Origin of the sequence: Streptomyces sp. MspMP-M5 (assembly GCF_000373585.1) — a bacterium.
Taxonomy (GTDB): Bacteria; Actinomycetota; Actinomycetes; order Streptomycetales; family Streptomycetaceae; genus Streptomyces.
The window spans coordinates 1-99,521 of sequence record NZ_KB891893.1 but is presented as its reverse complement, the minus strand read 5'-3'; the positions used below and the strand labels follow the sequence as shown (position 1 = coordinate 99,521).

Sequence of the window (99,521 nt, the reverse complement as noted above, 5' to 3'; positions counted from 1 at the left end):
CATGTCGGCGCCGACGCCGGGCGAACGCACCGCGTCCGAGAGCGGCGAGTAGGCGAACCAGCCGAAGTCCGCGGCGCCCTGCGGGGTGAGGAAGCCGGCGACCGCGATCAGCGAGCCGAAGAGGTAGAGCCAGTAGGCGAACATGTTCAGCCGCGGGAACGCCACGTCCGGCGCGCCGATCTGCAGCGGCATGATCCAGTTGGCGAAACCGGCGAACAGCGGCGTCGCGAACATCAGCAGCATGATCGTGCCGTGCATCGTGAACGCCTGGTTGAACTGCTCGTTCGACATGATCTGCGTACCCGGCCGGGCCAGCTCGGCGCGCATGAGGAGCGCCATCAGGCCGCCGATGCAGAAGAACGCGAACGACGTGACCAGGTACATCGTGCCGATGGTCTTGTGGTCAGTGGTCGTCAGCCACTTGACGGCAGCGATGCCTGGTTGCTTCTTGCGTACGGGCGGTGCTGCCGGAGCCGATTCGGCGGCGGCACCCTGAGGTTCGTTGAGGATGCTCACTGGTTCTTGGTCTCCGCATTCCTGGCGTGGTCGGTCTGCTTGATACCAGCCGGCAGGTATCCGGTCTGACCCTTCGCCGCCAGGTCCTTCAGGTGCTGCCGGTACTTGGCAGGCGAGACGACCTTGACGTTGAAGAGCATCCGGGAGTGGTCGACGCCGCAGAGCTCGGCGCACTTGCCCATGAAGGTGCCCTCCTTGTTGGGGGTCACCTCGAAGACGTTGGTGTGGCCCGGGATGACGTCCTGCTTCATCAGGAACGGCACCACCCAGAAGGAGTGGATGACGTCACGCGAGGTCAGCACGAACTGGACCGTCTCGCCCTTCGGCAGCCACAGCGTCGGGCCCGGGTTGCCGGTCTGCGGGTTGCGGGTGGCCGGCGTGCCGTAGTCGTAGACGCCGTCCGCACCCTGGGGCGCGGACTTCTTCCACTTGTCCGGGATCGCGGCGAGCTCCGGAGAGTTGATGTTCGTCGTCTTCGGGTTGCCGTCGACGTTCTCCAGGTAGTTGAACGCCCAGCTCCACTGGAAGCCCACGACGTTGACGACGTGGTCCGGCTTCTTGGACGTCTTGAGGAGCGCGCTCTCGTCACGTGCGGTGAAGTAGAAGAGCACCGCGATGATGATGAACGGGACAATGGTGTACAACGCCTCGATCGGCATGTTGTACCGCGTCTGGGCGGGGACCTCCACCTTGGTCCGGCTGCGGCGGTGGAAGATCACGCTCCAGATGATCAGGCCCCACACCAGCACGCCCGTTGCGAGGGCGGCGGCCCAGGAGCCCTGCCAAAGAGAGAGGATCCGCGGCGCCTCGTCGGTGACGGGCGTCGGCATGCCGAGGCGGGGGAAGTCCTTGTATGTGCAACCGGTCGCGGTTGCCAGGACCAGGCCCGCAGCAAGCACCTGCGGCAGCTTCCGCCGCATCGGGCGCCGCGACGAGCGGTCGGAGCCGTTGGGACTCACGTAGCGCCTTCCCGAGAGTCTCGCCCGAGCGGTCGGCTGCGGCCTTACTCGCTGGTCGGTCGCCGCCCTGCTTCGGGCAGGGGTTTGGATGTTTATGCGGACCAAACCCTACTGGACGCTATTTGGGGTCGCGCGGGGAGGGTGCCCAACGCGCCGCGTCGCACCCCCAAGGGGTGGCCGGGCCCTTTCGGGACGTCCGGTCCGGGCCGCTATCGCCCGTCCCCGCGGGGCATCTGACGGCCCGCCCGGCGACCCGTCCGGCGGCCCGGCGACCGGTGCTCTACCGTCTCGTACGTGCCCTACTTCGACGCCGCTTCCACCGCCCCGCTGCACCCCGTCGCGCGGGAGGCCCTGCTCGCCGCGCTCGACGAGGGGTGGGCCGATCCGGCCCGCCTGTACCGCGAGGGGCGGCGGGCCCGGCTGCTGTTGGACGCGGCGCGGGAGGCGGCCGCGGGTGCGGTGGGGTGCCGGCCCGACGAGCTGACGTTCACTCCATCGGGGACGCATGCGGTGCATTCGGGCATGTTCGGTGTACTGGCGGCCCGTCGGCGCGCCGGGCGGCGCCTGGTGCACTCCGCCGTCGAGCACTCCTCCGTCCTGCACGCCGCCGAGGTGCACACCGCGGCCGGCGGCACGGTGACGGAGGTTCCGGTGGACCGGACGGGCCGGGTGGCGGCCGCGGAGATGGCCGCGGCGCTCGGCGGGGACGCGGCGCTGGTGTGCCTGCAGTCCGCCAATCACGAGGTGGGCACCGCGCAGCCGGTGGAGGAGGTGGCCGCGCACTGCCAGGAGGCCGGGGTGCCGCTGCTGGTGGACGCGGCGCAGTCGGTGCCGTGGGGGCCGGTGCCCGGCGCCTGGTCGGTGCTGACGGCGAGCGCGCACAAGTGGGGCGGGCCGCCCGGGGTCGGGCTGCTGGTGGTCCGCAAGGGGACCCGGTTCGCGCCCCAGGGGCCGCTGGACGAACGGGAGTCGGGCCGCAGCCCGGGGTTCGGGAACCTCCCCGGGGTGGTGGCCGCGGCGGCGGCGCTGCGCGCCCTGCGGGCCGCCGCGGAGAGCGGTCCCGACGAGGCGGCGCGGCTGCGGGGGCTGGTGGACCTGGTCCGGGCCCGGGTGCCGGAGCTGGTGCCGGACGTGGAGGTGGTCGGCGACCCGGTGCGCCGGCTGCCGCACCTCGTCACCTTCTCCTGTCTCTATGTCGACGGGGAGGCGCTGCTGCACGAGTTGGACCGGGCCGGTTTCTCCGTTTCCTCCGGTTCGTCGTGCACGTCGAGCACGCTGACGCCGAGCCATGTGCTGCGCGCGATGGAGGTGCTGTCGGAGGGGAACGTCCGGGTCTCGCTGCCGCTCGGTACGGAGGAGGCCGACGTGGAGCGGTTCCTGCGGGTGCTGCCGGAGGCGGTGCGGTCGGTGCGGGAGCGGTTCGGGGTGCCGGCGGAAGGGGTGGCACCTGAGCAGGCCCGGCCTGCCGGGCCGGCCGCGGTGGCGCCCGGGCTGGTGGTGGACGCGCTCGGCCGGCGCTGCCCGGTCCCGGTCATCGAGCTGGCGAAGGTGATCGGCGAGGTGCCGGTCGGCGGCACGGTGACGGTGCTCTCCGACGACGCGGCCGCGCGGCAGGACATCCCCGCGTGGTGCGCGATGCGGGAGCAGGAGTACGTGGGCGAGGAGCCGGCCGAGCGCGGCGCCGCGTACGTGGTGCGGCGCCGCGTCTGAGGCCGGGGCCGCGGGTCAGAGCAGGTGCTGCTGGACCTCGGCGGCGGCCTCGTGGCCGTACGCCTTGGTGAAGCGGTCCATGAAGTGGCTGCGGTGCAGCTCGTACTCCTGGGTGCCGACGGTCTCGATGACGAGGGTGGCCAGCATGCAGCCGATCTGGGCGGCGCGCTCCAGGCCGACGCCCCAGGCCAGGCCGGCGAGGAAGCCGGCGCGGAAGGCGTCGCCGACGCCGGTCGGGTCGGCCTTGGCCTTCTCCTCGGGGACGCCGACCTCGATGTCCTGCTGGCCGACCCGCTGGATGCGGACGCCGTCGGAGCCGAGGGTGGTGACGCGGGTGCCGACCTTGGTGAGGATCTCCTCGGCGGTCCAGCCGGTCTTGGACTCGATCAGCCCGGCCTCGTACTCGTTGTTGAAGAGGTAGGTGGCGCCCTCCATGAGGAGGCGGATGTTCTCGCCGTCCATCCGGGCGATCTGCTGGGAGAAGTCGGCGGCGAAGGGGATCCCGCGGGTGCGGCACTCCTCGGTGTGCCGGATCATCGCCTCGGGGTCGTCCGCGCCGATCAGGACGAGGTCCAGGCCGCCGACCCGCTCGGCCACGGCCTGCAGCTCGATCTGCCGGGCCTCGCTCATGGCGCCGGTGTAGAAGGAGCCGATCTGGTTGTGGTCGGCGTCGGTGGTGCAGACGAAGCGGGCGGTGTGCAGGACCTCGGAGATGCGCACCGAACGGGTGTCGACGCCGTGCCGGTCGAGCCAGGCGCGGTACTCCTCGAAGTCGGTGCCGGCGGCGCCGACCAGGATCGGCCGGATGCCGAGCTGGCCCATGCCGAAGCAGATGTTGGGGGCGACCCCGCCGCGGCGGACGTCGAGCTGGTCGACCAGGAAGGAGAGAGAGACCGTATGCAGCTGGTCGGCGACCAACTGGTCGGCGAAGCGGCCGGGGAAGGTCATCAGGTGGTCGGTGGCGATGGAGCCGGAGACTGCGATACGCACGGCGGGTCTGCTCCTGCGGAGGGCGTGGGGTTGGGCGGACGGAGGGCAACGCTACCCGGCGGCAGGCCCGGCATCTGCCCATTCCTGGACACTCGTCACGGGAAGAAAACACCTCATCATAGGACGTTTCGCCGGCCTGGCGGGAGCGGATCTCCCGCCGGGCGGCCCGACCTGTGAGCGCCGTCACAGCCCGTGCGGGGTGCGGCGCGGCGGGGCGGGCGGCGCGCGGGGAACCGTACGCGCCCCGGCTCCGTCCCATCGGCGTCCACCCTGCCGGGTGGCACCTCAGACGACCGGCGGAGCTGAAGGAGCCAAGCGTGAGCACCGAGGACACCCCGGAGACGCAGGACACCTCCCAGGCCGACCGGACCGGACGGCGCGGGCGGCGCACCCCCCTGGTGATCGCGTCGGTGGCCGGCGCGGTACTGGTGGCCGGCGGCGGCGCGGCGTACTGGGCCTCGTCGGCGTCGGGCGGCGCCGGCCCGGCCGGTCCGGCCGACGGCGGCCCCCCGCCGCTGGTGCTGGACTCGGCGTCGATCGCGGTCGGCGAGCCCGCCCCGCAGCAGGACCACTACCGCGTGGTGGGCACGCTTCCCGAGGGCCCGCGGTCCGCGCCCGTCTACCGGCCCGCGGGCGGAATCGACCAGTCCGCCGTGGCACGACTGGCGAAGTCCCTGGACGTGGCCGGAACGGTGCGGTCGGACGGCAACTGGTGGACGGTCGGCACGCCGGGTCCGGACGGGCGCGGCACCACGCTGCGGGTCGCCAAGTCCGGTGCCGGGAACTGGGTGTTCAGCCGGTACGGCGCCGGGGACGGGACCAAGTGCCCGCTGGTGGACGACCGGCCGGGCTGCCCCTCGTACCGCGGCGGCACGGACGGCGGGGCCGATGCGGGTGGGGACGCCGGCAGCGGTCCGGCGTCCGAGGCGAAGGCCCGGCAGGCGGTCCGGCCGGTGCTGGCGGCGCTCGGCCAGCCGGACGCCCGGCTCGACACGCACCAGACGTACGCCGCGGTGCGGGTGGTGACCGCGGACCCGGTGATCGGCGGGCTGCCCAGCTACGGCTGGCAGAGCCGGCTCCAGGTCGGCTCGGACGGCCAACTGGTCGGCGGCAGCGGCGAGTTGGCGCAGCCGGTCAAGGGCGCGACCTATCCCGTCCGGGACGCCCGGACGACGCTGAACACGCTGGGCGGCGACGGCCGGACGATGCGGCCACTGGCCCACTGCCCCTCGGCGCCCACCTTCCAGCACAAGGAGGGCAAGGCCCCGCAGGGCGGCGGGATCGCGCCCTGCGAGCCGGCGCCGACCGGCCGGCAGCCGGAGGCCGAGGTGACCGGCGCGGTCTTCGGGCTCGCCGCGCGGTACTCGCACGGCGGGGAGGTGCTGGTGCCGTCCTGGCTCTACACGCTGCGCACGGCGGGCGCCGGGGGCGCGCCGGGCAGCACTTCCACGATCGCCGGGACCGCGGTGGACCCGAAGTACCTGCGCGGCAGCGAGCCGCCGGCGCCGAAGCCGTCCGCGCCCGGGACGACGGCGATGGCGCTGTCGGGCTACACGGTGGGCGACGGCGGCCGGACGCTGACCGTCCACTTCTGGGGCGGGGTGTGCAGCACCTACGACGTGAGCGCCCGGGAGTCGGCCGACACCGTGCAGGTCTCGGTCACCGGCAAGGAGAAGCACCCCGGGCAGATCTGCGTGAAGATCGCCAAGGACTTCAGCAAGACGGTGACGCTGGAGAAGCCGCTGGACGGCCGGAAGGTCGTGGACGGCACGTCCGGCAAGGCGGTGCCGCTGCGGTGACGGCCTGAGATCGGGCCGCGGGCCGCGCGGCGGACGACGACGAGGGCGGCGCTCCCCGGTGGGGGCGCCGCCCTCGCGCGTCGTGGCCCGTGGGCCCGCCGCGGGTTTAGCTGAAGGAGTCGCCGCAGGCGCAGGAGCCCGTGGCGTTCGGGTTGTCGATCGTGAAGCCCTGCTTCTCGATGGTGTCCACGAAGTCGATGGAGGCACCGCCCAGGTAGGGAGCGCTCATCCGGTCGGTGACGACCTTGACCCCGTCGAACTCCTTGACGACGTCGCCGTCGAGCGAGCGCTCGTCGAAGAAGAGCTGGTAGCGCAGGCCGGAGCAGCCGCCGGGCTGGACCGCCACCCGCAGCGCGAGGTCGTCCCGGCCCTCCTGCTCCAGCAGGCTCTTGACCTTCGACGCGGCCGCGTCGGACAGGATGATGCCGTCGGTGACGGTGGTCTCGTCCTGAACGCTCATCTACATCTCTCCCGGGTTGTACGGACCGCTTGCCATCGGTTGCGAACAGCTTCAACCGGCGGCGTCCCGGATTAATTCCGGCTGCGCGTGATCTGTCCTTCTCTTCCTTCATGCTCGCACACCGGCCGCCGGACACCGCGGGCCGCCGGTGCACACGGGTGCCCGCCCGGGCCGCGGGGCTGATGCGTCACATCGACACTATGGCCATCGTCAAAGTGACGTGAACGAGCTATGATAGATAACGTCAAATAGACGAAAAGGCGGTGCCGCAGCGCACCCCGCCGTCTTCGCAGAGACCGTCCGCAAGGACTTTCCGCAGAGAAGAGAGGGTGCGTGACGTGACCACCGCCCAGCCCCTGGACGTCCAGCCGACCCCGCTGGCGCTGCTCCTCCTCGGCCGCGAGGCCGACCCCAGGAGCGAGCGCGGCGTGGAGTGCCCCGGTGACCTGCCGGCGCCCTCCGACCCGGACCTGGTCGAGCGCGCCCGCGCCGCCAAGGCCAGGCTGGGCGACAAGGTCTTCGTCCTGGGGCACCACTACCAGCGCGACGAGGTCATCGAGTTCGCGGACGTCACCGGTGACTCCTTCAAGCTCGCGCGGGACGCCGCGGCCCGGCCGGACGCCGAGTACATCGTCTTCTGCGGTGTGCACTTCATGGCCGAGTCGGCCGACATCCTCACCGGCGACGACCAGCAGGTGGTCCTCCCCGACCTGGCCGCGGGCTGCTCGATGGCCGACATGGCCACCGCGGAGCAGGTCGCCGAGTGCTGGGACGTGCTCACCGAGGCGGGCATCGCCGAGCGGGTGGTGCCGGTGTCGTACATGAACTCCTCGGCGGACATCAAGGCGTTCACCGGCCGGCACGGCGGCACCATCTGCACCTCCTCCAACGCCGAGCGGGCGCTGGAGTGGGCCTTCCAGCAGGGCGAGCAGGTCCTCTTCCTGCCCGATCAGCACCTCGGCCGGAACACCGCCGTACGGGACCTGGGCATGTCCCTGGACGACTGCGTGGTCTACAACCCGCACAAGCCGAACGGCGGGCTGACGGCGGAGGAGCTGCGGGCCGCGAAGATGATCCTGTGGCGCGGCCACTGCTCGGTCCACGGCCGCTTCTCGCTGGAGTCGGTCGAGGACGTCCGCGCCCGGATTCCCGGCGTGAACGTGCTGGTCCACCCCGAGTGCAGGCACGAGGTCGTGGCGGCGGCGGACCACGTCGGCTCGACCGAGTACATCATCAAGGCCCTTGAGGCCGCGCCGGCCGGCTCCAAGTGGGCCATCGGCACCGAGCTGAACCTCGTCCGCCGGCTGGCCAACCGCTTCGCGCCGGAGGGCAAGGAGATCGTCTTCCTCGACAAGACGGTCTGCTTCTGCTCGACGATGAACCGCATCGACCTGCCGCACCTGGTGTGGGCGCTGGAGTCGCTGGCGGACGGCAAGGTCGTCAACCGCATCCAGGTCGACAAGGAGACCGAGCACTTCGCCAAGCTGGCGCTGGAGCGGATGCTGGCGCTGCCGTAGCGGGGTGGGCTCGCGGCGGCACGGCGGCACGGCGAGCGGGGCGGTTCTCCTACGGGGGGACCGCCCCGCGGGCGTGTGGGCCGCAGCGCGCACGACCCTGGAGATCTTGACGCATGCATGACACATATGCCCTCCTCCGTGAGAGACGCCCTGACCAGCAGAAACAAGCCCCCGCGCCCCTTTCGCTTTCCGCTCCCGCCGGGGGACCCTCGTGGCCGGGGAAGACCCACAGGCATGGCATGACATGACTGGGCATACGGGGCGAGGAGGCACAGGGACCGTGAACACCACTGGTGACGACCGTGCGGCGGACTCGGGGACAGGCGGTGCGGGCGACTGGTACGTCGACGGGCGCTGCACCGACTGCGATGTGGCGCGGCAGCTCGCGCCGGGGCTGATCGAGCAGATCGGCGGCCGGTCCGAGGTGGTCCGGCAGCCGCGCGGGGCGGCGGAGGAACGGCTGCTGGCCGCCGCGGCGTTCGCCTGTCCGACCCGGTCGGTGCGGCGGACCGGCGGCCGGGTGGCGGCGGAGCTGGACCCGTTCCCGCTGCGGCTGGACGACGCGGTGAGCGTGTGCGGGCACAACTCGCCGCACACCGCCGGGGCCAACGCCTATCTGCTGCGGCGGCCGGACGGGACGCAGATGATGATCGACACCCCGCGGTTCGCCGAGGCGCTGGCCACCCGCTTCGAGGCGGCCGGAGCGGTGACCGACGTGCTGCTCACGCACCGGGACCACGCCGCGCACGGCCGCCGCTACGCCGACCGCTTCGGCGCCCGGCTGTGGATCCACGAGGGGGACCTGGCGGCGGCGCCGGACGCGGACCGGGTGCTGCGGGGCACCGGGCCCACCGACATCGCCCCGGGCGTGGTGGCCCATCCGCTGCCCGGCCACACCGAGGGCAGCGTGCTGTACGTCGCGGACGAGCGGTACTGCTTCAGCGGCGACAGCTTCTACTGGTCGCGGACCACCGACGATGTCGAGGTGGCGGAGAGCGTCACGTGGTACTCCGTCACCGAGCTGGCGGCCTCGCTGGAACGGACGGCGCCCCGGCTCCGCTTCCAGTGGCTGCTGCCCGGGCACGGGGACCGCGCGCACCTGCCGGAGGACGAAATGGCGCGGCGGATGCGGGAGTTGGCCGGCCGCACCCGGGCGCTGCGGCCGCGGCCGGTGGACTTCACCGCGGTGCGGTGGTGAACGGGCGGCCCCGGCCGGTCAGGGCCGGGCGGTTGCGGTGTCCGCCTCCAGGTCGCGGCTCAGCAGGTCGACGACGTCCCGGAGGTCGCCGCGGCGCCGGTAGGCGGCGCGCTGCCGCTCCGCGCCGCCGCCGCGCTGCCGCAGGCGCTGCCACACCCACCGGACGAAGGGCAGTTCGCCGGCCTCCTCCAGGAAGGGTGCGGCCCGGCCGATGAGGCGGGCGGCCAGGTCCGCGGCGGGCCGCAGGCGGCCGGTGGCCAGGTCCAGGCCGGAGCCGGACAGGCCGTCGCGGGCGGCCCGCCAGTGGGCGGCCCGCAGGAGCGCGTCGTCGACCTCGGGGGCCGGCCGCCCCCGGCGGATGTCGGCCAGGAGGGCGCCGGCCAGGGCGCGGGTCAGGGAGGCGACGAGCAGGACGGTGTCCAGGTCAGCGTTGACGTCGGGGACCCGGACCTCCAGCGTCGGCCAGCGTTCGGAGGGGCGGGCGTACCAGTAGACGAGTTTGCGGTCCAGCAGCATGCCGGAGGCGACGAGCGTGTCGACGAAGGTGTCGTAGGCCGTCGCGTCCCGGAACAGCGGCGTGGGGCCGGCGTGCGGCCAACGACCGAAATGGAGCACGCGCCAGCCGGCGAATCCGCTGTCCCGCCCGTCCTGGAAGGGCGAGTTGGCGGCGAGCGCCTGCAGCGTCGGCAGCCAGGGCCGTAGGTGGTTGCAGAGCTGTACGGCCTCCTCGCGGTCCGGTACGGCTACATGGACATGACAGGCACAGACGCCGGTGTTGCGGTCCCCCACGACGAGCGGGGCGTAGTAGTCGGCCATCCGCCGGTAGCGGGCGTTGTCGGCGATCTCCGGCGGGCCGGGGAACGGGATGACCGGCGTGCCGGACGCCACCACCCGGCAGCCGGCCTCGGCGGCGGCGGCCACCAGGTCCGCGCGCAGCGCGCCGAGCTGCTGCCGCAGGTCCTCCAGGGTGGTGACGGGCGGGGTGCGGGTCTCGACCGTGGTGGTGAAGAGTTCGGCGCCGATGTGGTCGCGGAGGTCGGCGCGGGTGCGGGCGATGACGTCGGGGGCGCGGGCGACGGTGGCCCGCGTGGCGCGGTCGGCGAGGAAGAACTCCTCCTCGACGCCGAGCGTCGGTAACGCTCCGGAGGGGGGACGCCCGCGCCCGGTGTCGGGGCGGGGCGTCGGGACTCTCTTGCCTTCCGGCTCTAACAGCACGATGCGACAACCTTCCGGCCGGGGCGGTCAACTCGCCGATACTGCGCGCCTGATGATAAGGGCGCCCATGGGCGACACGGTGGTACGCGACGGCGGACCGGGGGCCGCAGCGGCGCCTTCCGGCCACCCCGCCCGCCGGGGCGCGCCGGGCGCCCGGGCGCCGGTCCCGGACGCGCGGATTCCGGGCCCCGGACGCGCGGATCCCCCGCGGCCGCCGGGTGCGGTCGCGGGGGATCCGGGGGTGGTGCGGGGCGGGCGTCAGACGCCGGCCGGCTCCGGCGTGCGGTCGGTGTCGGCGGGGGCCGCCGGGCCGTCGTCCTTCCCGGCCCGCCTGGCCGCCTTCTTCGCCGCCCGGCGCTCCTTGCGGAGTTCGATGATCGCGTAGAGCGTCGGGACGAGGAGCAGGGTGAGCAGGGTCGAGGTGATCAGACCGCCGATCACGACCACGGCCAGCGGCTGGGAGATGAAGCCGCCGTCGCCGGTGACCGACAGGGCCATCGGCAGCAGCGCCATGATCGTGGCCAGCGCCGTCATCAGGATCGGGCGCAGCCGGTGCCGGCCGCCCTCGACGACCGCCTCGACCACGCCGTAGCCCTTGGCCCGGTACTGGTTGATCAGGTCGATCAGGACGATGGCGTTGGTGACCACGATGCCGATCAGCATCAGCATGCCGATCATGGCGGGGACGCCCATCGGGGTGCCGGTGGCGACCAGCAGACCGAGCGCGCCGGTCGCCGCGAACGGGATCGAGATCAGCAGGATCAGCGGCTGGACGATCGAGCGGAAGGTGCCCACCAGCAGCAGGAAGACGATCGCGATGGCGGCCAGCATGGCGAGGCCGAGCTTGCCGAACGCGTCGGTCTGGTCCTGGGAGACACCGCCGACGGTGGCGGTGGCGCCGGCCGGCAGCTTCAGCGAGTTGATCTTCGTCTGCAGCGTGGCGGAGACCGCGCCGGTGTTGTCGCCGGTCGGCTTGGCGGTGACGGTCGCCGAGCGGGCGCCGTCGATCCGGGTCATCTGCACCGGTCCGGCCACGGTCTTGACGGTGGCCAGGTCGCCGAGCCGGGCCATGCCCGACGGGGTCGGCAGCGGCAGGTCCTTCAACTGGGCCTCGGTGGTGGCCGGGTGGGCCGACCTGATCACCACGTCGCGCTCGGTGTCGTCGAGCACGGCCTTGCCGCTGGGGGTGCCGCTGACCGCCTGGGCGACGGCCGCGCCGAGCGTGGCCTGGCTGTAACCGGCCGCGGCGGCCTGGTCGTTGGGCGTCACGGAGATCCGCGGCACGCTCTGCGCCAGGTCGCTCTGGACGTCGGTGACGTGGTCCAGGCCCGCGACGGCCGTACGGACCTGCTCGCTGGCGCGCTTGAGCACATCGGCGTCGCCGGCCTTGACGACCACGCTGAGGTTCTGGTTGCCGAAGCCGCCGCCGCCCGCGGAGACGGAGGTGTCGCCGGCGGCCGGGCCGAGCTTTGCCAGCTCGCTGCGGAGGTGCTCGGTGACCTTGTCGGAGTCGGCGGAGCTCTTCAACTTGACCTGGTAGCTGGCCTGGTTGGCGCCGGAGCCGCCGCCGAAGGCCGCCATCATGCCGGAGGAGCCGACGGTGACCTGGTAGTCCTGTACGTCCTGCTCGTCCGCGAGCACCTTCTCGACCCGCTTGGCCTGCGCGTCGGCCGCGGCCAGGCTGGTGCCCGGCTTCAGCTCCTGCTTGATGCTCAGGGTGTCCTGCTTGCCCTGGTCGAAGAAGGTGGTCTTCAGCAGCGGCGCCATCCCGAAGGTGCCGAGGAGGACCACCACCGCGATCAGCACGCTGAGCGCGCGGCGGCGGGTGGCGAACCGCAGCACCGGGACGTAGAGCCGCTGCAGCGCGCTGCGGGTCTCCTTCTCCTCGGCCGCGCGGCGCAGCTCCTCGGGGTCGGTGCCCGCAGGGATCTTCGGGGCGCGCAGGAACCAGTACGACAGCACCGGCACCACGGTCAGCGAGACCAGCAGCGAGGAGAGCAGGGCGACGGTGACGGTGATGGAGAAGGACCCGAAGAGGGCGCCGACCATGCCGCCGACCACGCCGATCGGGAGGAAGACCGCGACGGTGGTCAGGGTCGAGGAGGTGATCGCGCCGGAGACCTCCTTGACTGCCTTGAGGATGGCCTCGCGGCGCTCCTCGCCGTAGCCCAGGTGCCGCTTGATGTTCTCCAGGACGACGATCGAGTCGTCCACGACCCGGCCGATCGCGATGGTCAGACCGCCCAGGGTGAGCATGTTCAGGGACAGGTCACCGGTCCACAGCACGATCAGGGTGATGACCACGGACAGCGGGATGGAGACCGCGGTGACCAGCGTCGAGCGCAGGCTCAGCAGGAAGACCAGGATCACGACCACGGCCATGACCAGGCCCAGCAGGCCCTCGGTGGTCAGCGACTCGATGGACTTGGAGACCTGCGGGCCCTGGTCGGAGGCGATGGTGACGTGGGCGCCCTTGCCCAGGTCCTTGCGGATGCCGTCCAGCTTGCCCTTGACCGCGTCGGAGATGGCGACCGCGCTGCCGTCCTGGTTCATCGTCACGGTGACCGAGAGGCTGGGCCGGCCGTCGGTGCGGGTGATCGAGGTCGGGGTGGCCGAGGTCTCCTTGACGGTGGCGACGTCGCCGAGCCGGACCGGCTTGCCGCCGTGGCCGCCGCCCATCGGGCCGGCCGCCGGGGTGACCATCAGGTCCTTGATCTGCTGGACGGAGGTGAAGCCGGCGCCGACCTGCACGGTCCTGCTGCGGCCGTCCTCGGCGAAGGCGCCGGCCGGCACGGCGGTGCCGCCGGCCTGCAGCGCCTGGCCGAGCGCGGCGGAGTTCAGGCCCGCGGCGGCCAGCTTCGCGTCGTCCGGGGTGACCGCGACGATCCGGTCCTGCACGCCGCCGACGTTGACCTGGCCGACGCCGTCGATGTTCTTCAGGTCCGGGACGACGCTGCGGTGGAGCTGGTCGGCGAGGGTCTGCTGGTCCTTGGTGGAGGAGGACACCGCGAGGACGACGGTGGGCAGGTCGTCCGTGCCGCCGGAGACCACCTGCGGGTCCACGTCCTTGGGCAGCTTCGCCCGGGCCCGGTTGACGGCCTGCTGGACGTCGGCGACCAGGGTCTTGGAGTCGTTGCCGTAGTCGAACTGCGCCATGATGACGCCGGAGCCCTCGCTCGATGTCGAGGTGACGCTCTTGATGCCGTTGACCGCCTGGATTCCGTTCTCCAGCGGCTCGATCACCTGCTTCTCGACGACGTCGGGCGAGGCGCCCTGGTACGGGGCGATCACGGAGACCATCGGCAGGTCGATGGAGGGCAGGAGCTGCTGCTTGAGCTGCGGGATCGCGATGGCGCCGAAGGCGATCGCGACGATCGACATCAGCGCTATCAGGCCCCGTTGTACGAGGCTGATACGGGACAGCCAGGACATGGGTAGGGGTCTCTCTTCTGTTCAGAAAAGCGGGTATCGAGGGCTGGGGCGGCGTGCCCGGCACCGGCGACAGGGCCGGCACCGGCCCACCTACACCCTCCGCCACGGCCGGACCGGTTTTCGTCGCTCGCAGGTCGGTTTCCGGCCGCGGCCCGTACCGCGTCCGCAGTACGGCCGGCTCCACCCGCCCTGCACCCCTGGGCGTACGCGCCGCTGCTTCCGCTCAGTGCGCCCGCGGGCGGACCAGTCCCGACTCGTAGGCGATGACGACCAGTTGGGCCCGGTCGCGGGCGCCGAGCTTGGCCATCGCGCGGTTGACGTGGGTCTTGACGGTGAGCGGGCTGACGTCGAGCCGCTCGGCGATCTCGTCGTTGGACAGCCCGCCGGCGACCAGCACCAGCACCTCGCGCTCCCGGCCGGTGAGCGTGGCCAGCCGCTCGGCGCCGGCGCCGCCGGGCCCCTGGGCCGCGCCGTCGCCCTGTGCCAGGAACGTGGCGATCAGGCCCTTGGTGGCGGCGGGCGAGAGCAGCGCCTCGCCGCCGTCGGCGATCCGGATCGCGTGCAGCAGCTCGTCCGGCTCGGCGCCCTTGCCCAGGAAGCCGCTGGCGCCGGCCCGCAGCGACTGCACGACGTAGTCGTCGACCTCGAAGGTGGTCAGGATGACCACCTTGACGCCGGCCAGCTCCGGGTCCTGGCTGATCATGCGGGTGGCGGCCAGCCCGTCGGTGCCGGGCATCCGGATGTCCATCAGGACGACGTCCGGGCGCTCGCGGCGGGCGAGTTCGTACGCCTGCGCCCCGTCGGACGCCTCGCCCACCACCCGCATGTCCGGCTCGGAGTCGACGAGGATGCGGAACGCGCTGCGCAGCAGCGTCTGGTCGTCGGCCAGCAGCACCTTGATGGTCATCCCGTCGCCCTCACGCTCATGTCGTCCCGCCGGTGCGCGCGCCGCCCAGCGGCAGGGTGACCCGCACCTGGAAGCCGCCGGCCGCGCGGGGGCCGGTGACGACCGTGCCGCGCAGCGCCTGGACGCGCTCGCGCATCCCGATCAGACCATGGCCGCCGCCGGGCTCCGGCACGGCCCCCTGCCCCGGGCCGTCGTCCTGGACGGTCACGGTCAGCGCGCCCTCGGTCCGCAGGATCCGCACCGTGGCGCGGGCGCCGTCGCCGGCGTGCTTGCGGACGTTGGTCAGCGCCTCCTGGACGACGCGGTAGGCGGTCAGGTCCACCGAGGCAGGCAGGGCCGGCTGCGGGCCGGGCGGCAGGTCCAGCGCGACCGGCAGGCCGGCCCGGACGAACCCGTCGACCAGCTGGTCCAGGACGCCGAGGCCGGGCGCCGGCTCGGTGGGCGCCGTCGGGTCGTCGGACTGGCGCAGCAGGCCGACCGTGGCGCGCAGCTCCTCCAGCGCCGAGCGGGACGCCTCGCGGACGTGCGCCAGAGCCTGTTTGGCCTGGTCGGGACGGTTGTCCATGACGTGCGAGGCGACTCCGGCCTGGACGTTGACCAGGGCGATGTGGTGGGCGACCACGTCGTGCAGCTCGCGGGCGATGCGCAGCCGCTCCTCGGCGACCCGGCGGCGGGCCTCCTCCTCGCGGGTGCGCTCGGCGCGTTCGGCGCGCTCGCGGATGGCGTCGACGTAGGCGCGACGGCTGCGGACCGCGTCGCCGGCGGCCGCCGCCATGCCCGTCCAGGCGAAGATCGCGAGGTTCTCCTGGGCGTACCAGGCGCGGTGCCCGAAGAGCATCGCGGCGGCGGTCAGCACCACGCAGGTGAGCGCGCCGATCCGCCAGGTGGTCGGCCGGTCGGTGCGGGAGGCCACGGTGAACAGGGCGATCACCGCCGCGCCGGCGACCGGGGCGCGCGGGTCGTCGGACTGGGCGACCAGTTCGACGATGGTCAGCGCGCCGGTCGCGGCCAGCACCGTGCGGGGCAGCCGCCGGCGCAGCACCAGCGCACCGCAGGCGAGGGCGGCCAGCACCACGGTGGTGGCGGTGAGCTCGCGGGCGCCGAAGCGGGGGAAGTGGGCGCCGTGCGGGCCGTGCGGCCCGGCTACCGCGCCGCAGAGGATCGCCACGAAGACCACCACCGCCACGGCGGCGTCGAACGCGAGCTGGTGCGTCCGGTGCCACTGGCGGAGCCGGGCGACGCGGGTCACGTCCTGGGCGGCCACGTCACCGCGGCGCGCGGCGCGGGCACTCGGGGCGGTGGCTGGCGACGGGTTCACAGGGGGAAACGGTAGCGCCCCGGTCCCCCATCGGGGCCGGGGCGCTGTCCGTAGTGCGCTGGGTGTGCGGGTGCGGCCGCGGGCTCAGCCCGGGATCAGGCCGTCGTCGCTGAGCATCTCCCGGACCTCGGCCAGCGAGGCGTCCGGCCCGGGCAGGATGAGTGCGGAGGGTTCCAGGGAGTCGTCCGGCAGCGGGGTGCCGAGGCGGCGGACGGAGTCCAGCAGGGCTCCCAGGGTGCGCCGGAATCCGGCTTCGTCACCGCTCTCCATCTCGGCGAGCAGTTCGTCGTCCAGCTTGTTGAGCTCGATGAAGTGGGCGTCGTCCAGCTTCACCTGCCCCTCCCCCATGATCCGTACGATCACGACGGTCTCCCTTGTTCGGGTCGGCGGCCTCGCGGCGGCGCCGGACCACCCTCGCGGGCGGCCCGCCGCCGTCGGTCACTGCTTGTCGAGACGCGGGTGCTGCTGCGGCTGCTGCGGCGCCTGCTGGGCGGCGCCGCCCTGGCCGCTCTCCAGGGCCTGCTGCTGGGCGGACGGGCCGCCCGCCAGCTCGGCCTTCATCCGCTGCAGTTCCAGCTCGACGTCGCTGCCGCCGGAGAGCCGGTCCAGCTCGGCCGTGATGTCGTCCTTGGCCATGCCGGACGGGTCGTCCAGCGCGCCGGAGGCCATCAGCTCGTCGATGGCGCCGGCCCGGGCCTGCAGCTGCGCGGTGCGGTCCTCGGCCCGCTGGATGGCCAGGCCGACGTCGCCCATCTCCTCGGAGATGCCGGAGAACGCCTCGCCGATCCGGGTCTGCGCCTGGGCGGCCGTGTACGTGGCCTTGATCGTCTCCTTCTTCGTACGGAAGGCGTCGACCTTGGCCTGGAGCCGCTGCGCCGCGAGCGTCAGCTTCTCCTCCTCGCCCTGGAGCGTCTGGTGCTGCGTCTCCAGGTCGGTGACCTGCTGCTGCAGCGCGCTGCGCCGGGTCAGGGCCTCGCGGGCCAGGTCCTCGCGACCGAGCGCCAGCGCCTTGCGGCCCTGGTCCTCCAGCTTGGCGGACTGGCCCTGGAGCTGGTTGAGCTGAAGCTCCAGGCGCTTGCGGGAGGTCGCCACGTCGGCGACGCCGCGGCGTACCTTCTGCAGCAGTTCGAGCTGCTTCTGGTACGAGTAGTCAAGGGTCTCGCGCGGGTCTTCGGCCCGGTCAAGGGCCTTGTTGGCCTTCGCGCGGAAGATCATCCCCATCCGCTTCATGACACCATCGCTCATGGGCCTCGCGCGCCCCCTTCTGACCGACTTGCATCGGGCTTAGGCTCCAGCACATCTACAGACCCCACAGTACGGGCCCTGGTTCCATTACCGCACTGTTCGGGCCCGGATGCGCTCCTCCTCCAGGACGATCAGGCCGTCCGGCTTCTCCAGCCCAGGGAGTAGGGCGCCCCCGAGGCACCACCGCACCGCCCGGTCTGTCCGCTTACGCCCCCGCGGGAAGGCCGGTGCCGTTGTCGGATCGTTCCCCGTCGGCCTGTGGCTCATTCGCGGCGAGCACGTACTCTTGGGTGTTGTGTTCCGAAGCCGTTCGAAGGATGAGCAGGCCGCGACCGCCAAGGTGACCGCGTCCCAGCCCCAGCAGCCCCGCGACCCGCAGGCCCCCAAGGGCCGCCCGACGCCCAAGCGCAGCGAAGCCCAGTCGCAGCGCCGCACGCGTGCGCACTCGCCGACCAACCGCAAGGACGCCATGAAGGCGCAGCGGGAGGCCCGGCGTGCCGACCTGGCCCGCCAGCGCGAGGCGCTGGCCAACGGCGACGAGCGCTATCTGCCGGTGCGCGACAAGGGCCCGGTGCGCCGCTTCGCCCGGGACTACGTCGACTCCCGGTGGTGCGCGGCGGAGTTCTTCCTGCCGGTGGCCGTGATCATCCTGGTGCTGACCATGATCCGGGTGCCGCAGATCCAGTCCCTCGCGCTGCTGCTGTGGCTGGTGATCATCGTGCTGATCGTGCTGGACTCGGCGCTGATCTGGTTCCGGCTGGGCAAGGTGCTCCAGGAGCGCTTCCCCAAGGAGAACCTCAAGGGCGTCCGCGCCTACGCGGTGATGCGCACGCTCCAGATGCGCCGGCTGCGGCTGCCCAAGCCGCAGGTCAAGCGGGGTCAGCGCCCCTGATCCCGGGCGGCTCGGGACGACGGGGGCCGGCCGGGCCGGCCCCCGTCGCTGCTGCTTGTGCTCATTCCTCGTCGGCGTGCAGGCTCATCGGCCCGGCGTAGATCTCCGTACCGTCCTCGAACAGCCGGACCTGGTCGACGCCGCCGTCCAGGAGGTTGCGCCACTGCTCCCCGATCCAGGACTCGGCGTCCCCCTGGGTCGTGAAATCCTCCGGTTCCACGGTGGGCACCGCCTCCGAACCGTCCGCCTTCTCGAACCGCCACGTCCACGCCATGTGCGCCTCCTGGAGTCCCACCGGGTCCGCCGGGTCCGCCGATCCCACCGCGCGCGCCGGATGCCGCGCGCCGCGCCGTGCCTGCCGATCGTGCTTCCCCGCTTGATCGGAAGCCTAACGGCCGTGTCGAGGGGCGCACCGCGTGCTCTACGGGGCCGGGCGGCGATGTCCGCGAGCGCCCCGCCGCGCTGGCGCGGGCCGGACGCGAGAGACTTACCCGGGTGGACCTGACTCTCCTCGGCACCGGCGCCCCGCTGGGGCTGCCGCGTCCCGACTGCCCGTGTGCCGCCTGCGCGACCGCCGTCGGCGACGAGGCGCGGGCGGCGACCGCCCTGCTCGTCGACGGCGCGCTGCTGCTCGACCTGACCCCGGGCCCGGCCTTCGCAGCGGCCCGCGCGGGCCGGTCACTGGCCGGTGTGCGGCAGGTCCTGCTCTCCCATCCGCACGACGGGCCGGCCCTGGAGGTGCCGGCCGGGCTGCCGCAGCCGGGCCGGGTGGCCGACGGGCGGGAGCTGGCGCTGCTGGACGGGCACCGGGTGCGGGCCGTGGCGGTGGATGTACCCGGCACCGGCTACGAGGTCACCGGCGGCGACGGGGAGCGGCTGCTGTACCTGCCGCCGGGCGCGGCGCCGGCCGGGCTCGACGAGGGCGGGAACGGCCCGTCCGGGGCGCCCCCGGCGCCGTACGACCTGGTGCTGCTGGACGTGCTGGCGCGGCCGGAGGCGCTGGCCCGGCTGCGGGCGAGCGGCGCGGTGGACGCGGCGACCGACGTGGTCGCGGTGCACCTGGACCACACCGTGCCGCCGGGGCCCGAACTCCACCGGCGGCTGGCGGCGCTGGGCGCCCGCGCGGTGGCGGACGGCAGCACGCTGGTGGTCGGCGAGTACCACGCGGTGCCCGATCTGCCGCGCCGGACGCTGGTGCTGGGTGGGGCGCGCAGCGGCAAGTCGGTGGAGGCCGAGCGGCGGCTGCTGGCGTTCCCCGAGGTGGTGTACGTGGCCACCGGCGGCACCCGGGAGGGCGACGAGGACTGGGCGCAGCGGGTGGCGCTGCACCGCGAGCGGCGCCCGGCGGGCTGGCGGACCGTCGAGACCTGCGAGCTGGTGCCGCTGCTGGCGGAGCCGGCGACCGCGCCGCCGCTGCTCGTCGACTGCCTGGCACTGTGGCTGACGCACGCCATGGACGAGGCCGGGGCGTGGGACGACGCGGCGTGGCAGGCGGGCGGCCGGCGGGCGCTGCGGGAGCGCTGCGAGGCGCTGGTGGCGGCCGTGCGGGAGACCCGGCGGCGGGTGGTGGCGGTGAGCAACGAGGTCGGTTCGGGGGTGGTCCCGGCGACCCCGGCGGGCCGGCGCTTCCGGGACGAACTCGGGCGGCTGAACGCCGCGTTCGGCGCCGAGTGCGAGCAGCTGCTGCTGGTGGTCGCGGGCCAGGCGCTTGCGCTGCGCGGCTGACAGCGGCCCGGCGCGGCCCGTGTCCGCTTGCCCGGGGGGACGCCGGCGGGTCCGCTGGGACCGTGACCGAACTTTCCCGGCCTTGCGGGTGCACCTCCCCCTTCCGGCACTCCCGTCCGCGGCACGGCGGCTGCGGACGTCCCGGGCGGGGCGGCGCGGGCGGGCCCGGTGAGCTGAGCGCCCCCGCCGAGGCGGCCGTCCGCGGCTATCTGGCGCGCCGCCCCGATGCCACCGTGGTGGTCCTCGGCGAGGGCCTGGGGACCGGCTTCCGGCGGCTGGACAACGGGCGGCTGACCTGGCTTTCGGTGCTGCCGGACGGGGACGCGGCGGCCCGCCGGATGCTGCTGCCGGACGTCCCCCGGCGGCGCACCGTCGGCCGCCCGGCCTCCGGTGCCGGCTGGCCGGCCCTGGTGGGCGCGGTGGAGCGCGGGGTGGTCGTGGCGGTGCCGGAGGTGCCCGCGGGGCTGCCGGCGGGCGCGGTACGGGAGTTGCTCGCGGTGTGCGCGGGGCGGTTCCCCGGTGGGGCGCTGGTCCTGGACGCGCTGCCCTGGCGGGCGGCGGTGGCCGTGTTCCTGACGGCCCGTCGCCACCGGGCCGTCGCCGCGGTGCGCGCCCGGCCCCTGGCGCCCCGCCGGCCGTCCGGCCCGTCCCGGCCGGGGCGGCGGTGGCTGCCGTGGACGGCGGTGTGCGAGGTGCGGTTCACCGCCGGGAGCGCGGCCTGACGGGCCGTCGGCAGAGCAGGGGCGCGCCCGGTTGCGGCGCTGTCCCCGGCGCGCGCCCCGCCGTCGCGCCGTTGCCGGTAATCTGCGCCCAATGAGCGCCCTGAACCTCGATGACTTCGCCCAACTGATCGAGCGCCCCGACGGCGATCTGCGCCGCGCCGCCGAGGAGCGGCGGGCCCGGACGGCCGTGCCGCCCGGCGCGCTGGGGCGGCTGGACGACCTCGGCGGCTGGCTCGCCGCCGTCCAGCAGCAGGTGCCGGTGCGGCCCGTCGAGCGGCCGCGGGCGCTGCTGTTCGCGGGCGACCACGGCGTGGCGCGGCTGGGCGTCTCGGCCCGGCCGGCCGGCGGCACCCGCGACCTGGTGCGGGCCGTCCTGGACGGGGCGAGCCCGGCCGCGGTGCTGGCCCGCTCCGCCGGGGTGCCGGTGCGGGTGGTCGACATGGCGGTGGACTGCGACCCGGCGGAGCTGCCGGCGGAGGTCACCCGGCACCGTGTGCGCCGCGGCTCGGGGCGGATCGACGTCGAGGACGCGCTGACCGCCGAGGAGGCCGAAGCGGCGTTCCGGGCCGGGGTGGCGATCGCCGACGAGGAGGCGGACGCCGGCACCGACCTGGTCGTGCTGGGCGATCTGAGCGTGGGCGGCACCACCGCGGCGGGCACCCTGATCGCCGCGCTGTGCGGGACGGACGCCTCGGTCGTCACCGGGCGCGGCGGCCGGCCGATCGACGACCTGGCCTGGATGCGCAAGTGCGCGGCGATCCGGGACGCACTGCGCCGGGCCCGGCCGGTCCTCGGCGACCAGCTGGAGCTGCTGGCGACCGTCGGCGGCGCCGACCTGACCGCGGCCACCGGCTTCCTGCTGCAGTCCGCGGTCCGCCGCACCCCGGTGATCCTGGACGGGGTGGTGTCCGCGGCCTGTGCGCTGGTGGCGCAGCGGGTGGCGTTCCGGGCACCGGACTGGTGGGTGGCCGGGCAGGCGAGCGGCGAACCGGCGCAGGCCAAGGCGCTGGACCGGATCGCACTCAACCCGCTGCTCGACCACGGCGTCACAGCGGGCGAGGGGACCGGGGCACTGCTGGCACTGCCGCTGGTACGGGCGGCGGCCGCACTGGCCGCGGAGCTTCCGGTGCACGACTGACACCGACCGGGCGCACCCGCGCACCGCCCGTCCGCGACGGCACCAGGCCGGCCCGGCGACGGCTCCCCGTAGGATCGCTTTTTGCACGTTTTATCGGGAGACATCGCTTTGAGTCCGGAGGAAGACCTCCACCGCGGCCGGCGGGCGCGTCGCGGCCCCGCGGACGGCCGCCGCGTGATACGCGAACGCACCGACGCCGAGGGCGAGTTGCGGGCCCTGCCGAGCTTCGTCCCATGGGGCGCCGAGGGGCGGACGCCGGAGCCGGTCCGGCGGGCGGACGAGGCGGGGATCACTCGCCTCTCGCTCAACTTCGCGATCTTCCGCTCCGTCTTCGAACGGGGGTCGCGGCTCGGCGCGGGCCCGGCGCTGCGGTTGCGGCGTTCCCTGCTCGGCCTCTTCTCCCGGTGGTGGCACATCGAATCGCTCGCTCGCGCCCACGCGACATACCGACCCGTCGGGGGCCTCGACGCGGTCCGCGCCGGGGGCTTCCTCGAAGCGCCGGGACTACCGGAGCGGCTGAACCGCAAGCAGCTGGAGAAGGGCAGATGAGGGGCTCCGGCAGAGGGCGGGGGACGCCGTCCGCCCTGTGCGGCGCCGCGCGCGCCGAGTGGGGCCGGCTGCTGTGGACGGTGTGGCCCGCGCTGGCCGCCCGCCGGCTCCGGGCGATCCCGCTGACCCTGACCGCGGTGTGCCTGACGCTCGCCTTCCACTTCGTCCAGAAACAGTCCTGGGGCTACCACGCCGTCCAGGACATCGGCTCGGTCCAGGCGTACGAGCACCTGTGGCTGGCGCTGCTGCGGACCCCGCTGTCGCTGTTCGTACCGGCCCTGGACCTGCCGGTGTGGGGCGCGCTGGCGCAGATCCTGGTGGTCTTCGGGATCGCCGAGATCTGCCTGGGCCGGTGGCAGACGCTGCTGGTCGCCTACGCGGCCACGCTCGCCGGCACGATGTACGCCCGGATCGGCCTGTGGATCGGCCCGGACAGCCCGATCGGGCTGCCGGACTCCGACAAGTTCGTGGTCGACACCGGCCCGTCGGCGGCGGTGGTCGGCCTGGCGGTGGTCGTCTGCTGGCGCTACCGGGCCCGCTTCACCTGCGCCGCGGTGGTCGTGGCGATGGTCGTCGAGGTGGTGTTCATCAAGAACAACCTGGCGGGCAAGGAGCATGTCGCGGCGGTGCTGGTGGTGCTGGCGCTGTGCATGGTGTGGGACTGGTGGCGGCCGCTCAAGCCGTACGACGCCCAGTACACCCGGGGCCGCGACCACCCCTGGTGAGCTGCCCGGCCGGGCGGGCCGGTCCGCCGCCCCGGGTACCCTGCCGCGGTGACCGACACCGCCCCCTCCCCCGCCTCGCCCCTCGACGGGCTCCGCTTCGCGTTCGGCACGCTGACCGTGCTGCCGGTGCGGGTGACCCGCTGGGACCGGACCGCGGCGCGCGGCGGGATGCTGTGCGCGCCGGTGGCCGGGCTGGTGGTCGGCCTGTGCGCGGCGGCGTTCGGCGGGGCGCTGCTGCTGCTCGGCGGCGGCCCGCTGCTGGCCGCGACCGGCAGCGCCGCGGTACCGGCGGTGCTCACCCGCGGCCTGCATCTGGACGGGCTCGCGGACACCGCCGACGGCCTGGGCAGCGGCAAGCCCGCCGAGGAGGCGCTGCGCATCATGAAGCGGTCCGACATCGGGCCGTTCGGCGTCATCACCCTGCTGTTCGCGCTGCTCGCCCAGGTGGCGGCGCTGTCCGGGCTGTACGCGACGGGCTGGCCGGCCGGCGCCGCCGGGGCGGTGGTGGCGGCGGTCACCGCCCGCGGCGCACTGACCCTGGCCTCCCGGGCGGGGGTGCCGGCGGCCCGGCCGGAGGGGCTGGGCGCGGCGGTCGCCGGGACCGTACCGGTGCCGGCCGCGGCGGGCTGCGCGGCGCTGGTGGCGGCCGGCTGCGCGGTGTTCGGCGCGGCGGCCGGCGGCCCGTACGGCGCGCTGCACGCGGCGGCGGCCGCGCTGCTGGGGCTGGCCGGCGGGGAGCTGCTGCTGCGGCACTGCCGGCGGCGGTTCGGCGGGGTGACCGGCGATGTCTTCGGCGCTTTGGCGGAATGCGCCGGACTCACCGCGCTGGTACTGCTCACTCTTGGCTGAACACCACCGGGAGGACGGCGGCAACACCCGTGCCTCGTGGGCGAGTTGCGGGAATTGTCCGGCAGCGGGCGGCGCCCCGTCAGGTTCCGGTGCCGTAACCGGCCGGGCCGGGCGGCGCCACCGAGCGTAGGCTCGGCCGCAGCAGCGCGTACGCGCGAAACGGATTCCCCGGACGGAACAGGACTCTCATCACCGTGACTGCACTGACCCTCAGTACTTCTTCCGCCGCAACGGTGCGTGCGGATGCCGTCGTCGTCGGCGTGGCGAAGGGCGCCAAGGGCGTCGTGGTCGCCCCCGGCGCCGAGGCCGTGGACAAGGCGTTCGGCGGCAAGCTCGCCGCCGTGCTGGAGACCCTCGGCGCGAGTGGTGCCGAGGGCGAGGTGACCAAGCTCCCCGCGGCCGACGGCATCAAGGCACCGGTGGTGCTGGCGGTCGGCCTGGGCGACGCCCCGGCCAAGGGCGAGTCCTACGGCCACGAGGCACTGCGCCGTGCGGCGGGCAGCGCGGCCCGGGCGCTGGCCGGCGCCAAGAAGGCCGCCTTCGCGCTGCCGGTCGACTACGCCGGGGCGGCCGCCGCGGTGGGCGAGGGCGCGCTGCTGGGCGCGTACACCTTCACCGCCTTCCGCGGCGAGAACGGCGGGAACGGCAAGGGCGCCAAGGGCCGCAAGGCGGACGCCAAGTCGGCGCCGCTGGGCGAGGCCGCCGTCCTCGGCGGCAAGCCGCGGGACAAGGAGTTCAGGGCCGCCGCGGAGCGCGCCCAGGTGCTGGCCGCGGAGATCAACCGCGCCCGCGACCTGATCAACACCCCGTCCAACGCGCTGGACCCCAAGCAGTTCGCGGCGCACGCCCAGGCCGCCGCCAAGGAGTTCGGCCTGACCGTCGAGGTGCTGGACGAGAAGGCGCTCAAGAAGGGCGGCTACGGCGGCCTGATGGGCGTCGGCCAGGGCTCACAGGCGCCGCCGCGGCTGGTGCGGATCGCGCACACGCACGCCGACGCGGAGCGGACGCTGGCCCTGGTCGGGAAGGGCATCACCTACGACTCCGGCGGCATCTCGCTGAAGCCGGCCGGCCACAACGAGACCATGAAGTGCGACATGAGCGGCGCCGCCGCGGTGTTCGCCGCGGTCGTGGCCGCCGCCCGGCTGGACCTCCCGGTGAACGTCACCGGCTGGCTGGCGCTCGCCGAGAACATGCCGTCCGGCTCCGCCACCCGCCCCGGCGACGTCCTGACCATGTACAGCGGCAAGACCGTCGAGGTGCTCAACACCGACGCCGAGGGCCGGCTGGTGCTGGCCGACGCGCTGACCCGGGCCTCGGAGGAAGCGCCGGACGCGATCGTGGACGTGGCGACGCTGACCGGCGCGATGGTGCTGGCGCTGGGCCACCGCCACTTCGGGATCATGGCCAACGACGACGCCTTCCGCACCTCGATCCACGAGATCGCCGAGGAGGTCGGCGAGGACTCCTGGCCGATGCCGATGCCCGGCCACCTCCGCAAGGGCATGGACTCCCCGGTCGCCGACCTCGCCAACATGGGCGAGCGGATGGGCGGCGGCCTGGTCGCCGGCCTCTTCCTGAAGGAGTTCGTGGGCGAGGGCATCCCCTGGGCGCACCTGGACATCGCCGGCCCCGCCTTCCACGAGGGCGGTCCCTGGGGCTACACCCCCAAGGGAGGCACCGGCTCCGCCGTCCGCACCCTGGTGCGGCTGGCCGAGCGGACCGCCGAGGGCGACCTGGGCTGATCCGGGCCCGGTCGGAGGTGCGGTACGGCCCCGGGCGGCGCCCGGGGCCGTCGTAGGCTCGCCCACGACGTGTTCGCCCTCGACGAAATCCGCACGTGGGTACGCCCCACCGACCCCGACGGGGCGGCTGATCGGCCGTCCACAGCCCGGCCCCGCGTCCCGCCTTCGTGGAACAAGTGCGAAGATGGGTTCTCGGCAGGACAGGGCCCCCCTTACCAAGGGCCGAGTTAAAGCGGCCGAACAACAGCCGCGGACCGGTCACCGAAGACCGGCTCCGGCGCACCCATGCATGGAGGACGTGACGTGGCGAACGACGCCAGCACCGTTTTCGACCTAGTGATCCTCGGTGGCGGCAGCGGCGGTTACGCCGCCGCCCTGCGCGGGGCGCAGCTGGGTCTCGACGTCGCCCTGATCGAGAAGGGCAAGGTCGGCGGCACCTGCCTGCACAACGGCTGCATCCCCACGAAGGCTCTGCTGCACGCCGGTGAGATCGCGGACCAGGCTCGTGAGAGCGAGCAGTTCGGTGTCAAGGCCACCTTCGAGGGCATCGACATCGACGCGGTCCACAAGTACAAGGACGAGGTCATCTCGGGCCTGTACAAGGGCCTGCAGGGTCTGATCGCCTCGCGCAAGGTGACCTACATCGAGGGCGAGGGCCGGCTGTCCTCGCCGACCTCCGTCGCGGTCAACGGCCAGCAGGTCCAGGGCCGCCACGTCCTGCTCGCGACCGGCTCCGTGCCGAAGTCGCTGCCGGGCCTGGAGATCGACGGCAACCGCATCATCTCCTCGGACCACGCGCTCACGCTCGACCGCGTCCCGAAGTCCGCGATCATCCTGGGCGGCGGCGTGATCGGCGTCGAGTTCGCCTCGGCGTGGAAGTCCTTCGGCACCGACGTCACCGTCATCGAGGGCCTCAAGCACCTCGTGCCGGTCGAGGACGAGAACAGCTCCAAGCTGCTGGAGCGGGCCTTCCGCAAGCGGGGCATCAAGTTCAACCTCGGCACCTTCTTCGACAAGGCCGAGTACACCGCCGACGGCGTCAAGGTCACCCTGGCCGACGGCAAGACCTTCGAGGCCGAGGTGCTGCTGGTCGCCATCGGCCGCGGCCCGGTCTCCGCCGGTCTGGGCTACGAGGAGCAGGGCGTCGCGATGGACCGCGGCTACGTCCTCGTCGACGAGTACATGCAGACCAACGTGCCGACCATCTCGGCCGTCGGCGACCTCGTCCCCACCCTCCAGCTCGCGCACGTCGGCTTCGCCGAGGGCATGCTGGTGGCGGAGCGACTGGCCGGCCAGAAGGTCGTCCCGATCGACTACGACGGCGTCCCGCGCGTCACGTACTGCCACCCCGAGGTCGCGTCGGTGGGCATCACCGAGGCCAAGGCCAAGGAGCTGTACGGCGCGGACAAGGTCGTGGCGCTGAAGTACAACCTTGCGGGCAACGGCAAGAGCAAGATCCTCAAGACCGCGGGCGAGATCAAGCTCGTCCAGGTCAAGGACGGTGCCGTGGTCGGCGTCCACATGGTCGGTGACCGTATGGGCGAGCAGGTCGGCGAGGCCCAGCTGGTCTACAACTGGGAGGCCCTGCCGGCCGAGGTTGCGCAGCTCATCCACGCGCACCCCACGCAGAACGAGGCGCTCGGCGAGGCCCACCTGGCCCTGGCCGGCAAGCCCCTCCACTCCCACGACTGACCACCAGTCCCGGGCGCGACCACATCCGTACTTGCGATAGGAGCAACTGAAACCATGGCGGTTTCCGTAACCCTGCCGGCGCTCGGCGAGAGCGTCACCGAGGGCACCGTCACCCGCTGGCTTAAGGCCGAGGGCGAGCGCATCGAGGCCGACGAGCCGCTGCTGGAGGTGTCGACCGACAAGGTCGACACCGAGATCCCGGCCCCGGCCTCCGGCGTACTGGCCTCCATCAAGGTGGCCGAGGACGAGACCGTGGAGGTCGGCGCCGAGCTGGCCATCATCGACGACGGCAGCGGTGCCCCCGCCGCCGCCCCGGCTCCGGCCGCCGCCGAGGCCCCGGCCCCGGCCGCACAGCCCGAGCCGGCCCCGGCCCCCGTGGCCGAGGCCCCCGCCGCCGCCCCCGCGGGCGGTGCCGAGGGCACGGACGTGCTCCTCCCCGCGCTCGGCGAGAGCGTCACCGAGGGCACCGTCACCCGCTGGCTGAAGGAGGTCGGCGAGGAGGTCTCCGAGGACGAGCCGCTGCTGGAGGTGTCCACCGACAAGGTCGACACCGAGATCCCGGCCCCGGCCTCCGGCACCCTGCTGGAGATCCTGGTGGGCGAGGACGAGACCGCCGAGGTCGGCGCCAAGCTCGCGGTGATCGGCGCCAAGGGCGCGGCTCCGGCCGCCGCCCCGGCACCGGCTGCCCCGGCTCCGGCCGCCGCTCCGGCTCCGGCTCCGGCCCCCGCGCCGGCACCGGCCCCGGCCGCTCCGGCGCCCACCCCGGCTCCGGCGCCCGCCCCGGCTCCGGCCCCCGCGCCGGCACCGGCCCCGGCCGCTCCGGCGCCCACCCCGGCTCCGGCGCCCGCCCCGGCTCCGGCCCCCGCGCCGGCTCCGGCTCCGGCCGCGCCCGCCGCCGTCACCCCCGCCCCGGCGGCCGGTGAGGCGGACGGCGCCTACGTCACCCCGCTGGTCCGCAAGCTCGCGGCGGAGAACGGCGTCAACCTCGCCACGGTCAAGGGCACCGGTGTCGGTGGCCGGATCCGCAAGCAGGACGTCATCGCCGCCGCCGAGGCCCTCAAGGCCGCCGTGCCGGCCCCGGCCGCCCCGGCTGCCGCGCCGTCCAAGGCCCCGGCCCTGGAGGTCTCGCCGCTGCGCGGTCAGACCGTCAAGATGCCGCGGATGCGCAAGGTCATCGGCGACAACATGATGAAGGCCCTGCACGGCCAGGCGCAGCTGACCTCCGTGGTCGAGGTGGACATCACCGCGATCATGCGGATGCGCAACAAGGCCAAGGACGCCTTCGCGCAGCGTGAGGGCGTCAAGCTCTCCCCGATGCCGTTCTTCGTCAAGGCCGCCGTCCAGGCTCTGAAGGCCCACCCGGTCGTCAACGCCCGGATCAACGAGGACGAGGGCACGATCACCTACTTCGACACCGAGAACGTCGGTATCGCGGTGGACGCGGAGAAGGGCCTGATGACCCCGGTCATCAAGGGTGCGGGCGACCTCAACATCGCCGGCATCGCCCGGAAGACCGCGGAGCTGGCGGGCAAGGTCCGCGCCAACAAGATCACCCCGGACGAGCTGTCCGGCGCGACCTTCACCATCAGCAACACCGGTTCGCGCGGCGCCCTGTTCGACACCGTGATCGTGCCGCCGAACCAGGTCGGCATCCTGGGCATCGGTGCCACCGTCAAGCGCCCGGTGGTCATCAACCACCCGGACCTCGGCGAGACCATCGCCGTCCGCGACATGACCTACCTGGCCCTGTCGTACGACCACCGCCTGGTGGACGGTGCCGACGCGGCCCGCTACCTGACCACGGTCAAGCAGATCCTGGAGGCCGCGGAGTTCGAGACCGAGATCGGTCTGTAGCGGTCACCCAAGCGACCGAGGATCGCAACGAGACCAAGATGGGTCTCTGAGCGGCGGTCGCTCGCGCGGCGACCGAGGATCGCAACGAGACCGAAAGCGGTCTCCGACGCCGACTCCCGCCAGGGAGAAGGCAGTTGTGCCCAGGGGCCGGCCCCGGTTCGTTCCGACGAGCCGGGGCCGGCCCTTCGGCACGTCCGCGTCCCCGATAATGGGCCCGGCACCACGTCTCGCGGCCCGATCCGCTCTGAAGGAGCACCTCATGACCCCGCCCGTCGTCCACTCGCTGCGCGAACAGATCCGCGAGCACATCCTCGAGGGGATCGTCAGCGGCCGCTGGCAGCCGGGCGAGCGGATCGTGGAGCGGCGGATCGCGGTGGAGCTGGAGGTCAGCCAGACGCCGGTGCGGGAGGCGCTGCGGGAGCTGGAGTCGCTCCAGCTCATCGAGTCGGCGCCGAACAAGGGCGTCCGGGTGCGGAACCTCACCGCGGACGACCTCAAGGAGAGCTACCCGGTCCGGGCCGGGCTGGAGCAGGTCGCCGCGGAGCTGGCGGCGGACCGGCTGGCGGAGGACACCGCGGCACTGGAGCGCGAGGTGGCGGCCCTGCGGGAAGCCGACGCGGCGGGTGACGGCGAGGCCCAGGTGCGGCACACGGTGGCCTTCCACCGGGAGATCGTGCGGGCGGCCGGGAACGCCGTGCTGCTGCACACCTGGGAGTCGCTGGGCATCGAGGTCTGGACGACGCTGTCGATCCGCTGGTTCAGTCCCGAGCAGCGCTCGCACGCCCAGGACCACCAGGAGCTGGTGGACGCGTTCCGGCGGCGCGACCCGCGGATCGGCGCGCTCCTCAAGGCACATGTGCTGAGCTGCGCGCCGCGGGTGTAGGCGTACCGGGGACAGGGGCGGCGCCGACGGGCGGCCTCGCGGATGCTTCCGCGGGGCCGCTTCCGCGTGTTCCGGCGTGTTTCGGCATGTGGGGAAAGGCACTCGGGGCCGGCCGCTCCGGGCCTCGGGAGGGCCCGTCGGTTCCGGGGTGTGCCGGGGGCGCTCCGGGGCGTAACGGAGGCGGGCTCCGGAGCTGGCACGCGGTGCCCCGAATTGCGGCACCCCGTGCCGACCTGCGGTTTTTCCTCCGTTCGGCGTTGATCGATCATCGATCAGAGAGTTATCGTCGAGGACTGGGGCGCGACACCCCTGCCTGCCGAATGCCTGCCGAACTCGCATTCCCACCCGTCCGGAAAGGGGCCACCCATGCCCGATCCCGTGCGCCTGCCGTACAGCCAGCTCGACCAGCTCCCGGACCGCGACCCCGAGGAGACGGCCGAGTGGCGCGAGTCGCTGGACGCCGTCACCAAGGCAGCGGGCCCGCATCGCGCCGCGTACCTGATGCGCCGCGCCCTGGAGCACACCGCCCACACCGAGGGCACCGACCTGCCCTCGCTGCTGGAGACGGACTACGTCAACACCATCCCGACCTCCGCCGAGCCGGAGTTCCCCGGTGACGAGGCCCTGGAGGCCCGGATCACCGCCTGGAACCGCTGGAACGCGGCGGCCATGGTGACCCGCGGCTCCAAGCTCGGCCTGGGCGGCCACATCGCGACCTTCGCCTCGGCGGCCTGGCTGTACGAGACCGGCTTCCAGCACTTCTTCCGCGGCAAGGAGGGCGACGGCTCCGGCGACCAGCTCTACATCCAGGGCCACGCCTCCCCCGGCATCTACGCCCGCGCCTTCCTCGAAGGCCGGCTCACCGAGGAGCAGCTGGACCACTTCCGCCAGGAGGCCGGCGGCGAGGGCCTGCCCTCGTACCCGCACCCGCGGCGGCTGCCCTGGCTGTGGGAGTTCCCCACCGTCTCCATGGGCCTCGGCCCGCTCTCCGCGATCTACCAGGCGCGCTTCAACCGCTACCTGGAGCACCGCGGCATCAAGGACACCGCGAACTCGCACGTGTGGGCGTTCCTCGGCGACGGCGAGATGGACGAGCCGGAGTCGACCGCCGCCCTGGCGCTGGCCGGCCGCGAGGGGCTGGACAACCTCACCTTCGTCATCAACTGCAACCTGCAGCGCCTGGACGGCCCGGTCCGCCCCAACTTCAAGATCGTGCAGGAGCTGGAGGCCCAGTTCCGCGCCGCCGGGTGGAACGTCGTCAAGGCCCTGTGGGGCCGGGCCTGGGACGAGGTCTTCGCGCTCGACACCGACGGTGTGCTGCTGCAGCGGCTGCGCGAGACCCCGGACGCGCAGTTCCAGACGTACGCCACCCGCGACGCCGCCTATCTGCGCGAGCACTTCTTCGGTGCGAGCGACGCCCTGAAGGCGCTCGGCGCGCAGCTCTCCGACGCCAAGCTGCTGGAGCTGTTCCAGACCTCCCGCGCCGGCCACGAGCCGCGCAAGGTGTACGCCGCGTACCGGGCCGCCGTCGAGCACAAGGGCGCGCCGACGGTCATCCTGGCGCAGACCGTCAAGGGCTACACCCTCGGCACGGGCTTCGAGTCCCGCAACGCCAACCACCAGATGAAGAAGCTGACGATGGCGGAGTTCCGCACCATGCGGGACCTGCTCGAACTCCCCATCCCGGACAGCGCGTTGGAGGGCGACCTGGTGCCGTACTGGCGCCCGGCCGAGGACTCCCCGGAGATGCGGTACCTGCGCACCCGGCGCGCCGCCCTGGACGGCCCGGCCCCGGCCCGGCAGGTCGTGGCCAAGCCGCTGCCGATGCCCGCCGACAAGAACTTCGACGCGCTGAAGAAGGGCTCCGGCAGCCAGGAGATCGCCACCACCATGGCGTTCGTCCGGCTGATCAAGGACCTGATGCGGGACAAGGAGACCGGCAAGCGCTGGGTCCCGATCGTCCCGGACGAGGCCCGCACCTTCGGCATGGAGTCGCTCTTCCCGACCGCCGGCCTCTACTCCCCCAAGGGCGCGACCTACGACCCGGTCGACCGGGACCAGCTGCTCTGGTACAAGGAGGCCAAGAACGGCCAGATCCTCAACGAGGGCATCACCGAGGCCGGTTCGCTGGCCGACTTCACCGCCGCCGCGACGTCGTACGCGACGCACGGCGAGCCGATGATCCCGTTCTACATCTTCTACTCGATGTTCGGCTGGCAGCGGACCGCCGACCAGTTCTGGGCGCTCGCCGACCAGTTGGGCCGCGGCTTCGTGATCGGCGCCACCGCCGGCCGCACGACGATGACCGGTGAGGGCCTCCAGCACGCCGACGGCCACTCGCACCTGATCGCCTCCACCAACCCGGCGGCGCTCTCGTACGACCCGGCGTTCGCCTACGAGGTGGCGGTGATCGTCAAGGAGGGCCTGCGCCGGATGTACGGCGCGACGGAAGCCCACCCCGCCGGCGAGGACGTCTTCTACTACCTGACGGTCTACAACGAGACCAAGGTGCAGCCGCCGATGCCGGAGGGTGTCGAGGAGGGCATTCTCAAGGGCCTCTACCGCTTCAAGGAGGCCACCGCCATCGAGGGCACCGAGGTCCCGCGGCTCCAGCTGCTGGCCTCCGGCACCGCGATCCACTGGGCCCTGGAGGCGCAGCAACTGCTGGCCGCCGACTGGGGCGTGGCGGCGGACGTGTGGTCCGCGCCGTCCTGGACGGAGCTGCGCCGCGACGCCCTGGAGTGCGACGCGGCCCGCCTGGAGGGCGAGGACCGCATCCCGTACGTCACCCGTGCGCTGGCCGGTGCGCCCGGCCCGGTCGTCGCGGTGAGCGACTGGATGCGGGCGGTCCCGGACCAGATCGCCCCGTGGGTCGAGCAGGACTGGACCTCCATCGGGACGGACGGCTTCGGCCTGTCCGACACCCGTGAGGCGGCCCGCCGGCACTTCGGTGTCGACCCGCAGTCGGTGGTCGTCCAGGCGCTGGCGGCCCTGGCCCGGCGCGGGGACGTCAAGCCGGAGGCGGTCAAGGAGGCCCGCGAGCGCTACGGGCTCTGAGCCCGGGCCGCACGGGGCCCTCAAGGCGGCGCGGGCCCGGCCGACACCGGGTGCCGCCCGCCCACGATCTCCCGTGCGAAGACCACCTTCCGCGCCCGGGGTCTTCGCACGGGATCCCTTTCCGTCCCGCCGGCCCTGCGTTCCGCGTTCCGCGGACCGTGGCCGGCGGGGCGTTGTCAGTGGTGCGCCGCATGATGGATCCATGCGTGCCGCACGGCTGATCAGAATGGTGCTGCTGCTCCAGTCGCGGCCGTCGATGACGGCCGGCGAGCTGGCGCGGGAGCTGGAGGTCTCGGAGCGCACCGTCGCCCGGGACGTGCTGTCGCTCTCGGAGGCCGGGGTGCCGGTCTACGCGGACCGCGGCCGGTCCGGGGGCTACCGCCTGATAGGCGGCTACCGCACCCGGCTGACGGGCATGGGCCGCAGCGAGGCGGAGGCGCTCTTCCTGTCCGGAGTGCCCTCCGCGCTGCGCGAGATGGGCCTGGCCGACGCCGCGTCCGCGGCCCGGCTGAAGGTCTCCGCCGCGCTGCTGCCGGAGCTGCGGGACGCCGCGTCGGGCGCCGCCCAGCGGTTCCATCTGGACGCGCCGCGCTGGTACCACGATCCGGAGACGCCCGCGCTGCTGCCGGTGATCGCCGACGCGGTGTGGGACGACCGTCGGCTGACGGCCCGTTATCTCCGTGCCGGCCGCGAGGTGGCCCGGGAGCTGGAGCCGTACGGTCTCGTGCTGAAGGCGGGCGTCTGGTATCTGGCGGCCCGGGCGGCCGATTCGCCCGGGGGGCCCGCGGCGGCGCCGGCCGGCTTCCGGGTCTACCGCGTCGACCGGTTCACCGCGGCCGAGCCGCACGTCCCGGCGGCCGCCCCCTGGGGCGGCGGCAAGGGCGGGGACGCGGCGGGCGGCGGGCGCTTCGTCCGCGATCCGGAGTTCGACCTGCCCGCGTTCTGGGCCGAGCGGGCCGAGCAGTTCCGGCGGTCGCTGCTGCGCGAGGAGGTGCTGATCCGGCTCTCCCCGCGCGGAATCCGGCAGCTCCCCCATGTCACCGAGCCGGCCGCCGCCCGCGAGGCGGTGGAGCGGGCGGCGGCCGCGGACGGGCCCGATGCCCACGGATGGCTGCGCATCACCCTCGCCGTGGAGTCCGAGGAGGTCGCCTACGCCCAACTCCTGGGGCTCGGCCCGGAGGTCGAGGTACTGGCGCCCGCCGGGCTGCGGGAGCGGTTCGCGACGGCCGCCCGCCGCGCCGCCGCGCTCTACACCCCGGCGGAAGAGCCCGCCGACCGACCGGAGACGCCCTCGCGGTAGTCCTCCGGGCGCGCGTCCTTGCCGCCCAGCACCACGTCCGCGAAGTAGCCGAAGCAGTCCGGCCGGGTGCCGTCCGCGTCGGTGAAGTCGTACTCCTTGGCCAGTTGGCCGCTGGAGAGCGACCGGCCGGTGAAGCGCGCCTTGTCCGGATCGGCGACCAGGGCCCGTACCGCGCGGCCGATCAGGGCCGGAGACTCGGCGATGGCGAAGTGCGGTTCCCGGGCGATCGCGTCGCGCCAGGTCTCCTCGGTGACGCCGAAGTGGTCCAGCATCTCCTCGGAGCGCAGGAAGCCCGGGGTGAGCGAGACCGCGGTGCCGCCGTACTCGCGCAGTTCACTGGCGAGCCCGAAGGCGATCCGGTGCGGGACGTTCTTGGTGATGTCGAAGCAGAGGCTGTCGCGGTAGGTGCGGTTGAAGTCGGCGGTGCCGTCGGTGACCTCGACGACCAGTCCGCCGGGCCGCCGGATCAGCAGCGGCAACGCGAAGTGCCCGGTGATGACGTGGGTGTCGATGCCGAGCCGGAACATCCGCAGTCCGCCGGCCAGGTCCAGGTCCCACACCTTGGTGTCGAACTGGATCAGCCGGTCGCCGCCCCAGACGCTGTTCACCAGGACGTCCAGCCGCCCCTGTTCCCGGTCGATGCGTTCGACGAGCGCCCTGACCTGCGCCGGCTCCAGATGGTCGGTGGGCACCGCGATCCCGGTACCGCCGGCCGCGTCGACCAGCTCCGCCGTCTGCTCGATGGTCTCCGTGGCCCGGCCGACCTCGCTGACGCGGTCCCGGGTCGTGCGGCCGGTGACGTAGACCACCGCGCCGGCCCGGCCCAGCTCCACCGCCATCGCCCGGCCCGCGCCCCGGGTGGCGCCGGCGACCAGCGCCACCCGCCCGGTCAGATCGCCCTCGGGCGCCCGCCCGCCGGGCGCCGCGGCGACCGTCCGCCCGTCCGCCGCCGCCCGCTGCGCCGTGTTCTCCTGCGCCGTCACGTGTCACTCCTCGCTGCTGCCTGCTGTGCCGTCGTTGCAGAGCGACCCTGACAGCGAAACCCGACACCTCCTGTCGGGTTTTCCACGAACGTTTCCACGGACGATTCCTCGGACGTTCCGGGGGCGATTCCTCGGACGCTTCCCCGGATGCCGCCGACGCCGAACCACCCCCGCCCACACCCACACCCGCGCCCACGCCCCCACCGCCTACGGCCGCAGCGCCCGCAGCCCGCCGCCGTCCCGCAGCCGGCCGGCGACCTGTACCGGGGTGTCGCGGCTGGCCGGGACCGCCAGCGTCGGCGCCGCCGCGCCGGCCCGCACCCCACCGGTCACATCGATCGCGGACACCTCGCCACTGCCCGCCGCGAGCAGGTACCACTTCCCGGACTTGGCCTGCCAGTGGACGTCGCCGAGCACATGCCGGCCGAAGCGGCTGCACACCGCCGTGCCGACGGCCCGGCCGGCCACCCGCCCCGGGTCGGTCGGCCCGGCCGCCGACGTCTGGAACTGCACCATGGCCCGGCCGGGGCCGCGCCAGGTGTCGGCGCGGTTGCACACCCAGGTCGCGGTGCCGCCGCCCTCGGGGAGGACCTGCTGCGCGTAGACCCAGTTGTTGACGGACCGTACGCCGCTGCCGCGCAGCGCCCGCAGGGTGCACGCGGTACGGGCCCAGCTGCGCAGCGCCGGGGCGCCGGTGGCCTCGCCGGGCCCGCCGCCGGCCGCGGGCGGCGGCAGATACGTCAGATGCACCGGCGCCAGGTCGCCGAGGTCGGTCAGCAGGAAGGAGCGGCGGTCGTCGATCCGCGGCGAGGAGCGGAACTCGGCCACCGGCCAGTGCCCGCAGGGGGCGCCGTCCGCGGGCGGGAGCGGGATGCGGTCGGTGACGCCGTCCGGGGCCAGGTGCAGCCCGCTCGGCGGGGCGCCCGGGGCGAGCAGGTCCCGGACCGCGACGCCGGAGACCCAGGGCGCGATCAGATAGCGCATCCAGCCGTTGCCGCGGCCGATCACCAGCGCGCCGGCGGAGGTGAGGTCGGCGTTGTCGACCCGGGCGAAGTGCAGAGTGGGGGTGGCGCCTTCCGGTTCGGCGTACCGCACCAGCCGCTCGCCGTCGTGGAAGACCACCACCATGACGTTGTCGATCAGCCCGGCGTACAGCAGCCGGGGCGGGGCGGCCGGCGGACGGCTGGAGGTGTCCGCCGCCGTGACGATCCGGGTGCCGGGGGGCGGCGCGGCCCACACCCGCAGCGCCCGCGCCAGCAGCTCCCGGTCACCGGCCTGGCGGCCGCGCGGCGGCCAGGCGGTGAAGTCCACCCGGGCGGTCCGGGCCCACTGCTCGTCGGGGGCGCGCAGCAGCCGGCCGGGGTCGAGGGCCTGCTCGGCGACGGGGGCCGCGCCGCCGTCCGCGGGCCGGCCGGCGGGCAGCGCCAGGGCGACCACGCCGGCCACCACCACCGCCGCCAGCGCGGCCGTCGCCCGGACCCGCTGCCGGCGGCGGAGCAGGTCGGTCGGCCGGGCCTGGACGGTGCAGGGGTCGAACTCCCCGGAGTTCAGCAGCGCCCCGGCCCCGGCCCCGGTCCGCCGGTCCAGCTGCGCCGCCGCCCGCTGTGCCGCGTCGGGGTCCGGGACCCCGGCCCGGGCCAGCACGGTGCGGGCCGCGTCCGCGTCCAGCCCCTCCAGCTGCCACAGCCCGAGCGCGGCCCGGACCGCGGCCGGGACCGCCGACAGGGCCTGGTCCAGGGCGAGTTCGTCGGCGCCGCCGGCCCGCGGGAAGAGCCGCAGCCCCCAGACGAACGGCACGGTCGGCAGCAGCACCGCGGGCCGCTGCCGGTCCTCGTAGGCCAGCGCCAGTTCCACGGTGCGCTGGCGGACCAGGTCGTAGCCGGCGCCGGCGTCCGGGCCGCGCTGGGCGGGCAGCGCGCCGGCCGGCCGGCGCGGCAGGCGCCACGGCAGTGCCCGCTGCACCAGGCCGTGCGCGGTGAGGACCTTGCGGTGGCGGCCCATCGACGGGGGCAGGACGAGATAGGCGAGGCGGACCAGCCGCGGGTAGTGCTCGACGAGGGCCGCCTCGGCGCGTTCGACCTCGGCCCGGGTTCGTTCGTCCATGGGCATGGCGGTAAGCGCCCTTCACGAAGTGGGAGTGCGGGGGTGGGGGATGCCGGGTGGGCTGGGTGGGAGGATTGGGACAGATTTGTACTGCCGTCGTGCATGCCGCACAACGAGGGAGTCCCGGCGCGGTCACCGCCGGGTCACCCCTCCCGGCGCCCCGGACCGCCGGCCCGGACGGCGCCCCGGCGTGTCCGGGGCATTCCGCGTGCGGGGCGCGGCGGCAGGGCGGATGCTGGAGCGGTGATGGACGAGACGGACTTCTGGGAGCTGATCGACGACTCCCGCGCGGCCGCCGGGAACGACCCCGAGGAGCAGGCCGACGCACTGGTCGAGCGGCTGCTCGGGCTCGACCCGGACCGCGTCGTCGACTTCGCCCGCCACTTCGAGGAACGCTACAACCGCGCCTACACCTGGGACCTGTGGGCCGCCGCGGCCCTGATGCTGGACGGCGCGAGCGACGACGCCTTCGACTACTTCCGCTGCTGGCTGATCGGCCAGGGCCGGCACGTCTTCGAGGGCGCGCTGGACGATCCGGACCAGCTCGCCCGTCTCGTCGGCGACTTCGACGAGGAGACCGACGGCGACGCCGAGGAGCTGGGCTACGCCGCCGACGAGGCGTACGAGCAGCTGACCGGCGCCGTCATGCCCGACCTGCGGCTGCCGCCGGCCCCGCCGGAACCGCTCGGCGGCTACCTCGACTTCGACGACGACGCGGCCCTGGCCGAGCGCTTCCCCCGGCTGTGGGCCCGCTTCCGCCGCTGAGCCCGCCCGTCCGTCCCGCACGGTCCGTCCCGGCCGGTCCCCTGCGTCGCCCCGGATTGCGGGCAGGATGGCCCCATGCGGATCGCGATCACCGGCTCGACCGGACTCATCGGCACGGCCCTCGTCCGGAACCTGCGCGCGGACGGCCACGACGTCGTCCGGCTCGTGCGCCGACGGCCGGCGGCGGCCGACGAGGTGGCCTGGGACCCCGCGGGGCGGCGGCTGGACCCGGCCGCGCTGGCCGGCTGCGCGGCGGTGGTGCACCTCGCCGGGGCGGGCGTCGCCGACCACCGCTGGACGGCCGCGTACAAACAGGAACTCCGCGACAGCCGGGTGCTGGGCACCCGGACGCTGGCCACCGCGCTGGCCGCGATGGACGAGCCGCCGCGGGTCCTCGTCAGCGGCAGCGCCATCGGCTTCTACGGCGACACCGGCGACCGGCGCACGGACGAGCGCGCGCCGGCCGGTACGGGCTTCCTGCCGGAGCTGTGCGTGGCCTGGGAGGAGGCGGCGGCGCCCGCCCAGGAGGCCGGCATCCGGACCGTCTTCGCCCGGACCGGCCTGGTCGTGGCGCGCTCCGGCGGGGCCTGGGGGCGGCTCTTCCCGCTGTTCCGGATGGGGTTGGGCGGCCGGCTCGGGGACGGCGGCCAGTACTGGAGCTTCATCTCCCTGCGGGACCACCTCGCGGCGCTCCGCCATCTGCTGGTCACCGAGGGGCTGTCCGGGCCGGTCAACCTCACCGCGCCGGAGCCGGTCACCAACCGCGAGGCGACGGCGGTGATGGGCCGGGTGCTGCGCCGCCCCACGCTGTGCACGGTGCCGGCGCCGGTGCTGCGGCTCGTCCTCGGGGAGTTCGCACAGGACGTGCTGGGCAGTCAACGGATCGTGCCGCGGCGGCTGCTGGAGTCCGGTTTCGCCTTCACGGACCCGCGGATCGGCGACGCGGTGCGCGCCGCTCTGGCGTCGTAGGACGACCCCCGGGCCCCGCGGGCCGGGAAGTGGCGCGGGGGCCGCTCCGACGCGCCCCCGGGGCGCCCCTGTCGGCCGGGGCGCGGTGGTCCCTACGGTCCTCGGACACACCACTGGGCATCCCGGGCGGCCGCACCGGGCATCAGCACCGTGCGCTGCCGCTGGGACCGACCTCGGGAGGGGAATGTGCTGCGCTCCGCATCGGCCGTCGACGTCGTCATCGTGGGGGCCGGGCCGGCCGGCCTCGCCGCCGCCCGCCATCTGACCGGGGCCGGGCTCTCGGTCACCGTCCTGGAGGCCGCCGAGCGGGTCGGCGGCCGCTCCGCCACCGACGAGGTGGACGGCTTCCGTCTGGACCGCTGCGGCCGCCCGCTGGCGGTCTCCCCGGTCGCGCTGCGTCGCACGCCCGGCCTGGCGGAGCTGACGCTGCGTCCGTTCGCGGCCGGGCTGGGCCTCCACAACGGGCAGCGGGTCCAGCGCATCAGCCCGCTGCGATGCACAAGGGGCGCACTCTCCGCGGCGCGCGCCCTCACACGCGCCGACCGGCGCACGGAGCGGATCGCCGACCGTCCGGTCAGTGACGCCCTGGCCGGCCGCCCGGCGTTCCCGCCGCGCACCCACGACACCTTCCTGCGGCCGCTGCTGGGCGCCCTGCTCTGCGATCCCCGGCTGGGCGGCTCCAGCCGGGGCGCGGCGCAGGTGCTGCGGGCCTTCGCGGACGGCCGGCTGGCGCTGCCGACGGGCGGCGCCTCGGCCGTACCGGAACTGCTGGCGGCCGGTCTGCCGCCGGGCACCGTACGGACCTCCGTGGCGGTCACGGCCGTCGACACCAACGGCGTCCACACCCGCGAGCACGGCCGGATACCGTGCCGGGCGGTGCTGGTGGCGACCGGCGCGCGGGACGCCGCCGCACTGCTGCCGGGGCTGCGGGTGCCCGCCTTCCACCCGCTGACGGTGCTGCACCACACCGCGGACGCCCCGGCCGGCACCCGCGGCGGCCCCGCCCGGGACACCGCCCTGATCCTGCCGACCGAGGGCCCCATCGGCTTCAGCTACCTCGCCGGCGCGATCGACCCGTCCCGCACCCCGCCCGGCCGGCCGCTGGTCACCACCGTCGTCCTCGGCCCCGCCGCGGCGCTGCCGCTGGACGTCCTCGACAAGACCGTCCGGCCCCGGCTGGACCGGATCTACGGCGTGCGGACGGACGACTGGCAACTCCTGACGGGCCATCACAACCCGTACGCGGTACCGGCGATGGCCACCCCGCACGACCCGCAGCGCACCGTCCGGGTGCTGGCCGGGCTGTACGTCTGCGGCGACCACCGCGACACCAGCACCCTCCAGGGGGCCCTGCGCTCCGGCCACCGCGCCGCCCGCGCCCTCCTCCAGGACTTCGGCCTCCCGGCCCGTCCGGAACCGGACACCGTACCGGCGGCGGCCTAGGGCACACCGGCCCGTCAGCCCAGCGCGGCCACCCGCTCGCGGTAGCCGCGCACCGCCGGCGCGTCCCGGTACGGCTCCAGCCTGCGCTCGAAGTCCCGGACGTACTCGTGGGCCCGGACCGAGCGCATCTCGGACGCCTGCAGGGCCGCCTCGGCGCCGAGCGTGCACGCCTGCTCCAACTCGCCCAGGCCCAGCCGCGCGGTGGCCAGCACCACCCGGCAGAACAGCCGGCTGCGGGCGAACCCGGCGGCGCGCAGCTGCAGCGAGCGCTCGGCGTGCTGGGAGGCGGCGCGGTACTGCTGGAGATCGCGGTGGCAGTGCGCGAGTTCGTCGGCGAGCTGGGCCTCGTCGAAGAAGCGCGCCCAGTAGGGGGTGTCGTCCCCGGGACGGGCGCCCTCCAGGGCCCGTTCGGCGCGGGCCAGCGCGGCCGTGCAGGCCCGGACCTCGCCGAGGACGCCGTGGCCGCGCGCCTCGGCGGCGTGCAGCAGCGCCTGCACGGTGGGCGGCACACCGCTGCCGACGCCCTGCTGGGCGACCCGGGCCAGTTGGACGGCCTCCCGGCCGTGCCCCAGATAGACCGCCTGCCGGCTCATCGTCACCAGGACATAGGCGCCGTACGCCCGGTCGCCGGCGGCCTGGGACAGCCGCAGCGCCTGGACGAAGTACCGCTGCGCCAGCCCGTGCGCGGCGATGTCGTACGAGGTCCAGCCGGCCAGCCGGGTCAGGTCGGCGGCGGCCGAGAACAGCCGGCGGCCGACGGTCTCCCCGTAGGTGCCGCGCAGCATCGGCTCGGCCTCGTGCTCCAGATAGCGCACCAGGGCCTGGCGGGCGTGGCCGCCGCCGTAGGCGTGGTCCAGGGCGCGGAACAGCTCGCCGACCGAGCGCAGGGCCGCGATGTCGCCGGAGGTGACCCGGCCGCCCTGGGTGCGGTCCACCCGCTCGGTCTGCCGCTGCCGGGGCACGGCCGACCGGCCGCCCTGGAGCGGGACCCGCTCGCCGGCCTCGCCCGCCGGCTCGCCGTGCGCGACGCGTTCGTCGGGGCGGCCGATGAGCCAGTCCCGGCTGGGCACCACCAGGCCGGCCGGGGTGAAGGCGATCTTGCGGAGTTCGGCGTGGCTGCCGGAGTCCTTGCGCCACAGTCCGCTGACGATGTCCACCGCCTCGGTCGGCGTGGAGGCGAACTCCAGCCCGGCGTACACCGGCGCGCAAGCGTCCAGACCGAGGTCCTGCGCGGAGAGCCGGCGCCCCAGCCGACGGGTGAAGACCTCCGCGATCAGCGCGGGGGTGGTGCCTCTGGGCTGCTGCCCGCGCAGCCAGCGCGTCACCGACGTCTTGTCGTAGCGCAGATCGAGGCCGTGCTCGATGCCCAGTTGATCAACCCGTCTGGCCAGCCCTGCGTTGGAGAAGCCCGCCTCGGCGATGAGCGCGGCCAGTTGGCGGTTGGGCGTGTGGTGCGGGGGTCGTTCCGTCATCAGCTTTACCGGTCTCCTGCCTTCCGGGCCGGGCCGCCGGGTTCGACTGATCCCGTCCGGCATGCTCGCTTCGCCCTTGTGGAACGGCGTGAATGTAACGGCCTTCAGCGCCTTTCTCGCGGCCTGCGCCCCGCGTTCATCCGATCGTGTGAGCACGTCACAGGCGCTTCGAGGGCCGTGCGGCGCACCGGCCCGGTGCGGGGGGCGCAACGGGCGGCCGTACAGTGGCATGGGCGCGACGTGGCATCGCACGTGCCTCGCAAGAGGCATCACACGTCGCAGGGATCTGCGACAAGGTTCGAAGAGGAGCTGCCGTGACTGCGATCTCTCGGGGGGAGACCCCCGTACCCGAGGGGCTGCGCTTTGTGCATCTGGGCTTCGGGACGGACGCCGTCGAGTACGAGTCCGCGTGGCAGGAGCAGCGTCGCATCCACGCGGCCCGGTTCGCCGACGAGATCCCCGACACCTGCCTGCTCCTGGAGCACCAGGCCGTCTACACCGCGGGCCGCCGCACCTCCGACGACGAACGCCCCCTGGACGGCACCCCGGTCGTCGACGTGGACCGCGGCGGGAAGATCACCTGGCACGGCCCGGGCCAGCTGGTGGGCTACCCGATCCAGAAGCTGCCGCGCCCCGTCGACGTGGTCGCGCACGTCCGGCGGCTGGAGGAGGCCCTCATCCGGGTCTGCGCCGAGTTCGGCGTCGAGGGCACCCGGGTCGAGGGGCGCAGCGGCGTGTGGGTCCTGGGCGATCCGGTGGAGCAGCGGCCGGCCCTCGGCGGGCTGCAGCTCGACTTCGACCCGCGGACCGCGGACGAGTTGTTCGACCCGCGGCTGAACGGCCCGGAGTACGCCCCGTCCAACGCCGGCCAGCGCGGCGAGGACCGCAAGCTCGCCGCGATCGGCATCCGCGTCGCCAAGGGCGTCACCATGCACGGCTTCGCCCTCAATGTGAATCCGGACACCACCTCGTTCGACAAGATCGTGCCGTGCGGCATCCGGGACGCCGGTGTCGCCTCGCTCTCCGGCGAGCTGGGCCGCGAGGTCACCATCGCCGAGGCCCTGCCGGTCGTCGAGAAACACCTGGGAGAGGTCCTGGAGAACGCCGTCCTGCTCCCCCGCGCGGTCTGAGCACCGCCCCGCGGCCGGGCCGCGGGAATGCCGCCCTCCCGTCCGGGGTTCGGCCAAGCACGACCCGCACGTGGAAATGCGTGCGAATTGACGGGCGTACCCTGGTGTACGCCGAAGAATCGAAGTTGTTAGGGAGCCGACGTGTCCGCAGTCGCACCCGACGGACGCAAGATGCTGCGCCTGGAGGTCCGCAACAGCCAGACCCCCATCGAGCGCAAGCCCGAGTGGATCAAGACCCGGGCGAAAATGGGTCCCGAGTACAACCACCTCCAGGGCCTGGTCAAGAGCGAGGGTCTGCACACGGTCTGCCAGGAGGCGGGCTGTCCCAACATCTTCGAGTGCTGGGAGGACCGCGAGGCGACCTTCCTCATCGGTGGTGACCAGTGCACCCGCCGCTGCGACTTCTGCCAGATCGACACCGGCAAGCCGCAGGCGCTGGACCGCGACGAGCCGCGCCGGGTCGCCGAGTCCGTGCAGACCATGGGCCTGAAGTACGCCACGATCACCGGCGTCGCCCGCGACGACCTGGAGGACGGCGGCGCCTGGCTCTACGCCGAGACCGTCCGCCAGATCCACGCCGCGATGCCCGACACCGGCGTGGAACTGCTGATCCCGGACTTCAACGCGATCCCCGAGCAGCTCGCCGAGGTCTTCTCCTCCCGCCCGGAGGTGCTGGCCCACAACGTCGAGACGGTCCCGCGGATCTTCAAGCGGATCCGCCCCGGCTTCCGCTACGAGCGGTCGCTGGAGGTGATCACCAAGTCCCGCGAGGCCGGCCTGGTCACCAAGTCCAACCTCATCCTGGGCATGGGCGAGACCCGCGAGGAGATCAGCCAGGCGCTCCAGGACCTGCACGACGCGGGCTGCGAGCTGATCACGATCACCCAGTACCTGCGCCCCTCGGTCCGCCACCACCCCATCGAGCGCTGGGTCAAGCCGGCCGAGTTCGTGGAGCTCAAGGAGGAGGCCGAGGAGATCGGCTACGCCGGCGTCATGTCCGGCCCGCTGGTCCGCTCCTCCTACCGCGCCGGCCGCCTCTACCAGCAGGCGGTCGAGCGGCGCGAGGTCGAGGCGTCCAGTCAGGCGGTTTGACGCCCCCGGCGCGCCAACTTGTGAAACGTGGCACATGCTTAGGAGACGCGGCCCCGCACTCCCCCAGGCAGGGGGCGTCGGGGCCGCGTCAACGTTTCATAGGTGTTTGACCGGCAGGTCATCCGTTGGTAACACCCTTCGGTGACGATGGATGTACGCACCGCAAGACACCTCCCCCCGCACCCCCTGTTCGTGTCCGTTCGTCCGAGGGAGACCATCACCATGGAGGTCGCGCCGCTCCGCGCCACCGCTCGCCCCATCCCCTCCGTCACCGGTGCTCTGCGTGCCATCGAGGCCGTCCTGCTGCGCGGCGGCCAGCGCACCGCCCGCCGCAACGCCTGGACATCGGTCCTGGAGGACCGCCGCCGCGCCAAGGACCGGTACGACGCCGGATACGTCCTGGAGGCCGCGGCCACCCGGCGCCCGCACGCCACGTAAACTTCGGTGTATGGCGAGGAAGGCAAACGCAACCGGCGCTGGCGGCGCTGAGAACTCCGGGCGGCTGAAGCAGATCGCCCTGACCTACAAGATGACCCGTCGGGTCGATTCCAAGGTCGGTCTTGTCGTCGCTGGCACAGGAATCGTCGTCTTCGGCGTCCTCCTCGCCATCGGCTTCGTGATCGGCCACCCCGTCTACGCGGGCGTCCTGGGCTTCGTCCTGGCGTTCCTCGCGATGGCGATCATCTTCGGCCGGCGCGCCGAGCGGGCGGCCTTCGGGCAGATGGAGGGCCAGCCCGGTGCGGCGGCCGCCGTCCTGGAGAACGTCGGCCGCGGCTGGACGGTGACCCCCGCCGTCGCGATGAACCGCAACCAGGACGTGGTGCACCGCGCCGTCGGCAAGGCCGGCATCGTCCTGGTCGGCGAGGGCAACCCGAACCGGCTGCGCGGCCTGCTGGGCGCCGAGAAGAAGCGCATGGCGCGCACCGTCGCGGACGCCCCGGTGCACGACATCGTCGTCGGCGACGGCGAGGGCGAGGTCCCCCTCAAGAAGCTGCGCACCCACCTGCTGAAGCTCCCCCGGGTCCTCCCCGGCCCCCAGGTGACGGCCGTCAACGACCGCCTGCGCGCCCTCGGCGACCTGATGAGCAACATGCCCGTCCCGAAGGGTCCGATGCCGAAGGGCATGCGGATGCCGAAGGGCGGCGGCAAGGCACGCTGAGACGCGGCTGAGACGCGCTGACCGGCCACGCCGGATTTCCCCCACTACGTACAACTACGTGCGACGCCCCGAGGCTTGGCCTCGGGGCGTCCGGCGTTGGTGGGGGCGCGAGGAGCCGATGGGGGCCTCCTCGCGGCTGGCTGCCGCTCTGCCGCCGGCCGTGGCCGGCTGTCGCCGGCTGTAGCTAGATCCGCATCTGTACCGTGGCTAGATCCGCACCTGTACCGCGCGGCTGAGCCGGTCGTGCAGCCCCCGGCCGTCCCGGTCCCAGATCGCCGCCGGGATGACCAGCACCAGCAGCAGCGTCCGCAGCACCACCCTCGGCAGGGTGATCCGGCCGCCGCCCTCAGCGACCACCCGCAGCCCCAGCAGCCGCTTGCCCGGGGTGCAGCCGACGGTGCCGACGGTCAGCACGCTCAGCACCGCGAACACCACCAGCGCCCAGTTGCTCGCCGACTGCGCCTTGCCGCCGCTGAGCAGCCCGTACGCGATGAGCAGGCAGAGCGCCCAGTCGATGAAGAGCGCGCCGAAGCGGCGGCCGACCCGTGCGATCGACCCCGGGCCCTCCTCGGGCAGCCCGAGCTGCTGCCCGCGGTAGCCGAAGTCGACACCCATGTCCTCGGCCGTCGCCCGGGGCCCGGAGATCCACGATCCGATTGCTTGCCTGTTGTCCACCCGTCCACGGTACTGCGACCGCATACGTTCCCCGGGCGCCGGGTTCCCGGACGACCGCGACCGCACCGCCGCCACCGTCCCCCGGCAGCCGTTGCCGCAGCGGTGCCGCACCCGACTCCGCGTCCGCTCCCGTGGGCGCACACTGGGGGTGAGGGCGACAGCGCGCCGGTTAACCTCGGCGAAACAAATGGGTCATGCTTGGGAAATCCCGCCTGCCTATGGTCGGGCGAGCGCGCCACCGCACGAGGACGCGCTCCGAGTCGCAACCCCGCGTCCGCCGAGCGGTGACCGGGCTAGGAGGAGTTGGATGTTCCAGAACGCCGACGACGCGAAGAAGTTCATCGCGGATGAGGACGTGAAGTTCGTCGACGTCCGTTTCTGCGACCTGCCGGGCGTGATGCAGCACTTCACGATCCCGGCTGCGGCGTTCGACCCGGACGAGGACCTGGCCTTCGACGGATCGTCGATCCGCGGCTTCCAGGCGATCCACGAGTCCGACATGGCGCTGCGCCCGGACCTGTCGACGGCCCGTGTCGACCCGTTCCGGCAGGAGAAGCACCTCAACATCAACTTCTTCATCCACGACCCGATCACGGGCGAGCAGTACAGCCGTGACCCGCGCAACATCGCCAAGAAGGCCGAGGCGTACCTCGCCTCCACCGGCGTCGCGGACACCGCGTACTTCGGTCCCGAGGCGGAGTTCTACGTCTTCGACTCGGTCCGCTTCGAGACCTCCGCGAACCAGGGCTTCTACCACATCGACTCCGAGGCCGGCGCCTGGAACACCGGTGCCCTGGAGGACAACCGCGGCTACAAGGTCCGTTACAAGGGCGGCTACTTCCCGGCCCCGCCGGTCGACCACTTCGCCGACCTGCGCGCCGAGATCTCCCTGGAGCTGGAGAAGTCCGGCCTCCAGGTCGAGCGCCAGCACCACGAGGTCGGCACCGCCGGCCAGGCGGAGATCAACTACAAGTTCAACACCCTCCTCGCCGCCGCCGACGACCTGATGCTGTTCAAGTACATCGTGAAGAACGTCGCCTGGCGCAACGGCAAGACGGCCACCTTCATGCCCAAGCCGATCTTCGGTGACAACGGCTCCGGCATGCACGTCCACCAGTCGCTGTGGCAGGGCGGCCAGCCGCTCTTCTACGACGAGCAGGGCTACGCGGGCCTCTCGGACACCGCCCGCTACTACATCGGCGGCATCCTCAAGCACGCCCCCTCGCTCCTGGCCTTCACCAACCCGACGGTGAACTCCTACCACCGCCTGGTCCCGGGCTTCGAGGCCCCGGTCAACCTCGTCTACTCGCAGCGCAACCGCTCCGCCGCGATGCGCATCCCGATCACCGGCTCCAACCCGAAGGCCAAGCGCGTCGAGTTCCGCGCCCCGGACCCGTCGTCCAACCCCTACCTCGCCTTCTCGGCCCTCCTCCTCGCCGGCCTCGACGGCGTCAAGAACAAGATCGAGCCCGCCGAGCCGATCGACAAGGACCTCTACGAGCTCGCCCCGGAGGAGCACGCCGGCGTCCCGCAGGTCCCGACCTCCCTCCCCGCGGTCCTCAACGCCCTCGAAGAGGACAACGAGTACCTCCAGCAGGGCGGCGTCTTCACCTCCGACCTGATCGAGACCTGGATCGACTACAAGCGCACCAACGAAATCGCCCCGATCCAACTCCGCCCGCACCCGCACGAGTTCGAGCTGTACTTCGACATCTAAAGACCGTCCCCGGGGCGGAGCGTGCTGGTTGCCGGTCCGGTCCGGGTGGTTGTGAGCCGTCGGCCGTGTCTTCCTTTTGGGGAAGGCGCGGCCGACGGCTTTTGTGTGGGTCCGAGCGCGTCGCGTTTCGGGCCGGGCGGTGGGTCGACCGGCTTGTCGGGGGCGGCAGTTGTCGCCGATCAGCGGATCTCGTGGATCAGCAGGAGTCGTGGATCAGCAGATGTCGCAGGTCAGCAGTTGTCGTAGAGCAGGGCTCGGACCAGGCGGCAGGTGGTGTCGGAGGGGTGGTGGACGCCGATGGCGAGGGCGGTGGAGCGGATGGTGGCGTTGCTGGCGTGCTCGGGGCGGTAGACGCCGGTGTCGAGCAGGGCTATGGCCAGGCGCATGGCCTTCAGGCGGCGGTTGTGGGATTCGTACCGCTCCCGGGGCCAGCCGGCGGGGAGCGGTTTCTTGGGCAGCGGGTGGGCCGGGAGGGGTTTCGTCATGAGTGTGGCAGCGGCCATCCGGCAGACCTCCAGGAGCTTCGGTGAACCCTCACTTACTGGTTCCCATTTTACTGCCGGGCACTGACAAAAGCCCCTGGCCAGGGGGGATTTGCCGCCCCTGGCCAAGGGGATTCGCCGGGTGCGGGGAGGCATGCGGGGAAGGTGTGCGGGACGGCGTGCGGGGGTGGTTCAGGAGGTCGGGACCTGGAGGGCGCGGAGGAGGTTTTTGTCGGGTTTGCCCACGGGGGTGAGGGGGATGGTGTCGAGGAGGTGGACGGCTGCGGGAGCGTAGAGGGCGCCCTTGTGGGCGGTGACGAAGGTGCGGAGGGCGGGCAGAGAGAGCTCGTCGGCGGAGTGGCCGGGGGCGGGGACGACGGCGAGGTGCACCTCCTCGGTCTCGTCGGGGCGGCGGACTCCGTAGGCGGCGGCGTGGGCGACGGCCGGGTGGGTGTGCAGGAGGTCCTCCAGTTCGGAGGGGTTGACGTGGCCGCCGACGACGATGACGACGTCCTTGAGGCGGTCGACGAGGTAGAGGCGGCCGTCGTCGTCCAGGTAGCCGACGTCGCCGGTGCGCAGCCAGCCGTCGCGGAGGACCTCCGCGGTGAGGTCGGGGCGCTTCCAGTAGCCGCGCATCACGCCGGCGGAGCGGACGTGGATCTCGCCCGGTTGCCCCGGGGGCAGGTCGCGGCCCTCGGGGTCGCGGACGGCGAGGGCGACGCCGGGCGTCGGGCGGCCGACGGTCATCGGGCGGTCGGTGCGGATGTCGGCGTGGTCGGCGGGGCCAGCCTCGGTGATCGACATCGCCTCGGACTGGCCGTACCAGCCGTAGAGGACCGGACCGAACGCCTCGGCCGCCTCGCGCATCCGGGACGCGGAGGCGGTGCAGCCCCCGTAGGAGATGCGGGTGAGGGAACCGAGGTCGGTGAACGGGAGGGTGGGGTCGTCCAGGAGGCGGTAGAGGAGCGGCGGCAGCAGCCAGAGGTGGGTGATGCGTTCGCGGGCGACGGTGGCCAGGACGGCGGTGGGGTCGAACTCCCGGTGGAGGACGATGCTGCCGCCGGCCACGAGGGTGGCGTCGGCCACGATGCCGGCCAGGTGGGCCAGCGAGGTGCAGGCCAGGAAACGGGGCGGGTCGCCGGCGGCCTCCCAGGAGGTGCGGCCGAGCATCGCGGCGATCCCGCTGTGGGTCATCCGAACGCCCTTGGGGACACCGGTCGTTCCGCCGGTGTGCCGGATGCACCAGTCGTCGTCGGGGCGGGCCGTGCTGGGGACGGTGGGGGTGGCGGGGAGGGCGGCGCAGGCGGCGAGCAGGTCGGGGCCGAGTGGGGCGGCGCCCGTAGGGGGCGGGCCGAAGGTCATGGCCTCGGGGCGGGGGCCGGTGCAGCCGTCCAGGAGGGCGCGGGCCGTGTCGTGCAGGTCGGGGTCGGCCAGGAGGAGGTCGGTCTCGGCGCTCTCGGTCACCCTGGCCAGGGTTTCGGCGGCCATCCCGTCGTAGAGGAGCACCACCCGCGCGCCCAGGAGGTTGACGGCGTAACGGGCGGCGAGCGCCTCGGGGCGGTTGCGGCCGAGGACGGAGACGGTCCGGCCGCGGCCGACGCCATGGGTGCCGAGGACGGCGGCCATGCGGTGGACGGTGGCGTGCAGGGCGTCCGCGGTGATGTGGTGGCCGTCGGCCGTGGTGACGACGGGGAGGTCCGGGTCGCGGGCGAGGGCGGCTAGCACGAGGTCGACGTAGCTGGTGAAGGACGGGGTGGTGGGCATGGTGGCTCCTCGGGGGTGGTGGTTCCGGTGGGTGGCACGGTGTGCCGGACGGTGGTGACGTTAGGCGTGACCGGTCATGCCTTCCACGACCAAATGCGCCATGTGGTCATGCCGTTGGGGTTATGAAGGGCCTTGGGACGGCTTCTGACGTGGGCGTTGGGCGGCGTCGGGGGACGGCGGGGGGCGGGGCCGCGCGGGGAAACGCGGATGACCGGGCGGAGGCGGCGGTGTTACGTTTCCGGGGCCGGCCGCGGGACTCCGGCGCGACTTCCGGACCTGCTCTGTCAAGCAACGATTCGCTGTTCGCGCCCTCATTCCCCGGCCGGCACCGATGTGCGGAGAGGTGTACGGGGGACGGCGTGGGAAGCCAGGAGACGCGGGCGGAGGCGGTGGCGGCCGAGGACGTGCTGCTGTTCGTCAACGCCGCAGTCACCGCCACCGGGCAGCGCGAGTTCCGGTCCGACGCGGCGGAGCAGCGGATGTCGCTGGACTTCCTGCACGCCTACGTGTGCGGCAACTACCGCCCCCTGTACGCCGCTTCGCTCGCCCTGGACGTCAACGACCACAATGCCGCGCTCATCGTGCGCCGCCTCCTGGAGACCGCCAGGGAGGCGACGCCGGAGGAGCGGCGTACCGAGGGGCGGCTGATCGCGGCCCGGTTGGCGCGGCTGCCGGCCCCGCGGGTGTACCGGCTGTTCCGGGAGCTGCGCCGGGCCCGGGTGAACAACCGCCGGACCCGCGCACTCGTCCGCGACTGGCTCGCCGCGCGCCCGGACCCGGCGCTGGACGCGGTGAAGTACCGCGCGGGGCTGGCGGGCGCGCTGCGCCACGCGCATCTGCCGCCGGCCGGTCCCGCCGACGACGAGCTGGGGGACTTCCTGTTCGCGCCGGGCCGGCGCACGCACTACGGCACGCCCCTGCTGGACGCCTGGCGGCGGGCGCACTACGAGCAGGCGGCGCTGTACGAGCTGCCGTTCACGGTCGCCGAGGGGTTCGCGGCCCGGCACGGCATCGACCGCCGTGTCTTCCTGGAGCGCATCGCACCCCGGATGACCCGTCTGGAACGACTGCGCGCCCAGGAGTCGGCCCGTGCGCACCGCGCCTCGGTGGCCGTCGATCCGGCGGCGATGCCGTTGACCCGGTTGGCGTCGTACGTCCTCGGGCTCCCGTTGGACGACCGGGTCGCGCGGCGGGCCGAACTGACCGGGGCGCTGCGGGCGGCGGCCCGGCGCGCGGCGGGCGCGCAGGCCGGCACCTGGGGGCGGGTGGCGGCCGTCCTGGACGACAGCTTCTCCGCGACGGGTTCGCGGCAGAAGCGGCAGCGTCCGCTGGCGGTCGCGCTGGCCTGCCACTTCCTGCTGGAGGCGCTGGCGGGGGCGTACCGCCCACTGTGGACGTCGGGACGGCAGGACGCGCTCCTGGCGTACCCGTACGGGGCGACGCCGCTGGGGGTTCGGGTGCTGGACGCGCTGGAGACGGGGCCGGAGCGGCTGGTGATCGTCTCGGACGGCTGGGACAACGCGCCGCCCGGGTTGGCGGGCGAGGTGCTGCGGGTGTGGCGGGAGCGGCTGGACCCCGGGGGCGAGGTCGTGGTGCTGCACCTCAATCCGGTGTACGACGCCGGGGAGTTCGCCGTGCGGCGGCTGTCGGCGGCGGTGCCCACGGTGGGTGTGCGGCGCGCCGAGGACCTTCCGGCGCTGGCGGAGCTGGCGCGGTTCGCGGAGGGGCGCAGCGGACCGGCGGAGCTGCGGGCCCATCTGGACGAGCGGGTGCGGCAGTTCCTGGAGGCGACGGAGGCCGGGACGGGCACGGGAGGCGGTGTGCGGTGAGCAGGCTGGATCTGGGCGGGCTGCGGGCCCGTCCGGCGCAGGTGTGGGGTGCGGTACGGCTGGTGCCGCTGGTGCGTGCGGAGCCGATCGAGGACCTGCGGCTGCACCGCGAGGTGTACGGGGACGGGGGGCCGGCCACGGTGGTGGCGGACCGGCGCACCTCGTACACCTCGTACATTCCGCATGGTTTCGTGGCGAACTGGACGGCGGACGGAACGCCGGCGGCCTCGTACGGCGCGCAGCTGAGCGACGGGAGCGGGCCGGTGGACTGTGCGCCGCTGCGCTTGCCGCGCAAGCTGGTGCAGCGGCAGCGCGGGCGGCGGACGGGGCGCGGGGGCGGCCCGGCGGGGCTGCGGTTCCTGCCGCTCCACCTGGCGCTCGACGGCTATCTGGCGCTCCATTTCGGCGGGCCGTCCGTGGTGTGGGAGGAGTGGACCCACCGGGCGGTGCGCGCGGGGCTGTCACCGCGCGTGGAGACGGTGTACCGGGGCGAGGAGATCGCCGGGCTGGCCGACGCGCTGCGGATCTTCGAGATCCATCCGGACCAGTGCGGGGTGCTGGTGTACGTGGCGGACGCGCCGGCCACCGCGTTCGTCGTGCCGCATCCGGACGACTACCGGGCGCTGCACCCGTCGCTGGTCCACCACCTCTATGGCGAGCTGATGTACCAGTACGCCCTGTACGGCGGCCCGGTGCCGGAGTTCTCGGCCCGGATCGCCGGGGAGTACGTCGGCTCGCTCGGGGAGCTGCGGGCGGCGGCCGAGCGGTCCCGGCGGGAGTGGGAGGCGCAGCACGCCGGGCTGATGGCGGCGGAGCTGCTCGACGGGACGTACGACCTGCGGCAGGTGTACCGGATGGGGCGGTTCCGGCTGTCCCGTTTCCTGCCGCCGTTCGCGCTGCACCGTCCACAGCACATCGGCGAGGTCATCACCGACAATCGGGGCCAAGTGGCGTATCTCATGACGTTCCGGCTCTCCGACAAGCAGGTGCGGCGCGGCCATGTGCTGCGACAGCTGGCCGCGCATGAATGGCACGTCGGGAACACCGCGGCCACCATGGGCATCGACGCCGGCGAACTCATGCGCAGGGTCCGGCACTTGGGCTTCGCGGGGCTGCTGCGGGAACACGGCTGAGCACCCACACAAGGGAATGCCAGGCGTTTTACCGTGAATCGTCGCAGAATCAGAGGATGTCCGACTGGGTAACCTGTGGTTCACATACGGGCAACGGTCGGGAAACGGCCTGTTGCGAGAGTGCTCCGGTACGCCCGCACGCGTACCCGCACCGACCCGTATAAGAGGACCCCGTGACCATCAAGGCCGAGTACATCTGGATCGACGGCACCCAGCCGACCGCCAAGCTCCGCTCCAAGACCAAGATCCTGAAAGACGGGAGCTCGCTGCCGCGCTGGGGCTTCGACGGGTCCAGCACCAACCAGGCCGAAGGCCACTCCTCGGACCTCGTGCTCGACCCGGTCTTCAGCTGCCCGGACCCGATCCGCGGCGGCGACCACCTGCTGGTGCTGTGCGAGGTGCTCAACACCGACCTCACGCCGCACCCCTCCAACACCCGGGCCCTGCTGCGCCCGGTGGCCGAGCGCTTCGCCGGCCAGGAGCCGCTGTTCGGCATCGAGCAGGAGTACACCTTCCTCAAGGGCGAGCGCCCGCTGGGCTTCCCCGAGGGCGGCGGCTTCCCGGCGCCCCAGGGTGGCTACTACTGCGGTGTCGGCGCCGGCGAGATCTTCGGCCGGGAGATCGTCGAGCAGCACCTCGACCGCTGCCTGGCGGCCGGCCTCGGCCTGTCCGGCATCAACGCCGAGGTGATGCCCGGCCAGTGGGAGTTCCAGGTGGGCGCGCTGTCGCCGCTGGAGGTCTCCGACCACATGTGGGTGGCGCGCTGGCTGCTGCACCGCACCGCTGAGGAGCACGGCATCACCGCCTCCCTGGATGCCAAGCCGGCCCGTGGCGACTGGAACGGCGCGGGCGCGCACACCAACTTCTCCACCCGGGCGATGCGCGAGGGCTACGACGCGATCATCACCGCCTGCGAGGCGCTGGGCGAGGGCGACAAGCCGCTGGAGCACGTCCGCCAGTACGGCACCGGCATCGAGGAGCGGCTGACCGGCGCCCACGAGACCGCGCCCTGGGACCAGTACTCCTACGGGGCCTCGGACCGCGGTGCCTCGGTGCGCATCCCGTGGCAGGTCGAGGTCGAGAAGAAGGGCTACATCGAGGACCGCCGGCCGAACGCCAACGTGGACCCCTACGTGGTCACCCGGCTGATGGTGGACACCTGCTGCACGGAGCTGGAGCGGCGCGCACAGGTGTGACCGGCCGTCCCCGGGGGTGGGGGTGAGCGGGGCCGGACCGGTGGGTCCGGCCCCGCCTGCATGTCCGGGGACGGCGGTGGCGCGGGCACGCCCTGGCTTCCTGGCGGTCGCGGGCCGGACGGCCATGGGCCTGACGGTCGCCGGCTGGGCGGTCGCGGGCCGGGTGGCCGGGGCCGTTGTCAGTGGCGGATGGCACGCTGGACCCATGCCGCGATCACCGTACGGACCGGGTCCGGGCCGGGTCGTGCGGCGGCGAGGAGGGGCACGGGACGACCGACCGGTAGCGGAGGGGGACGCGACATGCGGAGCACGGTGCGGAGCGGGGGCGGGGTGCGGGGCGGGGCGCTGCCCTGGGTGACGCCGTTGTACGTGGGGGCGTTGCAGCTGGGGGCGTATGCCACCGCCCGGCTGCCGGCGCGGCGGCGGACGGAGCTGCTGCGGGCGCACTCCACCAATGTGGCCAATCTGCGGGCCGGCCGGTGGGGGACGCTGGCCACCAGCGCGGCCTTCGTGGAGGAGCCGCTGCCGGTGGCGTACGGGGCGGCGCTGCTGGCCGCGCTCGGGACGGCCGAGGCGCGGTGGGGCGCCGGGCGCGCGACGGCGGTGTTCGCGGCCGGACACGTCGGCGCCAGCCTGCTGGTCTATGCCGGTCTGCGGGGACGCAGCCGGGCCCGCCGGGCCGCCGCCGAGCGGGCGGCGACGGACGCGGACGGCCCGCGAGCGGCGGCCCGCCCCGCCGGGGGCGCCACCGCGCACGCCATCGACGTCGGGGCGAGCTACGGCTTCTACGCCACCCTCGGGGCGCTGGCCGCCTCGCTGCCGCACCGGGGCGCGCGGGCGGCGGCGACCGGCGGGCTGCTGGCGCTCGGCACCGCGCCAATGCTCCGCCGCGGCCGGACGTTCACCGACGCCGGACATCTGACGGCACTGGCCCTCGGGGTGGCCATAGGGGCCGCGCGGACGGCGATACCGGCACCGCGCACGGCAATACGGAGACGAGGGACGGCGATACGGGCGCACGGGACGGCGATACAGGGGCTCCGGTCGGCGATACGGGGGCGCAGGACGACTGCATGAGGGCGGGGAACGGCGATACGCGGGCGCGGGACGGCGGTGCCTGCGCAGTGAACGGCGATCCAGGAACGGTTTCCGGCCACCGGACGGAGTGCTACCGAAGCTGCAATGCACTCAACTCCCGTGCGACGACGGGAAGTCGGAGCTGCCACGTCAGCGGCCCGCGAGCCCGTGGGGCCGGCCCGCGGCACGATCGCGTCACAACGGGGCCCGGTGCGAAAGACAGATCAATGGCCGTCTGGTTCAATAGGGCCATGGCCAGCCTCACAGACACCGCGACGGGTCGCAGCGACCTCGAGCCGTTCTGGCCGTCCCGGCAGGCGCACGCCTTCGACCGTCTGTGTTGCCCCGCGCACTGAGCGCGGGCCCGCACCCTCCTCTCCGACACCGCTGACCGGTGTCCCCAGCCCTGCCCGCGCGCACGTCCCCCGACGGCCCCCTGCGCGAAAGAGCTGACGTTCGATGACCAATCTCCGTACCGTTCCTGCCGGTTCCGCCACCGCCACCGTTCCCCCGCTGCCCCATCCCCGTCACCGGCTGCGCGCCGTGGCGCCCGACGAGGCCCTCCATCCACCGGCCACCGCCGGGCGGTACGCCCAGCCCGCCGCCCCCGGCGGAGATGTCGCGCGCCACAGTCCGCAGCAGGTCGCCGAGTTGCTGGCCTCCGGCGCGACCTGGCTCCCGGCGCCGCAGCACAGCCTGCCCGCCCTGCCCGGCCAGCCGCCGATGGTCGGCTACCTCGTCCTGGTACCGGCCGAGCAGGCCCCCACCCCGCAGCCGCCCGCCGGGGCCGCCGGGGGCGCCTGGACCGGAGACGAGATCGTGCGGATCGACGCCGAGCAGCGGACCGTGTACGTCGACGGCCGGCTGCTGGACCTGACATACCTCGAATTCGAGCTGCTGACCCATCTGGTCGCGCATCCGCACCGGGTGCACACCCGCGACCAGTTGGTGACCACGGTGTGGGGTTACGGGCACGTCGGCGACGGCCGCACCGTGGACGTCCATGTCGCCCGGCTGCGGCGGAAGCTCGGCACCAAGCACCGCGGCTCGATCGTGACCGTCCGCCGGGTCGGCTACAAGTACGTGCCGAGCGCCTGACCGGCCCGGGCGGGCGCCGCACCGGCGCCGGGCACCCGGCCGCCGCCGAGGACCACCCGCTCGGCGGCGGCCGCCAGCGCCCGCCGGTCCAGGTCGCGGCCCACTGTGGGCAGCGCCGGGTGGACGGTGACCCGCACGGTCAGTCCGCGGGCGGCGACCACCCGGCGCAGCGAGGCGGCGAAGGTGTCGTCCCCGCAGAAGGCGGCCACCGTGGTGGGGCGGCCCTGCTGGGCGTAGGCGACGGTCACCGGGCGTACGGGGGCGCCGGCGTCCAGCGCGGCCTGGAAGGTGGCCCGGCGGAAGGCGCCCTGCTCGGCGGTGCACCAGGTGGTGGCCTGCGGAAAGACCGCCACCGAACGGCCGGCGACCAGCAGCGCGGACAACTCCCTTACGATGCACGGGAGTCGGCGCGGGTCGGTGCGATCGATGAAGTGGGTGCCGGCGCGCCGGGCCAGTCCGCCGACCAGCGGCCAGCGGCCGACCTCGCGCTTGGCGAGCAGGGTGGCCGGTTCCACGGCGAGCAGCGCGACGATGTCGAGCCATGAGACGTGGTTGAGGACGATCAGGGTGCCCGGGGCGCGGGCCGCTCCGGCGACGCGCTCCGCCGGCCCCGCCACCGGTTCCGTACCGGTCACGGACAACGGGTCCGCCGCCCCGGCCGCGCCCTCCGCGCCACGGACCTCCAGCCCGACCGCCAGCGCCGCCAACAGGGCCCGGGCGTGCGCCCGGAGGCGTACCGGGTCCGCCAGGCGCGGCCCGGCGGCCAGGGTGCGGCCCACCGCGCCGGCGAACGCGGCGGCCCGGCGGACGGTCCCGGGGAGCGGGAGGCGCGGGACGGCGTGCACGGCACACCCCGGGCTGCACACCGGACGAACGTCGAACGGACCGTTCACCACGCCCCCGGACAACGGGCCGCTCACCACGCCCCCGGCGGGCAATGGGCCGTCCACTCCCCCGGGCGAAGGGCCATTCACCACTCCCCCGGGCAACGCCCCGTTCACCGCTCCCCCAGGAAGAAGCGCCGGTAGCGGTCGCCGAGTTGCTCGATGTCCAGGACGGTGAAGAAGTCGGCGACCCCGAAGTCCAGGTCGTGGGCGGGGGCGCCGCAGATCCAGGCGCCGATGCGGAGGTAGCCGCGCAGCAGCGGCGGCAGCTGGGCGAGGGCGGGGCGCTCGGGCAGCGGGGCGGTGGGGTGCCAGGGGCGGCGCGGGGTGACCAGGAACGCGGGCGGCGCGGCGTGGCGGGTGCGGGCCAGCGCCCAGGCGTGGGCGGCCGCGGTGCCCCCGTCGGCAAGCGGTACGGAGGCGCAGCCGGCGAGGTAGCGGTGGCCGGAGAGCAGGGTGTAGCGGGCCAGGGCGGCCCACATCTGGTTGATCACGGCGCCGTTGCGGTGGTCGGGGTGGACGCAGGAACGGCCGGCTTCGATCAGGGCGGGGCGCACCGCGTCGAGGTCGGTGAGGTCGAACTCGCCGTCGGAGTAGAGGCGTTGGCTGCGGCCCGGTGGCAGCAGCCGGTAGGTGCCGACGACCGCGCCGGTCGGGGTGTGGATGACGACCAGGTGGTCGGCGAGGTCGTCGACGGCGTCGATGTCGTGTCCGGGGAGCGGACTGTCGAGGGCGGCGCCCAGCTCGACGCCGAAGACCTGGTGACGCAGACGCTGGGCGGCCCGGACCAGGTCGGGGGTGTCGGCGATCAGGGCGGCGTAGTCGGGGACGGCGGCCGGGGCGGAAGCAGCGGAGGTGTCCGGGGCGTTCGAGGCGGGGGGCGTGGTGGGGGTCGTGGCGGGTGCCGTGCTCATCAGAGCCTCCGTAGGTGGTGCTGGGTACACCCCCTGCGGGGTGCGCGACCCAATGACCTGGCGTTCTCCTACCCGGCAGACTGTCCCCGCGCCCGACGGCCGGGCATGTGAAGCCCAGGGAGCGTACGGGTGAGGGTCCGCGGAACACTGGTCGCCGCGGCGAGCCGGCAGTCCGCCGGCGGCGCTGCGCGGTACTGCTGCGGGGCTCCGCGACCTGGCGCGAACTGCTCTGGCTTCCCGTTGAGGGGCGGGTCCACACGCGGCGAGCGAGTCTGCGACCGGGCTTTGCACACAACCCCCGCCCTTGCGTCGAGATCCGGCCAAATCGACAGGGCGGACGCAGACGCCCGCCGCCTCTCCGCCCGACAGGGCCGCGCCGCCAACTCCCCTGGCGGGCGGGGCCGAACGTCCGGCTGTCCACACCGGTGGAAGCTCGTCCGGGCGCCGCGTACGCTGACCGCCACAGCTCACGCGAGTAAGGGGAGCAGGACATGGGCACCGCAGCCGACAAGGAATGGCTCTACAGCCTCGACATCTCCGACGCCACCTGGCAGCGCCCGCCCGGCGACCCCGAGGCGGAGGCGGTGGAGATCGCCTTCCTGGAGCGCGGCGCGGTGGCGATGCGCAACTCCAAGGAGCCCGAGGTCGTGCTGCGCTATACCGAGGCGGAGTGGCGGGCGTTCGTCCTGGGCGCCCGGGACGGGGAGTTCGACCTGGACCGGCACCACACGGCCTGACGTCGGCCGCCGGGCCCGCGCGGGGTGCGTCACCCGTCCGGGCGGGCCCGGCCGTCGGTGACCATCACAGGATTCACTCGTTCCACGGAATGTGGAGCAGCAGCACGCGGTGACCCCGCGCCCGGACCGCGCCTCCCTCGTCGGGTACGCAGACGGGGACGAGCCCATCGACGTCGAGCAGGCCGAGGCGGCCCTGGTCGAGCACTACCCCCGGCTGGCCCGGCTGGCCTATCTGGTGCTGCCACCGGCCCCCACCCGCGGGCGTCGGGTGCTGGCCGCGCACGCGGTGGTACAGCGGGCGCTGCCCCGGCGGCCCGGTCCGGCGGCCGTCCTGCCCGCCCAACGAGGCGCGGACCCGGCCGTCGATCCCGGTTACGCGCTGATGCGGCTGCGGGTACTGAGGGCGGCACTGGCGGGGCGGCGCCGCCTGCTGCCGCCGGCGCCGCTCCCCCTGGTCTGGGGCCTGCGGCTGTTCCCGCGCTCCGGGGGCGCCGACGAACTCGCCCTGGACCAGGCCCTGTCCGCGCTCTCCGGCCCGGCCCGGGCCGCTTTCGTGCTGCGGGATCTGGAGCGGCTGTCGGTCCAGGAGACCCGGCGGGTGCTGGAGGCGGCAGGGGTCGCCGATGCCCAGGCGGCGCTGTCCGAGGCGGACGGGGCGGTACTGCCGGCCGGGAGCCGGGACCGGGCGCTGCTGGAGTCGGTGGAGTTCGACCCGTGCGCGCTGCAGGCCCGTCCGACGGACCTGATCCGGCGCCGCCAGAACGGCCGCGCGGCGCTGGCGGCCGGGGCCGCGGTGCTGGTGTGCGGGGCGCTGCTGGGCCTGCCGGGCCAGGGCTGGGGCCCGTACGGCGCCGCGGCCCCGCCGTACGCCCGCAACGCCGCCGCCGAAGCGGCCCTGGATCCGGGCCGGTTGGCGGTCTCCTCGGCCACGGCCTGGAAGACCGCGGCCCGGCCGGACTTCTCGGCCTGGCCGGCCCGCGGCGACCGGACCGGCGACCGGGCGCTGCTCCGGCGGGCGCTGGCGGTGTGGGCCCGGCCCGGCGCCCGGGTGCCGGTCACCGCGACGCCCGGCACCCCCGTCGGCCCCGCGGCCGGCCCGCCGCGGCTGCTCTTCGCCGGCGTGGTGGACCACGCGGTGGTGGTGCTCTTCCACGACGGGCTGCGGGTGGTGCGGTACGCCGAGGCGACCGACGGGCAGGGGCGCGGCGACGGCTCCGGGGCGTCCCTGGACTTCGCGCGGACGGACGACGCGACGGCGGACTCCGCCGGCCTCCTGGTGGTGAACCGCACGGAAGCCAACGTCCGCTATCTGACGGCCCCTTGGGTGACGTCGGTACGGCTGGTGGATCTACTGAAGCCGGACGCGGCGGGCCAGTCGGTCGCGGTCGGCGCCGACGGTCTGACCGCCCCCGTGCCGGCGCCGCGCACCACGGAGAGCTGCACCCGGTGGTCCGCCCTCCGGGTCGGCGGGCAGCTGGACGGGCAGCCGGGCGGGGTCCCGGGCGGCCGGTCCGCCGGGGAGCTGCTGACCGACCTCGGGGAACTGACGCCGGCCCGGCTCACCTACGGCCCCCCGGGCAGCCCGGGCGCGGTGTCCGGGGCGGCGGGCCGTACGGCCTGGGCGCGGACCGCCTGCCAGCTGCCCGCGCTCCGTTCGCAGGGCGTGCGGACGGTGAACACCTGGCGGTTCGCCGAGCAGCCGCTCCCCGGGGGCGCGGGCGTCGCGTCCTGGCTGTGCACCCGGGCGGAGACCTGGCGCGGGGCGGGCGGCGGGGCACTGGCGCAGTTCCAGGCGCCGGCACCGAGCGGGCAGCCGTACGCGACGGGCTCGGTGACCGCCCGCGCCGACGGCGGTACGGCCTGCGGTCCGCGGGAGCCGCGGGTGCTGTCGGGCGTGCTGTGGAAGAGCACGGGTGGCCGGTGGTGGCTGCTGGCGGCGGGCAGTGACCGGATCACGTCGATCACCGCGAGCGGCGGGGTACGGGGGCACGCGGCCGGCCGGCTGCTGGCCGTCCCCGCGGCGGCGGGCGCCCATGCCGACCTGAAGGGCACGGTGACGGGCGGGGGGATGGTGCGGGCGTTGCGGTGAGGGGTGGACGGGGGCCGCGAGGCGGGCTCGTTCTTCCGGCGTTCAGGGGGTATCGACATTCCTTACCCGCCAGTACATTGACGCCATGTCTAATACGGCCTCGTTGCGGCCCCAGCCGGTCGCGTCCGAGCACACCCCGCTGAAGGCCCGCAACGTGGCCTTCGACTGGGCGGACACCCCTCTGCACTGGATCCCCGGCGATCCGTCCAGTACCCACACGATCAACGTGCTGCACCTGCTGCTGCCGGCCGGTGAGCGCTGGTTCGTGCACGTCTACAAGCAGGTGCTGCCCTACATCCGCGACCCCGAACTGCGCGCGGACGTCATCGGGTTCATCGGCCAGGAGGCCATGCACTCCCAGGCGCACGACGACGTCCTGCCGCACCTCAAGGAGCAGGGCCTGGACCCCACCCCGTACACCGCGCAGGTCGACTGGTTCTTCGAGAAACTGCTCGGCGACCGGACGCTGCCACCGGGGCGGGCCCGCGCGTGGTGGCTGAAGGAGCGGGTGGCGCTGATCGCCGCGATCGAGCACTACACCGCCTTCCTCGGCGACTGGGTGCTCAACGCCCGGACGCTGGACGCCCGGGGCGCCGATCCGACCATGCTCGACCTGCTGCGCTGGCACGGCGCGGAGGAGGTCGAGCACCGGTCGGTGGCGTTCGACCTCTTCATGCATCTGGACGGCGGCTACCGGCGGCGGGCCCGCACCTGGGCAACGGCCTTCTCCACGCTGGTGTTCCTGTGGCAGCGCGGCATCCGGTTCTTCATGGAGAACGACCCCACGCTCGTGGGCGGGAAGGCCACGGTGAAGGACTTCGTCCGGGGTGGGCGGCAGGGCGTGCTGCCGACCACCGGGGCGATGGTCCGTTCCATACCCCAGTACTTGAGCCGCACCTACCACCCCTCGCAGCACGGGAGCACCGAGCAGGCCCTCGCCTACCTGGACCGTTCACCCGCCGCGACCGCCGCCGCTGCCGCCTCCGGAGGAGTCTGAAGTGCCCGTGCCTGTCCGTGTGTCCACGTCCGCCGGCCGCGCCGGCCCGCACCGTACGGGCCTGCCGCGCCTCCGTACCGCGCTGGCGGTCGCCGGGACCGCACTGGTGGTCCGACGGGCCCTGCGGCGGCGGATCCGGCGCTCGCCGCTGTGGCCGCTGCCCGCCCTGGAGCAGCCGATCTCCGGGCGGCGCCGGGAGACCGGCGCAGGTCGGGGGCCGGCCCAGGGGCGGCCGGTACCGCTGCGGCTGCGGGTGGCCGAGCGGACGGAGGCCGCCGAGGGCGTGGTGGCCCTGCGCCTGGAGGGCGAGCGGCTGCCCGCCTGGGAACCGGGCGCGCACCTCGACCTCGTGCTGCCCTCGGGGGCCGTGCGGCAGTACTCGCTGTGCGGTGAACCGGCCGACGCCGTACGGGCGGACGGCGGCTCGTACACCGTCGCGGTCCGGCTGATCGAGAACGGCCGGGGCGGCTCCCGCGAGGTGCACGAGGCGCTCCGCGCCGGCACCACGGTCGAGGCGCGCGGCCCGCGCAACCGCTTCCCCCTGGAGGACCACCACGCCTACCTCTTCATCGCAGGCGGTATCGGCATCACCCCGATCCTCCCGATGGTGCGGCGGGCCGAGGCTACGGGGGTGCCCTGGCGGCTGCTGTACGCGGGGCGGTCGCGGGCGTCGATGCCGTTCCTGCCGGAGGTCGAGAAGCTGGCCGGGGGCGCCGCCGGGGCGTCCGGTGGCGGGCGGTCGACGGTCGTCGCGGAGGACGAGGACGGGCGGCCCGATCTGGCCGCCGCGCTCGCCGACGCGCCCCCGCACACCGCCGTGTACTGCTGCGGGCCCGAGCCCCTGATGAACGCCGTGGCGGACCTGCTGCCCGAGGGGCCGGAGGGCCTCACTCTGTATACGGAGCGCTTCGGGCCGGTGGGGGACGTGGCCGGTGCGGATGCGGCGCCGGATACGGGGGCCGGGAGCGGCGAGGACGCCGCGTTCGAGGTCGAGTTGCGGCGGACCGGCCGTACGGTGACGGTCCCGGCCGGCACCAGCGTGCTGCGCGCGATCCGCGAACAGGCCCTGCCCGACGTGCCGTACTCCTGCGAGGAGGGCTTCTGCGGCACCTGCCGGCAACGGGTCGTCGCCGGTGAGGTGGACCACCGGGACGAGCTCCTGACGGACGCGGAACGCGAGGACTCGCTGCTGATCTGCGTGTCCCGGGCGAAGCCTGGTACGGGCCTGGTCCTGGATCTCTGATACGGAGGGCGGGGCGGGGGCGCCCGCCCCGTTGGCCGGCCGTCGGGGCGTTCGGGGATCTTCTGGGACGTTCGGGCGGTGGTGTCGTTGTGCGGGCGGTCGTTAGGGTGTGCGCATGACCGCCGGGGCACGCCGCAGGATGGGGGTCGAGGAGCGACGGGAGCAGTTGATCGCCGTCGCACTCGGCCTGTTCAGCCACCGCTCCCCCGACGACGTCTCGATCGACGAGATCGCCGAGGCCGCCGGCATATCGCGGCCGCTGGTCTACCACTACTTCCCGGGCAAGCAGCAGCTCTACGAGGCGGCCCTGCGGCGCGCCGCGGACGAGCTGACCGCCCGGTTCGTCGAACCGCACGAAGGGCCCCTCGGCGCCCGCCTGTTGCGCGTCATGGAGCGGTTCTTCGACTTCGTGGACGAGCACGGCCCCGGCTTCTCGGCGCTGATGCGCGGCGGCCCCGCGATCGGCTCGTCCCGTACGAGCGCACTGATCGACGGTGTGCGCCAGGCCGCCTACACCCAGATCCTCGCCCATCTCGACCTGGACGCCCAGGAACCCTCGCCCCGGCTGGAGTTGGTGGTCCGGTCCTGGATCTCGCTCGCCGAGACGACCGCGCTGCTCTGGCTGGACGGGCGGCGGGTGCCGCGCGCCGAGCTGGAACGGCAGCTGGTGCACGACTTCGCGGCGCTGGCGGCGGTCAGCGCCGCCTACGACGCGCGGATGGCGCAGGTGCTGCGCCGGATGCTGGCCGACGAGCCCGCGGACGGGATGTTCGCGGATCTGGTGGGGCGGTTGCTGGAGCTTCCGCAGGCGGCGTGACGCAAGAGGCGTGATGCAGGCGGGCGGCGCCACGCGGGCCAGGAGCCGGCGGGGTCCGGCGCGGGCGCGCAGGGGCCGGAGGCCGGCCGGAGCGGATTGTCAGACCCTTGATCTAACGTCGTTGGTGTGGCGGCGCGTTGGACCGCCGGAGCGACCGAGGGAGGGGCGATGGGCTACGGCAGGGGCCGGGGCGTGGACGAGATCACCTGTCGGGCGGCGGACATGGGGGACGACCTGACCGTTCTGGTCGGGCTGTACGACGCGGCGGCTCGGTGGATGGTGGAGCGCGGCATAGATCAGTGGAAGCCGGGCGGCAAGGACGAGGAGCACTTCCGGCTGCGGATCAAGGAGGGGGAGGTCTGGCTGGCGCAGGCGGCCGGGCGGATCGTCGGCGGCTTCGAGCTGTGGTGGGAAGACGAGCCGGCGTGGGGGCGACAGCCGCCGACGGCGGGGTATGTGCACCGGCTGATGGTGGACCGCTCGTGCGCTCCGGCGGGGACCGGGCGGGCGCTGCTGGCCCACGCCGAGCAGCGCATAGCGGAGTCGGGGCGGCCCTGGGCGCGGCTGGACTGTGTGGCGGGCAATCCGCGGCTGCGGGCGTATTACGAGGGGGCGGGCTACACGGTCGTGGGCGAGCAGCCGTTCAAGGAGGGGAACGGGGGGAGTTGCTATGCCGTGACGTTGCTGGAGAAGCGGGTGGGGTAGCCGGCTCCCGGGCCGCCCGGGCCGCCCCGCCCCACCCGCTTCCCTCTCCTCCCGCGTCAGCCCCTCCCTCCCCTCCGCGTCAGCTGCGGCGGAAGACGGCGACGGTGCGGGGCGGGACGGTGAAGGTGCCCGAGGCCCGGTCGTAGGCCGCGGTGGCGGTGATGCGGTCGGCGCCGTGGGCCTGGACGGGGTGCAGGGAGTACGGCCGCCCGGCCAGGGACGGGACGGTCTGGGGCTGCCGTTGGGGCGTGGCGTTGAAGACGACGACGAGGTCGGCCAGGCGCATGGTGAGGACGCCGGGGGTCTCGTCCGGACCGGAGAGGGGGAAGGAGAGGGCTGACTGGACGGCGGCGGTGGTGGACAGGCCGAAGGCCGGTTCGGAGGCGTGGATGCGGAGCAGGTCGCGGTAGGCGGCGGAGGCCGCGGTGCGGGTGGCGCAGTCCGGGCGGAGGGCGGGGTCGGCCAGCAGGGGCCTGGCGTAGGGCCACTTGTCCTTGTTGTCGGCGGCCGGGGGCAGGCCGCGGCCGAAGCCGTTGCCGTCGGCGCCGTCCCGGGGGTCGTCGGTGCAGGTCCAGTGCAGGGCGTTGAACCAGTCGCCGCTGTTGAAGGAGTTGCGGTCCAGGGACTTGGAGCGCAGCAGGTCGGTGCCGGCCTGGGAGAGCGCCGGGCCCTGGGAGAGGGCGGCGGTGGCCAGGGCGACGACCTGCATCCGGGCGCGGTCGGCCGGGGAGGTGGTGGGCGGCAGTTTGTAGGCGAGGGCGTCGTAGAGGGTTTCGTTGTCGTGGGCGTCGGCGTAGGCGAGGGCGTCGCCGGGGGCGGCGGCGTAGCCGGCGGGGGCGCCGTTGTAGTCGGTCTGGGAGCCCCTGACCCGGCGGCCGGTGGTGTCGGTGAAGGTGTAGTCGGCGAGGTTGCCGGTGAGGCCGAGCTTGATCAGGTCCTGGTAGTGGAGGAGGCGGGTGCGCTGGGCGTGGGAATCCCCGTTGGCGGGTGAGGAGTTGGGGTCGGTGAAGAGGCCGGAGGCGAAGCCCTGGACGCGGGGGTCGGCGTCGAAGGGGCTGCCGCCGCGGACCGCATCGCGGGCCCGGTCGCTGAAGGTGGCGATGCCGGTGCCGGCCATGTTGCGCTGGGTGGCCTGGACGAAGCGGGCGTCGTCGGCGGCCTCGCCGAAGTTCCAGCCCTCGCCGTAGAGGATGATCGATTTCCCGTCGACGCCGTCCCGGGCGGGGGTGAGGGCGTCGAGGGCCTTGCGGACGGCGAGGATGTCGGCCTTGGGGTGGTGGCCCATGAGGTCGAAGCGGAAGCCGTCGACCTTGTACTGCCTGGCCCAGGTGACGACGGAGTCGACGACGAGCTTGCCCATCATGGTGTGTTCGGGCGCGGTGCCCGCGCAGCAGGTGGAGGTGGCGACGGTGCCGTCGTCGAGCAGCCGGTGGTAGTAGCCGGGGACGATGCGGTCGAGGACGGAGCGCGGGTCGTCCTGGCCAGCGGCTGCTGTGTGGTTGTAGACGACGTCCATGACGGTGCGCAGGCCGATGCCGTTGAGGCCCTGCACCATCCGGCGGAACTCGACGGTCCGGGCGGTTCCGTCGGGGTCCGAGGCGTAGGAGCCCTCCGGGACGGTGTAATGCAGCGGGTCGTAGCCCCAGTTGTAGCCGTCCCGGTCGGCGGTCTTCGCCACGCATTCCTGCTGACGCGCGGAGTCGGCGGGCAGCGCGGGCAGGTCGCAGTCGGGGCGCCGCTGGTCGGCGCGGCGTTCGGGGACGGAGGAGAAGTCGAAGGCCGGCAGCAGGTGGACGTGGGTGGTGCCGGCGGCGGCGAGGGCCTTCAAGTGCCGCAGGCCGGCGGAGCCGGTGTCGGTGAAGGCGAGGTACTGGCCGGGGTGGTGCGAGGTGGGGTCGGCGATGGAGAAGTCGCGGATGTGGAGTTCCTGGATGCGGGCCCGGCGCAGCGGGACCGGCGCGGGTTTGCGCAGCTGCGCCCAGCCCTTGGGGGCGAGTTCGCGGGCGGCGAGGTCGACGACGAGGCTGCGCGCGGAGTCGGCGGTCAGGGCGGTGGCGTAGGGGTCGGTGACCGCGTTGGTGACGGTCCGGTCGGCGTCGGGGGCCCAGACGGTGACGAGGTAGCGGTAGGGCTTGCCGGTCCAGTTCCGGTCGCCCCGTGCACTCCATACCCCGGTCGCCTCGTCGCGGTGCATCGGGACGCGGCGGCCGGCGAGTTCGAGGGCGACGGTGCGGGCGGTGGGCGCCCAGACGGAGAGGGTGGGGACACCGTGGTGGAACACCGGTCCCAGGGCGGCGTGTTGGGCGCGGGTGCCGTAGAGGTCGTCGAGGACGCCGGGGATCTGCACGCCGGTGGTGTGCTGCCCGTCGGGGGTGCGCTGGGTGGCGGTCAGCCGCTGCCGGAGGGCGGTGGCGGCGAGGGCGCGGTCGCGGGGGTCAACGGTGAAGGCGGGGTAGCCGGCCAGGTGCGGGTAGGCGGCCCGTTCGGCGGGAGTGAGGGTGCCGGGGGTGAGCCGGATACGGCCCGCGGCGCGCCCCGGTGCGCCGAACTCCAGCCGGGCTTCGGTGCGTTGGGCGCCCTTCCAGACCACGGTGGTGCGGTCGATCCATTGAGCCTCGGCCTTGGGCCGCCCGTCGGAGGGGGTGGCCTGGGCGCCCGGCTGCGGCGGGAGGGCCAGTGCGGCGGCGCCGGCGAGCAGGGCGAGGGCGGCGGCGATCCGGCGGCGGGCACGGTGCGCGGTGGAGGGCATGGCCCCTGGTTGTAGTCGTGGGGAAGGTTTACTGCAAGACCTTTCGCAAGAGATTGCAACGATGTTACGTTCCCAGGCGAGCCGGTCCGGCCGACCGGAGGACCGCCCGCGCGGCGGTCTTTACGCGCCCGGCCGGCCGGACCGGCCGCCATACGAGGACCGATCGCCATACGGCACGTCAGGTGGCGCGAAGTCACCCATCCGGCAGCCAGGGCGAATTGCCCGGCCGGACACGGGGAATTCCCCCACCGTGATCAACAACCACGAGCACGCCACCGGCCCCGCACCGCACCACCAGCACGACGACGCGACCCGCAACTACTACGACACCGGCGACGTCGACGTCTTCTACGACGCCGTATGGGGCGGCGAGGACATCCACGTCGGTATCTACGCCGACGGCCACGAGGCGATCGCGCACGCCTCGCACCGCACCGTCGAGCACGCCGCCGACAAGGCCGCGGACCTGCTCGGCCCGCACGCCACCGCGCTCGACCTCGGCTCCGGGTACGGCGGATCGGCCCGCGCGCTCGCCGAACGCTTCGGCTGCCGCGTCGCGGCCCTCGACCTGAGCGAGCGGCACAACCAGCGCCACCGCGCAACCAACGCCCAACGCGGGCTGGACGGACTGATCGAGGTCACCACCGGCTCCCTGAACGACCTGCCCTACGAGGCGGAGCGGTTCGACCTCGCCTGGTCGCTGGAGGTCCTGTGCCATGTGACGGACCGGGAGGGCGCACTGGGCGAGGCCGTACGCGTACTGAAACCGGGCGGCGCCCTGGTCTTCTCGGACATCATGCTGGCCGAGGGGACGCCCGCCGAGGCGGTGCGGCCCGCGTTCTCCCGTCTGGGCATCGAGAACCCTGCAACGCCGGCCTTCTATCTGGACCGGCTCTCCGAACTCGGCCTCAGCGACATCGACTTCGAGGACCGCACCGCGGACCTCACCACCCACTACGCGCGCCTCGACGAGGAGATCCACCGGCGCGCGGCCGAACTGCGGGACGTCATCAGCCCGGCCTACCTCGACGAGCTGCTCACCAACCTCCCCCTCTGGGCCGACATCACCCGGCGCGGCCTGCTGCGCTGGGGCCTCTTCCACGCGCGACGCCCGGCCGCCTGAGACCGAGGCCGGAGCCGGAGCCGAGCCAGGGCGACTCACCCCTCCGGGAGTCCGAGATCGGCCCGGACGGCCTTGCCGACCGGGGACCGGTCGAGGACGGCCCAGCGGGTGGCGAACGCGGCGACGAGGATCAGCCCACGGCCGGTCCCGGAGTCGGGCGGCGTTCGTCACGTACGCCCCGCACGGGGCCGGTAGAGCCCCGTACGACCAGTTCCGGCTGGAAGACGAACTCGGTCCGCTGGACGGGGTTTCCCTGGATCTCCTCGATCAGCGCGCCCACCGCGGCCGTCGCCATCGCCTGGACCGGCTGCCGCACCGTGGTCAGCGGCGGGGCGGTGAAGGCGATCAGCGGGGAGTCGTCGAAGCCGACGACGGAGAGCCGGCCGGGGACGTCGATCCCCCGCTGCCGGGCGGCGCGCACCACGCCCAGCGCCATCAGGTCGCTGCCGCAGACGATGCCCGTACAGCCGTCGTCGAGCAGGGCGGCGGCCGCGGCGTGGCCGCCCTCGACGCTGAACAGGGTGTGCCGGACGAGTCGTTCGGCCTGCCCCCTCGACAGGCCGAACGACTCCTGAAGGGCCGCCGTGAAGCCCTCCGCCTTGCGGCGGGAGGGCACATAGCGGGCCGGCCCGACGGCCAGTCCGATCCGCCGGTGGCCCAGCTCGGCGAGGTGGCGCACGGCCATCCGGGCCGCGGCGCGGTCGTCGGGCGAGACACAGGGCGCGTCGACCCGGTCGTGGTAGCCGTTGATCAGGACATAGGGCACGCCGCGGGAGGTCAGGCGGGTGTAGCGGGAGGGATCGGCGGCGGTGTCGGCGTGCAGGCCGGAAAGGAAGACGATGCCGGTGACGCCGCGCTCCTCCAGCTGCTCGACGAGTTCGTCCTCGGTGGCGCCGCCCGGCGTCTGGGTGCACAGGACCGGGGTGTAGCCGTGGCCGGCCAGGCACTGCTCGATGATCTGGGCGAAGGCCGGGAAGATCGGGTTGGTCAGTTCCGGGATGACCAGGCCGACGAGGCCGGCGCTGCGCCGCCGCAGCCGGACCGGGCGCTCGTAGCCGAGGACGTCGAGCGCGGCGAGCACCCGCTGACGGGTGCCCGCCGCCACCCCCGCCCGGCCGTTGAGGACGCGACTGGCCGTCGCCTCGCTGACCTGCGCCTGGGCGGCGATGTCGGAGAGACGCGGGGTGGGCCGGGGGGCTGGACGGGTCACTCCTGCCACCAGATCGTGGTGTCGGCCGGGATTTCGCGCAGGATTTCATGAACTTTTGAAAGTTCGCGATTTTCGGGAACACCCTGGCTGTGCGGGGCGTTGGACAGTTCACAGACGGCGGGCAGGGGCCCGGCGGGAGACGCGGAGCTGGCGACGGAGTCGGAGACGGGGCCGGGGCCGGAGACGGAGACGGAGACGGAGACGGAGGGGGACGGCGATGCGGAGACAGGCGATGCGGGGACAGCGGACGGAGCAGACGGGTCCGAGGGCCCGGCGGGCATGGCGGACGTGGCGGACGTGGCGAACGGCGCCCGGGACGAGAGGAGTTGACGGACCGGCGGCAGCGGCAGCCGCACGGCCTCCGCCGTGGTGTTGACGGTGCAGAGGAGGCCACCGGGGCGGCGGAAGGCGAGCACGCCGTCAGGGGTGTCCAGCCACTCGACGGCGTCCCCCGCGCCGAGGCCGGGATGGGCGCGGCGCAGTGCCAGCGCGGCGCGGTAGAGCTCCAGGGTGGAGTCCGGGTCGCCGGTCTGGGCCTCGACGGTGAGCGGGCCCCAACTGTCGGGCTGGGGCAGCCAGGTGTCTGCGGCGCCGAATCCGTACGGCGGTGCCGTGCCGCTCCAGGGCAGCGGGACACGGCAGCCGTCGCGGAGCCCGTCCTGTCCGCTGGTGCGGAAGAAGGAGGGGTCCTGGCGGAGCTCGTCGGGGAGGTCGGTGACCTCGGGGAGGCCGAGTTCCTCGCCCTGGTAGAGGTAGGCCGAGCCGGGCAGCGCCAGCATCAGCAGGGTGGCGGCGTGGGCGCGGTCGAGGCCGCCGCCGAGGCGGGTGCGGTGACGTACGACGTCGTGGTTGGAGAGGACCCAGGTGGCCGGTGCGCCGACGGCGCCCAGGGCGGAGAGGGAGGTGTCGATGGCGGTACGGAGGGCGCCGGCGTCCCAAGCGGTGTTCAGGTAGTGGAAGTTGAAGCCCTGGTGGAGTTCGTCGGGGCGGACGTAGCGGGCGAGCCGCTCGACGGTGGGGGCCCAGGCTTCGGCGACGCCGATCCGCTCCCCCGGGTACTCGTCGAGGATCGCCCGCCAGGAGCGGTAGACGGCGTGCACGCCGTCCTGGTCGAAGAAGGGGAGGAGCTGTGAGCCGATCAGGCGGGCCTGTTGGCCGTGGCCGATGTCGGGGAGGCCGGGGGCCTTGACCAGGCCGTGGGCGACGTCCACGCGGAAGCCGTCGACGCCCAGGTCGAGCCAGAAGCGCAGGAGGGAGCGGAACTCGTCCTGGACGGCGGGGTGGTCCCAGTTGAAGTCGGGCTGTTCGGGTGCGAAGAGATGGAGGTACCACTCGCCGTCGGGGAGACGGGTCCAGGCGGGGCCGCCGAAGACGGACTCCCAGTCGTTGGGCGGGAGTTCGCCGCAGCCGCCGCGGCCCTTGCGGAAGTGGAAACGTTCGCGCAGCACCGAGCCGGGGCCCTCGGCCACCGCGCGGCGGAACCACGCGTGCTGGTCGGAGCAGTGGTTGGGGACGAGGTCGATGATGAGGCGAAGACCCTGGTGATGGGCCTCGCGGAGGACCGCCTCGGCGTCCGCGAGGGTGCCGAAGAGCGGGTCGACGGCGCGGTAGTCGGCCACGTCGTAGCCGGCGTCGGCCTGCGGGGAGGCGTAGAAGGGGCTCAGCCAGACGGCGTCCACTCCCAGGTCGCGCAGGTGGCCCAGCCGGCCGCGGATGCCCGGCAGGTCGCCCATGCCGTCGCCGTTGCCGTCGGCGAAGCTGCGCGGGTAGATCTGGTAGATCACGGCGTCGCGCCACCAGGCGGTGCCCGAGGGGACGGTGTCGGGTGTGGCGCTGTGCTGTCGGGTCATGTCATCCCTTCGTGGTGCCGGCGGTCAGGCCGGCGACGAGGTGGCGCTGGGCGAAGGCGAAGACGAGCGCGGCCGGTACGGCGATGAGCACGGCGGCGGCGGTCATCGAACCCCAGTCGTTGGTGTACTGGTTGACGAAGGTCTGCAGACCGCCGGCGAGGGTGAGGTTCTCCTCGCCGGTCATGAAGGCGGAGGCGTAGGCGACCTCGGCCCAGGCCGTGACGAAGGTGTAGAAGCCGGTGACGGCCAGGCCGGGGCGGGCGAGCGGGAGGACCAGTCGCCAGAAGGTGCCGAAGGGGTTGAGGCCGTCCACCCGGCCCGCCTCGTCGATCTCCACCGGGATGGTGTCGAAGAAGCCCTTCATCATCCAGGCGCAGAACGGCACGGCGATGGTCAGGTAGGTGAGGACGAGGCCGAGCGGCTGGTTGAGCAGGCCGAGGGAGGCGAGCAGGTTGTAGAGCGGGACGATCAGCACCGCGACCGGGAACATCTGGGTGACGAGCAGCATCCACAGCAGCGGGCGCATGCCGGGGAAGCGGAAGCGGCTGACGGCGTAGCCCGTGGTGGCGGCGGTGAGGACGCCGATGACGGTGGTCAGGCCGACGACGACCACGGAGTTGCCGAACCATGTGAGGAAAGAGGTGCCGGTCAGGACGTGGGTGTAGTTGTCGAGGGTGAAGTGGGTGACGAGGCCGGTGGTGAAGGCGTCGTTCTTGGGTTTGAAGGAGGTCACCAGCAGCCACAGCGGCGGGAAGACCGCGATGACGGCGGCGGCCAGGAGGGCCAGGTGCAGTCCGACGGAGGCCGTCCAGTGCCGTTCGGAGCGGGGGCGGGGCCGGGTGCGCGCCATGGTCACCACACCTCTCCCTGCTTGCGCAGCGCCCGGCGGTAGCCGACGGCGACGAGGGCGAGGAGGGCGAGGATGACCACGCCCCAGGTGGCGGAGGCGGAGTAGTCGCGGGGGCTGTCGACGAAGGAGAGGCGGTAGGCGTAGGTCACCAGGATCTCGGTGGCGTCGCCGGGTCCGCCCCGGGTGAGCAGGAAGATCACCGGGAACATGTTGAACGTCCAGATGGTGGAGAGCAGGATCACGGTGCCGCTGACCGCGCGCAGTCCGGGCACGGTGATGTGGCGGAAGCGCTGCCAGGCGCCCGCGCCGTCCATCTCGGCGGCCTCGTAGAGCTCGCCCGGTATGGACTGCAGCCCGCCGAGCAGCGCGACGAGCATGAAGGGCACGCCCAGCCAGACGTTGACGGCGATGACCGAGAGCTTGGCCCACGTCGGGTCGTTGAGCCAGGGCACGGCGTCGATACCGCCGCCGGCCAGCAGTTTGTTGAGGAGGCCGTTCTTCTCGTTGTAGAGCATCCGCCAGGTGAAGACGGAGACGAAGGCGGGGATGGCCCAGGGCAGGATCAGCGCCAGGCGGTAGCAGGTGCGGCCGCGCAGGCGGCGGTTGAGCAGGGTGGCGAGGGCGAGTCCGGTGAGGAAGGTGAGGGAGACACAGCCGACGGTCCAGATCACGGTCCAGCCGAGGCGGCTCCAGAAGACGCCGTCGGTCAGCACCGCCCGGTAGTTGTCCAGGCCGGTGAAGTGGTAGGTGGCGGGGATGTGGTTCATGCCGATCGAGCGCTCGACATTGGCCTCGTTGGCGTCGGTCAGCGAGAAGTAGACGCCGCGGACGAGGGGGAGCCCGATGATGACACCGACGACGAGGACGACCGGGGCGGCCATCGTCCAGGCGTACCAGTGGGTGCCGAACGCCCGGCGGATGCGGGCGGTGAGCGTCACGTGTAGTCCTTGAGCAGCTTCCGGTAGGCGTCGCCGACGGCCTTGGCGGCTTGTTCGGGCGTGGCGGCGCCGGTGAGCACCTTGTTCGTCTGGACCTTGAGCGGCTCGAAGAGGGAGTTGCCCTCGGCGATCCAGGGGCGCTGGACGGCGCGGTCGACGGCGGGCTTGAAGAAGGCGACCATCTCGTTCCGCTTGACCGCGGGGTCCTTGTAGACCGAGGTGCGGGTGGGCAGCAGGCTGAGCTTGTCGGTGGTCTCCCGCTGGACCTGCGCGGAGCTCATGTACTTGACGAAGGCGTAGGCGGCCTGGAGGTTCTTGCTGCCGGCGTAGACGGAGAGGTCCCAGCCGCCCTGCGGGGAGCCCTGGGCGGCGGATCCGCCGGGCACGGGCGCGACGCCGAGGTTGCCCTTGTCCCGGAAGGCGTTGCCGGCGCGGGCGCCCTCGATGTCCCAGGGGCCGTCGACCGCCATCGCGACGGTGCCGTCCTTGAGTGCCTTGAGCTGGTTCTCCTGCCCGTCGGTGGCGTCGGTGACGGCGGCCTTGGAGTCCACCAGCTGCTTGATGGTGCGGAAGGCGCGGACGCCGGCGGCGTTGTCGACGGTGACCTTCTTGTGGGCCGCGTCGACCATGTCGCCGCCCTCCCCGTAGAGGTAGGGCAGGAACCAGTAGGGGTCGTCACCGCGCAGATAGAGGGCGGTGGCGCCGGTCTTCGCCTTGATCTTCTGTGCGGCGGCGCCGAGTTCGGCGAAGGTCTTGGGGACGGGGACGCCGGCGTCCTCCAGGAGCTTCTTGTTGTAGAAGAGCGCGAGGGTGTCGATGACCTGCGGTGCGGCGTAGGTCTTGCCGTGGAATCTCGTCGAGCCGACGGCCTGCGGGAGGTAGTCGCCGGTGTTGTCCAGGGCGGGGGTGCCGTCGAGCGGGGCGAGGTAGCCGAGGTTGGCGAAGTCGGCGACCCAGGCGACGTCGGTGCGCATCACGTCGGGGGCGCCGGCGCCGCCGCCCGCGGCGTTCTTGAACTTGGCGTTGGCGTCGCCGAAGGGGACGTTCACATAGGCGACGTGGACCTTGGGGTGCTCCTTCTGGAAACCCTCGGCGAGCTTCCGGTAGGTGGCCTTCTCGGCGTCGTTGGAGGTGTCCCAGAAGGTGACCGTTCCGGACAGTTCACCGCCCGCCGCACCACCGCCGTCACCCCCGCTCCCGCACCCCGACGCCGCCAGTGCCAGGCCCGCTACCAGCGCGGTGGCGAGAGCGCCACGTATGCCACGCCGCATGTGAACTCCTTTGGGAAAGCCTCGGTTGGCGGTCTGGAACGTAACAGCGCCGAAAACAATCCGAAAGATGTTGCGAGATTTTTCTGCAAGAATTCTGGAAGGAGTTGCGGCTCCTTGGCCGGAACAGGCCCTCCCGGGTACCGACGCACCGTCACCCCCCGCCCCGCCGAGCGTTGACTTCGTGGAAGCACCTTCGCCTCATTGACCTGACAGGGACGGCAGATGACCCAGGAGCTCACTTCCCCCGGCCCCGCCCCCCAGGCCGCCGGACCCGACCGGACCCAGGGATGGTGGCGCGACGCCGTCATCTACCAGGTCTACGTCCGCTCCTTCGCCGACAGCAACGGCGACGGCGTCGGCGATCTGCGCGGGGTGCGCGACCGGCTCCCCTATCTCAAGGCCCTGGGCGTGGACGCCGTCTGGCTCACCCCGTTCTACGCCTCCCCGCAGGCCGACGGCGGGTACGACGTCGCCGACTACCGCGCCGTCGACCCGCTCTTCGGCACCCTCCAGGACGCCGACGAGCTGATCCGCGCCGCGCACGCGCTGAAGCTGCGGGTGATCGTGGACATCGTCCCCAACCACACCTCCGACCGGCACCCGTGGTTCCAGGACCCGGACCTGGCCCGGCAGCGCTACGTCTTCCGCCCCGGCCGCGGCGAGCACGGCGAACTCCCGCCCAACGACTGGGAGTCGGTCTTCGGCGGCCCGGCCTGGACCCGCACCGACCGCGGCGACTGGTATCTGCACCTCTTCGCGCCCGAGCAGCCCGACCTCGACTGGGAGCGGCCCGAGGTGCACGAGGAGTTCGCCGCGATCCTGCGCTTCTGGCTGGACCTGGGCGTGGACGGCTTCCGGGTCGACGTGGCGCACGGCATGGTCAAGGCGCCCGGCCTGCCCGACATCGGCCACGGCGAACAGGCCCGGCTGATCGGCAGTCAGGTGCTGCCGTTCTTCGACCAGGACGGTGTGCACGCCATCCACCGCGACTGGCGCCGGCTGCTGGACGCCTACGGCGAGACCCACGGCCGGGCCGTCATCGGGGTCGCCGAGGCATGGGCGCCCAGCGCCGAGCGGCTGGCCCTCTACGTCCGCCCGGACGAGCTCCACCAGGCGTTCAACTTCCAGTTCCTGAGTGCCCCGTGGGACTCCGACGCACTGCGCGGGGTCGTCGACTCCTCGCTCGCCGCCACCGTCGCCGTCGGCGCGCCCACCACCTGGGTGCTCTCCAACCACGACGTCGTCCGGCACACCACCCGCCTCGGCGGCGGCCTGGACCGGGCTCGCGCGGCCACCCTGCTGATGCTGGCGCTGCCCGGGTCCGCGTACCTCTACCAGGGCGAGGAGCTGGGGCTGCCGGAGGTCACCGACCTGCCCGCCGAGGTGCGCCAGGACCCGGCGTTCTTCCGCGGCCGGATCGGCGGCGACGGGCAGGAGGCGGACGGCGCTTCCGGCGCCGGCGGCCAGGACGGCTTCCGGGACGGCTGCCGGGTGCCGCTGCCCTGGTCCGGCGAACTGCCGCCGTACGGCTTCGGGCCGGGCGGCAGCTGGCTGCCGCAGCCCGCCGACTGGGCCCCGCTGAGCGTCGCGGCACAGACCGGCGACCCGTCCTCCACCCTGGAGCTCTACCGCCGCGCGCTGGAACTGCGGCGCCGTCTGCCGGGCCTGGGCGACGGGGAGATGACGTGGGAGGCGGCCCCCGAGGGGGTGCTGGCGTTCCGCCGGCCCGGGGTGCTGTGCGCGGTCAACACCCGCCTCCAGGAGGCCGTGCTCCCGCTGCCCGGGGAACTCCTGCTCGCCAGCGCGCCGGTGGCGGTCGACGGCGCCTCGGCGGTGCTGCCCGGGGACAGCTGCAGCTGGTGGGCAATCTGACATGCGACCGGTACAGTCCACTCCCATGACCGCACGGCTGGCCGACATCGCAGCACAGGCGGGTGTCAGCGAGGCCACCGTCAGCCGGGTTCTCAACGGGAAGCCCGGCGTCTCCGCCACCACCCGCCAGTCCGTGCTGGCCGCCCTCGACGTGCTGGGCTACGAGCGGCCGGTGCGGCTGCGGCGGCGCAGCGCGGGCCTGGTGGGGCTGATCACGCCGGAGCTGGAGAACCCGATCTTCCCGGCGTTCGCCCAGGTCATCGGGCAGGCCCTGACCCGCCAGGGCTACACCCCGGTGCTGGCCACCCAGACCCCGGGCGGCTCCACCGAGGACGAGCTCACCGAGATGCTGGTGGACCGCGGGGTGGCCGGCATCATCTTCGTCTCCGGGCTGCACGCCGACACCTCCGCCGACATGGGGCGCTACGAGCAGCTGCGCGGCCAGGGTGTGCCGTTCGTCCTCATCAACGGCTTCTCCGACAAGGTGCAGGCACCGTTCGTCTCCCCCGACGACCGGGCCGCGGTCGAGCTGGCGGTGACCCATCTCACCGCGCTGGGCCACCGGCGGATCGGGCTGGCGGTGGGGCCCAAGCGGTTCGTGCCGGTGCAGCGGAAGATCGCCGGGTTCCTGCGCTGCGCACAGGAGCAGCTGGGCATGAGCGCCGCGGAGGCGGAGCCGCTGGTCCAGCACTCGCTCTACACCCTGGAGGGCGGCCAGGCCGCGGCGGCCGCGCTGATCGAGCTCGGGGTGACGGCGATCGTGTGCGCCAGCGACATGATGGCGCTGGGTGCGATCCGGGCGGCCCGGCAGCGCGGGCTGGACGTGCCGCGGGAGATGTCCGTGGTGGGCTTCGACGACTCCCCGCTGATCGCGTTCACCGATCCGCCGCTGACCACGATCCGGCAGCCGGTGCAGGCGATGGGGCAGGCGGCGGTGCGGGCGCTGCTGGAGGAGATCGGCGGCACCCCGGCGCCGCACAGCGAGTTCGTCTTCCATCCCGAGCTGGTGGTGCGGGGGTCCACGGCGTCGGCGCCCGGCCCGGCGTCCGGCCCGGCGAAGGTGCCCCGGCCGCTGCGGGCCTCGCAGTAGGGGCACCCCTTACGGGCCCCGGGACGGGGCTGCCTGCCTTGGCTGCCCTTGCCTGTCCGGGAATCCCCTCATTCGTCTAGGGGGTTCCCCCTCCTTCTCCAGGTAGAGGCCAGGCGTCGTTTACCCGACCGGAGGATGATCGGGCGTTGAACCCTTTCTGGCAGACTGTCCTCCCATGGGTGAAGCGCACGTGAGGACTCTGGACGATCCGCCAGCCGCCCCGCCGGCCGTCGGGGAGCACACGGAGAGTCCGGCCGACAAGGGCCGAGTGGCCCGGCTGCGGACCCCACGTACACCCCGTCTGTGGTTCGAGATCCTGCTGATCGCGGTCAGCTACTGGACGTATTCGGTGATCCGCAACGCGGTGCCGGAGCAGAAGGCCCAGGCACTGCGGAACGCCGACTGGATCTGGCGGGCCGAGCACGGCCTGGGCATCGCCGTCGAGCACACCGTCAACCACGCCGTGAACTCGGTCACGTGGCTGATCGTCTCGATGAACTACTACTACGCGACGCTGCACTTCATCGTGACGATCGGGGTGCTGGTCTGGCTCTACCGCTGGCATCCCGGCCGGTACGCGGCGGCCCGGCTGGCGCTCTTCGCCACCACCGGCGTCGCCCTGGTCGGCTACTACTTCTATCCGCTGGCGCCGCCCCGGCTGATGCCGGACGGCGGGTTCGTCGACACCCTGATCGAGCACGGCACCTGGGGCTCGATGGCGTCCGGGAACCTCGCGTCGATGTCCAACCAGTACGCCGCGATGCCGTCGATGCACATCGGCTGGTCGCTGTGGTGCGGCATCACCATCGCGCTGCTGGCGAAGCCGCTGTGGGCGAGGGTGCTGGGCCTGCTCTACCCGGCCACGACGCTGACGGTGATCGTCTCCACCGCCAACCACTTCTGGCTGGACGCGCTGGGCGGCGTGCTGTGCCTGGCGTTCGGCTACGCACTCGCCCGTGCCTGGTACGGGCGGCTGCCGCACCGGCTGGCGCGGTACGTGATGGTGGCCGAGCCCCTCAAGGCGTGACCCCGCGCGGGCTGCCGGGCCGGCCGCCGCCCGCCCCTGATCACGCCCGGTCATGCCCGGATCACGCCCCGTAGAACAGCTCCTCGACGACCGCGCGGGCCCGGCGGGTGATCCGCCGGTAGTCGTCGACCATCTCGCCGACGTGCCCCTCCTCGTAGCCGAGGTAGCGGCCGACCGCCGCCAGCTCCCGGCCGTCCGCCGGGAAGGTGTCGCCGGGGCGGCCGCGCACCAGCATCACCGCGTTGCGCACCCGGGCCGCCAGCACCCACGCCTCGTCCAGCGTCCGGGCGTCGTCGGTGCCGATCAGCCCGGCGGCGTGCGCGGCGGCCAGCGCGTCCCGGGTGCGGGTGGTGCGCAGTCCGGGCAGCTCCCAGCCGTGCTGCATCTGCAGCAGCTGGACGGTCCACTCCACGTCGCTCAGCCCGCCGCGGCCCAGTTTGGCGTGGGTGGTCGGGTCCGCGCCGCGGGGCAGCCGCTCGGACTCCATCCGGGCCTTGAGCCGGCGGATCTCGCGGACCGCGTCCTCGCCCAGCCCCTCGGCCGGGTAGCGCAGCGGGTCGATCAGCTCGACGAACCGCTCCCCCAGCTCCGCGTCGCCGGCCACCGGCTCGGCGCGCAGCAGCGCCTGCGCCTCCCACACCAGCGACCAGCGCCGGTAGTAGGCCGCGTACGAGGCCAGGGAGCGCACCAGCGGACCGGACTTGCCCTCCGGGCGCAGGTCGGCGTCGATCGGCAACGGCGGGTCGGTGGAGGGGAGTTGGAGCAGCCGGCGCATCTCGTTGGCGACCGCGTGGGCGGCCTTGGCGGCCTCCTGCTCGTCGGCGCCCTCGCGCGGCTCGTGGACGAAGAGCACATCGGCGTCCGAGCCGTAGCTCAGCTCGTGGCCGCCGAAGCGGCCCATGCCGATCACCGTGAACCGGGTGGGCAGGGTGTCGCCCCAGTGCTCGCGGACCGCGGCCCGCAGGGCGCCGGCGAGGGTGGCGGCGTTGACGTCGGAGACCGCCGTGCCGACCGTGTCGACGGCATGGCCGTGGTCGGTCTCGGCGGGGCTGGACTCGGTGCCGTAGGCGCCGATGACGTCCGCCGCGGCGGTCCGGAACAGCTCCCGGCGGCGCACCCCGCGGGCCACCGCCACCGCCGCCTCGGCGCCGTCCGCGCGGCCGACGGCGGCCAGCACCTCCTGCTCCAGGGCGGCCCGGCCGCGCGGCTGGAGACCGTCGGCGGCGCCCAGCAGGGCGACCGCCTCGGGGGCGCGCAGCAGCAGGTCGGGAGCGAGCCGGCCGGCGGACAGCACCCGGGCGAGGTTCTCCGCGGCGGCGCCCTCGTCGCGCAGCAGCCGCAGGTACCACGGGGTCTTGCCGAGTGCGTCGGAGACCTTGCGGAAGCCCAGCAGTCCGGCGTCCGGGTCGGCGGAGTCGGCGAACCAGCCGAGCAGGACGGGCAGCAGGGTGCGCTGGATGGCGGCCTTGCGGGTCACGCCAGAGGCCAGCGCCTCCAGATGCCGCAGCGCGCCGACCGGGTCGGCGTAGCCGAGGGCCTCCAGGCGGTGCCCGGCGGCCTTGGCGGAGAGCCGGGCCTCGCCGAGTTCCAGGTGGGCGACGGCGTCCAGCAGCGGCCGGTAGAACAGCTTCTCGTGCAGCCGGCGCACCTCGCGGGCGTGCCACTTCCACTCCCGGCGCAGCGCGGCGACCGGCTCGGTGCGCAGCCCCAACGACCGTGCCAGGCGCCGGAGTTCGGACTCGTCCTCGGGCATCAGATGGGTGCGGCGCAGCCGGAAGAGCTGGATGCGGTGCTCCAGGGTGCGCAGGAAGCGGTAGGCGGCGTCGAGGGCGGCGGCGTCCTGGCGGCCGACGTAGCCGCCGGCGGCGAGCGCCGCCAGGGCGTCCAGGGTGGTGGCGCTGCGCAGCGTGGCGTCGGCCCGGCCGTGCACCAACTGCAGCAGCTGGACGGCGAATTCGACGTCCCGCAGGCCGCCGGGGCCGAGCTTGAGCTCCCGGTCGACCTGGGCGGCGGGGATGTTCTCGACGACCCGGCGGCGCATCTGGCGGACGTCGGCGACGAAGTTCTCCCGCTCGGCGACGTCCCACACCATCGGCGCCAGCGCGTCGACGTACTCCTGGCCCAGCGCCAGGTCGCCGGCCATCGGGCGGGCCTTGAGCAGTGCCTGGAACTCCCAGGTCTTGGCCCATCGTTGGTAGTAGGCGAGGTGGCTGGTGAGGGTGCGCACCAGGGGGCCGTTGCGGCCCTCGGGGCGCAGGTTGGCGTCGACCGGCCAGATGGTGCCCTCGGCGGTGCTGTCCGAGCACAGCCGCATCATCCGGGAGGCGAGCCGGGTGGCGGCCTGGAGTGCCTTGGCCTCCTCGGCGCCCTCGCGGGGCTCGGCGACGTAGATGACGTCCACGTCGGAGACGTAGTTCAGCTCCCGGCCGCCGCACTTGCCCATGCCGATGACCGCGAGCCGGCACTGCGCGGCGTCGCCGGGCTGCTCCTCGTAGGCGATCTCCAGGGCGGCGCGGACGGTGGCGGTGGCCAGGTCGGCGAGTTCCGCGGCGGTCTCGGCGACGTCGGTGGTGCCGCACACGTCGCGGGCCGCGATGCCCAGCAGAGCGCGGCGGTAGGCGACGCGCAGGGCGTCCGCCCGCGGCCGGTCGGCGCCCCGCTCGCCCCAGATGCCGTCGGCGAGCGCCTGCTCGAACTCCGGTGTGGTGGGGTGCAGATCGACCGACTCGTAGGTGACCAGCGACCGCCACTCCCCCGGGTGCCGGGCCAGGTGGTCGCCGAGCGCCTCGGACGCGCCGAGCACGCCCAGCAGCCGGTCGCGCAGCGGCTTGGCGGCGGCGACGGTGGCCAGCAGCTCCTGCCGCTCCGCCGACGGCAGCGCCTCCACCAGACGTACCAGGCCGCGCAGCGCCAGGTCGGGGTCGGGGGTGGCGCCGAGCGCCTCCAGCAGCACCGAGTCGTCGCGTACCGGAGCGAGTTCGGGGGCGTCGAGCAGCGCGCCGGCCGCGGAGGGGTCGGTGAAACCGTGCTTCAGCAGCCGGGTGAAGGTGCTGCTCCGCCGTCCCTGCGGAGCGGGTAGTGCCATGGGGCGGCCTCTCGACGGCGGGTCGGCTCGGACACAGCGGAGTGGTCCGGGCTCACAGCACCGGCAGCATCTTCCGCAGCTCGAAGGCGGTGACCTCGGAGCGGTACTCCTCCCACTCCTGCTTCTTGTTGCGCAGGAAGAAGTCGAAGACGTGCTCGCCGAGGGTCTCGGCGACCAGTTCGCTGCGCTCCATCAGCGCGATGGCCTCGCCGAGGTTCTGCGGCAGCGGCTCGATGCCCATCGCCCGGCGCTCGGAGTCGGTCAGCGCCCAGACGTCGTCGTCGGCGCCGGCCGGGAGTTCGTAGCCCTCCTCGATGCCCTTCAGGCCGGCCGCGAGCAGGACGGCGTAGGCGAGGTAGGGGTTGGCGCCGGAGTCGACGGAGCGGACCTCGACGCGGGTGGAGCCCATCTTGCCGGGCTTGTACATCGGGACCCGGATCAGGGCCGAGCGGTTGTTGTGGCCCCAGCAGATGTAGGAGGGGGCCTCGCCGCCGGCGCCGGCGGTGCGGTTGGCGCCGCCCCAGATGCGCTTGTAGGAGTTGACCCACTGGTTGGTGACGGCGGAGATCTCGGCGGCGTGCCGGAGCAGGCCGGCGATGAAGGAGCGGCCGACCTTGGAGAGCTGGTACTCGGCGCCGGACTCGTGGAAGGCGTTGCGGTCGCCCTCGAAGAGGGAGAGGTGGGTGTGCATGCCCGAACCCGGGTACTCCGAGAACGGCTTGGGCATGAAGGTGGCCTGCACGCCCTGCTCCAGCGCGACCTGCTTCATCACCAGCCGGAAGGTCATGATGTTGTCGGCGGTGGAGAGCGCGTCGGCGTAGCGCAGGTCGATCTCCTGCTGGCCGGGGGCGCCCTCGTGGTGGCTGAACTCCACCGAGATGCCCATCGACTCCAGCATGGTGATCGCCTGGCGGCGGAAGTCCATCCCGACGTTCTGCGGGGTGTGGTCGAAGTAGCCGGAGGAGTCGCCGGGGATCGGCCGGGAGCCGTCCACCGGCTTGTCCTTGAGCAGGAAGAACTCGATCTCGGGGTGGGTGTAGAAGGTGAAGCCGAGGTCGGAGGTCTTGGCCAGGATGCGCTTGAGGACGAACCGCGGGTCGGCGTACGAGGGCGAGCCGTCCGGCATCAGGATGTCGCAGAACATCCGGGCGGTGCCCGGGGCCTCGGCGCGCCACGGCAGGATCTGGAAGGTGCCGGGGTCGGGCTTGGCGATCATGTCGGACTCGTAGACCCGGGCGAAGCCCTCGATGGCCGAGCCGTCGAAGCCGATGCCCTCGTCGAACGCCTGCTCAAGCTCGGCCGGGGCCACCGCCACGGACTTCAGGAACCCGAGGACGTCGGTGAACCACAGCCGGACGAAGCGAATGTCGCGCTCTTCCAACGTCCGGAGCACAAACTCCTGCTGCTTGTCCATGGCTCACCAATCCTTGCAGGTCATTCGGCCTGTCCACGCGCGGGGATCATCGCGTTCGGGCCCACCAGTATCACGCCGGCGGGTTACCGTCACATTACGCACCCTTGGCCTGGATCAGAACCGTCGCACCGTGACCCCCTCGCCGTCTTCTGCCGGCATCTTCCCCGCCGCGAGCAGGGTCAGCGCCCGGCGGCGCCGGAATCGAGGGCCTTGGCCCAGTCTTGGACGGCCACAGAACGCCTGTTGACCTGGTGTTGAGCGGCCCGTGTGGCGGCGTTCGGCCGGTATGCGGTGCGCCGCGGACGGGGCTCAGCCCAGGTCCAGCACGGCCCGGGCCACGGTGTCCGGTGCGTCCGTCATGACCAGGTGGCCGGCGGGGGCGGCGACCGTGCAGCGGCCGCCCAGTTCCGCGGCGAGCGCCCGCTGCCGGGCCAGCCAGCGCAGCCGGCTCCGGGACGCGCTGCCGTCGGAGGCGGCCAGGACGGTGACGGGGACCGCGGGCAGCGGGCGGAGCCGGCGCAGCGCGACGAGATCCGCGGCCTGGTAGGGGTAGGTCGCGTTCTCCAGGGCGCAGGCCCGCAGCACCCGGCTGGTGCGGTAGCCGGCGCGTTCCCAGCCCCGCCGCGGGTGGTGGCCCAGCGTCCCGGCGCGGGCGAGCAGCCGGCGCGCGGCGGGGCCGAGGAGCTGCGGCAGGCCGGCGGCGGAGAGCGCGCCGGCCGCGCCGCGCGCCCAGGCGGTGCGGACCGTCCGCGGCAGCCGGGGCCGGGGGTCCTCCTCGATGCTGCCGTCGACGAGGACCAGGCCGGCGCAGCGGGCGGGGTGCAGCCGGGCGAACGCCTCGGCGTGGAAGCCGGCCAGTGAGTGGCCGACGACGGTGGCCGGCGCCCGGTGGCCGAGGGCGTCCAGGACGGCGGCGATCCGGTCCGCCTCGGCGGCGAGGTCGGGCGGTGCCGCGGCCGGTGCGCTCAGGCCCAGGCCGGGCCGGTCGAAGCGGACGACGGTGCGGTGCGGGACGAGCCGGGCGGCGACCGCGTCCCAGTCGAACCACGCCATGCCGAGGCCGGCACAGAGCACCACGACCGGGCCCGTGCCCTCGCTCAGCACGTGCAGCGGCAGTCCGCCGACGCGCACCATCCGGCCGGGGGCGGGGCGGGGGTTCATGCGGCTCCTCGGGGCGGGTCCTGGGGCACGGACGGGGTGCCGGGGCGGGCGTCGTGGGCGTTGCGGACGGCGGCACGGGCGGCCCGGGCGCCGCGGGCCAGACAGCCGGCGAGCACGGCGACGTAGAGGGCGACCAGCAGCACCTGGAGGCGCTGGCCGACGCCGAGCGCCCAGGTGCCCCGGCCCGCGGTGAGGGCGGCGACCTCGGCCAACGTCCAGGCGGTAGCGGCGAGTTGGGTGAGCACCAGGGGCGGGCCGAGGCGGGCGAGCGCGGGCCAGTGGCCGTACCGGCGGGCGGCGACGGTCAGCAGGACCAGCGCGGCGAGTGCGCCGAGCATGGCCAGCGTGCTGCTGACGGCGTGCGCGGTGTGGGTGGCCGGGACCAGTCCGGCGGTCTCGCGGGCGGCGCAGACCGGATCGCTGGTGGGGGCGCAGCTCAGCGGCAGCCGGGAGTCCAGCGCGGTGGCGGCGCCGAAGAGGGCCAGGGCGCTCAGGCCGGCAACCGTCCAGGGCCGGCGCCGGACCGCGGCGAGCGCGGTGAGCGCGCCGGCCAGCACCAGCAGTCCGGCGACCAGGTCGGTGGCGCGGAACAGGCCGCCGAGCGGCTGGTCGGCGGCGGCCAGTTCGCTCACGTAGGCGCGCACCGGGTCCAGGCCGGTGGCGATCACCAGCTCCAGCACCCAGGCGGTGTAGGCGAGCGCGCCGAGCAGCAGCAGGACGGCGGCGGCCGTTCTGGCAGGGCCGGTGCGGGCGTCTGCGGCGGGGCGGATCGGGCTCACGGACATCCTGGTGTTCGGGTGATCCCGACGGCGCGTCCGAAATGCCGGATATGCCGTGGGCGTGGGAGGACCAAGAATAGGCAGACGGTCCACCGGACGCGGCGAGCGCGGCGCGATGGGCCACCTCCGGGGGCCGGCGCCCCGGGAGCAAGGCTGCGTCCGTAGGTCCCCGGCCGTCGAGAGGTCCGCGATGGGTGAACAGCGCAAGGCCGCCGCCCGGCCCGGCCACCCGCTGCGCGGACCGCGGCCGATATCCCCGGCCGTCGCGTCGGCCGCGCCGCGCCCTTGACCGCCGGCCGGGGCCGCCCCGGCCTCCCCGGACCCGCGCCGCTCCCCCGCTCCCCCATCGCCACGAGGTGCTGCCCCCATGGATTCCCTTCATACGCACTCCCGCCGCGCCGTGCTCGGCGCGGGCATCGCGGTCGCCGGCGGCGGTCTGCTCGCTGCCTCCGCCGGCCCCTCCGGTGCGTCCACCGCTCCGGAGAGCCGGCCCGACCAGGACCGCGCCCCCAGCGGCCGCTATGTCGACCCGCACGGCCCGGAGGTCGCCGACTGCGAGAGCCGGCGGGCCGCCTCCGGACGGGTGCGCCGGCTGTACGTCGAGGCCCGGAGGGACCGGATCGACATCGGCGGCCGGACCGTCCACACCTGGGTGTACGGCGACCGGCTGCCGGGCGACGAGCTGCGGGTCACCGCGGGCGACACCCTGTCGGTGGTGCTGGCCAACAGCCTGCCGCAGTCCACCACCATGCACTGGCACGGGATGGACCTGCGCAACGACATGGACGGCGTCCCCGACGTCACCCAGCGGGCGATCCAGCCCGGCTCGTCCTTCCACTACCGCTTCCGGGTCAGCCGGCCCGGCACCTACTGGATGCATCCGCACGTCGGCGTCCAGCAGGACCACGGGCTCTACGCCCCGCTGATCGTCGACGACCCCCGGGAGCCGCTGGAGTACGACCACGAGTGGATCGTGGTGCTGGACGACTGGCTCGACGGGGTGGACGGCAGCACCCCGGACGCCGTGCTGGAGGAGCTGAACCACGGCCGGGGCGCCATGCACGGCGGCGGCTCGGGGCACGACGGGCACGGCTCGGGGCACGACGGCGGCTCCGGGCACGACGGGCACGGCCCGGGCAGCGGGCACGGGTCCGGCGCCGGGCACAAGCCCAAGGACCCCGGCCGCCGGCCGTCGGGCCACGAGAGCCACAGCTCCAGTCACAGCTCCAGCCACGCCACGGCCCACGGCACCGGCAGACCCCACGAGCCCGGCAGCCACAGCGGTCACGGCCGCGTCGACGGCGGGGCGGCGGACGGCGGACGGGTGGGCCCGGGGCTCCTGGACGGTCTCGTCCCGGGCGTGAACCGGCCGGCCATGGACGGTCTGGGCCTGGGCCTCGGCCTGGCGAACGCGGGCCTGAACAACTCCGGCCTGGGCGGCGTGCCCCCGCACGGCATGACCGCCTCCGCGGGCGCGGGCTCGTCCGCTTCCGCCGCCGCGGGCGCGTCCGCCTCCGCGGGCGCCGCGTCCATGGCCACCGCACGGGCGAGCCGCGGGGCGCGCCGCGACGACGGCCCCGGGCACGGCAAGCACGGCCGCAGCGGCCCGTCCCGGCTCCTGGCGTCCGACAGCCGCAGCAGCGTGCTGGGCGGCATGCCGGGCAATGTGAACTACCCGTACCACCTCATCAACGGCCGTACGAAGCGAGATCCCGAGACCTTCCGCTGCCGGCCGGGCGACCGGATCCGGATCCGCCTCATCAACGCCGGCAGCGACACCGCCTACCGGGTCGCGCTGGGCGGCCACCGCATGACGGTGACGCACACCGACGGCAACCCCGTCGAGCACATCCGCGCCGAGCAGCTGCTCATCGGCATGGCCGAGCGCTACGACGTCATGGTCACCGTCGGATCCGGGGTCTTCCCGCTGGTCGCCGTCGCCGACGGCAAGGGCCGGAACAAGACCGCGCTGGCCCTGCTGCGCACCGGGGACGGCCGGCCGCCGGAGCCCTCGGTCCACCCCAGGGAGCTGGACGGGCCGCTGATGACCGCGGACCGGATCCGGGCGCACGAGAGCGTACGGGCCCGGACCCGGCAGCCGGACCGCATCCTGCGGATGAAGCTCACCGGCACCATGGAGCGCTTCGACTGGGCCATCAACGGCCGCGCCTACACCCCCTCGCAGCGCTATCCGATCCGGGCGGGCGAACGGGTGCGGCTGGTGTTCCGCAACGACACCGACATGTGGCACCCGATGCATCTGCACGGGCACAGCTTCTGGCTGCCCAACGGCGGGCCGCGCAAGGACACCACGGTCATCCGGCCCAACCAGCGCCTCGCGGTGGAGTTCGACGCCGACAACCCGGGGCTGTGGATGCTGCACTGCCACAACGTCTACCACTCGGAGTCGGGGATGATGACGATCCTCGGCTACCGGCGGGACTGACCGCCGGGCCCGGCCGGACCGGTGCCCGCATCGCTCGGGCCGGGCCGCGGCACCCCCATTGCGTCAGAAAGACGATTAGACTGGCGGGGTGCCTCAACTTCGTCTCGCCCTCAACCAGATCGACTCCTGCGTCGGCGACCTCGCCCGGAACGCCGAGACGATCGTGCACTGGACCCGGCACGCCGCCGGCCAGGGCGCGCACCTCGTCGCGTTCCCCGAGATGGCACTGACCGGCTACCCCGTCGAGGACCTCGCGCTGCGTCCGTCGTTCGTCGAGGCGAGCCGGGCCGCGCTGTCCGAACTGGCCGCCCGGCTGGCCGCGGAGGGGCTGGGCGACGTCCCGGTCGTCGTCGGCTACCTCGACCGCTGTCCGCAGGCGCTGCCCCGCTACGGCCGGCCCGCCGGCGCCCCGCAGAACGCCGCCGCGGTGCTGCACCGGGGCGCCGTCGCGCTCAGCTTCGCCAAGCACCACCTGCCCAACTACGGCGTCTTCGACGAGTTCCGCTACTTCGTCCCCGGCGACACCCTGCCGGTCGTCCGGGTCCACGGCGTCGACGTGGCGCTGGCCATCTGCGAGGACCTCTGGCAGGAGGGCGGCCGGGTGCCGGCCGCGCGCCGCGCCGGCGCCGGGCTGCTGGTGTCCGTCAACGCCTCACCCTACGAGCGGGACAAGGACGACACCCGGCTGGAGCTGGTCCGCAAGCGGGCCCAGGAGGCCGGCTGCACCACCGCCTACCTCGCGATGATCGGCGGGCAGGACGAGCTGGTCTTCGACGGCGACTCGATCGTGGTGGACCGCGACGGCGGGGTGATCGCACGGGCCCCGCAGTTCGCCGAGGGGTGTGTGCTGGTCGACCTGGAGCTGCCCGCCGCCGCGCCGGAGGCGCCGTCCGGGGAGCTGGACGACGGGCTGCGGGTGGACCACGTCGTGCTCTCCGCCGGCCCCCCGGTGCAAGCCCCGGCTCCACCGGAGCGGCTGACGCCGCGCCCTCCGTCTCCGTACCCGCCGCAGACCCTCGGCGGGCAGGCCGAACGCCTCGACGACCTGGAGGAGATCTACACCGCCCTGGTCGTCGGGCTGCGCGCCTATGTCGCCAAGAACGGCTTCCGCAGCGTGCTGCTGGGGTTGTCCGGCGGCATCGACTCGGCGCTGGTCGCCGCGCTGGCCTGCGACGCGGTCGGCGCCGAGCAGGTGCACGCGATCGCGATGCCCTCGCGCTACTCCTCCGAGCACTCGATCGGTGACGCCGCCGAACTGGCCCGGCGTACCGGGCTGCACTTCCGCACGGTGCCGATCGGCCCGATGTTCGACTCCTACATGGCGGCGCTGGGGCTGACCGGGCTCGCCGAGGAGAACCTCCAGTCGCGGCTGCGCGGCACGCTCCTGATGGGCCTGTCCAACCAGGAGGGCCACCTCGTCCTCGCGCCGGGCAACAAGTCCGAGCTGGCGTGCGGCTATTCGACCCTCTACGGCGACTCGGCCGGCGGCTACGGCCCGATCAAGGACGTCTACAAGACCGTCGTCTACGAGCTGGCGCGCTGGCGCAACGAGGCCGCCGCCGCCCGCGGCACGCCCCCGCCGATCCCGGAGCACACGATCGACAAGCCGCCCAGCGCCGAGCTGCGGCCCGGCCAGGTCGACACCGACTCGCTGCCGGACTACGCGGTGCTGGACCGCATCCTGGAGCTGTATGTCGACCGCGACCGGGGCCATGCGGAGATCGTGGCGCAGGGCTTCGACGCGGCGCTGGTGACCCGGGTGCTGCGGCTGGTGGACCACGCCGAGTACAAGCGCCGGCAGTACCCGCCGGGCACCAAGATCTCCGCCAAGGGCTTCGGCAAGGACCGGCGGCTGCCGATCACCAACCATTGGCGCGAGGGCGCCTGAGGTTCCGGAGGCGGGGGCGGCGGGGCCGGTACGGTCCGTTCCGTACCGGCCCCGACTCGTCGGTACCGGTCCGCCGCACGGCCCTAGCGGCTGACGGCGTCCGTCGTGGGCGCGGACGCCGGTGCGGCCTCCGGCTCCGGCTCGCCGCCGCGGGCCACGATCCGGGCGGGGTCGGGTGCGCCGCGGTCCAGGAGGCCGGCCGCCACCGCGACGACCAGGCCGGCGGCGGCCAGCACCGCACCGGCCAGGGTCGGCGAGGTCCAGCCCCAGCCCGCCGAGAGGACCAGGCCGCCGATCCAGGCGCCGCCGGCGTTGGCGAGGTTGAAGGCCGACTGGTTCGAGGCGGCGGCCAGCGTCGGTGCCTGCCGCGCCTTGTTCATCACCAGCATCTGCAGCGGGGTGGTGGTCAGGAAGCCGATGCCGCCGACGAGGACGACGGTGACCAGCGCCGCCCACTTCACGGAGGCGGTGAAGTGGAAGGCCGCCAGGACCAGGGCGAGCGCGCCGAGGGAGACGTAGAGGGTGGGGCGCAGCGCCCGGTCGGTGAGCGGTCCGGCGGCCAGCGCGCCGAGCGTCATGCCGATGCCGAAGAGGGCGAGGACCAGGGGGACGGACCCGGCCGCGAAGCCGGTGACCTCGGTCATCATCGAGGCGAGGTAGCTGTAGACGGCGAAGATCCCGGCGAAGCCGAAGACGGTGGTGAGCAGGCCGAGCAGCACCTGGCGGTCGCCCAGGGCGCGCAGTTCGCGGGCCAGGCCGGTGTGCCGTTCGGCCGGCAGCGGCGGGATCAGCCGGGCCAGGGAGGCCATCGCGACCAGGCCGACGGCGGCCACGACGAGGAAGGTGGCGCGCCAGCCGAGGTGCTGGCCGAGCAGGGTGGCGGCCGGCACGCCGACGATGTTGGCGATGGTCAGGCCGAGGAACATGGTGGCCACCGCACGGGCCTGGCGCCCCTCCTTCACCAGCCGGGCGGCGACCACCGCGCCGACGCCGAAGAACGCGCCGTGCGGCAGCCCGGCCAGCAGCCGGCCGGCGACCAGCAGGCCGAAGCTGGGGGCGAGGGCGGAGGCGAGGTTGCCGACCGTGAAGACCGCCATCAGCGCCACCAGCATCCGCTTGCGGGGGACGCGGGAGCCGAGGGCGGTCAGGAGGGGTGCGCCGATGACGACGCCGAGGGCGTAGGCGGAGACGAGGTAGCCGGCGGTGGGCACGGAGGTGCCCAGATCGTTCGCGACGTCGGGCAGCAGGCCCATCATGACGAACTCGGTTGTCCTGAGTTAAGCACACAGGTGCCCGAGCCAACCAGCCTTGATCAAGCCGCCTGGGCGCCTACTGGCGCCCAGACGGCGATCCTCATGCGGAGACGTGCGCTTCCTGGCTCTCCCGGCTGTCGCCGCGGGCGACAACCCTGGAGATCGATCCCGTGGTGCGCCGGTCCAACATCCCCGCGGCCAAGGCGACGCCAAGGCCGACCGCCGCGAGGGCAGCGCCGACCAGAGCCGGTGACGTCCACCCATAGCCAGCCGATACGACGAGGCCGCCTGCCCATGCTCCACCGGCGTTGGCAAGGTTGAACGCCGACTGGTTGGACGCGGAGGCAAGGCTGGGCGCGTCCTGCGCCTTCATCATCACGAGCATCTGAAGCGGGGTGGTTGTCATGAAGCCGACGACACCGAGAACCACGACGCCGAGGTACATGGCCCACGCAACGTGCACAGCCCAGTTGAACGCCAGCAGGGCCAAGGCGAGGGCGGCCAGCGAGCCGTACAACGTGGGCCGCAGCGCGCGGTCGGTGAGCGGGCCGGCAACCAGCGCGCCCAGCGTCATACCGACGCCGAAGAGGGCCAGGACGATGGTGACGCCCGACTCCGAGAGTCCCGTCACCTGGGTGACCATCGAGGACAGGTAGCTGTAGACCGCGAAGACGCCGGCGAAGCCGAACACCGTCGTCAGCAGCCCCAGGAGCACCTGCCGGTTGCCGAGTGCGCGGAACTCGGACCGGAACCCTGCCTGCTGATCCTTTGCGATGGGCGGAACCAGCGCGGCGAGCGAGACCATGGCGATCAAGCCGATTCCCGTGACCACGAGGAATGTGGCGCGCCAACCGAGGTGCTGGCCGAGAGCGGTCCCGACCGGGACGCCGACGATGTTGGCTACGGTCAGCCCGAGGAACATGGTGGCCACTGCGCGCGCACGACGCTCCTCTGCGACCATCCGGGCAGCGACAACGGCCCCGGCGCCGAAGAACGCGCCGTGCGGAAGGCCGGCCAAGACACGGCCGATGATCAAGGTGCCGAAGTCCGGCGCGATCGAGGCCACGAAATTGCCCAGGGTAAAGAGGCCCATGAGCAGGATGAGCGTCAGCTTTCGCGGCAGCCGGGTGCCTAGCATCGTCAGCAGTGGGGCGCCGATGACGACGCCGAGTGCGTATGTGGTGACGAACCAGCCCGCGGTGGGGACGGTCACCCCGAGGTCAGACGCTACGTTGGGCAAGAGGCCCATCATGACGAATTCTGCGGTGCCTATTCCGAATGCGGCGACTGCAAGGGCGAGCAGGGCCAAGGGCATAGCGCGGTGGTCCTCCGACGAGGTGTGCGAGCGTTTGGTGGAAGTGCGGCCGACGGCATTGTCAGGCACGAAGAAGGCCGGTGCGTGAACACACCGGCCCTAGAGGCTCTCAAATATAGCCACAGCCCGCACATCGGTATTCCCGCGCGCAGCTCGTGGTCTGTGCCACTTCGATCCGGCGCGCTATTCGGTGATCACGGAAGGCCCGACGAGGTCTTCGGGGAGGGCATCCATGATCAGCTCGTCGGCGGGCTTCCCGAGCCAGAACCCGGTTTGCCGGAGCCGGCCGGCGCGCTGGAACCCAGCCTTCTCGTAGGCGGCGATGCCGGCATGGTTGGGTTCGAGAACTTTGAGCCAGACCGTGCGTAGGGCGCCGATGTGGAAGGCCCAGTCGAGGGTGAGGCGGGCGGCTTCGGTTGCGTAGCTCTTGCCGCGTTCGTGCGGGGCCAGCATCATCACGAACTCGGCGGTCCGGGTGACCTGGTTGATGTGGAGCGTGGTGAGACCGATGGCCGTCTGCTCGTCGGTGCGGACGACTTCGAACTGCGGTGAGCTGGAGCTCTTGCGGAGGCGTTCCCAGCCGGCAACGCGGGATTCCCAGGACTGGGGGAATTGGGCGCCGTAGCCGAGAAGAGTGCGGTAGTCGGTCTCCCACCGGTGATATTCCGGCAGCATGTCCTCGCGCGGCAAGCCCAGGGCGAGGCGCTCGCCGGTCAGCACGATGTGCGGGTCACTCACGTTGCGTTCTCCCTCCGGGCCCGGCAGGCGGGGCCGGGGCCGTCTGGCGTGTATGTAGCGGTGTAAAGCAAGGTGTCCTCGGGTTCTTCGACGGGTCTCCCTCGGGCGTCAACGAGCCAGGCGTGCAACCGTACGGGGTCGGTGGCCAGGCCGTGGCGCCATTCGGCGCGGCGGCCGGCGAGGGCGAGTAGAGCGGTGGCCGCGACGGACTCCTCCAAACAGGCCCAGGCGGTGGGCATAGCGTAGGAGGCCCGGCGGACGGCACGGACGGCGTACTCAGCCTGGATGCGAGTCGCGGGGACAAAGTGCCGTCCGGATCGGGCGAGTTGTACGAGGCGGCGGAAGCGCCGGCGGCGTGGGCCGCAGGCCCGTACGGCGGCGGTGAGGAGTACCGCCGGGATGGCGGCCAGGCGCCAGTGCAGGGGCGTGTAGCCGTTGGGGGTGAGTGTGGCGCGTGCTTCCGTTGTGCCCCAGGTGGGAGCGGAGGGCCTGATGTGGACGATGGTGCCGGTAACGGGCTGGCCGTTCAGCCGTCGCATTTCGGTGTTGCCGGTGTCGTAGTTGATGATCACGCGGGCGCTGGCGGTGATGGCGACGACGGTGTGTGCGGCGGCGTTCATCGGCGGCCTGCCGGGGCGGGGGTGGTGTCGTGCCATCGGACGGCTGATGTGCGGTCGATGGTGGCGAGCCACTGCTCTGCGGCCAGCGTGGGGAGGAGCCGGGCCCAGTTGGTTTCCGCGCCCATCGCCGCGGCGTGGATGGTGGTGCGGAGGGGGGCGGGATTGATGAGGCCGCGGGCAGCGAGTTGGCCGTCGGTGAGGTCGAGGACACGCCGGAGGTTGGCACGGAGGCCGTGGTGGAACGAGGAGGTGAAGGTGCCTTTCGTGGCGCGGTCTCGGTGAAGTGCAGGGAGCAGGTCGCCCACGGCATCTACGAGGAGCGGCTTGTAGCGGTGTGCGGAGAACCGGGCTTCGGCGGGGGCGGCGGCAACGGCGGTGAGGACCGCGCCGTCGAGGTAGGGGTTGTGGAGTTCGATGCCGACGTCGTCGCAGAGCTGGGCATCGGCGTGGGCGGTGCGTGCGACGGTGCGCATGGAGGAGATCAGGGCCTGTGTGGCGTTTCCCGAGCGCCAGCGGGGTTCGGGGGTGTCGGGTGTGAGCCACGGCGGGCGGGCCAGCCAGGGGCGTGCGATGCCCTCGGTGTCACCGCGGAGCGCGGCGGTGATGAGCGGGCCAGGAGCTTGGCGCCGGAGGCGTGCCCAGGCCAGGGCGTCGCGCATGAGGGGGAGCCAACGCCGGTCGTGGGCGAGGTCCACAAGGTGTCGTGGTGAGGCCAGGAAGAGGTGGTCGCCGCCATCGCCGGTGAGTTGCCGGACAGTTCCTTGGGCCTTTGCGAGGCGGAGCTGGGCGGAGAGCATGGCCCATACGGCGGTGGAAGGCGGCGGTTCGTCAGTTGCCGGCATCGGCGTGATGGCGGGTGCGAACGGCAAGTGGGCCGCTTCAAGAGGGAATTCGATCTTGGTTAGGCCCGGTACACGCAGGGCTCGGGCATAGTCGAGGTCCCCGCCTTCAGTGTGGCCGAGGGGGTAGGCGGTGATGGCGGTGAGGGGGCGGTGGCGGGCTGCGATGACGGCGAGGGTGGTGGAGTCCATGCCGCCGAGGTCGGTGGCGGATGGTGTGTCTTCGACGCGGGCGCGGACGCCTTCAGTCAACGCGTGGCGAAGGCCACGAAGGGCCTCGGTGCGCGGGCGGGGCGTGGGGGACGACCACCACGGTTGCAGGAATCGGGAGCCGCCCGCGGCGAGCGTTAGGACGTGACCGGGCGGTACGGGGCGAACGCCTTCCCAAGGGCTACGGTCGTCCCTCGGTGCCGCGGTGTCCCAGAGGTAGGCGGCGAGCCAGTCGGTGTCCACTTCCCCGCCGGTGAGGGGGGCGAGGGCGCGGGCGCTGGAGCCCCACACGATGCCGTGGGGGGTGTGGGCGGTGTAGAGGGGGCAGGCGCCAGTGGGATCGGTGACGATCTCCACAACCGCGCGGGCGGTGAAGCGCACTGCGGTGTACGAGCCGGGCCAGTGTCCGACGGCTTTGGCAAGGTCGGGGGCGGTGAGGGCCGGGGCGAGGTCCTGCTGGGTCGCGGCGCACGGGCCGATGACGGCCAAAAGCGCCGTTCTGCTCTTGGCCATCCGTATCAGCGGGGTCGGCCATTTGCCCACCATCCATAATCGGGGCTCGCTCCAGAGCACCCGGGCGCCTTCCGGCGCGAGCTGCGGGCCCTCCGGGGCGCATCCTCCAAACCAACGCATGGTCATGGCCACCTCTTTCAGCAGTGTTGGGGGACGAGAGGGGCGGCCCCCGCGCCTAAGGCACGGGGGCCACCGCGGTGATGTGGTGGCGATCAGTCGTACGGTGCGCGCTTGTTCTCCACGCCCTGGTCCTCACCGCCACGCGTGAGCGTGGCGGCGTCGCCGAGGTTGATCACGTCCGGCTGGTCATCGACCTGCGCCGGCTTCATCTGCGTGTCTCCGTTCTGATGAGTCAACGTCCCTACCTCCTCTCGGTGTTGTCGTTGGGTTGGGGAAGCCGCCTTCGTACGGTCGGGTTTCGCTGTGCCGGCCGCAAGAGGGCGGGGTCTGTGGTGGCTGGCGCGTGACGGCAGCCGGGAAGCTGCGGCGCCGAGGCGTGTGATGGTCATCGGCACCGGGTCGAAGGGCGCGGGTAGCCGCTATCCGCCGTACCAGCGGCCTTCCCTGTAGCCCTTCTCGTCCAGGTGGGTGGACACCCCTCGCTGCTTCTCCTTCGGTGTGGAGGCGCCGTCGTTCTTGGCGTCGCGATCCCGGCGCCCCTTGGCGGCGTCCACCGTCTTTTTTTCGTTGCCCATGTGCTGTTCTCTCGTCTGAAAACCGTCATTACTTGGCCCTCCCTCGGGACACGCGGCTGCTTTGGGGCCGTACGCCTCGGGGTCGGGGCTGGTGCCGCCCCCGCTGGGCTCCGAACGAGGTGCCGTGCGGTGTTCGGGTATGCCGGGCTGGGGCGGAGTCTTGGGTGCCGGGCCGTGGTGCGGCCGGCGGCTGGTGTCGTACCGATCGGCGCTAAGCGACCGCGGCGACGTCCGTTGCGTAGAGGAGGCGTTCGAGTTTGCGGCGGTCGAACTTGGCGATCACCAGCGCGTGATCGGAGGCTTTGCGGGTGTCTTCGGTGTCGATGACCTGCACGCTGGTGAGGGCAGCGGCGATGCCGCCCGTGCCGTACATGCGGTCAATGCGCTGCGGGCCGCCTTGCAGGGGCTTCTCATGGCCGGCGGTGGCGGCGAGAGCCTGGTCTTGGCTGAGGTGGTTGTAGGCGTAGCGGGCGAGATCCACGAATCCGGCGGCGGTGAGCACGCGGTCGGGGCGGGTGTCGCTGAGGAGCTTGCCGCCGTCGAGGTAGGTGCGGGCGGCGATATGAGCACGGTCTGGCACCGACGGCCAGTGGGGGAGTTTGTTGGGCTCGGGGATGTGTGGGTAGCTGTTGCAGTCACCGCCGACCAGGCTGATCATGCCGGGTTTGCCGAGTGTGATGAGGCGGCGAGCCTCGGTAAGGCGGGTCTCCGGGTCATGGCTACACAGGTGGAACGACGCCAACGAGATGAGTATGGGGCAGTCGCCGAGCCGGACGACGACGTTGCACATGGGGTGCCACCACAGGGTTTCGTGGTGGTACTGAGCTACGGGCTTGAACAGGTCGGGGCCGATGAACAGGCCGCAGGCGTTGGGGCTCTCGGGAGTGGCCGCAGCGATGAAACCGCGCATGCCCAGGGCGCTTTCGGCAGCGAAGAGGCGCCGCCGACCGTCTGCATGACTGTGCGTCATTTCCTGGCGTAGCACGATGTCCGGCCGATGGGAGTGCAGGATCTCGTGGGCGAGCTGCCAGCGCCGGCCGTCCAGTCCCCCATCGTGCTCGATGTTCCACTGGGCGACGGTGATGATCTCGGTCATCGCCTTCCTCGGTTCGTTGCTGTCGTGGTGCGGCCCTAACCCGGACGGCCGCCATGGGTGTGGAGCGTGTGGGGCGGCTGCCTGCCCACAGACATGAGTGCGGCGGGCAGCCGGTGAGAGGAGGCACGTGCGAAGGAGTGGGGTACTCCGAGCCGTCCCGGCCGCCGGCGGGCGCTCCCCCAGGAGTTGCTGGCGGCGCAGATACTCGGCGGCCAGGGGCCGTAGTGGCTTCCCCGACCGCGGAGCAATCCGTGCGGCGATGGCCGCTGGCGGAGCAAGGCGGCCATCACGGGTGCTACACCGGTTGTTTCCCCAGGCCCAGGGCAGTGAGGATCGTGGTGCGGTCGTTGGGGTCACGTAGGCGCCTGTGCACCAAGTTGCGGACGGCGGCCAGCTCTTTGGGCGTGCACTCGCGGGTCGTGGGCAGCTCGGTCCAGGGCGACTTGGCCTTCTTCTTCACAGGCCGGCCCCCGCGTGAGTCGGCCACCAGACATTGGTGAGCTGAACTGCCTCCGCGGAACGGAGGGAGAATTCGGAGGCGATGTAATAGGGCCGCGCGGGGCTGACTGCATGCCCATCGAACGGCATGCGCAGAGCCAGCACGTGATCAGGCAGCGGGTCCCGGTCGTACGTCGGCCGCTGGAGAACCCCCGGGGAGGCTGACGGAGGCGGTGGCGGGGAGAGCCAGCTACTGGCACGCCGGTGAAGGGTGCGCAGACGTTGGCGGAGGGGTTCCCCTAACCAGATGAACAGGCAGGCGATAAAGTCACGCATTGCGTTGTCATCCCTTGAGTCGGGTGTGGTGGCGTTCCGCCTCGGCGGCCGGGCCAACGGCCGCCGAGGCACTGCGAGCTATGGGTTCAGCGCCTCCGTGTGAGGTACGGGGCGGCCGCTGTGGCGCATGTCGCCAGGTGGCCGGGGGGGGCCGCAGCATGCGCGGGATCATCGGTGAGCTTCCGCGTGATGGTGCCGGATGAGGACGTTGGAGTCGCTTTCGGCGCTACCGTCGCCCCGCCGGATCGCGTTCGCGCGATCCTCGTGGAGCATGGCGCACCAGTCGCAGCCGGCGACGGGGGCGGGGACTTCCCGCCAGCCTGGCAGCGCGGGGTGAGTCATTCCGAATGGCCTCCGAGCTGTTCTCTGTGCTTGTTGATCGCTTCGTTCAACCTCGCGGCCTCCGTCAAGAGGTCTTCGACGGTGGGGCGCACCGGCTCCTCCTGCCCGGCGGAGACACCGGCGGTCGGCGTGTCACCGGTCACCAGCTGTCCCCTTCCGAGGTGCGCGCGGCCCTCCGTCGCACCACCCGAATCTCGACAGCGTCGTCGGCCGGCCATTCCCTGAAGCCGTGGTCGCGCAGCCAGGGGACACCGGCACAGATGTCCGTCACGATGGCGGTACGCCCGGGGGCGTACTCGACCACGTCACCGACTCCGAGCGGCTCCGCGCTGCCCCCCGGCGGACCGGCCGAGGAGGTCACGCCATGCCGCCGTAGACGAGCCACGTCTCCCAGGCGCTGGCGTCCCAGGTACGGAGATCGCCCCTCCGCGCCTGAAACTCCCTCGCCTCCTTCGGCGCGGGCTCAACATTGGCGGGCTGCCGCGCGCCCGCCGGCTGGGGGCGCGGACCCGCGGTGGACGATCGACGCAGAGGTAGTGCAGGGGGCATGTTCGACCCTCCAGACGAATCACTGCTGACGCGGTCCCGCCCACAACGGGAGCGTGTGCAGCACCGCTTAACTGCCGCGGAGGCGCGAGTCCCTGTGCTGGCAGCACTGCCGTCTCAGGACCTCCGCTGCTTCCCGTGCCGCATGAATGGCAGGCAGGCAGCGCAGGCGACGTAGAACTGCGAGCCCGATTAGAGCTGCTGGAGCCGTCGCGCCTTCCGTTGAAGAGAGTGCATCTTCCAGACCTCAACTCGCAAGCTTGGCACCGGAATTCGCTAGAGAATGCACCCGAGACCTATCGACTTGCGCACCAGACGGGTGCGAAACTGCACCCGGGCCGTTCCACGAGCACCTTGGGGGTGTCAAACAGCACCATGCCGAACGTCAGAGCAGTGCCAACTCTCCGCCGGCGACGACTCGGTGAGGCTCTACGCAAGTACCGAAACAGCGTGAACATGAGCCTCGGAAGCGCCGCCGCGGCAATGGGTTGGGACGAGAGCAAGCTGTCTCGCATCGAGAACGCAAAGGCGCGTCTGCGCCCACAGGACGTGCAACCACTCCTGAAGGTGTATGGCGTCGAAGCCGTGGAGGTTGTCGAGCCGCTGGAGGGACTGGCCAAGGACGCCGGTAAGCAGGGCTGGTGGCAGCCGTACGGTGACGTGGTTGCGAACGGTTACAAGGACTACCTGACGCTGGAGTCGGACGCTGAGTGGGCGGTTCGTGAGTCTTTGAGTCGTTCTGTGGTCGCCCGATGGTGTGAGGTGTGGGCGGAATCCGCGGGTCCGTCGTGTGGGGTCTGCTGGGGTTGGCGGGGTGAGTGAACGCAAGTCATATCCCAGCGACTTATCGGACGGGCAGTGGTCGTTGATCGAGCCGGTGATCACCGCGTGGAAGGACCGGCACCGCTCGGTCAGCGGTCATCAGGGCGCCTATGCGATGCGGGAGATCGTGAACGCGAT

At 73.3% G+C, this 99,521-nt stretch carries 81 protein-coding genes and 2 pseudogenes; 44 read left to right on the top strand and 39 right to left on the bottom strand.

Annotation, left to right across the window (positions count from 1 at the left end):
- Together B073_RS0118840 and coxB are read right to left on the bottom strand one after the other, a co-directional pair.
- A partial coding sequence (locus tag B073_RS0118840; RefSeq protein ID WP_026247518.1) for a cbb3-type cytochrome c oxidase subunit I occupies positions 1–516 on the bottom strand: 516 nt, incomplete at its 3' end.
- The gene (gene coxB, locus B073_RS0118835) at positions 513–1,475 is read right to left on the bottom strand and encodes a cytochrome c oxidase subunit II (RefSeq protein ID WP_018539638.1); all 963 of its coding nucleotides are present in this window, start codon (positions 1,473–1,475) and stop codon (positions 513–515) included. The genes B073_RS0118840 and coxB, both read right to left, overlap by 4 nt.
- 294 nt (positions 1,476–1,769) lie before the next feature.
- Between coxB and B073_RS0118830 the strand changes: the two genes are divergently transcribed.
- Positions 1,770–3,185, top strand: coding sequence for a cysteine desulfurase/sulfurtransferase TusA family protein (locus B073_RS0118830; protein ID WP_018539637.1), 1,416 nt, complete (start codon positions 1,770–1,772; stop codon positions 3,183–3,185).
- A 15-nt stretch (positions 3,186–3,200) separates the two neighbouring features.
- Here B073_RS0118830 and B073_RS0118825 read toward each other — a convergent pair whose 3' ends face one another.
- Positions 3,201–4,175: a carbohydrate kinase family protein gene (locus B073_RS0118825; protein WP_018539636.1), complete on the bottom strand. Its 975-nt coding sequence runs from the start codon at positions 4,173–4,175 to the stop codon at positions 3,201–3,203.
- Positions 4,176–4,492: 317 nt separating this feature from the next.
- Between B073_RS0118825 and B073_RS0118820 the strand changes: the two genes are divergently transcribed.
- The gene (locus B073_RS0118820; RefSeq protein WP_018539635.1) at positions 4,493–5,974 is read left to right on the top strand and encodes a hypothetical protein; all 1,482 of its coding nucleotides are present in this window, start codon (positions 4,493–4,495) and stop codon (positions 5,972–5,974) included.
- Between the two features lie 106 nt (positions 5,975–6,080).
- Here the strand turns inward: B073_RS0118820 and erpA are convergent, their stop codons facing one another.
- Positions 6,081–6,434 (bottom strand): iron-sulfur cluster insertion protein ErpA, encoded by a 354-nt coding sequence (gene erpA, locus B073_RS0118815; RefSeq protein WP_018539634.1) that lies wholly within the window; start codon positions 6,432–6,434, stop codon positions 6,081–6,083.
- A 338-nt stretch (positions 6,435–6,772) separates the two neighbouring features.
- Here erpA and nadA point away from each other — a divergent pair, with 338 nt between their 5' ends.
- Together nadA and B073_RS0118805 are read left to right on the top strand one after the other, a co-directional pair.
- On the top strand, positions 6,773–7,951 hold the full coding sequence (gene nadA, locus B073_RS0118810; protein WP_018539633.1) for a quinolinate synthase NadA: 1,179 nt from the start codon (positions 6,773–6,775) through the stop codon (positions 7,949–7,951).
- A gap of 280 nt (positions 7,952–8,231) precedes the next feature.
- Positions 8,232–9,149: a 4Fe-4S domain-containing protein gene (locus tag B073_RS0118805; RefSeq protein ID WP_018539632.1), complete on the top strand. Its 918-nt coding sequence runs from the start codon at positions 8,232–8,234 to the stop codon at positions 9,147–9,149.
- An 18-nt stretch (positions 9,150–9,167) separates the two neighbouring features.
- Here the strand turns inward: B073_RS0118805 and B073_RS40385 are convergent, their stop codons facing one another.
- From B073_RS40385 to B073_RS0118775, 6 genes are all read right to left on the bottom strand, one after another.
- Complete coding sequence (locus B073_RS40385) at positions 9,168–10,364, bottom strand: carboxylate-amine ligase (protein WP_018539631.1); 1,197 nt, start codon at positions 10,362–10,364, stop codon at positions 9,168–9,170.
- Positions 10,365–10,622: 258 nt separating this feature from the next.
- Positions 10,623–13,796: an efflux RND transporter permease subunit gene (locus B073_RS0118795; protein WP_018539630.1), complete on the bottom strand. Its 3,174-nt coding sequence runs from the start codon at positions 13,794–13,796 to the stop codon at positions 10,623–10,625.
- A gap of 223 nt (positions 13,797–14,019) precedes the next feature.
- Entirely contained in the window at positions 14,020–14,703 is a 684-nt protein-coding gene (locus B073_RS0118790; RefSeq protein WP_018539629.1) for a response regulator, read from the bottom strand.
- Between the two features lie 16 nt (positions 14,704–14,719).
- Complete coding sequence (locus B073_RS0118785) at positions 14,720–15,967, bottom strand: sensor histidine kinase (protein ID WP_018539628.1); 1,248 nt, start codon at positions 15,965–15,967, stop codon at positions 14,720–14,722.
- A 138-nt stretch (positions 15,968–16,105) separates the two neighbouring features.
- Complete coding sequence (gene pspAA, locus B073_RS0118780; RefSeq protein WP_018539627.1) at positions 16,106–16,384, bottom strand: PspA-associated protein PspAA; 279 nt, start codon at positions 16,382–16,384, stop codon at positions 16,106–16,108.
- A gap of 75 nt (positions 16,385–16,459) precedes the next feature.
- Entirely contained in the window at positions 16,460–17,251 is a 792-nt protein-coding gene (locus B073_RS0118775) for a PspA/IM30 family protein (protein ID WP_018539626.1), read from the bottom strand.
- A gap of 310 nt (positions 17,252–17,561) precedes the next feature.
- On the opposite strand from B073_RS0118775, the gene B073_RS0118765 reads away from it, so the two are divergent.
- Positions 17,562–18,158, top strand: coding sequence for a DUF3043 domain-containing protein (locus B073_RS0118765; RefSeq protein ID WP_018539624.1), 597 nt, complete (start codon positions 17,562–17,564; stop codon positions 18,156–18,158).
- 61 nt (positions 18,159–18,219) lie between these two features.
- Here the strand turns inward: B073_RS0118765 and B073_RS0118760 are convergent, their stop codons facing one another.
- Positions 18,220–18,432: a hypothetical protein gene (locus tag B073_RS0118760; protein ID WP_018539623.1), complete on the bottom strand. Its 213-nt coding sequence runs from the start codon at positions 18,430–18,432 to the stop codon at positions 18,220–18,222.
- Positions 18,433–18,653: 221 nt separating this feature from the next.
- Between B073_RS0118760 and B073_RS0118755 the strand changes: the two genes are divergently transcribed.
- The 12 genes and pseudogenes from B073_RS0118755 (at position 18,654) to B073_RS0118700 (ending at position 34,394) form a co-directional block, all read left to right on the top strand.
- Positions 18,654–19,883 (top strand): bifunctional adenosylcobinamide kinase/adenosylcobinamide-phosphate guanylyltransferase, encoded by a 1,230-nt coding sequence (locus tag B073_RS0118755; RefSeq protein ID WP_018539622.1) that lies wholly within the window; start codon positions 18,654–18,656, stop codon positions 19,881–19,883.
- Between the two features lie 62 nt (positions 19,884–19,945).
- Positions 19,946–20,605 (top strand): hypothetical protein, encoded by a 660-nt coding sequence (locus B073_RS40380; protein WP_018539621.1) that lies wholly within the window; start codon positions 19,946–19,948, stop codon positions 20,603–20,605.
- 91 nt (positions 20,606–20,696) lie between these two features.
- Positions 20,697–21,743, top strand: a complete 1,047-nt coding sequence (gene cobT, locus B073_RS0118745; protein WP_018539620.1) for a nicotinate-nucleotide--dimethylbenzimidazole phosphoribosyltransferase — start codon at positions 20,697–20,699, stop codon at positions 21,741–21,743.
- A 156-nt stretch (positions 21,744–21,899) separates the two neighbouring features.
- A pseudogene (locus B073_RS0118740) lies at positions 21,900–22,292 on the top strand (phosphatidylglycerol lysyltransferase domain-containing protein); the annotation flags it as partial.
- Positions 22,289–23,017 (top strand): hypothetical protein, encoded by a 729-nt coding sequence (locus B073_RS46500; protein ID WP_026247517.1) that lies wholly within the window; start codon positions 22,289–22,291, stop codon positions 23,015–23,017. The pseudogene B073_RS0118740 and the gene B073_RS46500, both read left to right, overlap by 4 nt.
- A gap of 48 nt (positions 23,018–23,065) precedes the next feature.
- On the top strand, positions 23,066–23,866 hold the full coding sequence (locus tag B073_RS0118730; protein ID WP_018539618.1) for an adenosylcobinamide-GDP ribazoletransferase: 801 nt from the start codon (positions 23,066–23,068) through the stop codon (positions 23,864–23,866).
- Positions 23,867–24,060: 194 nt separating this feature from the next.
- On the top strand, positions 24,061–25,608 hold the full coding sequence (locus tag B073_RS0118725) for a leucyl aminopeptidase (protein WP_026247516.1): 1,548 nt from the start codon (positions 24,061–24,063) through the stop codon (positions 25,606–25,608).
- Between the two features lie 303 nt (positions 25,609–25,911).
- Complete coding sequence (gene lpdA, locus B073_RS0118720; protein ID WP_018539616.1) at positions 25,912–27,300, top strand: dihydrolipoyl dehydrogenase; 1,389 nt, start codon at positions 25,912–25,914, stop codon at positions 27,298–27,300.
- 54 nt (positions 27,301–27,354) lie between these two features.
- A complete protein-coding gene (sucB, locus tag B073_RS0118715) occupies positions 27,355–29,154 on the top strand; it encodes a 2-oxoglutarate dehydrogenase, E2 component, dihydrolipoamide succinyltransferase (protein WP_018539615.1) in 1,800 nt (599 codons plus the stop codon).
- A 259-nt stretch (positions 29,155–29,413) separates the two neighbouring features.
- The gene (locus B073_RS0118710; RefSeq protein WP_018539614.1) at positions 29,414–30,037 is read left to right on the top strand and encodes a GntR family transcriptional regulator; all 624 of its coding nucleotides are present in this window, start codon (positions 29,414–29,416) and stop codon (positions 30,035–30,037) included.
- Between the two features lie 366 nt (positions 30,038–30,403).
- On the top strand, positions 30,404–33,094 hold the full coding sequence (gene aceE / locus B073_RS0118705) for a pyruvate dehydrogenase (acetyl-transferring), homodimeric type (RefSeq protein WP_018539613.1): 2,691 nt from the start codon (positions 30,404–30,406) through the stop codon (positions 33,092–33,094).
- Positions 33,095–33,296: 202 nt separating this feature from the next.
- A complete protein-coding gene (locus B073_RS0118700) occupies positions 33,297–34,394 on the top strand; it encodes a helix-turn-helix transcriptional regulator (RefSeq protein WP_018539612.1) in 1,098 nt (365 codons plus the stop codon).
- Here the strand turns inward: B073_RS0118700 and B073_RS0118695 are convergent.
- The gene (locus B073_RS0118695) at positions 34,343–35,287 is read right to left on the bottom strand and encodes an SDR family oxidoreductase (RefSeq protein WP_051094079.1); all 945 of its coding nucleotides are present in this window, start codon (positions 35,285–35,287) and stop codon (positions 34,343–34,345) included. The two genes, B073_RS0118700 and B073_RS0118695, sit on opposite strands and share 52 nt — an antisense overlap.
- 297 nt (positions 35,288–35,584) lie before the next feature.
- The gene (locus tag B073_RS0118690; protein ID WP_018539610.1) at positions 35,585–37,480 is read right to left on the bottom strand and encodes a hypothetical protein; all 1,896 of its coding nucleotides are present in this window, start codon (positions 37,478–37,480) and stop codon (positions 35,585–35,587) included.
- Between the two features lie 246 nt (positions 37,481–37,726).
- Here B073_RS0118690 and B073_RS0118685 point away from each other — a divergent pair, with 246 nt between their 5' ends.
- From B073_RS0118685 to B073_RS0118675, 3 genes are all read left to right on the top strand, one after another.
- A complete protein-coding gene (locus B073_RS0118685; protein ID WP_018539609.1) occupies positions 37,727–38,245 on the top strand; it encodes a DUF4240 domain-containing protein in 519 nt (172 codons plus the stop codon).
- 75 nt (positions 38,246–38,320) lie between these two features.
- The gene (locus tag B073_RS0118680; RefSeq protein WP_018539608.1) at positions 38,321–39,214 is read left to right on the top strand and encodes a TIGR01777 family oxidoreductase; all 894 of its coding nucleotides are present in this window, start codon (positions 38,321–38,323) and stop codon (positions 39,212–39,214) included.
- 186 nt (positions 39,215–39,400) lie between these two features.
- A complete protein-coding gene (locus B073_RS0118675) occupies positions 39,401–40,657 on the top strand; it encodes an FAD-dependent oxidoreductase (RefSeq protein ID WP_018539607.1) in 1,257 nt (418 codons plus the stop codon).
- 14 nt (positions 40,658–40,671) lie between these two features.
- On the opposite strand, the gene B073_RS0118670 is transcribed toward B073_RS0118675, so the two are convergent.
- The gene (locus B073_RS0118670; protein WP_018539606.1) at positions 40,672–42,129 is read right to left on the bottom strand and encodes a hypothetical protein; all 1,458 of its coding nucleotides are present in this window, start codon (positions 42,127–42,129) and stop codon (positions 40,672–40,674) included.
- A 314-nt stretch (positions 42,130–42,443) separates the two neighbouring features.
- On the opposite strand from B073_RS0118670, the gene lipB reads away from it, so the two are divergent.
- From lipB to B073_RS0118650, 4 genes are all read left to right on the top strand, one after another.
- Positions 42,444–43,259: a lipoyl(octanoyl) transferase LipB gene (gene lipB, locus B073_RS0118665; RefSeq protein WP_051094069.1), complete on the top strand. Its 816-nt coding sequence runs from the start codon at positions 42,444–42,446 to the stop codon at positions 43,257–43,259.
- Between the two features lie 141 nt (positions 43,260–43,400).
- Positions 43,401–44,351, top strand: a complete 951-nt coding sequence (gene lipA, locus B073_RS0118660) for a lipoyl synthase (protein ID WP_018539604.1) — start codon at positions 43,401–43,403, stop codon at positions 44,349–44,351.
- Between the two features lie 222 nt (positions 44,352–44,573).
- Positions 44,574–44,789: a hypothetical protein gene (locus B073_RS0118655; protein ID WP_018539603.1), complete on the top strand. Its 216-nt coding sequence runs from the start codon at positions 44,574–44,576 to the stop codon at positions 44,787–44,789.
- Between the two features lie 10 nt (positions 44,790–44,799).
- On the top strand, positions 44,800–45,510 hold the full coding sequence (locus B073_RS0118650; RefSeq protein ID WP_018539602.1) for a DUF4191 domain-containing protein: 711 nt from the start codon (positions 44,800–44,802) through the stop codon (positions 45,508–45,510).
- 207 nt (positions 45,511–45,717) lie between these two features.
- Here B073_RS0118650 and B073_RS0118645 read toward each other — a convergent pair whose 3' ends face one another.
- The gene (locus tag B073_RS0118645) at positions 45,718–46,185 is read right to left on the bottom strand and encodes an RDD family protein (RefSeq protein ID WP_199788168.1); all 468 of its coding nucleotides are present in this window, start codon (positions 46,183–46,185) and stop codon (positions 45,718–45,720) included.
- A gap of 307 nt (positions 46,186–46,492) precedes the next feature.
- Between B073_RS0118645 and glnA (B073_RS0118640) the strand changes: the two genes are divergently transcribed.
- The gene (gene glnA, locus B073_RS0118640; protein WP_018539600.1) at positions 46,493–47,902 is read left to right on the top strand and encodes a type I glutamate--ammonia ligase; all 1,410 of its coding nucleotides are present in this window, start codon (positions 46,493–46,495) and stop codon (positions 47,900–47,902) included.
- 230 nt (positions 47,903–48,132) lie between these two features.
- On the opposite strand, the gene B073_RS0118635 is transcribed toward glnA (B073_RS0118640), so the two are convergent.
- On the bottom strand, positions 48,133–48,405 hold the full coding sequence (locus B073_RS0118635; protein WP_018539599.1) for a hypothetical protein: 273 nt from the start codon (positions 48,403–48,405) through the stop codon (positions 48,133–48,135).
- Between the two features lie 171 nt (positions 48,406–48,576).
- A complete protein-coding gene (locus tag B073_RS0118630) occupies positions 48,577–50,148 on the bottom strand; it encodes an AMP-binding protein (protein ID WP_018539598.1) in 1,572 nt (523 codons plus the stop codon).
- A 359-nt stretch (positions 50,149–50,507) separates the two neighbouring features.
- Here B073_RS0118630 and B073_RS0118625 point away from each other — a divergent pair, with 359 nt between their 5' ends.
- The 5 genes from B073_RS0118625 to B073_RS0118600 all read left to right on the top strand — a co-directional run bounded on the left by B073_RS0118625 (position 50,508) and on the right by B073_RS0118600 (position 56,481).
- Positions 50,508–51,977, top strand: a complete 1,470-nt coding sequence (locus tag B073_RS0118625; RefSeq protein WP_026247515.1) for a hypothetical protein — start codon at positions 50,508–50,510, stop codon at positions 51,975–51,977.
- Positions 51,974–53,110: an ARPP-2 domain-containing protein gene (locus B073_RS0118620; RefSeq protein ID WP_018539596.1), complete on the top strand. Its 1,137-nt coding sequence runs from the start codon at positions 51,974–51,976 to the stop codon at positions 53,108–53,110. The genes B073_RS0118625 and B073_RS0118620 overlap by 4 nt, the downstream gene beginning before the upstream one ends.
- Positions 53,111–53,283: 173 nt before the next feature.
- Complete coding sequence (glnII, locus tag B073_RS0118615; RefSeq protein WP_018539595.1) at positions 53,284–54,306, top strand: glutamine synthetase; 1,023 nt, start codon at positions 53,284–53,286, stop codon at positions 54,304–54,306.
- Positions 54,307–54,606: 300 nt separating this feature from the next.
- Positions 54,607–55,383: a rhomboid-like protein gene (locus tag B073_RS40375; RefSeq protein WP_018539594.1), complete on the top strand. Its 777-nt coding sequence runs from the start codon at positions 54,607–54,609 to the stop codon at positions 55,381–55,383.
- Positions 55,384–55,842: 459 nt separating this feature from the next.
- Positions 55,843–56,481 (top strand): winged helix-turn-helix domain-containing protein, encoded by a 639-nt coding sequence (locus B073_RS0118600; protein WP_018539592.1) that lies wholly within the window; start codon positions 55,843–55,845, stop codon positions 56,479–56,481.
- On the opposite strand, the gene B073_RS40370 is transcribed toward B073_RS0118600, so the two are convergent.
- Both B073_RS40370 and B073_RS0118590 read right to left on the bottom strand, forming a co-directional pair.
- Positions 56,457–57,326 (bottom strand): lysophospholipid acyltransferase family protein, encoded by an 870-nt coding sequence (locus B073_RS40370; protein WP_018539591.1) that lies wholly within the window; start codon positions 57,324–57,326, stop codon positions 56,457–56,459. The two genes, B073_RS0118600 and B073_RS40370, sit on opposite strands and share 25 nt — an antisense overlap.
- A 152-nt stretch (positions 57,327–57,478) precedes the next feature.
- Positions 57,479–58,279: a GNAT family N-acetyltransferase gene (locus tag B073_RS0118590; RefSeq protein WP_018539590.1), complete on the bottom strand. Its 801-nt coding sequence runs from the start codon at positions 58,277–58,279 to the stop codon at positions 57,479–57,481.
- Positions 58,280–58,770: 491 nt separating this feature from the next.
- On the opposite strand from B073_RS0118590, the gene B073_RS0118585 reads away from it, so the two are divergent.
- From B073_RS0118585 to B073_RS0118560, 6 genes are all read left to right on the top strand, one after another.
- On the top strand, positions 58,771–59,016 hold the full coding sequence (locus tag B073_RS0118585) for a DUF397 domain-containing protein (RefSeq protein WP_018539589.1): 246 nt from the start codon (positions 58,771–58,773) through the stop codon (positions 59,014–59,016).
- A 91-nt stretch (positions 59,017–59,107) separates the two neighbouring features.
- The gene (locus tag B073_RS0118580; RefSeq protein ID WP_018539588.1) at positions 59,108–61,105 is read left to right on the top strand and encodes a hypothetical protein; all 1,998 of its coding nucleotides are present in this window, start codon (positions 59,108–59,110) and stop codon (positions 61,103–61,105) included.
- An 85-nt stretch (positions 61,106–61,190) separates the two neighbouring features.
- Positions 61,191–62,102 carry a metal-dependent hydrolase gene (locus B073_RS0118575; RefSeq protein ID WP_026247514.1) on the top strand — a complete coding sequence of 304 codons (912 nt, stop codon included), beginning with the start codon at positions 61,191–61,193 and terminating at the stop codon, positions 62,100–62,102.
- A 7-nt stretch (positions 62,103–62,109) separates the two neighbouring features.
- On the top strand, positions 62,110–63,345 hold the full coding sequence (locus B073_RS0118570) for a PDR/VanB family oxidoreductase (RefSeq protein WP_234025117.1): 1,236 nt from the start codon (positions 62,110–62,112) through the stop codon (positions 63,343–63,345).
- A 115-nt stretch (positions 63,346–63,460) separates the two neighbouring features.
- Complete coding sequence (locus B073_RS0118565; protein WP_078508068.1) at positions 63,461–64,162, top strand: TetR/AcrR family transcriptional regulator; 702 nt, start codon at positions 63,461–63,463, stop codon at positions 64,160–64,162.
- Between the two features lie 168 nt (positions 64,163–64,330).
- Positions 64,331–64,867 carry a GNAT family N-acetyltransferase gene (locus B073_RS0118560; protein ID WP_018539584.1) on the top strand — a complete coding sequence of 179 codons (537 nt, stop codon included), beginning with the start codon at positions 64,331–64,333 and terminating at the stop codon, positions 64,865–64,867.
- Positions 64,868–64,946: 79 nt separating this feature from the next.
- On the opposite strand, the pseudogene pulA reads toward B073_RS0118560, so the two are convergent.
- Positions 64,947–67,565 (bottom strand): annotated as a pseudogene (gene pulA, locus B073_RS40365) (pullulanase-type alpha-1,6-glucosidase); the annotation flags it as partial.
- A gap of 301 nt (positions 67,566–67,866) precedes the next feature.
- On the opposite strand from pulA, the gene B073_RS0118550 reads away from it, so the two are divergent.
- Positions 67,867–68,739 (top strand): class I SAM-dependent methyltransferase, encoded by an 873-nt coding sequence (locus tag B073_RS0118550; protein ID WP_018539582.1) that lies wholly within the window; start codon positions 67,867–67,869, stop codon positions 68,737–68,739.
- A gap of 130 nt (positions 68,740–68,869) precedes the next feature.
- Here B073_RS0118550 and B073_RS40360 read toward each other — a convergent pair whose 3' ends face one another.
- Genes B073_RS40360 through B073_RS0118525 form a run of 5 tightly spaced genes read right to left on the bottom strand, consistent with a single transcriptional unit; the run spans position 68,870 to position 74,858 of the window.
- Positions 68,870–69,949 (bottom strand): LacI family DNA-binding transcriptional regulator, encoded by a 1,080-nt coding sequence (locus tag B073_RS40360; protein WP_018539581.1) that lies wholly within the window; start codon positions 69,947–69,949, stop codon positions 68,870–68,872.
- Positions 69,946–71,799, bottom strand: a complete 1,854-nt coding sequence (locus B073_RS0118540) for a glycoside hydrolase family 13 protein (RefSeq protein ID WP_018539580.1) — start codon at positions 71,797–71,799, stop codon at positions 69,946–69,948. Before B073_RS0118540 ends, B073_RS40360 begins: the two co-directional genes overlap by 4 nt.
- A gap of 1 nt (position 71,800) precedes the next feature.
- Positions 71,801–72,649, bottom strand: coding sequence for a sugar ABC transporter permease (locus tag B073_RS0118535; protein WP_051094065.1), 849 nt, complete (start codon positions 72,647–72,649; stop codon positions 71,801–71,803).
- A 2-nt stretch (positions 72,650–72,651) separates the two neighbouring features.
- Entirely contained in the window at positions 72,652–73,587 is a 936-nt protein-coding gene (locus B073_RS0118530; protein ID WP_018539578.1) for a carbohydrate ABC transporter permease, read from the bottom strand.
- Positions 73,584–74,858, bottom strand: coding sequence for an extracellular solute-binding protein (locus B073_RS0118525; RefSeq protein WP_018539577.1), 1,275 nt, complete (start codon positions 74,856–74,858; stop codon positions 73,584–73,586). Before B073_RS0118525 ends, B073_RS0118530 begins: the two co-directional genes overlap by 4 nt.
- Before the next feature lie 222 nt (positions 74,859–75,080).
- Between B073_RS0118525 and B073_RS0118520 the strand changes: the two genes are divergently transcribed.
- The 3 genes from B073_RS0118520 to B073_RS0118510 all read left to right on the top strand — a co-directional run bounded on the left by B073_RS0118520 (position 75,081) and on the right by B073_RS0118510 (position 78,847).
- The gene (locus B073_RS0118520; RefSeq protein ID WP_018539576.1) at positions 75,081–76,730 is read left to right on the top strand and encodes a glycoside hydrolase family 13 protein; all 1,650 of its coding nucleotides are present in this window, start codon (positions 75,081–75,083) and stop codon (positions 76,728–76,730) included.
- 25 nt (positions 76,731–76,755) lie between these two features.
- On the top strand, positions 76,756–77,820 hold the full coding sequence (locus B073_RS0118515; protein ID WP_018539575.1) for a LacI family DNA-binding transcriptional regulator: 1,065 nt from the start codon (positions 76,756–76,758) through the stop codon (positions 77,818–77,820).
- 175 nt (positions 77,821–77,995) lie between these two features.
- On the top strand, positions 77,996–78,847 hold the full coding sequence (locus B073_RS0118510) for a phosphatase PAP2 family protein (protein WP_037812067.1): 852 nt from the start codon (positions 77,996–77,998) through the stop codon (positions 78,845–78,847).
- Between the two features lie 61 nt (positions 78,848–78,908).
- On the opposite strand, the gene B073_RS0118505 is transcribed toward B073_RS0118510, so the two are convergent.
- The 4 genes from B073_RS0118505 to B073_RS40355 form a co-directional block, all read right to left on the bottom strand.
- Entirely contained in the window at positions 78,909–81,932 is a 3,024-nt protein-coding gene (locus B073_RS0118505; protein ID WP_018539573.1) for a bifunctional [glutamine synthetase] adenylyltransferase/[glutamine synthetase]-adenylyl-L-tyrosine phosphorylase, read from the bottom strand.
- A 52-nt stretch (positions 81,933–81,984) separates the two neighbouring features.
- Positions 81,985–83,346 carry a type I glutamate--ammonia ligase gene (gene glnA, locus B073_RS0118500; RefSeq protein ID WP_018539572.1) on the bottom strand — a complete coding sequence of 454 codons (1,362 nt, stop codon included), beginning with the start codon at positions 83,344–83,346 and terminating at the stop codon, positions 81,985–81,987.
- Between the two features lie 309 nt (positions 83,347–83,655).
- The gene (locus B073_RS0118495; protein ID WP_018539571.1) at positions 83,656–84,507 is read right to left on the bottom strand and encodes an alpha/beta fold hydrolase; all 852 of its coding nucleotides are present in this window, start codon (positions 84,505–84,507) and stop codon (positions 83,656–83,658) included.
- Complete coding sequence (locus B073_RS40355; protein ID WP_078508067.1) at positions 84,504–85,292, bottom strand: DUF998 domain-containing protein; 789 nt, start codon at positions 85,290–85,292, stop codon at positions 84,504–84,506. Before B073_RS40355 ends, B073_RS0118495 begins: the two co-directional genes overlap by 4 nt.
- A 361-nt stretch (positions 85,293–85,653) precedes the next feature.
- Between B073_RS40355 and B073_RS0118485 the strand changes: the two genes are divergently transcribed.
- Positions 85,654–87,732 (top strand): multicopper oxidase family protein, encoded by a 2,079-nt coding sequence (locus B073_RS0118485; protein WP_037812065.1) that lies wholly within the window; start codon positions 85,654–85,656, stop codon positions 87,730–87,732.
- 88 nt (positions 87,733–87,820) lie between these two features.
- Positions 87,821–89,620 (top strand): NAD+ synthase, encoded by a 1,800-nt coding sequence (locus B073_RS0118480; protein WP_018539568.1) that lies wholly within the window; start codon positions 87,821–87,823, stop codon positions 89,618–89,620.
- An 83-nt stretch (positions 89,621–89,703) separates the two neighbouring features.
- Here B073_RS0118480 and B073_RS40350 read toward each other — a convergent pair whose 3' ends face one another.
- The 10 genes from B073_RS40350 to B073_RS46480 all read right to left on the bottom strand — a co-directional run bounded on the left by B073_RS40350 (position 89,704) and on the right by B073_RS46480 (position 98,158).
- Positions 89,704–90,876, bottom strand: coding sequence for an MFS transporter (locus B073_RS40350; protein WP_018539567.1), 1,173 nt, complete (start codon positions 90,874–90,876; stop codon positions 89,704–89,706).
- Between the two features lie 97 nt (positions 90,877–90,973).
- Entirely contained in the window at positions 90,974–92,188 is a 1,215-nt protein-coding gene (locus B073_RS0118470; RefSeq protein ID WP_018539566.1) for an MFS transporter, read from the bottom strand.
- A 183-nt stretch (positions 92,189–92,371) separates the two neighbouring features.
- The gene (locus tag B073_RS0118465) at positions 92,372–92,926 is read right to left on the bottom strand and encodes a GNAT family N-acetyltransferase (RefSeq protein ID WP_018539565.1); all 555 of its coding nucleotides are present in this window, start codon (positions 92,924–92,926) and stop codon (positions 92,372–92,374) included.
- Positions 92,923–93,546, bottom strand: a complete 624-nt coding sequence (locus tag B073_RS40345) for a lasso peptide biosynthesis B2 protein (protein ID WP_018539564.1) — start codon at positions 93,544–93,546, stop codon at positions 92,923–92,925. Before B073_RS40345 ends, B073_RS0118465 begins: the two co-directional genes overlap by 4 nt.
- Positions 93,543–95,228: an albusnodin/ikarugamycin family macrolactam cyclase gene (locus tag B073_RS40340; RefSeq protein ID WP_234025118.1), complete on the bottom strand. Its 1,686-nt coding sequence runs from the start codon at positions 95,226–95,228 to the stop codon at positions 93,543–93,545. Before B073_RS40340 ends, B073_RS40345 begins: the two co-directional genes overlap by 4 nt.
- Positions 95,229–95,320: 92 nt before the next feature.
- Positions 95,321–95,437, bottom strand: coding sequence for an albusnodin family lasso peptide (locus tag B073_RS45775; protein WP_018539562.1), 117 nt, complete (start codon positions 95,435–95,437; stop codon positions 95,321–95,323).
- Between the two features lie 210 nt (positions 95,438–95,647).
- The gene (locus tag B073_RS46490; RefSeq protein ID WP_018539561.1) at positions 95,648–95,803 is read right to left on the bottom strand and encodes a hypothetical protein; all 156 of its coding nucleotides are present in this window, start codon (positions 95,801–95,803) and stop codon (positions 95,648–95,650) included.
- Positions 95,804–96,014: 211 nt separating this feature from the next.
- Entirely contained in the window at positions 96,015–96,899 is an 885-nt protein-coding gene (locus B073_RS0118440) for an endonuclease/exonuclease/phosphatase family protein (protein WP_018539560.1), read from the bottom strand.
- Positions 96,900–97,194: 295 nt separating this feature from the next.
- Positions 97,195–97,386, bottom strand: coding sequence for a hypothetical protein (locus B073_RS46485; protein ID WP_158690154.1), 192 nt, complete (start codon positions 97,384–97,386; stop codon positions 97,195–97,197).
- Positions 97,387–98,011: 625 nt separating this feature from the next.
- A complete protein-coding gene (locus B073_RS46480) occupies positions 98,012–98,158 on the bottom strand; it encodes a hypothetical protein (RefSeq protein ID WP_018539558.1) in 147 nt (48 codons plus the stop codon).
- A gap of 778 nt (positions 98,159–98,936) precedes the next feature.
- On the opposite strand from B073_RS46480, the gene B073_RS40335 reads away from it, so the two are divergent.
- Together B073_RS40335 and B073_RS47975 are read left to right on the top strand one after the other, a co-directional pair.
- Positions 98,937–99,383 carry a helix-turn-helix domain-containing protein gene (locus tag B073_RS40335; RefSeq protein WP_078508065.1) on the top strand — a complete coding sequence of 149 codons (447 nt, stop codon included), beginning with the start codon at positions 98,937–98,939 and terminating at the stop codon, positions 99,381–99,383.
- Positions 99,376–99,521: transposase (locus B073_RS47975; protein WP_234025110.1), on the top strand; the 146-nt coding region annotated here is incomplete at its 3' end. The genes B073_RS40335 and B073_RS47975, both read left to right, overlap by 8 nt.

Bases quoted from the DNA above. Each gene is read 5' to 3' on its own strand.
- B073_RS0118520 (WP_018539576.1), top strand. From the start codon at position 75,081: ATGACCCAGGAGCTCACTTCCCCCGGCCCCGCCCCCCAGGCCGCCGGA.
- glnA (WP_018539600.1), top strand. From the start codon at position 46,493: ATGTTCCAGAACGCCGACGACGCGAAGAAGTTCATCGCGGATGAGGAC.
- B073_RS0118600 (WP_018539592.1), top strand. From the start codon at position 55,843: ATGACCAATCTCCGTACCGTTCCTGCCGGTTCCGCCACCGCCACCGTT.
- B073_RS40335 (WP_078508065.1), top strand. From the start codon at position 98,937: ATGCCGAACGTCAGAGCAGTGCCAACTCTCCGCCGGCGACGACTCGGT.
- B073_RS45775 (WP_018539562.1), bottom strand. From the start codon at position 95,437: ATGAAGCCGGCGCAGGTCGATGACCAGCCGGACGTGATCAACCTCGGC.
- B073_RS0118630 (WP_018539598.1), bottom strand. From the start codon at position 50,148: ATGCCCACCACCCCGTCCTTCACCAGCTACGTCGACCTCGTGCTAGCC.
- B073_RS0118775 (WP_018539626.1), bottom strand. From the start codon at position 17,251: ATGAAGCGGATGGGGATGATCTTCCGCGCGAAGGCCAACAAGGCCCTT.
- B073_RS40355 (WP_078508067.1), bottom strand. From the start codon at position 85,292: ATGTCCGTGAGCCCGATCCGCCCCGCCGCAGACGCCCGCACCGGCCCT.
- B073_RS0118505 (WP_018539573.1), bottom strand. From the start codon at position 81,932: ATGGCACTACCCGCTCCGCAGGGACGGCGGAGCAGCACCTTCACCCGG.
- B073_RS0118485 (WP_037812065.1), top strand. From the start codon at position 85,654: ATGGATTCCCTTCATACGCACTCCCGCCGCGCCGTGCTCGGCGCGGGC.
- B073_RS46500 (WP_026247517.1), top strand. From the start codon at position 22,289: ATGAGGGGCTCCGGCAGAGGGCGGGGGACGCCGTCCGCCCTGTGCGGC.
- B073_RS0118635 (WP_018539599.1), bottom strand. From the start codon at position 48,405: ATGGCCGCTGCCACACTCATGACGAAACCCCTCCCGGCCCACCCGCTG.
- B073_RS0118540 (WP_018539580.1), bottom strand. From the start codon at position 71,799: ATGACCCGACAGCACAGCGCCACACCCGACACCGTCCCCTCGGGCACC.
- B073_RS0118760 (WP_018539623.1), bottom strand. From the start codon at position 18,432: ATGGCGTGGACGTGGCGGTTCGAGAAGGCGGACGGTTCGGAGGCGGTG.
- B073_RS0118710 (WP_018539614.1), top strand. From the start codon at position 29,414: ATGACCCCGCCCGTCGTCCACTCGCTGCGCGAACAGATCCGCGAGCAC.
- B073_RS40350 (WP_018539567.1), bottom strand. From the start codon at position 90,876: ATGATGGGCCTGCTGCCCGACGTCGCGAACGATCTGGGCACCTCCGTG.
- B073_RS0118575 (WP_026247514.1), top strand. From the start codon at position 61,191: ATGTCTAATACGGCCTCGTTGCGGCCCCAGCCGGTCGCGTCCGAGCAC.
- B073_RS0118790 (WP_018539629.1), bottom strand. From the start codon at position 14,703: ATGACCATCAAGGTGCTGCTGGCCGACGACCAGACGCTGCTGCGCAGC.
- B073_RS0118700 (WP_018539612.1), top strand. From the start codon at position 33,297: ATGCGTGCCGCACGGCTGATCAGAATGGTGCTGCTGCTCCAGTCGCGG.
- B073_RS0118470 (WP_018539566.1), bottom strand. From the start codon at position 92,188: ATGCCCTTGGCCCTGCTCGCCCTTGCAGTCGCCGCATTCGGAATAGGC.
- B073_RS0118515 (WP_018539575.1), top strand. From the start codon at position 76,756: ATGACCGCACGGCTGGCCGACATCGCAGCACAGGCGGGTGTCAGCGAG.
- B073_RS0118680 (WP_018539608.1), top strand. From the start codon at position 38,321: ATGCGGATCGCGATCACCGGCTCGACCGGACTCATCGGCACGGCCCTC.
- B073_RS0118440 (WP_018539560.1), bottom strand. From the start codon at position 96,899: ATGACCGAGATCATCACCGTCGCCCAGTGGAACATCGAGCACGATGGG.
- sucB (WP_018539615.1), top strand. From the start codon at position 27,355: ATGGCGGTTTCCGTAACCCTGCCGGCGCTCGGCGAGAGCGTCACCGAG.
- B073_RS0118510 (WP_037812067.1), top strand. From the start codon at position 77,996: ATGGGTGAAGCGCACGTGAGGACTCTGGACGATCCGCCAGCCGCCCCG.
- B073_RS0118795 (WP_018539630.1), bottom strand. From the start codon at position 13,796: ATGTCCTGGCTGTCCCGTATCAGCCTCGTACAACGGGGCCTGATAGCG.
- B073_RS46490 (WP_018539561.1), bottom strand. From the start codon at position 95,803: ATGGGCAACGAAAAAAAGACGGTGGACGCCGCCAAGGGGCGCCGGGAT.
- B073_RS0118495 (WP_018539571.1), bottom strand. From the start codon at position 84,507: ATGAACCCCCGCCCCGCCCCCGGCCGGATGGTGCGCGTCGGCGGACTG.
- B073_RS40375 (WP_018539594.1), top strand. From the start codon at position 54,607: ATGCGGAGCACGGTGCGGAGCGGGGGCGGGGTGCGGGGCGGGGCGCTG.
- erpA (WP_018539634.1), bottom strand. From the start codon at position 6,434: ATGAGCGTTCAGGACGAGACCACCGTCACCGACGGCATCATCCTGTCC.
- B073_RS0118525 (WP_018539577.1), bottom strand. From the start codon at position 74,858: ATGCGGCGTGGCATACGTGGCGCTCTCGCCACCGCGCTGGTAGCGGGC.
- B073_RS0118650 (WP_018539602.1), top strand. From the start codon at position 44,800: ATGGCGAGGAAGGCAAACGCAACCGGCGCTGGCGGCGCTGAGAACTCC.
- B073_RS0118655 (WP_018539603.1), top strand. From the start codon at position 44,574: ATGGAGGTCGCGCCGCTCCGCGCCACCGCTCGCCCCATCCCCTCCGTC.
- B073_RS0118685 (WP_018539609.1), top strand. From the start codon at position 37,727: ATGGACGAGACGGACTTCTGGGAGCTGATCGACGACTCCCGCGCGGCC.
- B073_RS40340 (WP_234025118.1), bottom strand. From the start codon at position 95,228: ATGCGTTGGTTTGGAGGATGCGCCCCGGAGGGCCCGCAGCTCGCGCCG.
- aceE (WP_018539613.1), top strand. From the start codon at position 30,404: ATGCCCGATCCCGTGCGCCTGCCGTACAGCCAGCTCGACCAGCTCCCG.
- B073_RS40345 (WP_018539564.1), bottom strand. From the start codon at position 93,546: ATGAACGCCGCCGCACACACCGTCGTCGCCATCACCGCCAGCGCCCGC.
- cobT (WP_018539620.1), top strand. From the start codon at position 20,697: ATGAGCGCCCTGAACCTCGATGACTTCGCCCAACTGATCGAGCGCCCC.
- B073_RS0118535 (WP_051094065.1), bottom strand. From the start codon at position 72,649: ATGGCGCGCACCCGGCCCCGCCCCCGCTCCGAACGGCACTGGACGGCC.
- B073_RS0118560 (WP_018539584.1), top strand. From the start codon at position 64,331: ATGGGCTACGGCAGGGGCCGGGGCGTGGACGAGATCACCTGTCGGGCG.
- B073_RS0118690 (WP_018539610.1), bottom strand. From the start codon at position 37,480: ATGGACGAACGAACCCGGGCCGAGGTCGAACGCGCCGAGGCGGCCCTC.
- B073_RS0118585 (WP_018539589.1), top strand. From the start codon at position 58,771: ATGGGCACCGCAGCCGACAAGGAATGGCTCTACAGCCTCGACATCTCC.
- glnA (WP_018539572.1), bottom strand. From the start codon at position 83,346: ATGGACAAGCAGCAGGAGTTTGTGCTCCGGACGTTGGAAGAGCGCGAC.
- B073_RS0118590 (WP_018539590.1), bottom strand. From the start codon at position 58,279: ATGAGCACGGCACCCGCCACGACCCCCACCACGCCCCCCGCCTCGAAC.
- B073_RS0118565 (WP_078508068.1), top strand. From the start codon at position 63,461: ATGACCGCCGGGGCACGCCGCAGGATGGGGGTCGAGGAGCGACGGGAG.
- B073_RS0118670 (WP_018539606.1), bottom strand. From the start codon at position 42,129: ATGACGGAACGACCCCCGCACCACACGCCCAACCGCCAACTGGCCGCG.